Annotated in this window: 119 protein-coding genes and 1 riboswitch (2 of these 120 only partly in view); of the genes, 90 read left to right on the top strand and 29 right to left on the bottom strand. The window is 52.8% G+C overall.

The window, feature by feature from the left end; all coding sequences use genetic code 11:
• A protein-coding gene (gene hrpB / locus FE783_RS11540; protein ID WP_138879499.1) for an ATP-dependent helicase HrpB crosses the window boundary here: on the top strand, positions 1-2,178 show its 3' portion. 330 nt of this gene lie to the left of the window's left edge; 2,178 of the gene's 2,508 nt are visible here — the last part of the coding sequence; its start codon lies off the left edge, out of view; the stop codon is at positions 2,176-2,178.
• A gap of 8 nt (positions 2,179-2,186) precedes the next feature.
• Here the strand turns inward: hrpB and FE783_RS11535 are convergent, their stop codons facing one another.
• Positions 2,187-2,786: a C40 family peptidase gene (locus FE783_RS11535; RefSeq protein ID WP_138879498.1), complete on the bottom strand. Its 600-nt coding sequence runs from the start codon at positions 2,784-2,786 to the stop codon at positions 2,187-2,189.
• 215 nt (positions 2,787-3,001) lie between these two features.
• Between FE783_RS11535 and FE783_RS11530 the strand changes: the two genes are divergently transcribed.
• The 9 genes from FE783_RS11530 (at position 3,002) to FE783_RS37480 (ending at position 12,575) form a co-directional block, all read left to right on the top strand.
• Positions 3,002-3,409 (top strand): hypothetical protein, encoded by a 408-nt coding sequence (locus FE783_RS11530; RefSeq protein ID WP_138879497.1) that lies wholly within the window; start codon positions 3,002-3,004, stop codon positions 3,407-3,409.
• 34 nt (positions 3,410-3,443) lie between these two features.
• Positions 3,444-4,211, top strand: a complete 768-nt coding sequence (gene murI, locus FE783_RS11525; protein WP_138879496.1) for a glutamate racemase — start codon at positions 3,444-3,446, stop codon at positions 4,209-4,211.
• 218 nt (positions 4,212-4,429) lie between these two features.
• Positions 4,430-5,266, top strand: coding sequence for a class I fructose-bisphosphate aldolase (locus FE783_RS11520; RefSeq protein WP_138879495.1), 837 nt, complete (start codon positions 4,430-4,432; stop codon positions 5,264-5,266).
• Between the two features lie 5 nt (positions 5,267-5,271).
• Positions 5,272-6,462 (top strand): Gfo/Idh/MocA family protein, encoded by a 1,191-nt coding sequence (locus tag FE783_RS11515; RefSeq protein ID WP_138879494.1) that lies wholly within the window; start codon positions 5,272-5,274, stop codon positions 6,460-6,462.
• On the top strand, positions 6,431-7,675 hold the full coding sequence (locus FE783_RS11510) for a carbohydrate kinase family protein (RefSeq protein ID WP_138879493.1): 1,245 nt from the start codon (positions 6,431-6,433) through the stop codon (positions 7,673-7,675). Before FE783_RS11515 ends, FE783_RS11510 begins: the two co-directional genes overlap by 32 nt.
• Positions 7,676-7,734: 59 nt before the next feature.
• The gene (locus FE783_RS11505; protein ID WP_138879492.1) at positions 7,735-8,496 is read left to right on the top strand and encodes a DeoR/GlpR family DNA-binding transcription regulator; all 762 of its coding nucleotides are present in this window, start codon (positions 7,735-7,737) and stop codon (positions 8,494-8,496) included.
• 212 nt (positions 8,497-8,708) lie between these two features.
• Positions 8,709-10,661, top strand: a complete 1,953-nt coding sequence (locus tag FE783_RS11500; RefSeq protein ID WP_138879491.1) for an ATP-dependent DNA helicase — start codon at positions 8,709-8,711, stop codon at positions 10,659-10,661.
• A gap of 90 nt (positions 10,662-10,751) precedes the next feature.
• Positions 10,752-11,444, top strand: a complete 693-nt coding sequence (locus FE783_RS11495; protein WP_158301747.1) for an HAD family hydrolase — start codon at positions 10,752-10,754, stop codon at positions 11,442-11,444.
• A gap of 186 nt (positions 11,445-11,630) precedes the next feature.
• Positions 11,631-12,575: a GNAT family N-acetyltransferase gene (locus FE783_RS37480; RefSeq protein WP_158301746.1), complete on the top strand. Its 945-nt coding sequence runs from the start codon at positions 11,631-11,633 to the stop codon at positions 12,573-12,575.
• 40 nt (positions 12,576-12,615) lie between these two features.
• On the opposite strand, the gene gluQRS is transcribed toward FE783_RS37480, so the two are convergent.
• From gluQRS to FE783_RS11465, 5 genes are all read right to left on the bottom strand, one after another.
• Complete coding sequence (gluQRS, locus tag FE783_RS11485) at positions 12,616-13,575, bottom strand: tRNA glutamyl-Q(34) synthetase GluQRS (RefSeq protein ID WP_420799726.1); 960 nt, start codon at positions 13,573-13,575, stop codon at positions 12,616-12,618.
• Between the two features lie 243 nt (positions 13,576-13,818).
• Positions 13,819-14,259, bottom strand: a complete 441-nt coding sequence (locus tag FE783_RS11480) for a hypothetical protein (protein WP_138879489.1) — start codon at positions 14,257-14,259, stop codon at positions 13,819-13,821.
• A gap of 22 nt (positions 14,260-14,281) precedes the next feature.
• Complete coding sequence (locus tag FE783_RS11475; RefSeq protein ID WP_138879488.1) at positions 14,282-16,504, bottom strand: MMPL family transporter; 2,223 nt, start codon at positions 16,502-16,504, stop codon at positions 14,282-14,284.
• Positions 16,505-16,575: 71 nt separating this feature from the next.
• Positions 16,576-17,952 (bottom strand): sensor histidine kinase, encoded by a 1,377-nt coding sequence (locus FE783_RS11470; RefSeq protein WP_138879487.1) that lies wholly within the window; start codon positions 17,950-17,952, stop codon positions 16,576-16,578.
• Positions 17,949-18,629, bottom strand: coding sequence for a response regulator transcription factor (locus tag FE783_RS11465; protein WP_138879486.1), 681 nt, complete (start codon positions 18,627-18,629; stop codon positions 17,949-17,951). Before FE783_RS11465 ends, FE783_RS11470 begins: the two co-directional genes overlap by 4 nt.
• 163 nt (positions 18,630-18,792) lie before the next feature.
• Here FE783_RS11465 and FE783_RS11460 point away from each other — a divergent pair, with 163 nt between their 5' ends.
• Positions 18,793-19,575, top strand: coding sequence for an endonuclease/exonuclease/phosphatase family protein (locus FE783_RS11460; protein WP_158301745.1), 783 nt, complete (start codon positions 18,793-18,795; stop codon positions 19,573-19,575).
• 1 nt (position 19,576) lies between these two features.
• Here the strand turns inward: FE783_RS11460 and FE783_RS11455 are convergent, their stop codons facing one another.
• From FE783_RS11455 to FE783_RS11445, 3 genes are all read right to left on the bottom strand, one after another.
• A complete protein-coding gene (locus tag FE783_RS11455) occupies positions 19,577-20,560 on the bottom strand; it encodes a cation diffusion facilitator family transporter (RefSeq protein WP_138879484.1) in 984 nt (327 codons plus the stop codon).
• Positions 20,561-20,622: 62 nt separating this feature from the next.
• Positions 20,623-21,507, bottom strand: a complete 885-nt coding sequence (locus FE783_RS11450) for an AraC family transcriptional regulator (RefSeq protein WP_138879483.1) — start codon at positions 21,505-21,507, stop codon at positions 20,623-20,625.
• Positions 21,508-21,696: 189 nt separating this feature from the next.
• A complete protein-coding gene (locus FE783_RS11445) occupies positions 21,697-22,167 on the bottom strand; it encodes a C40 family peptidase (protein WP_420799731.1) in 471 nt (156 codons plus the stop codon).
• A 378-nt stretch (positions 22,168-22,545) separates the two neighbouring features.
• Between FE783_RS11445 and FE783_RS11440 the strand changes: the two genes are divergently transcribed.
• Positions 22,546-23,214 (top strand): phosphatase PAP2 family protein, encoded by a 669-nt coding sequence (locus FE783_RS11440; protein WP_238402992.1) that lies wholly within the window; start codon positions 22,546-22,548, stop codon positions 23,212-23,214.
• Between the two features lie 179 nt (positions 23,215-23,393).
• On the opposite strand, the gene FE783_RS11435 is transcribed toward FE783_RS11440, so the two are convergent.
• From FE783_RS11435 to FE783_RS11415, 5 genes are read right to left on the bottom strand one after another with little or no spacing between them, the layout of a single operon-like run.
• Complete coding sequence (locus tag FE783_RS11435; RefSeq protein ID WP_158301744.1) at positions 23,394-23,774, bottom strand: spore germination protein GerPE; 381 nt, start codon at positions 23,772-23,774, stop codon at positions 23,394-23,396.
• Positions 23,775-23,788: 14 nt separating this feature from the next.
• The gene (locus FE783_RS11430) at positions 23,789-23,968 is read right to left on the bottom strand and encodes a spore gernimation protein GerPD (RefSeq protein ID WP_138879480.1); all 180 of its coding nucleotides are present in this window, start codon (positions 23,966-23,968) and stop codon (positions 23,789-23,791) included.
• On the bottom strand, positions 23,965-24,558 hold the full coding sequence (gene gerPC / locus FE783_RS11425; protein ID WP_138879479.1) for a spore germination protein GerPC: 594 nt from the start codon (positions 24,556-24,558) through the stop codon (positions 23,965-23,967). The genes FE783_RS11430 and gerPC overlap by 4 nt, the downstream gene beginning before the upstream one ends.
• 54 nt (positions 24,559-24,612) lie before the next feature.
• Entirely contained in the window at positions 24,613-24,819 is a 207-nt protein-coding gene (locus FE783_RS11420; RefSeq protein WP_138879478.1) for a spore germination protein GerPB, read from the bottom strand.
• A 3-nt stretch (positions 24,820-24,822) separates the two neighbouring features.
• Positions 24,823-25,059: a spore germination protein gene (locus FE783_RS11415; RefSeq protein WP_138879477.1), complete on the bottom strand. Its 237-nt coding sequence runs from the start codon at positions 25,057-25,059 to the stop codon at positions 24,823-24,825.
• Between the two features lie 130 nt (positions 25,060-25,189).
• On the opposite strand from FE783_RS11415, the gene FE783_RS11410 reads away from it, so the two are divergent.
• On the top strand, positions 25,190-25,654 hold the full coding sequence (locus FE783_RS11410; protein WP_138879476.1) for an Hsp20/alpha crystallin family protein: 465 nt from the start codon (positions 25,190-25,192) through the stop codon (positions 25,652-25,654).
• A 98-nt stretch (positions 25,655-25,752) separates the two neighbouring features.
• Here the strand turns inward: FE783_RS11410 and FE783_RS11405 are convergent, their stop codons facing one another.
• Positions 25,753-25,965 carry a spore germination protein gene (locus FE783_RS11405; RefSeq protein WP_138879475.1) on the bottom strand — a complete coding sequence of 71 codons (213 nt, stop codon included), beginning with the start codon at positions 25,963-25,965 and terminating at the stop codon, positions 25,753-25,755.
• 191 nt (positions 25,966-26,156) lie between these two features.
• Between FE783_RS11405 and FE783_RS11400 the strand changes: the two genes are divergently transcribed.
• The 6 genes from FE783_RS11400 to murA all read left to right on the top strand — a co-directional run bounded on the left by FE783_RS11400 (position 26,157) and on the right by murA (position 32,153).
• Positions 26,157-26,612 (top strand): LysM domain-containing protein, encoded by a 456-nt coding sequence (locus tag FE783_RS11400; protein ID WP_202916173.1) that lies wholly within the window; start codon positions 26,157-26,159, stop codon positions 26,610-26,612.
• A gap of 346 nt (positions 26,613-26,958) precedes the next feature.
• Positions 26,959-27,897, top strand: coding sequence for an RNA polymerase sigma factor RpoD (rpoD, locus tag FE783_RS11395; protein WP_138879474.1), 939 nt, complete (start codon positions 26,959-26,961; stop codon positions 27,895-27,897).
• A 117-nt stretch (positions 27,898-28,014) separates the two neighbouring features.
• Entirely contained in the window at positions 28,015-28,947 is a 933-nt protein-coding gene (locus tag FE783_RS11390; protein ID WP_138879473.1) for a manganese-dependent inorganic pyrophosphatase, read from the top strand.
• Positions 28,948-29,116: 169 nt separating this feature from the next.
• Positions 29,117-29,956 carry a Gfo/Idh/MocA family oxidoreductase gene (locus FE783_RS11385; protein ID WP_138879472.1) on the top strand — a complete coding sequence of 280 codons (840 nt, stop codon included), beginning with the start codon at positions 29,117-29,119 and terminating at the stop codon, positions 29,954-29,956.
• 180 nt (positions 29,957-30,136) lie between these two features.
• Positions 30,137-30,835 carry an FHA domain-containing protein gene (locus FE783_RS11380; RefSeq protein ID WP_238402991.1) on the top strand — a complete coding sequence of 233 codons (699 nt, stop codon included), beginning with the start codon at positions 30,137-30,139 and terminating at the stop codon, positions 30,833-30,835.
• Between the two features lie 25 nt (positions 30,836-30,860).
• Positions 30,861-32,153 carry a UDP-N-acetylglucosamine 1-carboxyvinyltransferase gene (gene murA, locus FE783_RS11375; protein ID WP_138879471.1) on the top strand — a complete coding sequence of 431 codons (1,293 nt, stop codon included), beginning with the start codon at positions 30,861-30,863 and terminating at the stop codon, positions 32,151-32,153.
• Between the two features lie 56 nt (positions 32,154-32,209).
• Here the strand turns inward: murA and FE783_RS11370 are convergent, their stop codons facing one another.
• Positions 32,210-33,430: a chromate transporter gene (locus FE783_RS11370; RefSeq protein WP_138879470.1), complete on the bottom strand. Its 1,221-nt coding sequence runs from the start codon at positions 33,428-33,430 to the stop codon at positions 32,210-32,212.
• A 192-nt stretch (positions 33,431-33,622) separates the two neighbouring features.
• On the opposite strand from FE783_RS11370, the gene FE783_RS11365 reads away from it, so the two are divergent.
• From FE783_RS11365 to FE783_RS11340, 6 genes are all read left to right on the top strand, one after another.
• Positions 33,623-34,360: a hypothetical protein gene (locus tag FE783_RS11365; protein WP_158301743.1), complete on the top strand. Its 738-nt coding sequence runs from the start codon at positions 33,623-33,625 to the stop codon at positions 34,358-34,360.
• A 67-nt stretch (positions 34,361-34,427) separates the two neighbouring features.
• The gene (locus FE783_RS11360; protein ID WP_138879468.1) at positions 34,428-34,874 is read left to right on the top strand and encodes a Fur family transcriptional regulator; all 447 of its coding nucleotides are present in this window, start codon (positions 34,428-34,430) and stop codon (positions 34,872-34,874) included.
• 129 nt (positions 34,875-35,003) lie between these two features.
• Positions 35,004-36,239 carry a hypothetical protein gene (locus FE783_RS11355; RefSeq protein ID WP_138879467.1) on the top strand — a complete coding sequence of 412 codons (1,236 nt, stop codon included), beginning with the start codon at positions 35,004-35,006 and terminating at the stop codon, positions 36,237-36,239.
• Between the two features lie 109 nt (positions 36,240-36,348).
• On the top strand, positions 36,349-37,575 hold the full coding sequence (locus FE783_RS11350; protein ID WP_138879466.1) for an amidohydrolase family protein: 1,227 nt from the start codon (positions 36,349-36,351) through the stop codon (positions 37,573-37,575).
• A gap of 14 nt (positions 37,576-37,589) precedes the next feature.
• Entirely contained in the window at positions 37,590-38,306 is a 717-nt protein-coding gene (locus FE783_RS11345) for a sigma-70 family RNA polymerase sigma factor (RefSeq protein WP_238402990.1), read from the top strand.
• A 72-nt stretch (positions 38,307-38,378) separates the two neighbouring features.
• A complete protein-coding gene (locus FE783_RS11340; RefSeq protein ID WP_138879464.1) occupies positions 38,379-38,792 on the top strand; it encodes a VOC family protein in 414 nt (137 codons plus the stop codon).
• Positions 38,793-38,990: 198 nt separating this feature from the next.
• On the opposite strand, the gene spoIIP is transcribed toward FE783_RS11340, so the two are convergent.
• A complete protein-coding gene (spoIIP, locus tag FE783_RS11335) occupies positions 38,991-40,283 on the bottom strand; it encodes a stage II sporulation protein P (protein WP_138879463.1) in 1,293 nt (430 codons plus the stop codon).
• Between the two features lie 189 nt (positions 40,284-40,472).
• Between spoIIP and FE783_RS11330 the strand changes: the two genes are divergently transcribed.
• A complete protein-coding gene (locus FE783_RS11330; RefSeq protein ID WP_238402989.1) occupies positions 40,473-42,779 on the top strand; it encodes a heavy metal translocating P-type ATPase in 2,307 nt (768 codons plus the stop codon).
• Here FE783_RS11330 and FE783_RS11325 read toward each other — a convergent pair.
• Both FE783_RS11325 and FE783_RS11320 read right to left on the bottom strand, forming a co-directional pair.
• A complete protein-coding gene (locus FE783_RS11325) occupies positions 42,749-43,846 on the bottom strand; it encodes a copper resistance D family protein (RefSeq protein WP_138879461.1) in 1,098 nt (365 codons plus the stop codon). The two genes, FE783_RS11330 and FE783_RS11325, sit on opposite strands and share 31 nt — an antisense overlap.
• Positions 43,847-43,896: 50 nt before the next feature.
• Positions 43,897-44,391 carry a PCYCGC motif-containing (lipo)protein gene (locus FE783_RS11320; protein ID WP_138879460.1) on the bottom strand — a complete coding sequence of 165 codons (495 nt, stop codon included), beginning with the start codon at positions 44,389-44,391 and terminating at the stop codon, positions 43,897-43,899.
• A gap of 193 nt (positions 44,392-44,584) precedes the next feature.
• Between FE783_RS11320 and FE783_RS11315 the strand changes: the two genes are divergently transcribed.
• From FE783_RS11315 to FE783_RS11305, 3 genes are read left to right on the top strand one after another with little or no spacing between them, the layout of a single operon-like run.
• A complete protein-coding gene (locus FE783_RS11315; RefSeq protein ID WP_158301742.1) occupies positions 44,585-45,130 on the top strand; it encodes a copper resistance CopC family protein in 546 nt (181 codons plus the stop codon).
• 17 nt (positions 45,131-45,147) lie between these two features.
• Positions 45,148-45,516 (top strand): MmcQ/YjbR family DNA-binding protein, encoded by a 369-nt coding sequence (locus FE783_RS11310; protein ID WP_138879458.1) that lies wholly within the window; start codon positions 45,148-45,150, stop codon positions 45,514-45,516.
• A complete protein-coding gene (locus FE783_RS11305) occupies positions 45,513-46,034 on the top strand; it encodes a cyclase family protein (protein WP_138879457.1) in 522 nt (173 codons plus the stop codon). The genes FE783_RS11310 and FE783_RS11305 overlap by 4 nt, the downstream gene beginning before the upstream one ends.
• A gap of 304 nt (positions 46,035-46,338) precedes the next feature.
• Here FE783_RS11305 and FE783_RS11300 read toward each other — a convergent pair whose 3' ends face one another.
• On the bottom strand, positions 46,339-47,217 hold the full coding sequence (locus FE783_RS11300) for an AraC family transcriptional regulator (RefSeq protein WP_138879456.1): 879 nt from the start codon (positions 47,215-47,217) through the stop codon (positions 46,339-46,341).
• Between the two features lie 113 nt (positions 47,218-47,330).
• Here FE783_RS11300 and FE783_RS11295 point away from each other — a divergent pair, with 113 nt between their 5' ends.
• The 12 genes from FE783_RS11295 (at position 47,331) to FE783_RS11240 (ending at position 58,648) form a co-directional block, all read left to right on the top strand.
• Complete coding sequence (locus tag FE783_RS11295; RefSeq protein ID WP_138879455.1) at positions 47,331-49,217, top strand: beta-N-acetylhexosaminidase; 1,887 nt, start codon at positions 47,331-47,333, stop codon at positions 49,215-49,217.
• Between the two features lie 33 nt (positions 49,218-49,250).
• The gene (locus FE783_RS11290) at positions 49,251-50,309 is read left to right on the top strand and encodes a hypothetical protein (protein WP_138879454.1); all 1,059 of its coding nucleotides are present in this window, start codon (positions 49,251-49,253) and stop codon (positions 50,307-50,309) included.
• Between the two features lie 45 nt (positions 50,310-50,354).
• Entirely contained in the window at positions 50,355-51,653 is a 1,299-nt protein-coding gene (locus FE783_RS11285; RefSeq protein WP_158301741.1) for a M20 family metallopeptidase, read from the top strand.
• On the top strand, positions 51,650-52,024 hold the full coding sequence (locus tag FE783_RS11280; protein WP_202916172.1) for a RidA family protein: 375 nt from the start codon (positions 51,650-51,652) through the stop codon (positions 52,022-52,024). The genes FE783_RS11285 and FE783_RS11280 overlap by 4 nt, the downstream gene beginning before the upstream one ends.
• 12 nt (positions 52,025-52,036) lie before the next feature.
• Entirely contained in the window at positions 52,037-52,789 is a 753-nt protein-coding gene (budC, locus tag FE783_RS11275) for a meso-2,3-butanediol dehydrogenase (protein ID WP_138879451.1), read from the top strand.
• Between the two features lie 38 nt (positions 52,790-52,827).
• Positions 52,828-53,907: a Gfo/Idh/MocA family protein gene (locus FE783_RS11270; RefSeq protein ID WP_138879450.1), complete on the top strand. Its 1,080-nt coding sequence runs from the start codon at positions 52,828-52,830 to the stop codon at positions 53,905-53,907.
• A gap of 92 nt (positions 53,908-53,999) precedes the next feature.
• A complete protein-coding gene (locus tag FE783_RS11265; RefSeq protein ID WP_138879449.1) occupies positions 54,000-55,058 on the top strand; it encodes a hypothetical protein in 1,059 nt (352 codons plus the stop codon).
• Positions 55,059-55,219: 161 nt separating this feature from the next.
• A complete protein-coding gene (locus FE783_RS11260) occupies positions 55,220-56,437 on the top strand; it encodes an MFS transporter (RefSeq protein WP_138879448.1) in 1,218 nt (405 codons plus the stop codon).
• A gap of 118 nt (positions 56,438-56,555) precedes the next feature.
• Complete coding sequence (locus FE783_RS11255) at positions 56,556-57,059, top strand: DinB family protein (protein WP_138879447.1); 504 nt, start codon at positions 56,556-56,558, stop codon at positions 57,057-57,059.
• A gap of 24 nt (positions 57,060-57,083) precedes the next feature.
• Positions 57,084-57,599 (top strand): NUDIX domain-containing protein, encoded by a 516-nt coding sequence (locus tag FE783_RS11250; protein WP_138879446.1) that lies wholly within the window; start codon positions 57,084-57,086, stop codon positions 57,597-57,599.
• A 147-nt stretch (positions 57,600-57,746) separates the two neighbouring features.
• Positions 57,747-58,094: a PadR family transcriptional regulator gene (locus FE783_RS11245; protein ID WP_138879445.1), complete on the top strand. Its 348-nt coding sequence runs from the start codon at positions 57,747-57,749 to the stop codon at positions 58,092-58,094.
• Complete coding sequence (locus tag FE783_RS11240) at positions 58,091-58,648, top strand: DUF1700 domain-containing protein (RefSeq protein WP_138879444.1); 558 nt, start codon at positions 58,091-58,093, stop codon at positions 58,646-58,648. Before FE783_RS11245 ends, FE783_RS11240 begins: the two co-directional genes overlap by 4 nt.
• A 332-nt stretch (positions 58,649-58,980) precedes the next feature.
• On the opposite strand, the gene FE783_RS11230 is transcribed toward FE783_RS11240, so the two are convergent.
• The 3 genes from FE783_RS11230 to FE783_RS11220 are packed head-to-tail and all read right to left on the bottom strand — an operon-like array spanning position 58,981 to position 61,545.
• Positions 58,981-59,763, bottom strand: coding sequence for an ABC transporter permease (locus tag FE783_RS11230; RefSeq protein WP_202916171.1), 783 nt, complete (start codon positions 59,761-59,763; stop codon positions 58,981-58,983).
• 4 nt (positions 59,764-59,767) lie between these two features.
• Positions 59,768-60,571 (bottom strand): ABC transporter permease, encoded by an 804-nt coding sequence (locus FE783_RS11225; protein ID WP_138879442.1) that lies wholly within the window; start codon positions 60,569-60,571, stop codon positions 59,768-59,770.
• On the bottom strand, positions 60,568-61,545 hold the full coding sequence (locus FE783_RS11220) for an ABC transporter ATP-binding protein (RefSeq protein WP_138879441.1): 978 nt from the start codon (positions 61,543-61,545) through the stop codon (positions 60,568-60,570). Before FE783_RS11220 ends, FE783_RS11225 begins: the two co-directional genes overlap by 4 nt.
• A 249-nt stretch (positions 61,546-61,794) precedes the next feature.
• Here FE783_RS11220 and FE783_RS11215 point away from each other — a divergent pair, with 249 nt between their 5' ends.
• Positions 61,795-63,156, top strand: a complete 1,362-nt coding sequence (locus FE783_RS11215; RefSeq protein ID WP_138879440.1) for an N-acyl-D-glucosamine 2-epimerase — start codon at positions 61,795-61,797, stop codon at positions 63,154-63,156.
• A gap of 45 nt (positions 63,157-63,201) precedes the next feature.
• Here FE783_RS11215 and FE783_RS11210 read toward each other — a convergent pair whose 3' ends face one another.
• Positions 63,202-63,402, bottom strand: coding sequence for a hypothetical protein (locus tag FE783_RS11210; RefSeq protein ID WP_138879439.1), 201 nt, complete (start codon positions 63,400-63,402; stop codon positions 63,202-63,204).
• Between the two features lie 282 nt (positions 63,403-63,684).
• On the opposite strand from FE783_RS11210, the gene FE783_RS11205 reads away from it, so the two are divergent.
• Both FE783_RS11205 and FE783_RS11200 read left to right on the top strand, forming a co-directional pair.
• Positions 63,685-64,659: a carbon-nitrogen hydrolase family protein gene (locus FE783_RS11205; RefSeq protein ID WP_202916176.1), complete on the top strand. Its 975-nt coding sequence runs from the start codon at positions 63,685-63,687 to the stop codon at positions 64,657-64,659.
• 22 nt (positions 64,660-64,681) lie between these two features.
• Entirely contained in the window at positions 64,682-65,704 is a 1,023-nt protein-coding gene (locus tag FE783_RS11200) for an Rpn family recombination-promoting nuclease/putative transposase (RefSeq protein WP_138879437.1), read from the top strand.
• A gap of 80 nt (positions 65,705-65,784) precedes the next feature.
• Here FE783_RS11200 and FE783_RS11195 read toward each other — a convergent pair whose 3' ends face one another.
• Positions 65,785-66,150 carry a c-type cytochrome gene (locus tag FE783_RS11195; protein ID WP_138879436.1) on the bottom strand — a complete coding sequence of 122 codons (366 nt, stop codon included), beginning with the start codon at positions 66,148-66,150 and terminating at the stop codon, positions 65,785-65,787.
• A gap of 447 nt (positions 66,151-66,597) precedes the next feature.
• Between FE783_RS11195 and abc-f the strand changes: the two genes are divergently transcribed.
• Both abc-f and uppS read left to right on the top strand, forming a co-directional pair.
• Positions 66,598-68,529, top strand: a complete 1,932-nt coding sequence (gene abc-f, locus FE783_RS11190; RefSeq protein ID WP_138879435.1) for a ribosomal protection-like ABC-F family protein — start codon at positions 66,598-66,600, stop codon at positions 68,527-68,529.
• 132 nt (positions 68,530-68,661) lie between these two features.
• A complete protein-coding gene (gene uppS, locus FE783_RS11185) occupies positions 68,662-69,408 on the top strand; it encodes a polyprenyl diphosphate synthase (protein ID WP_138879434.1) in 747 nt (248 codons plus the stop codon).
• Between the two features lie 150 nt (positions 69,409-69,558).
• Here uppS and FE783_RS11180 read toward each other — a convergent pair whose 3' ends face one another.
• Positions 69,559-70,935: an MFS transporter gene (locus tag FE783_RS11180; RefSeq protein ID WP_138879433.1), complete on the bottom strand. Its 1,377-nt coding sequence runs from the start codon at positions 70,933-70,935 to the stop codon at positions 69,559-69,561.
• A gap of 114 nt (positions 70,936-71,049) precedes the next feature.
• Between FE783_RS11180 and FE783_RS11175 the strand changes: the two genes are divergently transcribed.
• From FE783_RS11175 to FE783_RS11155, 5 genes are all read left to right on the top strand, one after another.
• A complete protein-coding gene (locus FE783_RS11175) occupies positions 71,050-71,391 on the top strand; it encodes an ArsR/SmtB family transcription factor (protein WP_138879432.1) in 342 nt (113 codons plus the stop codon).
• A gap of 1 nt (position 71,392) precedes the next feature.
• Positions 71,393-72,037 (top strand): ribonuclease H, encoded by a 645-nt coding sequence (gene rnhA, locus FE783_RS11170; RefSeq protein ID WP_138879431.1) that lies wholly within the window; start codon positions 71,393-71,395, stop codon positions 72,035-72,037.
• Positions 72,038-72,200: 163 nt separating this feature from the next.
• Positions 72,201-73,985 carry an ABC transporter ATP-binding protein gene (locus tag FE783_RS11165; protein WP_138879430.1) on the top strand — a complete coding sequence of 595 codons (1,785 nt, stop codon included), beginning with the start codon at positions 72,201-72,203 and terminating at the stop codon, positions 73,983-73,985.
• Positions 73,978-75,180, top strand: a complete 1,203-nt coding sequence (locus FE783_RS11160; RefSeq protein WP_138879429.1) for an ABC transporter transmembrane domain-containing protein — start codon at positions 73,978-73,980, stop codon at positions 75,178-75,180. Before FE783_RS11165 ends, FE783_RS11160 begins: the two co-directional genes overlap by 8 nt.
• A complete protein-coding gene (locus tag FE783_RS11155; protein ID WP_238403008.1) occupies positions 75,062-75,688 on the top strand; it encodes an ABC transporter ATP-binding protein in 627 nt (208 codons plus the stop codon). The genes FE783_RS11160 and FE783_RS11155 overlap by 119 nt, the downstream gene beginning before the upstream one ends.
• Positions 75,689-75,743: 55 nt before the next feature.
• Here FE783_RS11155 and FE783_RS11150 read toward each other — a convergent pair whose 3' ends face one another.
• Positions 75,744-76,133 (bottom strand): response regulator, encoded by a 390-nt coding sequence (locus FE783_RS11150; protein ID WP_158301738.1) that lies wholly within the window; start codon positions 76,131-76,133, stop codon positions 75,744-75,746.
• A gap of 33 nt (positions 76,134-76,166) precedes the next feature.
• Here FE783_RS11150 and FE783_RS11145 point away from each other — a divergent pair, with 33 nt between their 5' ends.
• From FE783_RS11145 to FE783_RS11010, 28 genes are all read left to right on the top strand, one after another.
• Positions 76,167-76,547, top strand: a complete 381-nt coding sequence (locus tag FE783_RS11145) for an Hpt domain-containing protein (protein WP_138879426.1) — start codon at positions 76,167-76,169, stop codon at positions 76,545-76,547.
• Between the two features lie 192 nt (positions 76,548-76,739).
• A complete protein-coding gene (locus FE783_RS11140) occupies positions 76,740-77,225 on the top strand; it encodes a DnaJ family domain-containing protein (RefSeq protein WP_158301737.1) in 486 nt (161 codons plus the stop codon).
• 159 nt (positions 77,226-77,384) lie between these two features.
• Positions 77,385-78,206: an endonuclease/exonuclease/phosphatase family protein gene (locus tag FE783_RS11135; RefSeq protein ID WP_138879424.1), complete on the top strand. Its 822-nt coding sequence runs from the start codon at positions 77,385-77,387 to the stop codon at positions 78,204-78,206.
• Positions 78,203-78,880 (top strand): response regulator transcription factor, encoded by a 678-nt coding sequence (locus FE783_RS11130; protein WP_138879423.1) that lies wholly within the window; start codon positions 78,203-78,205, stop codon positions 78,878-78,880. Before FE783_RS11135 ends, FE783_RS11130 begins: the two co-directional genes overlap by 4 nt.
• Positions 78,877-80,286, top strand: a complete 1,410-nt coding sequence (locus tag FE783_RS11125; RefSeq protein ID WP_138879422.1) for a HAMP domain-containing sensor histidine kinase — start codon at positions 78,877-78,879, stop codon at positions 80,284-80,286. The genes FE783_RS11130 and FE783_RS11125 overlap by 4 nt, the downstream gene beginning before the upstream one ends.
• 207 nt (positions 80,287-80,493) lie before the next feature.
• Positions 80,494-81,600: a Fe(3+) ABC transporter substrate-binding protein gene (locus FE783_RS11120; protein WP_138879421.1), complete on the top strand. Its 1,107-nt coding sequence runs from the start codon at positions 80,494-80,496 to the stop codon at positions 81,598-81,600.
• Positions 81,601-81,602: 2 nt separating this feature from the next.
• Entirely contained in the window at positions 81,603-83,255 is a 1,653-nt protein-coding gene (locus tag FE783_RS11115) for an ABC transporter permease (protein ID WP_138879420.1), read from the top strand.
• Positions 83,252-83,890: an ABC transporter ATP-binding protein gene (locus tag FE783_RS11110; RefSeq protein WP_138879419.1), complete on the top strand. Its 639-nt coding sequence runs from the start codon at positions 83,252-83,254 to the stop codon at positions 83,888-83,890. Before FE783_RS11115 ends, FE783_RS11110 begins: the two co-directional genes overlap by 4 nt.
• A gap of 46 nt (positions 83,891-83,936) precedes the next feature.
• The gene (nagA, locus tag FE783_RS11105) at positions 83,937-85,088 is read left to right on the top strand and encodes an N-acetylglucosamine-6-phosphate deacetylase (protein WP_138879418.1); all 1,152 of its coding nucleotides are present in this window, start codon (positions 83,937-83,939) and stop codon (positions 85,086-85,088) included.
• 585 nt (positions 85,089-85,673) lie between these two features.
• A complete protein-coding gene (helD, locus tag FE783_RS11100) occupies positions 85,674-87,965 on the top strand; it encodes an RNA polymerase recycling motor HelD (protein ID WP_158301736.1) in 2,292 nt (763 codons plus the stop codon).
• Positions 87,966-88,043: 78 nt separating this feature from the next.
• Complete coding sequence (locus tag FE783_RS11095) at positions 88,044-88,337, top strand: Dabb family protein (RefSeq protein WP_138879416.1); 294 nt, start codon at positions 88,044-88,046, stop codon at positions 88,335-88,337.
• Positions 88,338-88,417: 80 nt separating this feature from the next.
• On the top strand, positions 88,418-89,311 hold the full coding sequence (locus FE783_RS11090) for a hypothetical protein (protein WP_138879415.1): 894 nt from the start codon (positions 88,418-88,420) through the stop codon (positions 89,309-89,311).
• A 362-nt stretch (positions 89,312-89,673) separates the two neighbouring features.
• On the top strand, positions 89,674-89,979 hold the full coding sequence (locus tag FE783_RS11085) for a hypothetical protein (RefSeq protein WP_138879414.1): 306 nt from the start codon (positions 89,674-89,676) through the stop codon (positions 89,977-89,979).
• Positions 89,980-90,191: 212 nt separating this feature from the next.
• Positions 90,192-90,920: an amino acid ABC transporter ATP-binding protein gene (locus tag FE783_RS11080; protein ID WP_138879413.1), complete on the top strand. Its 729-nt coding sequence runs from the start codon at positions 90,192-90,194 to the stop codon at positions 90,918-90,920.
• Between the two features lie 36 nt (positions 90,921-90,956).
• Entirely contained in the window at positions 90,957-91,802 is an 846-nt protein-coding gene (locus FE783_RS11075; protein ID WP_138879412.1) for a glutamate ABC transporter substrate-binding protein, read from the top strand.
• Between the two features lie 66 nt (positions 91,803-91,868).
• The gene (locus tag FE783_RS11070; protein WP_138879411.1) at positions 91,869-92,522 is read left to right on the top strand and encodes an amino acid ABC transporter permease; all 654 of its coding nucleotides are present in this window, start codon (positions 91,869-91,871) and stop codon (positions 92,520-92,522) included.
• A gap of 13 nt (positions 92,523-92,535) precedes the next feature.
• Positions 92,536-93,186, top strand: coding sequence for an amino acid ABC transporter permease (locus tag FE783_RS11065; RefSeq protein WP_138879410.1), 651 nt, complete (start codon positions 92,536-92,538; stop codon positions 93,184-93,186).
• A gap of 95 nt (positions 93,187-93,281) precedes the next feature.
• Positions 93,282-94,571, top strand: a complete 1,290-nt coding sequence (locus FE783_RS11060) for an ATP-binding protein (RefSeq protein ID WP_138879409.1) — start codon at positions 93,282-93,284, stop codon at positions 94,569-94,571.
• Positions 94,552-95,454, top strand: a complete 903-nt coding sequence (locus FE783_RS11055; RefSeq protein ID WP_138879408.1) for a response regulator — start codon at positions 94,552-94,554, stop codon at positions 95,452-95,454. The genes FE783_RS11060 and FE783_RS11055 overlap by 20 nt, the downstream gene beginning before the upstream one ends.
• Positions 95,455-95,573: 119 nt before the next feature.
• A complete protein-coding gene (locus FE783_RS11050; protein WP_138879407.1) occupies positions 95,574-96,590 on the top strand; it encodes a serine hydrolase domain-containing protein in 1,017 nt (338 codons plus the stop codon).
• Between the two features lie 108 nt (positions 96,591-96,698).
• Positions 96,699-97,841 (top strand): hypothetical protein, encoded by a 1,143-nt coding sequence (locus tag FE783_RS11045; RefSeq protein ID WP_138879406.1) that lies wholly within the window; start codon positions 96,699-96,701, stop codon positions 97,839-97,841.
• Between the two features lie 30 nt (positions 97,842-97,871).
• Entirely contained in the window at positions 97,872-98,792 is a 921-nt protein-coding gene (locus FE783_RS11040) for a helix-turn-helix transcriptional regulator (RefSeq protein WP_138879405.1), read from the top strand.
• A complete protein-coding gene (locus tag FE783_RS11035) occupies positions 98,789-99,577 on the top strand; it encodes a carbon-nitrogen hydrolase family protein (RefSeq protein WP_138879404.1) in 789 nt (262 codons plus the stop codon). Before FE783_RS11040 ends, FE783_RS11035 begins: the two co-directional genes overlap by 4 nt.
• Positions 99,578-99,627: 50 nt before the next feature.
• Entirely contained in the window at positions 99,628-100,518 is an 891-nt protein-coding gene (locus tag FE783_RS11030; RefSeq protein WP_138879403.1) for an MBL fold metallo-hydrolase, read from the top strand.
• 25 nt (positions 100,519-100,543) lie between these two features.
• Entirely contained in the window at positions 100,544-100,867 is a 324-nt protein-coding gene (locus FE783_RS11025) for a Dabb family protein (protein ID WP_138879402.1), read from the top strand.
• A 20-nt stretch (positions 100,868-100,887) separates the two neighbouring features.
• Complete coding sequence (locus FE783_RS11020) at positions 100,888-101,349, top strand: GyrI-like domain-containing protein (RefSeq protein WP_138879401.1); 462 nt, start codon at positions 100,888-100,890, stop codon at positions 101,347-101,349.
• Positions 101,350-101,504: 155 nt separating this feature from the next.
• Complete coding sequence (locus tag FE783_RS11015; RefSeq protein WP_158301735.1) at positions 101,505-102,251, top strand: GNAT family N-acetyltransferase; 747 nt, start codon at positions 101,505-101,507, stop codon at positions 102,249-102,251.
• Positions 102,252-102,285: 34 nt separating this feature from the next.
• Positions 102,286-103,326: a hypothetical protein gene (locus tag FE783_RS11010; protein WP_138879399.1), complete on the top strand. Its 1,041-nt coding sequence runs from the start codon at positions 102,286-102,288 to the stop codon at positions 103,324-103,326.
• On the opposite strand, the gene FE783_RS11005 is transcribed toward FE783_RS11010, so the two are convergent.
• Positions 103,327-103,539 carry a hypothetical protein gene (locus tag FE783_RS11005; protein ID WP_138879398.1) on the bottom strand — a complete coding sequence of 71 codons (213 nt, stop codon included), beginning with the start codon at positions 103,537-103,539 and terminating at the stop codon, positions 103,327-103,329.
• Between the two features lie 115 nt (positions 103,540-103,654).
• Here FE783_RS11005 and FE783_RS11000 point away from each other — a divergent pair, with 115 nt between their 5' ends.
• From FE783_RS11000 to FE783_RS10985, 4 genes are read left to right on the top strand one after another with little or no spacing between them, the layout of a single operon-like run.
• Positions 103,655-105,319: an RNA polymerase sigma factor gene (locus FE783_RS11000; protein WP_138879397.1), complete on the top strand. Its 1,665-nt coding sequence runs from the start codon at positions 103,655-103,657 to the stop codon at positions 105,317-105,319.
• A 15-nt stretch (positions 105,320-105,334) separates the two neighbouring features.
• Positions 105,335-106,315 carry a hypothetical protein gene (locus FE783_RS10995; RefSeq protein WP_138879396.1) on the top strand — a complete coding sequence of 327 codons (981 nt, stop codon included), beginning with the start codon at positions 105,335-105,337 and terminating at the stop codon, positions 106,313-106,315.
• Between the two features lie 13 nt (positions 106,316-106,328).
• Positions 106,329-107,417, top strand: a complete 1,089-nt coding sequence (locus FE783_RS10990; RefSeq protein WP_138879395.1) for a cysteine peptidase family C39 domain-containing protein — start codon at positions 106,329-106,331, stop codon at positions 107,415-107,417.
• A gap of 12 nt (positions 107,418-107,429) precedes the next feature.
• Positions 107,430-107,897, top strand: coding sequence for a GyrI-like domain-containing protein (locus tag FE783_RS10985; protein WP_158301734.1), 468 nt, complete (start codon positions 107,430-107,432; stop codon positions 107,895-107,897).
• A 74-nt stretch (positions 107,898-107,971) separates the two neighbouring features.
• On the opposite strand, the gene FE783_RS10980 is transcribed toward FE783_RS10985, so the two are convergent.
• On the bottom strand, positions 107,972-109,132 hold the full coding sequence (locus FE783_RS10980) for a serine hydrolase domain-containing protein (RefSeq protein ID WP_138879393.1): 1,161 nt from the start codon (positions 109,130-109,132) through the stop codon (positions 107,972-107,974).
• Positions 109,133-109,307: 175 nt separating this feature from the next.
• Positions 109,308-109,459, top strand: a riboswitch (cyclic di-AMP (ydaO/yuaA leader).
• 101 nt (positions 109,460-109,560) lie between these two features.
• On the opposite strand from FE783_RS10980, the gene FE783_RS37475 reads away from it, so the two are divergent.
• The 7 genes from FE783_RS37475 to FE783_RS10950 form a co-directional block, all read left to right on the top strand.
• Positions 109,561-109,728, top strand: coding sequence for a hypothetical protein (locus tag FE783_RS37475; RefSeq protein ID WP_158301733.1), 168 nt, complete (start codon positions 109,561-109,563; stop codon positions 109,726-109,728).
• Positions 109,729-110,074: 346 nt separating this feature from the next.
• Complete coding sequence (locus tag FE783_RS10975; RefSeq protein ID WP_138879392.1) at positions 110,075-110,632, top strand: SLOG family protein; 558 nt, start codon at positions 110,075-110,077, stop codon at positions 110,630-110,632.
• 22 nt (positions 110,633-110,654) lie between these two features.
• Positions 110,655-111,293 (top strand): TraX family protein, encoded by a 639-nt coding sequence (locus tag FE783_RS10970; protein WP_138879391.1) that lies wholly within the window; start codon positions 110,655-110,657, stop codon positions 111,291-111,293.
• Between the two features lie 200 nt (positions 111,294-111,493).
• The gene (locus FE783_RS10965) at positions 111,494-112,477 is read left to right on the top strand and encodes a Gfo/Idh/MocA family protein (RefSeq protein ID WP_138879390.1); all 984 of its coding nucleotides are present in this window, start codon (positions 111,494-111,496) and stop codon (positions 112,475-112,477) included.
• 30 nt (positions 112,478-112,507) lie between these two features.
• Entirely contained in the window at positions 112,508-113,380 is an 873-nt protein-coding gene (locus tag FE783_RS10960; RefSeq protein WP_202916170.1) for a sugar phosphate isomerase/epimerase family protein, read from the top strand.
• 206 nt (positions 113,381-113,586) lie between these two features.
• On the top strand, positions 113,587-113,961 hold the full coding sequence (locus tag FE783_RS10955; RefSeq protein ID WP_138879388.1) for a DoxX family protein: 375 nt from the start codon (positions 113,587-113,589) through the stop codon (positions 113,959-113,961).
• Positions 113,962-114,058: 97 nt separating this feature from the next.
• On the top strand, positions 114,059-114,683 hold the 5' portion of the coding sequence (locus FE783_RS10950; RefSeq protein WP_138879387.1) for a TVP38/TMEM64 family protein. 5 nt of this gene lie beyond the right edge of the window; only the first 625 of its 630 coding nucleotides appear in the window; the start codon lies at positions 114,059-114,061; the stop codon falls past the right edge of the window.

Genomic DNA, 114,683 nt, shown 5'->3' with positions numbered 1-114,683 from the left:
TCCGACCCTGCTCTGGATGGTGTCGGTCTCGTCATTTTCGACGAATTCCACGAACGGAATTTGCACGCGGATATCGGACTTGCGCTCTGCCTGCAATCCCGCGCCTTGTTCCGGGATGATATGCGAATCGTCGTCATGTCCGCCACAATGGATGCATCGCCGGTAGCGGACATGCTCGGAGACGCCCGGATCATACGAAGCGAAGGGCGCAATTATCCGGTGCAAACCCGCTATTCGGACCGTAGGCCTGAAGGCGGTATGGAACAAAATACGGCACGCGCGGTCATGCGTGCATTGGCTGAAGAAACGGGAGACCTACTCGTTTTTTTGCCGGGGGCGGGAGAAATTAGAAGGACGGCATCGCTCCTTGCCGGACAACTGACGGACGATTCGGTCCAGGTTTTGCCGCTTCACGGCAATTTGCCTCAGGACGCGCAGGACCGGGCGATAGCCCCTGCGATTGCGGGGACAAGAAAAGTTGTGCTGGCCACTTCGATCGCGGAAACGAGCTTGACGATACAAGGCACTCGGGTCGTCGTGGACAGCGGTTGGATGCGGGTGCCGAAGTTTTCGCCGAATACGGGAATGTCCCGTCTCGAGACGGTGCGCGTTTCGATTGCTTCCGCGGATCAGCGCAGAGGGAGAGCGGGACGTCTCGGTCCCGGTGTTTGCTACCGTCTATGGACGCAGCAGGAGGAATCCCGATTCGAAGCGCACGGAATCCCCGAGCTGAAACAGGCGGATCTCGCTTCGTTGGCGCTCGAGCTTGCGGTATGGGGAACGGCAGACCCCCATGAGCTTCAATGGCTGGATGCGCCGCCTGCAGGGGCATACCGGCAAGCGAGGGAGCTGCTGGCTTCGTTCGACGCATTGGATACGAACGGAGCGATTACGGATCATGGCCGCCATATGGCGGAGATCGGTCTTCATCCGCGGCTCGCGCACATGGTTATACGCTCGATTCCGCTTGGCTTGGGCGAAACCGCTTGTTTGTTGGCCGGGCTGTTGAACGAGCGGGACATTTTTCGCAAAGGTGCATCCGTTCCGGCTCCTGCGGCAGCCGATCTGAGATGGCGGCTTGACGCGATTATACAGGCGTCCGGCGGCACGCGGATGCAGCATGGGCAGCTCGAAGAATCGGCACTCAAGCGGGTGCTGGCGGATGCGGAGAACTGGAAACGGTCTCTCCGCATACGAAGCGGCGGCAAGATCGCAAGCGAAGCTTGCGGACAATTGCTGGCTCTGGCGTATCCGGACAGGATCGCCCAGGGGCGCGGTGACGGGCGTTTCTTGCTGAGCAACGGACGAGGCGCGGCATTTGCGGAAAATCAGTTTATGTCGGGAGAAGCCTATCTGGTAGCAGCGGAGTTGGACGATCACGGGCAGGACAGCCGTATATTGCTGGCCGCGCCGCTGGAGTTGAAGGAGCTCGAAAACGCCTGCGCGGAACGGATATCCGAGGAAACGATTGTGGAATGGGAGCCTTCTGCGCAAGCGGTTCGTGCCCGAAGAAGAAAGCGGCTCGGTGCGATCGTCTTAAGCGACAGCCCTTTGCAGCAAACGGACGCCGAAGCGACCGTACAAGCTCTGCTGCACGGGATCGGCATGGAAGGAATCGGCATCTTGCCGTGGACGAACGCCGCCAGGAGGATGCAGGAGCGCGTCCTGTTTATGCGGCGTTACGTGCCCGATTGGCCTGATTTATCGGACGAGGCCTTGTCCGGTACGTTGGAGGATTGGCTGGCGCCGCATATTCACGGCATGCGCTCCCGAAACGATCTGCAGAAGCTGAATCTCGCGTCCGTGCTGGAGTCGGCTCTGACTTGGGACCAGAAGAGACGCTTGGACGATGAAGCGCCGACCCATATAACGGTGCCGAGCGGCTCCCGCATTCCGGTCGATTACGGCGATCCGTCCGCGCCGGCGCTGTACGTCAGGCTGCAGGAGCTGTTCGGGATGACGGAGACGCCCGCGATCGCCGGCGGCCGGGTGCCGATCACGATGCACCTGTTGTCTCCGGCCCAGCGGCCGGTCCAGGTGACGCGCGATTTGGCCAGCTTTTGGCGGGAAACGTACTTCGAGGTGAAAAAAGATTTGAAAGGGCGTTACCCGAAGCATTATTGGCCGGACGATCCGTTGTCCGCCATACCGACGAACCGTGCGAAGCCCAGAGCTTGATAGGATCGTTACGACGACTGTACGGTTAGTCCGTCGCGGACGACCTCCACGGATTCGAAACGGCGTGCCAGGGGCTGGTAATTCCGCAGGCTGCCCGTATAAAGCAAGCTTGCGTGACGGGACTTGACAAGGTCGCCCGGAGTCGTAAATTCCGGACATTTGCCGGTCAGCGCCACTCCGCCCGCAAGAAACATCTCCGATACGAACTGCGAGCAGAAGTAGGCGTTTTTCCGTTTCAGTTTGAAGTTGAGGGCTACTCCGAGCAAGCCGAGCGCGTTATACTTGTAGTCGTCCTCGCGAAGCTCGAGCTCCTTTACCGTATGACGAATCCGTTCATAGGCCGCTTTGCCGACCTCGCAGCAATAGACGGCGCAAGTCGTCTCGCGCTTGTCGTCCAAGAAGAGCGGACTGAGCAGGTTCTCTTTGACGAAGCCGCCGAGAAACGGGTTCGATTCGTACTTCCGGCCGAAGCTGTACACCTCGTGCAAATCTTCGTCGAACGCCAATGATGCGTGATTGAACGGCTCTTTCGTATAAGCTTTTATCATTCTGGACAGCCAAGTCCCGGTATCGGTCAACAAAATGTATATTTTTTTCTTTTCCTTCATCGCTCGAACACACCTTTGACAACTTTGTTGCTTTTATTGTAAGAGAGTGCCGGGATTTCCTGAACGGACCAGCGACGGGAAACGAATCTGGACTCGAGTAGGGGAAAGAGGTCGGACCATTCGGGGAGATGCGTATACGGTACCGGATGGATCGGAACGTTTTTGGCGAATCCGCGAACACGATCGGGCAAATCGTGCTATGATAGAAGCATGTTGTGCACTGTGAACTTGATGCTCATGTGGCGGTGGTCGATGTGAACGAGCGGATCAAACGGGTCGGCGTCGAACAGACGGCGAGAGAGAAACAGACTGCGGCGGACTGGACCAAAGAAATCGAGCTGCTGGAGGCGCGCCTCCGCGAATTGCGCAAAGCCGGTTTAACGGTCGAAGGACAGGGGTCGAAAGGCCCGCCGGATCACGGGAAGCAGCCTTCGGCCAACGCCGGAATGGGCAGATCGCTGCTCGAAAGCTTGGCCTACGCGCAATCGTTACCGATTCGGCACGAACGTCCGAAACGTCCGGGCCGTAAATCGTGGCGGCCGGAGGTGTTCGAGACCACTCTCGGATCCGACCCGATGCCGGACAGCAGCTGGAAAAGCAGGGAAGACCGCGGGGAGTCGTAACCGGTAACGCTCATCTTCAAAGCGAGGAGTCCTTATGAGAATCGTTTTCTTCGATTCGGGAGTCGGTGGGCTTACGGTCATGCGCGATGCGTGCCGCAAGCTTCCGTCCGAATCTTATCTTTATTATGCGGATACGCTGAACGTGCCGTACGGCACGCATTCGAAGGAAGAAGTATACGGCTTCGTGGCGGACTGCATCGACGACATACTGAGCCGCTACGAAGTGAGAGCCATTATTATCGCATGCAATACCGCTACGAGTGTTGCGGTCGACGATCTGCGGAAGCGCTATTCGTTCCCCATCATCGGGATGGAGCCGGCTGTCAAACCGGCTCTGCAAGTCGTTCGGGAGTCGGGACGACGCGTATTGGCGACGGCGACGCCGCTTACGTTGAAGGAAGACAAATTCCGTCGGCTGCTCGGCAAGCTGGAAGAGCCGAGCCGAGTCGATACGCTAGGACTTCCCGGACTCGTCCGGTTTGCGGAAGACGGAACGTTCGACGGTCCGGAGGTGCGGGAATATTTGCGCGAGCAGTTCGCTCCGTTCGACCTCGAACGATACGGGGCGATCGTGCTCGGCTGCACCCATTTCGTCTTTTTCAAAGACGCGATCCGGGAACTGATACCTGTGCATATGCTTGTCATGGACGGCAATGCCGGTACGGTCAAGCAAATGATGCGGGTACTAGAGCTCGAGGAAAGCTCCGGGCAGGTTAGCGAGCCCGATATCGTGTATATGTCCTCTCTCGGGACGGAGGAGGATAAGCGCAAGCTGGAGTCATGTTTCCGCAGGCTGCCTTGACCGGTATTGTATGAATGCCGTCCCGGTGAAATGTGGCGCAAGACTAGCAAATCGTATCTACAATACAAGAGGATTAAACCTTTCCGGCCGGCAGTTCGCGGCTTGGGAAGGTTTTTTTCTATTTTTTGTGTAGACAAAAACGTTGTTTGAATATAACATTATAAATGTTACAAACAAACATTTCGTTTTGTTGCAAAATAACCCGAGGAGGAATACATATGTCCATTACACCCAGAATGAATCGTTTGTTCGGCTCGGACGGCAAATGCTTCGACGTGGCGATCGATCACGGCTTTTTTAACGAGGTATCGTTCCTGAGCGGAATTGAGAATATGAAGCAAGCGATCGAGACGATCGTCCGGGCCGATCCGGATGCAATCCAGCTCAGTCCGGGGCAGGCGGCACTTCTGCAGAATATTCCGGGCAAGACAAAGCCGTCGCTCGTTCTGCGTACCGATGTCGCGAACATTTACGGCAAGTCGCTTCCGTCCCATTTATTCAGCCATCTGATCCACAGCCCGGTCGAGCAGGCGGTTGCTCTGGATGCGGCTTGCGTCGTCGTCAACCTGCTGCTGCTGCCGAACCAGCCGGAATTGTACCATCAGTGCGTGGAGAACGTATGCAGACTGAAGCCGGAATGCGAACGATACGGTATGCCGCTAATGGTGGAGCCGCTTGTCATGCTGCCGAACGAAACGCATGGCGGTTACATGGTGGACGGGGATTTGAACAAAATCGTTCCGCTCGTCCGCCAAGCCGTCGAACTCGGCGCCGACATTATCAAGGCCGATCCGTGCGATCATCTTGAAGAGTATCACAAAGTTATCGAAGCGGCTTCGGGCAAGCCGGTGCTCCCTCGCGGAGGCGGCCGGGCACCGGACGAGACGATTCTTTCCCGAACGTATGAACTGATGCAGCAGGGCGCCGCCGGAATCGTATACGGCCGCAATGTCATCCAACACTCGCATCCGGACCGCATGACCCGGGCTTTTATGGCGATCGTCCACGACGGGGCTACTGTAGAACAAGCTATGGCGATGCTGAAGGGAGAGTGACGATCATGGCAAGAAAAATAATTCGGTTCGGCGTAATCGGGTGCGGCTTGATGGGCAAGGAGTTTGCAAGCGCAGCCGCACGCTGGTGCCATCTGCAGGGAGTCGACTTCGAGCCGCGGATTACGGCGGTTTGCGATGCGAATCCGTCCGCAGCCGAATGGTTCAAGGAGTTCGTACCGAGCGTGACGAAGTCGACCACCGATTACCGCGAGCTGCTCGCCGATCCCGATATCGATGCGGTATACTGCGCGGTTCCTCACAACCTGCATGCGGATTTATATATCGATATTATTCGCGCCGGAAAGCATCTGCTCGGCGAGAAGCCTTTCGGAATCGACAAGGCTGCCAATGAACGGATCATGGAAGAAATCGCGAACCATCCCGAAGTGCTCGTTCGCTGCTCGTCGGAGTTCCCATTCTTTCCCGGAGCTTATCGGATCGGTCAATGGGTCAGGGAAGGGCGGTTCGGCAAAATTATCGAAGTGGAAGCCGGCTTCTGGCACAGCAGCGATCTCGATCCGCTGAAGCCGATCAACTGGAAGCGGCGCATCGCCACGAACGGCGAGTATGGCTGCATGGGAGATTTGGGCATGCACGTGCTGCACTTGCCGCTTCGTTTCGGCTGGCAGCCGAACAGCGTTCGCGCGCTGCTGCAGAAAACTGTGGACGTGCGTCCCGACGGCAAAGGCGGCAACGTTCCTTGCGAGACTTGGGACAATGCGATTCTCGCTTGCGACGTGAAACAAGCCGGCCAGTCGTTCCCTATGGTGCTGTCCATGAAGAGGATCGCTCCCGGCCATTCCAATACTTGGTTTATCCGCATTAACGGTACGGAGCTTTCAGCCGAATATACGACCAAAAATCCGAAGGAAATCCGCTCCCTGCCTTACAAGCCGGGAGGAGAACAAGCGTGGCATACGCTCGACGTTCCGTATCAATCGGCCTATACGACGATCACCGGAGGCATTTTCGAATTCGGGTTTTCCGATTCGATTTTGCAAATGTGGGCGGCATTCTGCGACGAGATCGTCCATCGCGGGCAAATGAAGCAGCCTTTGTATTGCGCGACGCCGGAGGAGGCTGCCGGAAGCCATAAGCTGTTTACGGCCGCCTTGGAATCGGATCGCACCGGACAGACGGTGCATATCGGCGGGAGGGATTCGCTTGAAGCATCCGCAAGACAGGCCGGAGCATGACCGCCCGCCTTCGAACGTCCCGGACGAAGCGGACGTTATCGTCGCGGGGCACATTTGCCTGGACCTTATCCCGGACTTGGGCCATGCGGGATTAGCCGCGATCACCGTTCCGGGAGCATTGGTTAATGTAGGCGGTGCGGTTCTCTCTACCGGCGGGACTGTCGCCAACTCCGGCTTGGCGCTCCATCGTCTCGGAATCGCGACGAAGTTGATGGGCAAGGTCGGGGACGATCCGTTCGGCCGGCTTATCCTGGACGCGCTGAGGGGTCATGGTTCCGGCATGGCCGACGGGATGATCGTAAGTGCCGGGGAGCAAAGCTCGTACAGCATAGTCATCAGTCCGCGCGGGGCCGACCGGATTTTCCTGCATTGTCCCGGCACGAATGACACGTTTCAAGCGAGTGACGTATCGGATGAGTCGCTTGCGGGAGCCAAGCTGCTTCATTTCGGATATCCGCCGCTCATGAAGGACATGTATTCGAATGACGGGCGGGAGCTGGAGAAGCTGCTTGCAAGAGCGAAGGCGAAAGGGCTGACCGTCTCTCTCGACATGTCGCGACCCGATCCGGACTCGCCCGCGGGGCAAGTCGATTGGCGCTCCATCCTGAAGCGCGTTCTCCCATACGTCGACCTGTACTTGCCGAGCTGGGAAGAGACGGTGTTCATGCTGGGTGCAAACGGCACCGGCTTCGGAACCGGCGCGGGTGCTCACACGGACTTAAACACGCAAACTTTGGCGCTCATGGCCGGACAGCTTCTGGATATGGGGGCTGCGGTGGTCGGCATCAAAATAGGGGAGGAGGGGCTGTACGTCCGCACGACCGGTCGAGCCGATCGGTTGCGGCAATTCGGCGCGGCCGTGCCGAAATCACTCACCGATTGGGAAGGGAGAGAACTGCTCGTCCCTTGCTTCGAGGCGACGGTGGCGGGTACTACAGGCGCAGGCGACAGCACGATTGCCGGCTTTTTGTGCGGGCTTCTGCACGGGCTGCCGCTTGAAGAAACGATGACGGCCGCCGTCGCGGTCGGAGCGTGCAGCGTGGAAGCGTTGGATGCGACCAGCGGAATCGTACCGTGGCCAGCCGTCGTCCGCCGGATTGAACAAGGGTGGCGCCGCCGTACTCCAGCATTGCCGATGGAAGGCTGGGCGACCGGGACAAACGGCGGCTGCTGGATCGGTCCATATGACAAACATCGATCAAATCCGGTATAATGTCGTATAAACGAACATTGACGATCCGAGCGGATCGATGACGGAGTGAAGAAGCGGGAATGCGTCTTAATTTAAACGAACGGCAAAATGAAATATGGAACACGATTCAACGAGAGGGCGAAGTGAAGATCGGCGATCTGAAGGACCGCTACGCCGTCACGGATATGACGATCCGCCGAGACTTGGAGAAGCTGGAATCGCTCGGCCTCGTAAGACGCACGTTCGGCGGCGCCATTCCCGTTACGCTGGACGTATCGCTCAAGGAACGCGACACCGTATTGACCGACGAGAAAATACGGATCGGCAGAGCGGCCGCCGAGCTTGTTCAACCGAACCAGGCGATCTTCATCGACGGGGGCACGACGACGCTGCAGGTTGCCAAGCATATACGCCCGGACAGCTCGGTAACTATTGTTACGAACGCATTGAACGTAGCCGCGGTGCTGATGGATAAAGGCATTCATACGATCGTGGCGGGCGGCATGCTGCTGGAGAAGACCGGCTCCATGGTAGGGCCGATCGCGATCGAGGCGCTCAGCACGATGGCTTTCGATCAAGCGTTTCTCGGCGCGACTGGAATTACGGCCCAACACGGCTTCAGCAACTCCAATTCGTTCGAGGCGGAGCTGAAAAGGCATGCGATGCGCCGGTCCGGGCAGGTAAACATCGTGTCCGACGCCAGCAAATTCGGGGAACGGTTTCTGCACTCGTTCGCGGGCTTTAAAGACGTTCACCGAATCATTACGGATCGTGAAGCCCCTTCGTCCATCCGAGCGGCGGCCGAAGACGAAGGCATGCAAATCGTCGTGGCGCCGGAATAATCCGACCGGAACCTCCATGACCGTTGATAAGCGGCAATGGGGGGATATGAGTAATTACGAAAAAGACAAGAGGTGCGGCGAAAACCGCGCTCTTGTCTTTGTTTGTTTATAATTATACCACAAAATGGGAGGACAAAACAGACTGGCTGTATTCCCTTTTTCGGTGTAGACTGTTCAGAGTCGGCGACGATTCGATTGGAGGTATCCCTCGCATGAAGAAATACCCTTTTGATTACGATCCATCTCAGCCATTCATGAAGCAAGTCGGCAATTGGGTTGCGGATGTATTCTACGAGCTGCTGCCCGAGCACGGATTCGAAATTCGCGATGAGCAAATTTATATGGCTTTTCAACTGGAGCGGGCATTTCAGGAGAAATGCACTCTGTTCGCGGAGGCGGGAGTGGGCACGGGCAAGACGCTCGTATATTTGTTGTACTCGATCTGTTACGCCCGCCATATGCGCAAGCCCGTTATCGTCGCTTGCGCGAACGAATCGTTGATCGAGCAGCTGGTTAAGCCGGAAGGGGACATCGCGAAGCTGTCCCGCTATCTCGGCCTGGATATAGATGCAAGGCTGGGCAAGTCGCCGGACCAATTCGTCTGCTTGGTGAAGCTGGACGACGCGAGATATGGCGATGCAGACACGGAACTGTATGAGGAGCTTTACGAAAGCTTGCCCGCATTCGTTCGAACGCGGGAAGGGCTGCAGTCGTTCCATGCCTATGGCGACCGGAAGCATTATCCGCAGTTGAACGACGAGCAATGGAACAAAATCGGCTGGGACCCTTATCGGGATTGCTTCGTCTGCGACAAGCGGCATCGCTGTGGAATGACGCTGTCCCGCGACTACTACCGGAAATCGTCCGATATTATCGTCTGCTCCCACGATTTCTACATGGAGCACGTATGGACGTATGAAGGAAGAAAACGGGAAGGGCAGCTGCCGCTGCTCCCCGATCACAGCGCGGTTATTTTCGATGAAGGGCATTTGTTGGAATTCGCCGCCCAGAAAGCGTTGGCTTACCGGCTTATGCAGCCCGTATTCGAAGAGCAGATCACCAGGCTGCTTCAAGGTCAAATTCGGGAGGAGCTGGCCGAACTCATCGACCAAGCGATCGTGCAAAGCGAGACATTGTTTGACGTGCTGAAGCGGCAGAGCAGCCCCGTTCCCGGTTCCGATCGGATGGAAATTCGGTTGGATGAACGGCTGCGTGAGGAGGTGCACACGTTCCGGGCGCTGCTGGAGGCGATAGACGAGGAGCTTGTTTTCGAGAGCGGGCTTTACTCGCTGAACGAATATCAGCAGCGTATCGTGGAAGAGCATCTGGAGATGATGCAGAAGGCTCTCGGCTTGTTTGAGCGGTCGGATGCGTTGATATGCTGGACGGAAAACAACGAAAACGGCTTCTCGCTTGCGATCATGCCCAGAACCGTCAAGGAAGTGATGCGGGAGCGCGTGTTCAGCGCGGGCAAGCCGATTATTTTCTCGTCCGCGACGTTATCGGTAGACGGTGAGTTCCGGTATATTGCGGACAGTCTCGGAATCGGATCGCATTCGTCTTTCTCGGTCGCCTCGCCGTACGATTACGGGAATCGGATGAAGGTCGTCGCGCCCGGTCCGTACGCGGGAAATGCGATCGCGGATAAAATGAAATACGCCGTTCATGGCATACAGCGGACCGGAGGAAGAGCATTGCTCCTGTTTCCGGCTTTCGAACAACTGCTGCGTTTTAAAGCGGACGTATCCGGCTATCCGGAATTGGCCGGATACCGCATCTTGTTCGAAGGCGACGGCGAGATCAGCCATCTAATCGCAGCATTCCAAGCCGATGAGCAGAGCGTCTTATGCTCGGTCAGCTTATGGGAAGGGTTGGACGTTCCGGGTCCGTCCTTATCGAATGTGATCGTCTGGTCGCTGCCTTTTCCTCCGCAGGACCCGGTCTTTATGGCGAAGCGGCGGCATTCGGCCGATCCCTATGCCGAGGTCGATTTGCCGTACATGCTGCTCCGTCTCCGTCAAGGGATGGGGCGGTTGATTCGCGGTCACGACGATTCCGGCATCGTGATGCTGTTGTGCGAGCAGCTGCAGGAGCGGCCCGAGCTGCAGAAGCAAGTCGCAGCGCTGCTTCCCGAAGGCGTGGAAGTGGAACGTTTGATCGATTAGGCAGGAGCCGCCTTTTTGCCACAAAATGTACATTTGTCGCCCTGCCGGCCGTTTGGGATAATGAAATTGACAAATTCAGGAGGTGTTTGCATGCCGGTCACGAAAGCGGTACTTTTCGACTTGTTCGAGACGCTGATTTCCGAATATGCCGGAGGCGTCCGCAAAGCGAGCCGATCGAACAAAGGCAATGCCGAAAGGCTTGGCTTATCGCACGACGTATACCGCCGGGAATGGGGAGCCGCGCACGAGAAGCGGATGACGGGACAATTCGCCGATTATTTCGCGGTCATGAGACATCTTCTGAAAGGACAGCAGGTGAAAGTGGACGATCGGGTCGTCAAGGAGCTGTACGAAGAGCGGGTATTGGAGAAGAAGGCGGCTTTTCAAGGCATCGATCCCGAAGTGATCGAGCTGCTGCGGCGGCTCAAGCAGGAAGGCGTGAAGCTCGGGCTGGTCAGCAACTGTACGGAGGAAGAGGTGCATGCCTGGCCGGATTGCGGGCTCGCGCCTTATTTCGACGAAGTTTTGTTCTCGTATCAGGCGGGCTTCGCCAAACCGGACCGTTCGATTTACAATCTTGCTTGCGATCGTTTGGGCGTGAAGGCGGAAGAGTGCGTTTTCATCGGCGACGGCGGGTCCGACGAGTTGAATGGAGCGACACGTGCCGGGATGAAGGCTTATCATGCCGTATGGTATTTGCCCCTGGAGATGCGGGACAAGATAACCGGGCATCCGAAGCTGGAGCGGCCGCTGCAAGCGATGGAAGAGATACGTCGTAGTTAGTTCCCGCTGCGAGTATGAAATTAGGCAGCTTTGCGAGAGCAAGCCCGAATGGCTCTGCATCATATCGATGCGGGGCCTTTTGCATGCTTTTACAGATATGATTGTTCTCGAATGTTGGGGCGATATTCAACGATGCGAACATATGTGCTATAATGGAGCAATATAGTTTAAATGGAGAGTGAAGCCATGGAGCAAATCGGGGTTCAATCGTTAGTGTTGGGTATACCGGTGCCGGAGCAGGATTATGACCGGGCCATCGATTGGTATGTGGACGTTCTGGGCTGTAAGCTGGTCTGGAAAAGCGGGATCGCGCAAGTCCGACTGCCGAGCGGGCAAAGGCTGCTGATTTTCTCGCCGGACGACGACTCGGAGAGCATCTGGTTCGTCGGCGACTACAAGGCGCATCCCCACTACTCCGTACAGTTCGTGACCACGGACATCCGCAAGCTTCGCCATCGGTTGATCGAGAGCGGCGTAAAGGCGGGAGAAGTGCTTAGAGGCGGAGGCGGAGGGTGGGACATGATGTTCCACGACCCGTTCGGCAACCGCTACTGGGCGATCGAAGATCCGAAGCCCGGAGCGTATCCGGCTGCACTGCGCGACAAGGCGGGCAGAAAGTCGTCGTTCGTGGAAGAAATCGTCGGCACGGAGCGGATTCGGCTTAGACTGACCGAACAAGCGGATCTGGAATTCGTTCTGAGAGCGGAGCGCGACGCCGATAACAGAACGTATATCGGTCAATGGTCCAAGGAGCAGCACACCGACGCGATTCAAAGTCCCGGCTTCGCTCATCTCATTATCGTTGACCGTCTGACGGAAGAGAGGATCGGATATGCGATCTTGAACGGATTGCAGCCGCAATCGCATTCGATCGAGTTGAAGAGACTGGTCATCGTTCCGAAGAGGAAGGGCTACGGAAGGGAAGCGCTGCGCGTCATAAAGAAAATGGCTTTCGACGATTGGAACGCACGGCGTCTATGGCTGGATGTTCGAACCGAGAACGTGGATGCGGAACGGCTGTACGCATCGGTAGGATTCCAATCGGAAGGCGTTCTGCGGGATTGCGATATCGCGGACGGCCGTTTCGTGTCGATGCGGATTATGTCGATGCTGAGGAACGAGTACTTGTAATCAAGTTCGATCCATAGTTTCGTTTGCGGGAAGCGCCGCTTCATCGGTCAAGCTCCCGCAGCGCCTCCTCCGTAACGGTGACGGTTTGTTTGCTCACATTCGACAAGTCGAATACGGGGATGAGCTCGGACGCTTTCATCGGCTCGGGACGATCCGTCAATCCGCTCCAGTACGCGAGCCAGCCGACAACCGTTTCCGGATTCGTACCGGACGTACGCATCGTCGCGAGCATAATGCCGTCGTCCCGTTTGGCCAGCCTTCGTCCGTCGGGTCCGAAAAGGAGCGGTACGTGGGCGAAATGGGGAGACGGCAGACCGAGCGCTTCGTACAGCGAGATTTGTCGCGGAGTCGAATCCATCAAATCCGATCCCCGCAGCACGTCGGTTATCCCCATAGCGGCATCGTCGATCACGACGGCTAGCTGATAACCGAATATTCCGTCCGCGCGCTTCACTACGAAATCGCCTCCGGCGCCTGCGTCGAAGAGCTGTTCTCCCAGTAAGGCGTCGACGAATCGTACCGGACGGTCGGGCATCGCGAATCGCATTGACGGTGTTTTGACTGCGGCTTTGACGGCCTGTTCTTCCGGCGTCCGGTGCCGGCAAGTACCGGGATAAGCCGGTCCTTCGGAAGAAAGACCGTGCGGGGCACTGGCGATTGCGGACAGCTCGGCACGGCTGCAGTAGCAGGGATAGAGCCAGCCGTTGCGGATTAATCGCTGTACCGCTTCATCGTACAAATGTTCACGCATGCTCTGCACATAAGGGCCGTATGGCCCTCCGACGTCCGGGCCTTCGTCCCAGTTGAGTCCGAGCCAGCGCAGGTCATCGATCATTTGAACCGCCAATTCGGGCCTGGAACGGGGCTTGTCGATATCCTCCATCCGCAGGATGAAAGCTCCGCCGGCGGATCGTATTTGCAGCCATGCGAGCAAGGCGGTACGGGCATTGCCGATATGCAGTTTGCCGGAAGGGGTAGGAGCGAAACGTCCTCGTCTCAAGCCGATCATCGCCTTATGTTTGGTGTATATACAAAAATAAGATGCTCGCGCATCCCGGTAACATGGTTTCCTATTATACAAGACCGTACATCCTAACTCCAACAACGCGATGAGACAAGGTATATTTTACCACGGGCTTTCCAATGCATGCAACAGTTGACAATAAGGTTCGCGGGCCCGGTTAACGGAAACGGGCAGCATCGTGCAAGCCGACACTACCCGCAGTTCCATTCAGGGACAGTACTAGATTTTTAGGCTGACTAGGAGCACCATACTTACGATCAGGACCATAAAACCAGCCGAAGCAGTCAAATATCCGGACAAGGCTACGGGCCGGCCTTCGGCGGCACCCAGCCGTTTTCTTGCTTTCCTGCCCAATAGGCCGGTCAGCACGAGGGCGAGCAAAATGATCGTACCCCCGCCCTTCTCCATCAGATCGAGCCAGAGTGGTTTATCCGGACCGATGCCCATCTTGACGATCATGAACACTCCGCTAAGAAGTACGACGACAGCGGCAGGATGAGCGAGCATGCCGAAGATGCGGATAATCCGGCTCGCCAGCGCATTCGATTCCGCGGCACCTGGCTGTTTTCTCAATAACGGAACCACGATAACTACGGCTAATAAAGCTCCGAGCCATACCATCAAGCCTGTAAGATGCAAAAATAACATGAAACCGAACATAGATCGTTGACCTCCATTTCTTTTACTCCCGGTTCATTGAGATGAACGATTGGTATTGCGGGCTTCCGTCCCGTTTCCCGATCAGGGTCATGATCGAGGGAAGCAGCATGCCTCTGACAAGGAACGTATCCAACAAGATGCCCAGTGCCATGATGATACCGAATAAGAAAAGCTCCTGAAGCGGTTGGGTAATGAGCACGCAGAAGGTGGCCGCGAGTATGATGCCGGCCGATGAAATGACGCCTCCCGTCAAGGAGACACCGCGGCTCACCGCTTCTTTCCACGGATAGTACCCGGACTCTTCCCGGATTCGGGAAACGAGCATAATGTTATAGTCGACCCCGAGCGCGATCAGGAACACAAACGTATACACCGGGAGACGATAGCTGATCGAATCGAAGCCGAGCACATGATGAAACAGCATCCAGCCGAAGCCGAGCGTCGCCGTGTACGATAGCAGCATCGTCGCCATCATCGTTATCGCCATCAAGACGGACCGGGCTTGGAATGCCAGCATGATTCCGATAAGTACCGTAATCAGCGAGAAGGTGACGATTGTATCCCGTTGATTCATGGTTCGGACATCGAGCTGCTCTGGCGTTTGTCCGGCGAAATGCAAAGATTCATGCAGAGGATCGAAGCCGCTCTCCCGCAGCATCGTCTCGCTGCCGGAACGCCATTTGTCCAACAAATCCAAGGAGGCTTGGTCGTAAGGATTTTGCTGTAAAGTCACTTGAAGCTTCACGGCGAGCTTTTGTTCCGACAAGAAGTTTCGGGGCAGAACCGCATTCGCCGCCGACAGCTGCGGAGTCATTTCCGGAGTTATCGAGTATACCCCGCCTTGCTTCTTGATGGATTCGGTCAAAGCGGACAACTTCCCTACGAATGCCGGATCAAGAGCTATATCCCGATCCGTCTTCAGGATGACCGATACCGGCGCCAGCTGCCCTTGCGGGAAACGCTCCTCCAAAATGTCGAACCCTTGGCGGGACGAGATGTTGTCCGGAAATGATTTCAACAAATTGAACGAATACCGCATCGTCCCGACGTTCAAAGAGCCTGCGACTAGCAAAAGGAGGAGGGCGCCTGCCGTAACGCCCGGTTTTTTCGTTACGAATGCGCCGACTTTGGTCCAGAAGCCGGACGGCTCCACCGTTCGATCCTGGAGCTTCGGAACGAAAGGCCAGAAAACTTTACGCCCGAACAAGGCAAACAACGCAGGAATCAGCGTCAGCCCGCCCAGCATAATGACGACCATCGCAACGGAAAAGACCGGGGCGAAGTGGTGGTAAGGCTTGAAAACCGCCGCGAACAAAGTGAGCATCGCGATAAGCACCGTTCCGCCGCTGAACAGAATCGGTTCCGCCACTTGGGAGAGGGCCGCCTTCATCGCATCGTACGGCGAGCCGATTTTCTTCAGCTCTTCCCGGTAGCGGGCCAATACGAAGAGGCAATAATCCGTCAGCACGGCGAATAGCAGGATCATCATGATGGAAAGGGCCTGTTTGTCAACGACAAACCATCCGTTTTTGGCGGCCAAGCCCAAAATGCGGTCCGTAACCTGATACACCATGCCCGATATGACAAGCGGGATAACGGCGAGAAGGGGGGAACGGTAAATGATGACGAGAATGACCAGAATGAGGCCGATCGTCGCGAACATTAAGACGAGGTCCGCGTTTCTGAACAGGGTGATCGTATCTGCGGCGATGGCGGCCGGTCCGGTCATTTCAAACTGCATATTGCCGAGCCCCGCTTGTTCCGTATAGGTCCGAATCTGCTGCAGCGTCTCGTGCATATGATCGGATGCCAGATCCTTCTCCAGCGCGGCATTCAGGATGAGCGTTGTCCGGTCTGCGGAAAACATTTTGTCTTGTACCGACGGGGCGAGCTGATGGAAGGGCATTGCGCTTGCCACATGCGCCGGCTTCTTGTCGGAAGACAGCCATTTGCTGATCTCCTCGATCTTCGCGCGCTCATCCGCTGTAATGGGGTTTTGTCCGTGAAACACGAGCAGCACCGGCAGCCCGTCGTTGGACGGGAACTGTTCCTCCGCAATTTGCCTCGCCAAGGCGGAAGGCGTATCGTCATGGATGCTTCCTTCGCCGCTGCTTACGGCATATTTTTTGGCACCCGGCGCTATTGCGCTTATGACGACGATGACAAGCAGCCAACCGACCAGCGTCAGCTTGGCCCCTTTCGGACTTCCGACGAAGCGGGCCAATCGGCTTAGAGCTCGACTCATGATTGTAAACCTCCTGTCCTGTTTCTCTTGCGATTGTAGGACAGGAATGTGAATGGACGATGAACGGAACATTACAGATGAGGCAAACGTACCGTAAACTCCGATCCTTTGCCGGCTTCGCTTCGGACTGCGATCGTTCCGCCGTGCAGCTCTACGATTTTTTTGGCGATAGCGAGCCCGAGCCCGCTTCCCGAATGAGTTCGGCTTCTAGCTTTGTCCGCTTTATAGAACCTGTCGAATATGTACGGCAGCTCCGAGGCGGGTATCCCGATGCCGGTATCCTTGATCGTTACAGCTATGTCGCGCTCCACCGCAATCGAGATCGATATGGTGCCCCCGGGCCGGGAGAACTTGATGCTGTTCGTAATCAGATTGAGCCATACTTGCACGAGCAGCTGCGGATCGGCATGAATGACGATTTCAGGCAAATCCGGTTCGACCGACAGCCCTTTCTCCATCCATTGCCATTCCGTCACGATCAAACTGTTCCGCAGTTGTTCGTCAAGCCGATAAGATGTACGCTTCATCACACTTGCTTCCTTGTCCAAGGCGGCGAGCGTCAGAAGCTGCTTGCTTAGAGCCGACAAACGGCTGCTCTCCTCCGCGATAATGCGAATGTACCGCTCTTGCTCTTCGGGTGTCGCCTCTTGATCGACAATCGACTGGGCGAACCCGTGAATGGACGTAAGCGGGGATTGGATTTCGTGAGAAACGTTGGCGACGAATTCCTGTCTCATGTCATCCAGCCGCTTCAGCGATTGGGCCATCAGCGCAAAATGCCGGGCCAAATTCCCGATCTCGTCCTGCCTGGATACATCCATCTCGATATCGTAATCCCCTCCGACGATTTTGTTCGTCGCGGCCGTCAGCTGCTGGACCGGTTTTACGATGTACCGCGTAAGGATGACGATCAGCACGATGCTGATCAAGAAGGTGACTCCGAGGAGCAGCGCCAACAGAATACGGACTTCCCCGATTTGCTGCTCCAAATTCGGACGTACGAACAATGCATAAGCTTGCCCCTGTACGTTCAGCGGAAGTCCGACGCTGTTGCGGATACTGTTCTCGAAAATGCCGGTTACTTTCAGGAAATGACGCTGCTCCATAATTCCGTTATAGATCCCGCCCTTCAGTACGGAGCGGATATGTTCGGGATCGATCTGCACATGCTTGAAGGGAGCGCCGTAAAAGGTACCCTCCAGCCGTTCGTTCACCATGTAGATCTGGAACCCCATACTGCCGATCGACGTCAAGTAACGGTCCAAATCAAGATTGGGGTTTAGCTCGTACAGCCCCCTGATTTCTTTTCCGATATTCATAATCTTTTTATCGTTATAAGCCTGTAATTTGTTCAAATAATAAACATTGGATAGTAACAACGCCAAAATGCTGCTGACCATGGCGATTACGATAAAAGTCACGACGATGCGGATGTACAGCGATTTCATGACCCGCGTACCTCAAGCTTATATCCAAGCCCCCGGATCGTTGTAATGACGAAGTCGTCGGACCTGTCGGCGAAGCGTTCCCGCAGCCGTTTGATATGTACATCGATCGTACGGCTGCCGCCTTCGTAATCCGCCCCCCATATGAGCCGGATCAGCTGCTCTCTTGTAAAAATGCGCCCCGGATTGGCGGCCAGCTGGGCCAGCAATTCGAATTCCTTCAGCGGAATGACGATCGATTCTCCGCCGATTTTCACCTCATAGCTTTTGCGGTCGATAAGCGTATCGTTCAAGCGGATTTCCTCGGAAGACACCATTTGATACCGTCTTAATAAGGCCCGAACGCGGAACAACAGCTCTTTCGGCTCGAACGGTTTGACCAAGTAGTCGTCCGTCCCCGAATGGAACCCTTTCTCTTTATCTTCGATCTCGCCCTTGGCCGTCAGCATCATGACGGGAATGTCATAATGCTCTCTAATTTCCCGGCAAAGCTCGAGGCCGTCTTTGGCAGGCATCATCACGTCCACAACCGCCAAATGAATAAGTTCGTTCTCCATGATGCGCGAAGCTTGTCCGCCGTCTTCCGCTTCAAATACGACATAGCCTTCTTTCTTGAAAATAAAACGAAGCAGCTCCCGGATATGGGGATCGTCGTCCGCGATCAACAAATGAATTCTCAACTGGAACACACCTTCTATTCGAATCTGGATTTTGCATCGTACGATCTTTCTATATTAGCAAAAAACAATTGCGAAGAGAAAAGAAGGAAACGAGCGTTGCAATGCGAATGTGTACTTCTGACTTATCGGCATGGATCGTTGGAACACGAGGAGGGGTCTGCAAATGAAGTTAGACGGTAAACCGGTTCCGCATAGTCCGATCGTTAAAGTGATGAGCTATAACGTCCACTCCGGGATCGGAATGGACGGACGATACGACATGGACCGGCTAGCATCGGTGATAGGGGAGTCCGGCGCCGATATTGTCGGCCTTCAAGAGGTGGACGTATATTGGGGAGGCCGCAGTCATCATGAGGACATGGTGGGAGAGCTTGCCGCCAAGCTGGGGATGCATACTTTTTTTGCCCCGATATATGAGCTCGACGCGACAACGGAAGGGGAGCCGGCCAGACAATTCGGAGTCGCGCTGCTGAGCCGGTTCCCGGTTATTCAAGCGATAAATCATAACATGACCCGGTTATCGACGCAGGAAAAGATTCCGGAGCCGAGACCGTTTCCCGGATTAGCCGAAGTCCGGCTGAACGTTGACGGATATACGTTGACTATCTATGTAACTCATTTGGACTACCGGACGGACCCGGCCATCCGCTTGATGCAAGTAGGAGAGCTGCTGGACATTGCCGGGTCGGAACCTGTCCGGAAACTGATCGTGGGCGACTTCAACGCCCGGCCGGATGCGCCGGAGCTGCTACCTCTGTTTGCCGTTTTCCCCGATACGTGGGCCGAGGTCCGGCGTGTACCGGGATACACATTCCCAGCCGATGTCCCGGACCGGAAGATCGATTATATTTTGGCAGGCAGCGGATTCGAGGTCGTTCGTACGGACGTTGTGGACACCGGCGCTTCCGATCATCGGCCTTTGATTGCCGAGTTGCGCATTTGTTAGTCTAATTTCGCGGCGAAGAACTCCAATTTATGACACCATTATCTTCAATGATGCCTAATGTCACATCCGCTATATCGGAGTCTACCAACAGCTTGTCCCGAACCCGGAACTTGATATCGTCCGCGACAGCTAATGTCAATCCGGTCCGCAGCTCGATGTAGGCTTCTACATGATAGAAACGTCCTTCTTGGACGATCCGCATTTTGTTGATATCGGTTACGTCCGGATCGGCAAAAATGATCGCCGCGATTCTCTCTTCGACTTCGATCGGAGCGGCCACGCCGATCAATCCGACCATATTGTCGTAGCCGACCCGGAATGCGACTCCCACCATAAGAAGCCCGATCAGGAGCGCGCATATTCCGTCCATGATACTTACACCGGCAATGGCGGTGGCGACAACCGTTATGATGGCCAGCAACGCTCCGGATGTGGCTACCAAATCTTCATAGAAGACGAGGCGCGTCGGCGGAGCGGCCCGTTTTACATGAAGGAAAGCGGCCTTCACGACGGCAAGTCCTTTCGCTTTCGCACGGGTCTCGCGTACGATCTCTTTCATTGCTTTAAACAAAATAATGCCGTCGATGAGCAGCGAAACGGTCAGGACGATGAAATTGAGCCAAAATCCGTGGGATTCCGCGGGATGCCGGATGAGGTGAAGCCCTTCCTTGATCGTCTCATAGGCCATGATCGAGACGACGATGACGGCAACCATGCAGAAAATGTTGATCAGCCGGCCGAAGCCGGTAGGGAATCGTTTCGTCGGTTTGCGCTCGGATAAAATGCTGCCTGCGTATACGAATCCTTGATTGACCGCGTCGGCGATCGAGTGCATCGTGGATGCGAACATCGTACCGCTGCCCGTTATGAAAGCCGCGATGCCCTTGATGATCGCGATACAGACGTTGCCTAGAGCGGCCGCGCCGGATGAGGCGTTGCCTCTCTTAAGCATGCTGAACAAAGATTGTTTGCTGTCGGATTCCATCGGATAATACCCTCCATAGAGAAGCATACGCCCGCAACCGTTGGCCTCATGCTTCTGAATAATTAAGATAAAGATGACAACGCTTTTTTCTTGTACCGGTACGGGGAAGTGCCAGTTTTTTTACGGAACAGCGTATGGAAAAATTTTAAATCTTTGTATCCGACCTGCAAGGCGACGTCCCTCACGGTTATGGACGAGCTTTGAAGCAGCTCGCAGCTTTTGGCGATGCGCACATTTTGGATATATTCGGTACACGATTGCCCGGTCGTCCGCTTGAACATCCTTTGCAGGTAGCTTGCGCTAACCGGAATGAGGGAGGCGAGCCGCTCCAGCGTAATCGCTTCGGAATAATGCTCGGCGATATAATCGAATACCGGCTCAAGCCGGAGTGGAGACAAGGAGCTCTTCGACTCCGAGCCGACGAAGCCGGCATCGTAACGGTGCAGTGTCACGAGCAGTTGAAGCAGCAGGCTGCACACCATCGCTTCATAGCCGGGCATCCGCAGCGTATATTCCTGGATCATGCTCTCCAGTGTCCGATGGCATTCGTTGTTTCTGTCTTCGAAATGCCGGTATGTATGAGTCTCCCCGGACAGCAGGAGCTCAGGGCGAAAAGGCAGCGGCTGAACGTCTGCAAGACGGGGAAGCAGCTCCTGACTGAACAAACAGTTGTAAACGATCAGCTCATGATCCGGATTCGTCGACTCGGGACGGTACACATGCCGTGTGCCGATCGGAATGATGAACAAATCTCCGCGTCCTACCTCGAGCCGATTGTCGCCGATATAATGATAGCCTTTGCCTGCCGCCACATAATTAATCTCGATAAAATCGTGGACATGGATCGGAAGCGAGAACAACTCCCGGGAGCGCGAAACGAAAATAGGGAAGTCCGGTTTCCAATAGAAGCTTCCGAACAATGTGAACGGGACGCGTCGATTCGTCATGTCCTACAAGCACATTTCCAAAATGCGGCGGACGTCCTGACGGTCCAGCTTAATGAATTCATGAGGCAGACTCTCCTTTACTTGCCAATCCCATGTATTGACTACAGTATATCAAAAAAAGGATCACTTTATTTTTGGAAAATGCAAAGAAACCCGGATGCCGGATCCGGGTTCGCTATTAGAAATTCATTACTGGATTACGCGACGCGCTGTCGTATAATGCTCATCCCACCAGCCGGAATCGAGATCGGTGATCGTAACGCCCGGATCGCCGTACGTGTGCAGTATTTTGCCGTTGCCGATATAGATCGCCACGTGATGGACAGGGGAGTAGAAGAACACGAGATCGCCCGGCTTCAATTGACTGCGGGGTACGTAAGTGCCTGCCCGGGATTGATCGATAGATCCGCGGGGAATAGAAATTCCGTTTAATTGATACAAATATTGGGTGAAAGACGAGCAGTCGAACGAGCTTGTATTGCCTGTCTTTGATCCGAACTTGTACTTAACGCCCATATACTGTTTGCCTTTGGATATAATATTGCTAGCAACCGACGATTCGGAGCCGGAGTCCGTATCCGAGGCGGTACCCGCGGCTGGTGCCGGTTCGGCGGAATCCGCATTGTTGTCGTTGCCCGTATTCCAGTCGTTGTTCCATATATGGTTCCAGTCGTTGATCCAACCGTAATCCGAAGTGTAGTCCTGCGTTGTGGCGGCATGGGCAGAAGGAGAGTTCAGAAACATACTTCCGCCAATAAAGACGGTAAAACTCAATCCTGCAGTCAGGATTGCTTGTCCGATTCGTTTATTTACGGCAGTTTTTTTCATGGCTTCCTCCTTGAACTATAAAATATTTGGTGTGAGCCATATCGAATGGCCTGCTATTACCTTATCACAAAAAGATCAGACATTATTTGGTTCCGGCCGGGAAACTCCTTGTCGCGCCTACATTTCGCTGCTATAATGAGAAATTCATTAAAATTTCGCGTTATTTTTAACTTGACAACAATTATCGGTGATGCGGAGGAAGCCTTAGCAGTGAACAATGACCTTATAAGCAAGCGCGTAACGCTGGCTGTTGCGGTTAGCTTGGCTTGCGCCATCGGATTCGCGGGCATCGCCTTACTGATCGGTGCGAACAAAATCGCCGCCTTCGACTCACGATTGATCGCTTTCATTCAAGGGCTGGAGAACGAGCCGCTGACGAACGTCATGAAGTTTTTCACGTGGATCGGCACCGGACTTCCCGTGGCTGTCATATCGCTAATAGCCGCCATATTCCTATACACGGTGCTGGGGCATCGCAGAGAGCTTGTCTTGCTGATGATCGTCGTCGTCGGTACCGGTCTGCTGAATTACACGCTCAAAGTATGGTTTCATCGGGATCGTCCGACGATTTACCGGATCGCGGAAGCGAACGGGTTCAGCTTTCCTAGCGGGCATTCGATGCTGGCCTTCAGCTTGTACGGAATAATCGCTTATTTGTTATGGAAGCATATTCCACGGAAAGCCGGACGGATAGCTTTGATCGTTGCCAGCACGTCGTTTATTCTGATGATCGGCATCAGCCGAATTTACTTGGGCGTCCATTATCCGAGCGACGTCATCGGCGGTTACTTGGCCAGCGGCAGCCTGATGTTTGCATTGATCTGGTGTTATGACCGGTATGGTCGCAAATCCGCAGTCGCCTATTCCGCGCAGTCGTAATATTCTGGTGGTATCTGAATGCTCCAGAGGTGGAAACATGGCTGTTGTCAAAGCCAGGTCATTGAGTGAGAGATCGGGACAGACGATTGGCGAGAAGGGAAGTAAACGGAGAGAGGGCTTGGCCGGTCGAATAAGGAAAGGGCGGGAAAAAGCTTGAGCGATCAAGCTTTTTTTTGCCTTTATGAAGGGGAAGCGGGCCTGTGCTGCAGTTGGCGGATATGCTTCGTGCGGCTTTCCGCATCGATCAATTGGTTCGATCCGATCTGCAGAACGGCGGATGTGGAGATGGAAATAATGCTGATGGAATCGACATGGATGAACGAGCTGCGGTTGGCAACGGTGAATTGCACGTCATCTGTCGGTTCCGGCCGCGGAATCGGTCTCGAAAATATGGGGAAAGCTTCAAAAGAACCTTCGTTCGCGTTGAAGTTGGCGATTTGACGCTGAATCGCCAAAGCTTTGGTTCGCGGCTTGACTTCGACGCAATCGCCGACGAAAAATATGGAGCTATATCCGACACTGTATACGTATGCGTTCTTGACGGCCGATGTTCTCGGCATTTCCAATTCCCTCATCATCTTTGCGGCGCAAGCGGAACCAATGGACCGATAATAAGCGATTCGGGAGGCGTATCGAAAATCGAAGACAAGTTGATTTCCTTCGTATCGCCGATCAAGACAACCGATGAGCTGGCGACGCCGACGATCCGGATCATGCCGATGTTCAACTGCTTATTTTCCACTTGAAAGTTCATGTCCCGTTCTCTCCTTCGCTTTTCTTCTGCTTCAAATGCTGTTGGACCGCTACCGCAATGTCGTCCTTGATCTTGTCGACAATAACGTCTTCCTTCGACCGCTTGCCGGTCGGGTCTTCGCGGACGGACTTCCAATAGTGCTCGATCCGCTTATCCATTTGTCCTTTCATATCCTGTATCATGAAATCGATATATTCTTTGCCGAGAACGACCCTGTAGTTTCCTTCATGCCCGCGGATAAGCGTCCGGCCATCTTCATCCAAATATTGATCGATACGGCTGCGGATGCGGGATATCGCTTCCATATCGTCCGTCGTCGTCATCACCTCGCTGCCGTTTACGGTGAAATCCTCGATCGATTTTCCGACATCGGGGGATATTCCGATATGAAGTGTGCCGTCCAGCTTTTCAATTTTTAATTGGTCGAATTTGTATTCAATTTTCTCCACGTTCACCGTACGCTGCTTTTTTAGAGTATCGATTTCCTGCTGCATTTGCCCGATTTTCGATTCGAGCTCCTGCAGCTTTTGCGTTTGCCACTGCAAGCAAGCATTCAGCTGTTGAAAATAGTGCGGAGGCAGCGTAAACATGCGGATCCCCCCCTTTCCTGAAATCTTATGGAATTGGATCGGTTCGGAATAGCATCATCTGGGGGAAGGGAGCGGAACTAGCGTCTCCGCGCCGACTGTGGCGGTCGCCGCCGGGGCTGCTGCGGTAAAACCGCCGGTATTGTACAAATTCGAAAGACCTTTGATCATCCCGGCGCTGCCGATTTGCAGAACCGAGGAGTTCGCTACCGATTCGACTTTCAACTGATGAATGACGATGCTTTGATGAACGATGAAATTCATAGGTCAGATTACACCCGCCTGATTCGCCAAGACGGCGTTCGCATCGGCAACATCGGCGTCGAATGTGTTGGTGCTGCTTATCGCATTATACGCCTTCACGGAATCGCCGGTATTGAACGATCCTGCCCCCGCGAACGTTTTGGACGTGCTTTGCGGCATTAATTGAATAGAGTCCCCGATATGAACGATGGAACTGGGCCCAACACTCAAAACGGTAATATTTCCTACGATCGCCGGCATCCAGTCACACCCTTATCCAATGTCGTTATTTCATTGTATGTGTAAGCCCGGGACGGTATGATAGTTCGCCGTCTTATTCATGGAGCAGCCGGGCCGTTCATATAATGAATGCAGATAAGGAGAGGGTATGATGGATGATCCGAAAAACGATATTTTCGGCAGCTTCGACTGGAAAAATTTCGGGCAATTTTTCGGGGGCAAATTTCCGCATGCGGCGAATGACTACCTGAAGGATCCGTCCTGGGTAGATCGTGTCGTGAAAGATGTGATGAAACAAGCGTTCACGAATGCGGTCGATTTGAACATGCTGAAAAATCGCTACAGAACGGAAGTATTCGAAACCCATAACAACGTCGTAGTGAAAATTCATATTCCGGACAAAGAGCAAGCCAGAAATTTGAGCGCGTTTGTCGGAATCAATCAAATCAAGCTGGAAGGATTGCCGGATGATCGCAGTGAAGTCGTCAAGCTGCCATCTCATATCGTCCCGGAAAGCTGCAAAGCGGTATACAAAAAAGGCGTGCTGCAAATGCAAATAAGAAAAGTCAAAATCAGCGAGCGAATGCATGGAGTAAACGTCCGTTATTTCGATTGACGTCTGTTTCCGGATACCTGAACGAAATAGGGCAAAGCATCGGCGCGGCATGGCGCGCCTATACTTTGCCCTATTTGTCGCAGCATTCGGTATCATTCTTATAAAGCGGAAACGGAGTCGACCACGTCGGGGTCGGATGTAATCGTGAAGCTGAGCAGCGAGATCGTTTGAGCGAAGATGCCCACATTGCCTCCGCCGGATCCGGAATACGATTTGGCCGAGCTGTTCGGAGCAATTTGCAAAACATCGCCAAACGTGACATTTCCGTCTGCGCCCGTAATGTTGATCGGAGCCAGGATGATGGATGGCATATCGAAAACTCCTTTGCGATGGAAAAGTATGTTTCACTATATGCCGCTGCCGCCGGGAAAATGCAATAGGTGAATCTCCCGGCAATTCGGCTGAAGTAAGCCTAATTTTTGATCCGGGCTGGAACCTAATCGATCGATTGTCATACGATGTACAGTCAAATGCCCACAAATGAAATGGAGGATGTTTGTTCATGGATCGTCAATTTGGAGTGCCGTTCGGCGGCTTCGGCTTCAACCCGTTCTTTTTCCCACGCCGCCGTTTTGTCCCGTTTTTCTTTTTCTCCCCGTTTTTCTTCCCATTCTTTCCATTCCGGGAAGGAGTAGAAGACCGCGACGGGACATATTACAAGCAGCATACATGGAGTGACGGGGACACGATGGAGCAGCTGGCGCAAACGTACAACGTTCCCGGGCCCGTTCTTGAAGCCGTGAATCCGCATATTCAAGCACCTTATCAGCCGGCTGCGGGAACGGTCGTTCATATTCCCCGCATGGATAAGATGTTTTGCCAGAAAATGTACGTCGAGCAAGACGTGCCCGAAGCGGCGCCTTACTCGCAGTATCCGCAGCAGCAGTATCCGTCCTACGCCGCTCAGCCTGCTGCAGCATATCCGGCTTATCCTTATCCCGTCCACCCGTCTTACTGAAAGTTAATCGTAAAGGGCAGCCCGGAACGAACGCCAAGTTCCGGGCTGCCCTTTATTTGTTTGCGGTTAAACCGAATAAATGAAAAGGTCCTCTTGCAAAATAGAAGAGGACACGAAATGACGTATTGAAATTATGTAAAAATCATGATATAATGCCGGATAGCATTTATGAATTTTGTGTTCATTAAATTTACACTACCATATTCTTGAGGTTTTGTCAATATAAGAACCGATGGAGCAATCAACTCGGGAACTTTAACGGAATTAGAGAGCAGGTACGTTATTCGTTAAAGTTCCTTAACAGTACAAACTACGTTCTACTTTCCAGGGAGGATGGAGCCGATTTATGGCGAACGATCAACGCTCGGTATCTGAGACAAAGCTTTCACTAGAGAAGGACGATCACGAACGGAACGAATTTTCCGCACATGATGATTTGTCGCTGCCCCCAGGCATTGGCATTAATGATCCGGTTCGCATGTATTTGAAAGAAATCGGCCGCGTTCAGCTTCTGTCGGGCGAAGCGGAGGTCGAGCTCGCCAAAAGGATCGAGCAAGGTGACGAGGAAGCGAAGCGCCAACTGGCGGAAGCGAATTTACGGCTCGTCGTCAGTATAGCGAGACGGTACGTCGGCCGCGGCATGCTGTTTCTCGATTTGATTCAGGAAGGCAATCTCGGTTTGATTAAAGCGGTCGAGAAGTTCGACTACTCCAAAGGATATAAATTCAGCACGTACGCAACTTGGTGGATTCGTCAGGCGATTACGAGGGCCATTGCCGACCAGGCCAGAACGATTCGGATTCCGGTACATATGGTCGAGACGATCAACAAGCTGATCCGCGTATCGAGGCAGCTTCTTCAAGAGCTCGGACGCGAGCCGACACCGGAGGAAATCGCCAAGGAAATGGATTTCAGCGACGATAAAGTCCGGGAAATCATGAAGATCGCGCAGGACCCGATTTCGCTCGAGACGCCGATCGGCGAAGAGAACGATTCGAGTCTCGGCGATTTTATCGAGGATCACGACGCGACGGCTCCGGCCGATGCGGCAGCCTTCGAATTGCTGAAGGAGCAGCTCGAAGACGTGCTGGATACATTGACGGAGCGTGAGGAGAACGTACTTCGCCTAAGATTCGGACTTGATGACGGCCGTACGCGTACGTTAGAGGAAGTTGGGCAAGTGTTCGGCGTTACGCGCGAGCGCATCCGCCAAATCGAAGCGAAGGCGCTGCGCAAGCTGAGACATCCGAGCCGGAGCAAGCGGTTGAAAGACTTTTTGGAATAAATATGGCTACCTCCATTGAAAATTCAAAAAAATCTCTGTAAAAGCATAGGAATAACATGGATTAAACGATATAATGGAAAATTGACAGGCCCAACAATTTAATGGAGGAGCTTACCAATGGAAAAAGTACTTATTTTCGGGCACAAAAATCCGGATACCGACACGATTTGCTCGGCTATCGCTTACGCCGATCTGAAGACGAAATTGGGAAAAAACGTCGAGGCCGTGCGGCTGGGCAGCGTTAACGGGGAAACCCAATATGCATTGACTTATTTCGGAGCGGATGCGCCCCGTCTTGTCGAGACCGTTGCAGGCGAAGCGAAAGGCGTTATTCTCGTAGATCATAACGAGCGTCAGCAAAGCGCGACCGACATCGATCAAGTTCGCGTCTTGGAAGTAATAGATCATCACCGGATCGCCAATTTCGAAACGAGCCATCCTTTGTACTATCGCGCCGAGCCGGTAGGCTGCACGGCGACGATTTTGAACAAATTGTACAAGGAGAACGGCGTAGCCATTTCCAAACCGATCGCGGGTCTTATGCTTTCCGCCATCATTTCCGATTCGCTGCTGTTCAAATCGCCGACTTGCACGGAGGAAGACGTAGCCGCTGCCCGCGAGCTGGCCGAAATCGCCGGCGTCAACGCCGATAGCTACGGTCTCGAGATGCTGAAGGCCGGAGCGGACTTGAGCGACAAAACGATCAGCCAGCTGATCTCGCTCGATTCCAAAGAATTTACGATGGGCTCAAGCAAAGTGGAGATCGCGCAAGTCAATGCCGTCGATGTGAACGACGTGCTTTCCCGTCAAGCAGAGCTTGAGGCAGCGCTTTCCGCTATCATTGCCGACAAAGGGTTGGATTTGTTCGTTTTCGTCGTTACCGACATTTTGAACAACGATTCGGTAGCTCTGGCGCTCGGCAAGGCGACCGATGCCGTCGAGAAAGCTTATAACGTTACGCTTGTCGACAACAAAGCCGTGCTGAAAGGCGTCGTATCGCGCAAATCGCAAATCGTTCCCGTTCTGACTGATACTTTCAATCATAAATAATAATGAAGCAACCGAAGCCTGTGCCGCTTATAACCGCGACACGGGCTTTTTTGTGTCTGGAGCGGAATGCCCAAAAGAAAATAAAATCCGAAAATTTATTCCGATTCTGCTATAATGGAATCTGGGACTTGAATTCAGGATTAAGAAACCGGACGAGAAGGTGAAGGATATGAAAACAATTGGTTTTATCGATTACTTTTTGGATGAATGGCACGCGGAGAAATATCCGGGCTGGATCGAAAGCGCGACCGGCGGGAAGATGAAGGTGGCGTACGCGTACGGCATGACCGATAAGCCGGGCGGACTTACGAACGCCGAATGGTGCGAGAAGAAAGGAATCGAGCTGCTTCCCACGATCGAGGACGTCATCCGGAAAAGCGATTATTTGATCGTGTTGTCCCCCGACTATCCGGAGTATCATGAGGAGCTGTCCAGACTGCCCTTGCAGTCCGGTAAACCGACCTACATAGACAAGACGTTCGCTCCCGACCGGAAAACCGCGCTTCTTCTGTTCGAATGGGCGGAGAAGTACGGGACACCGATGTATTCTTCTTCGGCGCTTCGTTTCGCTTCGGAATATACGGAGCTCGACAAAGCGGGGATCGAGACGATATGCAGCACGGGACCGGGGAAATTCGCCAACTACTCGATTCATCAAATCGAGCCGATCGTGGCCTTGATGGGCAGCGACGTCAAGCGCGTCATGTTCACCGGCACCGAGAAGTCTCCCGCGCTGCTGATCGGCTTTGCGGACGGCAGGCAAGCGACCGTCAATCATTTCGGCAACGGAACTCCGTTCGGCATGATTGTGGACTACGCTTCCGGCAATGCCAAATCGATCAAGATTCAGTCGGATTTCTTCAACTTGTTCATCCAAAATTTGGTCGTTTTCTTCGAAACGGGTAAGGTGGTTGTCGACCCGGCGGATACGGTCGCGATTATTACCATTATCGAATACGGCTTGAAAGCGGCGAAGACGCCGTATCAGTGGCTGGAGCTGCCTGAGTAATAGCAATAAACGAACCGTCTGCCGCTTTTGCCGCCGACGGTTTGTTTTTGTTTTGGTCTGTGGAGAACGGGGGATTTGTTTTTATAAGCCAATTATGAGGGTTGCGTCAGTGACTTCGTAATTTCATATTGACGCCGAATGAGGTATGATGGTATAGACCGCTAAGAATTGTCGGAGGGAATGAAGCTGGATACATTCGCTTGTCTGTATATTGTCCGGGGAGACCCTTTTCGGCCTGGAACATGCTTGAACTTATCGTCTGCGGAAACGGTCTTCGGCAGAACGTCCACCGAGTATTCGCCGGATTTTTCTTTCACGAACGCCTTTATATCGCGCAAACACTTCGTGATCCGCAAAGAAGGAGAGCAGGCGATATTGTACGATTTGGGAAGCCCCAACGGCACCGAAATCAACGGAAACCGGGTCGTTCCCCATACCCCGTACCCGCTTCAATCTTGCGACATGATCAAGCTCGCGAAAGGAATGATCGTCATTCATTTCTCGTACTTGTTCGGGGAGCAGACTCTGGAGCTGGAGCCGCTCAGAGTGACCCAGCAGTGGGATGAGCCGCACGGACCCGTGACGATCCAATGGGAGAAACGGGAATGCGTTATCGACGGCAAACGGATCGCCATGTCGGAGAAGGAATATTTGCTGCTCCATCTGCTGCATGAGCATTCCGATCGGCTTGTATCCAACAACGACATCAAGGCGGCGGTATGGTCCGACCGCACCCCGGGACCGGACGGAGTTCCGGATGTCAGCATGGATGAATTGAGCGCGCTGATTTACCGGATACGCAGAAAGTACGGCAAGGAAACGTTTCTTATTAGCGCAGTACGCGGCAGCGGCTATATATTGGAGAGCGATTCGAAATAACGATCATACAAACGGAGGCACGCCAATGCGATACATTCAAGTGGAGCCAAGCGGAGCGCTTCGCGGTTCCGTACATATTCCCGGCTCGAAAAACAGCTCGCTTGCCTTGCTCGCCGCAGCCTGCTTGGCTGACGACGTCGTCACGCTGGAAGGGATTCCCGCTCTCGATGATTTAAGGCAAATTGCCGGTATCGCGCAAGATATCGGCTTGGACATGCAAAGGCTGGACAACGGGGATATGCGACTCGATCCCCGCTATATTCATAGCGCTACGATCGATCCGGGCAAAGCTTCCGCTTACCGGGCGTCATACTACTTCGCCGGGGCGCTGCTCGCGAAATTCGGCCGGGTGACGATCGGGTTTCCGGGTGGAGACGATTTCAAATCGAGGCCGATCGATCAGCATGTCAAAGCGTTTCAGGCGCTCGGCGCCAAGGTGACGTTTCAAGACGATTATTATGTTGTGGAAGCGTCGGAATTGCGTGGAGCCGACATATACTTCGATACGATCACGCATGGGGCGACCGTTAACAGTATGATGGCCGCCGTGCGCGCCAAGGGACGGACAAATTTGTACCATGCGGCGGTAGATCCGGAAGTAGTCGATGCAGCCCGGTTTCTTAACCAGCTCGGAGCCCGTATTTACGGTGCCGGGACGGACCATATCCGAATCGAAGGAGTCCCCTATTTGAACGGAGGGACGCACTCGGTTATCCCCGACCGTCTGGTGGCGGGCTCGTTCCTGATGGCTGCCGGAATAACCGGAGGTCAAATAACGGTGACGGACATCATACCGGAGCACCTGGGGTCATGTATCGCCAAGCTGAGAGAAGTCGGACTTGAGATCGAAAGCGGAGACAGCAGTGTCACCGCGTACGGAACGGGTAACGTCAAAGCTGCGAGAATACGGACTGCGATGTATCCGGGCTTCGCGACGGACCTGCAGCAGCCCATGACCGCCCTGCTGCTGACGGCGAAAGGGAAAAGCATCGTCACGGACAAAATATTCCCGCACCGGTTCAACCACGTCCCGCAGCTTCGCAGAATGGGTGCCGACATCGAGGTCCGCAAGGAAAGCGCCTTTATTAAAGGCGGTCGTCCGCTTGCGGGCGGCTGGGTGCACGCGACGGACGTTCGCGCGGGAACTTGCCTTGTACTGGCGGGGATGGTGGCGGATGGACATACCCGGATAACGGGCGTTGAGCATTTGGAGCGCGGCTATACCGATATTATCGGAAGCTTGCGTTCGCTTGGGGCGAGCATTTCGCTGATCGAGCGGAAGTCGGACGCCGGAAGCCGAGAATCGGACTGCATGTAGAACGTTAAAAACGCCAAGCTTTGCGCGACAGCGCGGGCTTGGCGTTTTTTTTCCGTTCAAGCGATCCAATGAATGAACGCACCGCCCGCTGCGCCTGCGGCGACCACGATCCAAGGCGGCAATTTCCAGAAGGCCAGCATCATAAAAAGAATGGAGACTAGCGCGAAATCGACGGGGGCGCGTATGGCCGTCGTCCATAAAGGATCGTACAAAGCCGCCAGCAATATTCCGACAACAGCGGCTTGAACGCCGGTTAATGCCGCCTGTACATTGGCGCTTCTGCGCAAAGAGTTCCAGAAGGGCAAAGTCCCGACGACCAGCAGGAAGGCAGGCGTGAAAATAGCTGCCGTAGCGACGAGAGCCCCGCCGATACCGCCTGTCATTGCGCCCAAATAGGAGGCAAAAGTGAAAAGCGGACCGGGGACGGCCTGTGCGGCCCCATAGCCTGCGATAAATTGCTCTTGACTGACCCATCCCGTCGGCACGACCTCCCGTTCGAGCAGCGGGAGGACGACATGACCGCCTCCGAAGACGAGAGAGCCGGCTCGGTAGAAACTATCGAACAGCGGCAGCCAGCCGGTAACCGCGGTTTGCCGGAATATCGGCAGCGCGATCAGGAGCGCTCCGAACAAGATCAAACAGGAGACGGCTGCTTTCCGGCCGATTCGTATCCGCAGATCCGGGGACTCCGCACGAACCGTACCCCGATACAGACGAAGCCCGATCAGGCCGGCCAATACGATGAGGAGCACTTGGGTAACGGCCGACTGCCATAGTAAGGTGACGGACGCCGTTAAGACTGCGATTGTCGCTCGGCTCCGATCGGACGCAAGCTTCTGCCCCATGCCCGACACGGCATGGGCGACGATCGCAACGGCAACAATTTTCAGTCCATGTATCCATCCCGACCCGGCAATATCGAATCCATGCATCAAGTATGCGAACATAACGAGCGCAATAACGGACGGAAGCGTAAAGCCCAGCCAAGCCGTCAATCCGCCCCATAATCCGGCCCGTACGATGCCGATTCCGATGCCGACTTGGCTGCTGGCGGGACCGGGCAGAAATTGGCATAGCGCCACCAAATCCGCATAGCTTGTCTCGTCCAGCCATTTCCGGCGCACTACATATTCATCGCGAAAGTAAGCGAGATGAGCGATCGGCCCCCCGAATGAGGTTAGGCCAAGCTTGGCCGATACGATCCCTACCTCGGCCAGACGACGCAGATAAGATTTCGTTCCGTAATTGGGCGATGCGTTGTTTTGCAGCGATTCCATTGGAAATGTTGCTCCTTAGCGCACGATATACGGAGATTGTATGCCTTAATCTGCATCGATGCAATAGGATCAAGGTACAAAACGAAATTTTAACACAATTCTTCGTACAGCGTGCCCGGCGGACCGATCGAACTTTTTCGAATGTCCGGGGTCCGTGTGGTACAATGGATAAAAACATCTTGGAGTGATCCGGTGAGTTACCAGTTTGCTATAGAAAACGAGAATTACGAAGATTTCGCGAGCGGACGCGTGTTGTATAATCAGCACGGCGCCACGGCCTTTCCGGTCCGATTGGCGAGCGAGCTGTTTCAGCGGGGGAAAGCTTATTTGACCGGCAAAGGAAATGATGGCCCTTACCGGATTTACGACCCATGCTGCGGCGGCGGGTACCTTCTCGCCTCGATCGGTTTTCTGCATCGGGAATATATTGAGACGATCACCGCATCGGATGTCGATCCTGCGGCCGTGGAGCTGGCCTCCAGAAATTTGTCGCTGCTGACGGCGGCAGGCTTGCAGGCACGCATCGGACAAATCCGGCAAATGCATGGAAGCTTCGGCAAAGATTCGCATTTGGCGGCGCTTGCGAGTGCGGAAAAACTAGGGAAGCTGATCGGCGAACCCTTTTCTCCCGAGTCGCTGGAATGTTTCGCGGAGGATGCAACCGAATTATCCGACCGATTGAGCGGACAGCACTTCGATATGATCGTCTCGGACGTTCCTTACGGCAATCAAGTGGAGTGGAAATCGGAGTCGGGCGATCCGGTCGGCCATATGCTGAACCGGTTGGAGCCTCTTATGGCTCCGGTCTCCATCCTCATACTCGTAAGCGCGAAAGATCAGAAAATAGATCACGACCGGTTCCGCAAGCTCGGTCAAATCAAGCTCGGAAAAAGACGGGCTACTTTGCTCGAATCGGCGGAAGCTCGTTGAATTGTTGACAGAAGCGGTTCATTTGTTGCACTATGAGGGTAATGCGGACCGGAAAGGAATTATCTTCATGACAGACGCGAATAAAGTAAAGCTCATGATCGAGATCATGGCCAGGAACGGCTGGAGAATTACGGAACAGCGCAGGACGTTGGCCGAGATTTTCGTCAAAAACGAAGGTTATTTATCTCCCAAAGACGTATATGACCAGATGACGGTCGATTATCCAAGCGTCAGCTTCGATACGGTATATCGCAACCTTAGGCTGCTGAGCGAGATGGGGGCGCTGGAGCAGTTCTACTTCATGGATGGAGGGCTTAAATTCCGCGGCAGCTGCATGAGCCATCACCATCATCACCTCATTTGCATCAACTGCGAGAAGACGTTATCGTTCGAATATTGTCCGATGGAGCAAAGACTCGAGCTTCCCGGCAATTTCAAAATAGTGAATCATCGGTTCGAGGTTTATGGTGTATGCGAGGAATGCCAAGCCGAACCGTCCGTATCTACCTCTTAACCGCATTCGCCGCACCAAGTCGACCGAAAGCAGGATACATGCACACAGATCTGGTGCGTATATCCTGCTTTTTTGCTAAGTAATCGAAGCCGTCTACCAATCTAAACCGTCGAGGAGGTAATGATGGAAATGATGTCATCCCGCACGAGTAAGGCGGATCAGTCGGCCAGCGATCCAAGGATGAGTAATCAAGAGCTGCAGCAAAAATCGGCGGCGGTCTTGCCGACGCTGAGAAAGGCGGGTCTTCTTCAGCGCACAATCGGGAATCGAGCGATGGGTACGCTGCTGCAGAGGCAGTTCCAACCGAACACGGCCCGGGAGAAGCCGAACCGGCCCGTTATCCAAAGGTACTTCGTCATCGACTCGGGAGCCGAGGAATACCCGGCCAAAAAAGAATATCGAAAGTATTTGAAAAATAAAGACGCTGCGAACGACGATCAATTCTTCATCAGTCAGGTAGAGCAGGACGATAGCTTCTACAGCGCGGAGAAAGGGAAAGACAATAAGTATGGGCCTAATTTGGTATACAAAAGCAACGCAAATTTAGCGGTTTCCGACAATCTGGACTTGGCTATCGAAGAGACGGACGGAGAGCCCAAAGTGTTCTTCGCCACTAAGGATCGGATCCAAGAGGCTAACGATGTGCTGAAAGGCAGCGTTGAACTCGTATTGACCAACAAAATATTACAAATCGCAAGCAGCGGCGGAACGAAAACGTTATTCCAGGTCATTCCGTCCGTACCCGATAAAAAGGAGAAGGGCCTCGATGTCAAAACGCCGCAGCGCTGCAACGAAGCCGCCCAATTCGTTACGGGCGCCGTAGGATTGGAAATGAAGGGTAACCAGAAAGTGTACCAATTATTGACCGAACTGCTTACCCGCGTAACCGGGCGGGATTTTGTCGCCGAATATAAGGATGCATACGAAAAAGCGGTGAATAACAGGGATACGGCCGATTTGCTCGCGGTCATGGACGATTTAAGCACCGAGTTTCGGCGCGTACGGAACGACGAAGAGACGATTGCGATTATGAAAGAGCTCAACATGAACGAATATATGATTCCGAAAATCGGCGATGCGATTACGACATTCGGCATTGCTACGAGGACGGAGGAAAGCGCTGCCGATAAGAACGAAATTTTCATGTATCATTTTGCCAGTGTGGTAGCCCGCAGCGGGCCGGATTATATTACGATGGAAAATTATGCGCGGAGAGACGAGAAAAGCAAGGGTACCTTGTCGGGCGGAGACCCGCTTTACTTTTTCAAAATGCACGGAACCGCCGATTCGGCCAAAAGCTGGCACAATCATATGGTGGGGACCGGCAATTTTATCGGCGCGGTCGTTTCGTTTGTAGTCAATTGAGTTTCAAGGCGCAATGTTGACGGCGGGCTTGCGGGTCGATATACTTGCATTCAATGTGTGCTCCAATCAGCATTCGGATGCATCTAACTGGACAAGGAGTGAGCGGAGCATGATCGGCGGTTCCTATTGGTTGACTAATGTGCGTATGGAAAGCGGGTATCGATTCGAGAACGGCGAGGTTGTCGCTACGGAAACGGAAATAGGCAGCGTCAGAATCGAGTCCGGCACCTTTGCGGAGATCGTACGATCCGATGCCCCGATGCACAGCGATTTGCCGAAGTACGATGCCAATCGGCTGCTGTTGCTGCCATCGTTTCGGGAGGCCCATATTCATTTGGACAAAACGTATTACGGGGGTGAATGGAAAGCGGTCCGGCCGGCGGCGAGCATCTATGAACGCATCGAAGAGGAGAGAAGGCTGCTGCCCCAGCTGCTGCCCGAAGCCCAACATAGAGCGGAACGGCTGTTGGAGCTCGTTTTCGGATTCGGGTCCACCCACGTCCGGTCGCATTGCAATATCGAGCCGGTCAGCGGTTTGCGAAACTTGGAAGCGACAATGCGGGCGATCGACACGTATTCCGGAAAGCTATCGCATGAAATCGTAGCGTTCCCGCAGCATGGCTTGCTGCGCTCCGGCTCCGTCGAGTTGGTAAGAGAGGCTATGCGCAATGGCGCGACCTTGGTAGGGGGATTGGACCCCGCTACTGTGGACGATGACATGGAGAAGTCGCTCCAGACGATAATCGAAATCGCCGTTGATGCGAATGCGGGCATCGATATACATCTTCATGACCGCGGGGAGCCGGGGAAGAAAGTTCTTCTCCGCTTGGCCGAGCTTACCGAAGAAGCGGGTCTGCAAGGGAAAGTGACCGTCAGCCACGCGTTCTGGTTTGCAGCCGCTCCGAAGGAAGAAGCCGAGGAAATGGCCGGACGGTTTGCCGAGCTCGGCATTGCCGTCGCTTCCACGGTTCCGATCGGCCGGACGATCATGCCGATTCCGATGCTCCATGACAAAGGAGTGCGTGTCGGGCTTGGCACGGACAGCGTTACCGACCACTGGTCCCCGTTCGGGACGGGCGACAATTTGGAGAAGGCGGGCAGACTGGCCGAGCTGTACGGCTACTCGAACGAATGGTCCCTCTCCCGGTCTCTCGGCTTCATTACAGGCGGTATAACGCCGCTCGGTTCGGACGGGAAGAGGGTATGGCCCGCCGTCGGGGATGAGGCTAGCGTTGCGCTCGTCCACGCCAGTTGCTCCGCCGAGGCGGTTGCCAGAAGGTCACAGCGTCAAGCCGTGTTGTATAAAGGCAGGCTCGTATCCGGAAGCCTTATGTAGGAGGCCGGTTGCAGGTGAACGCTTATTTAACAGTGGAACGATTTCTGCCGCGATTAAAGCACTACTGCCGTAGTCTTACCGGAAACGAATGGGATGCGGAGGATTTGGTCCAGGAAGTACTCACGAAAGTATATCGTTCGCTGCAGCAATCCCCTGATCGGGGAATTGGGATAGCCTTTCTTTATCGTATCGCCCAAAATGCTTGGATTGACCATTGTCGCAAGCAACAGGCATCAGAAGTATTCGATGAAGAGATGCACCTGACCACTTCCTCGGCTTGGAGCGAAATGGAGATCCGGGAGCAGCTTGAACATCTTGCCGATCAATTGAACTCCCGGCAAATGGTTCTCATCCTCGTTATGGATATATTCCAATTTAGTGCGGCAGAAACAGCCGAACTGTTAAAGTCAACCGTAGGGGCGGTGAAAGAGGGACTCAAACGAGCGCGTCATCGTTTAAAGGCACTGGCTGCCAAGTCCAGGCTAAGCCCGGAAGAGAATGGTCGTTTCCAGACGAATAAGCCGAAGCTCGAAGCCGGAACTACACCGGCTTTATTTGAACGGTTTCTGACGGGCTTTCGCGCCGGCGATCCGGAGGAGATCTGCAGAGCGTATTTGGAATTGTCGTCCCAAGGAGTATATATCGAGAAGATTACTCCCGAGGCGGGAGTTTACTCGTTCACGTTCCGAGATCCGAACGGTCATTTAATCGCTTTTTTTCAAGAAATTTAGCCGGCCCGTTTCTTTTAGGCATTTTCCAACGTTACTAATAGTGAAATGATCCCACTATAAGGAGATGCGAGGATGGCAGTTAAAGTAAAAAATTATGCAGTAGTACAACTACCCGTAAAAGACCTGGAGGCTTCCGTAAGCTGGTATCAGAACGTATTGGGAATTCCTTTTACGTTCGAGTTTCGGCCGGGGGATAATGAGGCGTGGTTAAATGTAGGCGGGGTAGGGCTCGGCTTAATTCGAAGTCCCAAAGTTCCAAGCTTGGACTTTACGAACAGCAGAGGGCAGCTTCAGCCGATTTTCTCCCTGCAGGTAGATAACATACATAGCGTATATCAAGAGCTGAAGGAAAAGGGAGTCGAGACCGGCGAGCTGGTCTATAAGAAGAGCGGCGGGTACAGCTTTACGCTCCGGGACCCGGACGGACATTTATCCAACCTGTGGGGCGGATGGCCTTCGGCTGAGGACGAGCGGGCCCATTCATAACGAAATGCGCACTTTATAGGCCAGGGACCTTCTCTTTCGAGAGATCCCCGGCCTTTTTCCGTTGAGACTAGACTTATGACCGGGCTTCCGTATAAGGGGACTTTCTTCCAAGGGGACACAGTCAAAAACTTGTTGAAATGAGAAGAGGCCAACCGGCAAAGCCGGCTGACCTCTTCGAAATGTATCTATTATGCCGGTTCAAGACCGATAATACTCGGCAAAAACTTCGGCGAACGCTTCCGCCGACAGCAGGCTCTCTTCGAGCGTGTTGTTTACGCCTCCGATTTCCAGCAGCAGACTGCCGGGGGCGATGTCCTGGTTGTATTCTCCATTTCCATCATGGACGCTTTTGGAAAGTATGCCGCGCGACAAACCGGGATACTTCTTGTTCAGCCGTTCATTCAACGCCTCGGCGAATTTCTTGTTCTCCGTGTAATCGGGATGTGCGGTTCCGATGACGAATAAAATGCCGGCATACGATTTTCCGTCGATCGTAACCGTAGTTTTGTCGCGCGGCACGTTGGCGTCGCGGTGAATGTCGAAGAAATAAGTCAAGGAAGGATGAGCTTTCACCGCCTTGTTGACGGCTTTACGCGACTCCGAGTAGGAATGGGCGTAGCTCAATTTTTGTTCCTTCAGCTTCTCGGCAAAGTCGGCATCCTCGATTATCGACGGGATTCCCCGCTCCTGCAAGTGCCTCCCTAATTCCTTGCCAACAAGCGTAATGTTCACTTCGGGATCGTCGAAGGAAGTGCCATTTACATTGCGGGCGACTTTGTTCCAAGACTCGCGATTATGCGAATGATAAATATACACTTTAGTGTCGGATTGTTGATTATCCTTAGCGGATATAGTCCCGCTATCGCCGGGACTGCCGGCAATACCGGTTTTTACGACCCAACCTGCGACATAAGCGGTACCGCCGCCCGAGAGCGAAACTTTATACCAATCTCCATCGGAACCGACTACCGGAAACGTATTGCCCGGCTTCGCCTTGCCGATAATGTCATAATCGAGTCCCGGCCCGCTTCGCAGATTGGTGACATCCACAATGTTAACGACGGTTTCCTTGTTATCCGGTTCTTTCGGATCAGGAGGTTCGGACTTCGTAATGACGGCTTTTTCCGGCGGTTTGGCCGGTGCGGGCATGTCAATTTGCACGACCCAGCCGGCGACAAAGGCGGTACCGCCGCCCGAGAGCGAAACTTTATACCAATCTCCATCGGAACCGACGACCGGAAACGAATTGCCGGGCTTGGCCTTGCCAATAATATCATAATCGAGTCCCGGTCCGCTTCGCAGATTGGTGACATCTACTATGTTAACGACAGCTTCCTTCCGGGGAAGCCCTTTCTTCGAATCGGTCTGTGCGGCTTTCGCGTTGACGGGATGATCCGGCGGTTTGACCGAAGAGGACGCTGAAGCAGGATCGGCTGCACCGATCAGCAATAAAGAGAATACGGTACCACTAAGCAATTTATTACGCAGCAATAAAGCTCCCTCTCCTTATGTCGATTAAGTTCAATATGCAAATTCGACAAGATTTGAGGAAAATCCTTCTATTTTTCTAGCAGAAGTCGCCAATTCTACTAAAATGATTGGCGAGCTTGATTTGAATTGACGATCATATGAGCAAATGATAATATGTTGGCAGAAGTGAAGGAGCCGGAGGCGGGTGCTATGAGCCGAGAGACCGAACAGAAGGAATTCTCGTTTAAGAAAAAGCTGGCGTTTACGGTACAAGAGCCGCATCGCGATCACAACCACAGCCACGATGAAGCAGGCTGTCACGGCCATTCATGCGGCCGCGAGCAGGAGCACCTCCATGATGGGCAGGAAGCGGCTGCGGCAATCGAGCCTAATGAACGCCTTCGATCGTACCGGATCGAAGGGATGGATTGCGGCTCTTGCGCCATGACGATTGAGAACCATCTTCGGATGCATCCGTCCGTCAAGCAAGTCAGAATCCAATTCGCGACCGGCAAAATGCAAATCGAGCACGACAACAGCGTAGAAGAAATCGTGAAAGAAGTAGGCAAGGCCGGCTATCGGGCATCCTTGATCACTTCCCGTGTATCGGCCGATTCAGCTGAAGCGGACCGACGGGATCCCCACAAATCGATGACGGTTCTATCAGGCGTACTTCTCCTGTTCGCATATTTGGGACAATTCGCTTCCGTATCGGCCGGATTTCAGACAATCTTGTACGCCTTGTCGATTGTGATCGGAGGATATAAACCGGCTCGAAGCGCCTTCTATGCGATCAAGAGCAAGTCGCTCGATATGAACGTTCTGATGACGGTCGCAGCACTCGGGGCCGCTTGCATCGGAGAATGGCTGGAAGGGGCTGCCGTCGTCTGGCTGTTCGCGTTCGGCAATATGCTGCAGAACATGTCCATGGAGCGAACCCGCGGCTCGATCCGCAGCCTGATGAGCGCAGCCCCGGCCGAGGCGTGGGTGAAGCAAGACGGACGGCTTGCGCGCCGGCCGATAGACGAGGTCGCAATCGGCAGCCTGATTGTAGTGAAGCCCGGCGAGAAAATTCCGCTCGATGGAATCGTTGCCGAAGGACAATCCGGCGTGAATCAAGCTCCGATTACCGGAGAGTCGGTTCCGGTCGACAAGAGCCCCGGCGATCCCGTCTATGCCGGAACGATCAACGAAAGCGGCGCCCTGGAAATTCGCGTAACGAAACGGGCCGAAGATACGACGATCGCCCGAATCGTTCATCTGGTCGAAGAAGCACAGGAGAAGAAGGCGCCTGCGCAAGCGTTCGTCGACCGGTTTGCCGCCGTGTATACGCCGGTGGTGTTCGGATTGGCAATGCTTGTCATGATCGTTCCTCCGTTACTGGACGGAGCTTGGAGCGTGTGGATTTATCGGGGACTGGAGCTGCTCGTCATCGCTTGCCCTTGCGCGCTTGTTATCTCGACGCCGGTAGCCATCGTCTCCGCGATCGGAAGCGCCGCAAGAAACGGTGTGCTGATCAAAGGAGGGGCATCGCTTGAGAAAGCGGGGCGGATTACGGCTGTCGCTTTCGATAAAACCGGCACGCTGACAACCGGCAAGCCCCGCGTCGTACAGACAGTCGTATGGGAAAGCGGCGAGAAGGAACTACTGTCCATTGCCCGGACGATCGAAGATCGTTCCAAGCATCCGATTGCGGCAGCAATTATTCGGGAAGCGGCCGAGCGCAACGCTCCCCTTCTCGCTGGAACGAATTACAGCCATTTCGTCGGCAAAGGTGCGGGCGCGACAATTGATGGTGTCGATTATTTCGCCGGGAACGTGAAGCTGTTCCAGGAATTGCGGGTCGGTGACGGTCCGTGGCTGAGCCAGGCGGCCGACCTCCAGACGAGCGGACATACATTGGTTCTCATAGGGACCCAGGATCGGCTGCTCGGAATGTTTGCCGTTGCGGATACGATAAGGGAATCGACCGTCACCGCTATACGCGGACTAAAAGGAGTCGGAGTCCGTCAAGCGGTATTGCTCACCGGCGATAATGAAGGGACGGCACGTAAAATCGCGAAGGAAGCCGGAATCGACGAATACGTCTCGGAGCTTCTGCCGGAGCAGAAAGTAAGTTCAATCGTACAGCTTCAGGAGCGCGGAGAACGGGTAGCGATGGTGGGGGACGGAATCAATGACGCCCCGGCGCTCGCCACCGCGGACCTGGGTATCGCGATGGGAGGAGCCGGGACGGATACGGCTATGGAAACGGCGGATATCGTCCTGATGGCCGATCATTTGGAGAAGCTTCCTTACACGGTGCGGATAAGCAGACAAGCAATGATTATTATTAAGCAGAACGTATGGTTTTCGCTTATCGTCAAATTTGCCGCGCTGCTGCTTATTTTCCCGGGCTGGCTTACGCTCTGGATGGCGGTGCTCAGCGATACCGGAGCGGCCCTGCTCGTGATTCTCAACAGCATGAGGCTGCTTGGCACAAGGAATTATGGAATCGAAAGCATTAGCGACAAATAGGCGGAAACGGTAAACAAAACGCCTGCGCAAGCCGCGAGCCACGGTTTATTTTTGCCCCAGATCCGAATCAGCAGCACGAGCAGGCATACCGATATGACAGCCAAAACGACGCCTGCCAGGGTGAAGCCCGGTTCAATTTGCAGCCCGGTGCTCGCATCCCCTCCATAGATCGCGCGGAACAGCATGGAGGGGACGAGCGGCTCCGGATTTTCGGGATCGTCGTGAGGAGGTCTTTGCATGCCCATGAATGCGGTGGCGGCGAAGATCAATGTGACGAGCACGCTTTCCGCCCGAAACGACGGTCTCGGATCGTAGTGCGGATTCCGCTTCAATTTGCTCTTCAACCGATATCCGTTAAGGAACCCGAAGGCGAGCACCGGAATGATCAGCAAATGTTTGATGAGCAGAGCTTGTCCATACGATATGATCCAGCTGTTCGTGTAATCGGGAACGATATACGCCATCATGACGAAGCCCGCTCCGACGATGACCAAGACGCATACAACCGCAAGAGGATGAAACCATTGCAAAAACGGGAGCCAGCGGTCCGATCGTTCGGCGAACCAGCCGGCCGTTAGGAGCACCCCGATCCATACGCTGGCGGCCAATAGATGAAACGACTGTGCGAGAAACCCCCATGACTCGGACTGGCCGGCCGCATGACTGGCCCAACCGTACGAGAATAACAGCCCAAGCATCAGAACCGCCGCGATCCCGTTGGCGGCGCGATGACGATTGAGGTCCCGGAACGACAATAGGGCGAGGAATGCGGTACATAACAGGAACATCCATATCCACGCTTTGCCGAATTCCAGATCGAGCAGTACGTCGTCGATAATTTCCCAGAACGGACCGGCGAACTGGGTCAGAAAAATCGTATTCTTAATAACAGGCACCAGCGAAAGAACGGCGATTCCGATCACGGCATTGAACAGCAGCATTCCGGGAATCCGGAGCTCCGGCTTCTTCCTCTCCGGTACCCCGTTCATGATGATGGCTCCGCTGACGAGAGCGAAGCAAAGGTACAGCAGCGTTTCCGAGAAATAGGCGTACATGACGAGCTCCACTCCATAGTAAGCCTCTCGCTGTGCGCGTAGAGGCTAATTTGTTGTTGCGATCAACTAGGCATCGGAGTCGGCGTCGGTTTCGCGAAGCCCGATTTGTACGATTCATCGATCGTCTTGCGGATTTCCTTGACCGTCTTGCCTTCTTCCTTGAGCTTATACGTTGTAACGGCAATTTGCATACAAACCCCGCAGCGGGTGCCGTGATCGTCCCATACGACCGAGCCGTCCTTTTGGATCTCTTTGATGAAGCAATTTTTATTGTTTTGGTGGCCGACGCTTTCCCCGCAGCCGCAGTAGCATGGAATCCATTGGAGGAAATCGGCCGCCTGGGCCGCTACGCGGTAGGCGATGCGGATTTCTTCGCGCTGCTTGTCCAAGAAAGTAGGCAGCTTCTCGATCGACGCGGTCTTCTCCTGAATGTCTCCCGAAGCCGCCTCATGGGCATGGTCGTGTCCGTCGGACGACGGCTTCCCGCCGCCGCAGGCGGCCACAACGAATAGCGAGAGGGCGACTGCGATGGAACCGACAACTCGTTTTTTGCTCATCCTACACCTCGATTGGGTTCATATTGTTCGATCTGACATCTTCATCCACCATCATAGCACAAATACGTTATGTGATCGTTTGCTCATATGACAAAAGTTCGAAAAGTTGTGCTTAGCCGGCGAGAGGAGATGCGGCGCGTTTTGATATACTAGTGAAGATATCAGGTAGGATCGAATGGAAAGGATGTACGATATGAAAAGGAAAACGCTCATAACCTTGCTCGTATCCATTATGCTGCTGCTCACCCCTATTGCCGCATATGCGCATACCGGACTGCAATCCTCTTCCCCAGCGAGAGGGGAGACCGTCGATAAGCCGTTGAACGAAATCCGCATGGAGTTCAATACGGACATCGAGTCTCTGAGCACGTTTGAAATCAGGAACGGCAACAACGAGACGCTCAAACTGTCAGGTATTGGCGTCAATAAGAGCACGATGAGCGGAAAGCTCGATTCCGCTTTGCCGAACGGCGAGTATACGGTAACTTGGAAAATAATCGGGAGAGACGGTCACCCTGTCGAGAATAAGTTTTCCTTTGCCGTGAAGCTGGCGCAGCAAGAGACACCAAAACCCGCCGAATCGGTTAGCGCCGGCGTGAACGCGAATAAGCAGCAGGAGGCTGCTCCGGTTCCGGCAGCAAACTCGAATGACGGCAGCAGTACCTTGATCGCAACATCCATACTGGTTGCGGCAGCGGTTCTAATCGTGCTGTTTCGTGTGCTGAGAAGAAAAAAATAAATCAGGGAGGGCTAGCTATGTCGGAGAATGCGTTTGAAGCCGTGCGAGAAATCGCGTTATCGCTGCCCGGCGTGGTCGAAAGCGTATCGCACGGGATGCCATCGTTCAAATTGAAGGACAAGCTGCTGGCGCGGTTTCACGAAGACGGTGAATCTCTTGTATTGGAGATGGATGTTGAAACCCGCGAGCTGATGCTGCAAATAAATCCGCAAGTATATTCGATCACCGACCACTATATGAAATATCCGTATGTACTCGTTAAGCTGCGTAACGCCGACCCGGATGATCTCAAAGGACACCTATTGGCAGCATGGCGACTGATCGCCCCTAAACGAATGATCCGGGAGCTCGAATCCGGGTACGGGTCGCCCGGAGGCCGCTTATGAGAATTATCGATTTGTCTGTGTCCATTTATACGGGAATGCCGATTTATCCCGGCGATCCGGATGTGCAAGCGGATGTCGTCCATACGCACCAAACGCATACTTGGGAATTGAGAAAGCTCGTAATGGGTACTCATACCGGTACGCATGTAGACGCTTTTTCCCATATGCACATAGGCAAAGAAACGCTGGATGAAATCCCGCTCGAACGGTTTTTCGGCAAAGCTCAAGTCGTCGATCCGCAAGGGGACTGGCCTAGCGAAACGGGGTTGTTTTTTGCGCAAGAGGCGGGTGATGATCTGGCGGACAAAATTATCGGGCGAAAACCCGGCTTTGTCGGCGGGGCTTTGACGGAGGAGCTGCAAAGAATTTTGCTCGGTCATGGCATCGTTACTTACACCGATTTAATCAATATGGAGCTGCTGCCGTTCGGCAAAGACTTCATGTTCTATGGATTGCCGCTGAAGATCAAGGACGGGGACGGCTCGCCTGTTCGGGCTATCGCGATTGTAGACGAATAGTATTTGAAAAAGCCGGATTTTCACCATATGAGAAAGTCAGGCTTTTTGGTGTTGCCGGACATGAAGCGGGTCGTCCGGGTGTCAGGAAAATAGCGGAAAAAATCGACGTTATTGGCGTACATTTCCTGATTATTCCGTAAATAGCGGAAATTTTTGCGCTTATTTGGATCGTTTTGGTCTCCGGTAGGGCAATTTGTTAGGATTTCGCATGAAATAGGCGCAATTTTTTCCGTTATCTCCCCGAGTTAGGCAATTTCTCGCAGCATAAGTGCAATTTTTTCCTCTATTCACATCGTTATTCCCTTCAAATCGCATCGCTATGCTTATCCCGGAACGTCATGGCCGACATGCCGGTGAACTTCTTGAACAGTCTGGCGAAGTAGGCGGTATCCTCGAAGCCGAGCATTTGCGCGATTTGTTTGATTTGCAAAGTCGTCATCCGCAGCAGCTTTTTCGCTTCGGCTACTTTTTGCCGGTTCACGTATTCGTTCAATGCATATCCGGTGCTCTGATGCACGATGCGCCTCAAAGTCGAACGTGAAATGTGGTTGCGCTCCCAAATATGGCGTTCATCCCATGGCTTATACAAGCTCTCTCCGATGTCCTCCAATATCCGCAAAATGAACTCCGGCTTACGTTCCGGCCGGACGCCCGATTTCCTGCTCTCGTTCGCGCTGCAAAATTCGTAGACGAGGGACTCCAGCAGCAGCGCCGCACGGTCGGCGTTGTCGGCTATGCCGCTCTCCATATAGTCGCCGATCGTTTCGATTTTGTGAATCCATTTGTTGTCCAAACCGACGCGGAGTACTTTACCGGGTTCCGGAATGAGAGTGTCGAGCCATTCCATGACGCGCGAGCCTTCGAAATTGACATAGTATTCGTCCCAGTCTTTTCCCGGATCGGGGCCGAAATGAAACAGCTCTCCCGGGTATTCCCAGAAAAGGCTTCCGGCTTCGAGTCTTTGCACCGGTCCGTCGCCGACCTGGTACGTTCCGCTTCCGCGCACGATGTAGGTGAACGCCCAGCTTTCCGTCGTCGAATTCCTCCGCATCGGCGTTCTTCCGGGCAAATGCCCGAATTGCAGCGGGGTCAGTCCTTTGATTTTCAATCTCGAGCGGTCGACCTTCAATTCGATGATGCGTATCGGCAAAGAACTGATCATATAGTCCAAGAACTTGGCCATTTGCAATCTACTCCTCCACCGGCAAACCCTGCTATCGTTATAGGGGATAGCCTATTATAACAAAGTCGGTACGATCTGTCGAAGTCTGTACTATTTAACAACGGAGGACTGCTATGCGACTGCACTTTATTGGCGACATCTCGGAATTGCAGGATGGAATCGCTGTTCTGGCCGCCGATTTCGGATTCGTTCCCGATCCGGAAGGATTGCGGGTACAAGTCATACGCCACGAATTGCCGGAGCTGCGTGTGGAGCGAGAGCAAGGTCAAATAACATTGTACTACAACCGCCGCATTCATTTTTACCGGGCGCTCGGATTGCTGATCGAATCGCTTCGGGACGGGCAGGAGTCGTTCTCGGTCAGCGAGACTCCGCAGTTCAAGACGAACGGTCCGATGTTCGACGTGTCTCAAGGAAATGCCGTCATGAGGCCGGATACTGTTAAACGGTTTATCCGTCTCATGGCCATAATGGGACTCGACATGTTCATGCTGTATACCGAGGACAGCTACGACGTCAAGGAACAGGCCTACTTCGGCTACATGCGGGGCCGCTATACGCAGGACGAAATTCGCGACATGGACGATTACGCTTACATGTTCGGCATCGAGATGATTCCGTGTATCCAGACGCTCAGCCATTTGAAGGATGTACTGAAATGGAGCGCTTTCGCGGACATTCGCGACGACGAGGAAACGATGCTGGTCGGGGAACCGAAAACGTACGAGTTCATCGAGCAGATGATCGTGGCCGCCGCGTCGTCCGTCCGCACGAAGCGGTTCCATATCGGGATGGACGAGGCTTGGAAGCTCGGTCAAGGCGAATATTTGAAGCGCAACGGATACCGTTCCAAATTCGATCTGATGAACGAGCATTTGCATCGGGTTCTGGAGATCACGAGGAAGCACGGACTGGAACCGATGATGTGGAGCGATATGTATTTCCGCGCCGGCTCCAAGACGGGGGCTTATTACGACAAGGAATGTGTCATCCCCGAGAGGGTCATCGCAGAGATGCCGAAAGACGTGCAGATCGTGTATTGGGACTACTACCATACCGACGAGGAGTTTTACGAGGACTGGATACGCCGGCATAAATCGTTCGGTTCGACTCCTATATTCGCCGGAGGCATATGGAACTGGAAAGGGTTCGTCTTGAACTACGGACTGACGATGCGATCCACAAATGCGGCATTGAACGTCTGCAAAAGGGAAGGCGTGGAGGAAATTATCGCTACGCTGTGGGGCGATGACGGTACGGAGTGCGACTGGTTCTCCGCGGTTCTCGGGCTGCAGCTGTTCGCCGAGCACGGCTATGCGGCCGAGCTGTCGGAGGAGAAACTGCGCAAGCGGTTCGCTTTCTGCACAGGCGGACAATTCGACGACTTCATGGATATTCGTTGGGTGGACGAAATCCCCGGCATTGCACCGGACAATGTGAATAACGCCAATCCGTCGCGCGTCATGCTGTGGCAGCACCCGATGATGGGGCTGTTCGATTCCAACTTGGCGGGCCGCGGACTCGAGCGCTATTATTCGCAGCTCGAGAAGAAGTTCGAGACGTATGCGTCGCGGGGCGGCGAGTTCCGGTTCGTGTTCGAGGTGCTGCGCAAGCTGTGCGCGGTATTGACGGTCAAGGCGGAGTTGGGCGTCAATCTCGTGGAGGCTTATCGCAGCCGGGAGCTGAATACGCTTAAACAATATGCGGATGATATCATCCCCGGCTTGATCGGCAAAGTTCGCGATCTTCAGGCCGCTCATCGGGACAGGTGGTTCGAAGTAAACAAAGCATTCGGCTGGGAAGTGATCGATTACCGCTATGGTGCGCTTATTCTCAGCTTGGAGACAACGGTCAAACGGCTTGCCGATTACGTATCCGGGACAACGGACCGGCTAGAGGAATTAGAGGAAGCGAGACTTCCTTACCACGGCAAGGATGGGTATTTGGATTGCCAGTGGTATCAGTTCATTCCTACCGCAAGCCGGATCGCGCAGCCTTAACACTATATTGAATATTGAAAGGAGACATGTTCCATGATTCACCATCAACCGGACAAATTGATCAAAGGGGTTGCTTACCACGGCAACCGGATGTTAAGACACATGGAAACCGACCTTCGGGATATCGTGAACCATCATTTCAACTTGGTCGTCCATATGTTCTCGCATACGGACTGGGACCGGCATCGCAGCATCATGAAGGAAATTATCCAAATGACGGAGGGGCACGGACTGGACGTTTGGGTCGACAATTGGGGGCTCGGCGGCCCTCCGGGAGATAAGTCGCATTTTCTCGCCTATTACCCGGACAGTCATCAGGTCTATTCCGACGGAAGCGTCGATCCGGTGAGAGCCTGCTTGAACAGTCCGCACTTCCGCAGCTTCACGAAGGAATGGATCGACGTCGTGTTCGACATCGGCGGCAGGAGCATTTTCTGGGATGAGCCGCATTTGGCGGCCAAATCGATGGAGAACGGCAAGCCGAAGGTGTTTACGTGCGCGTGCGAACGGTGTAAGGGATTGTTCAGCGAGCGGTACGGATACGAGATGCCGGCAGCGTTTGACGAGAAGGTCGAGGAGTTTAGAATTTGGTCGGTCGTCGATTATTTCCGCGAGGTGACGGAATACAGCCGGAAGAAACAGATGGAGAACATCGTGTGCGTCATGCTCGGGGGCTCTTACGGGATCAATCTCGATTCGATCGAAGCGATATGCGGTCTCGACACGCTGCAAAATATCGGTTCGGACCCTTACTGGCTGGGCAAAAAAGATGTCCACCCCTACGATTTCGTATACGAAATGACGAAGCGCAACTTGGAAGTATGCAACAAGTTCGGCAAAGATCACAACATCTGGATACAAGGCTATAGCACGCCGGCCGGGCGCGAAGAGGAGATCATCTGGGCGACGGATGCGGCATACGATGCGGGAGCGAGGAACATTCTCGTCTGGGGCTTCCGGGGCTCGGAGTCGAACGACTATCGCGCCAAATCTCCGGACATGGCCTGGAACGCGATCGGGGAAGCGATGAGAAGAATTACGGACCGGCATCATGACGCGATCAGGCGCAGCAGACTGGAACAGTTGAAATAACTCATTCCGATGCGTCTGCCGCGCCGGAATAAGGAGGAGAAATGGATGGATATCGAACGCATCCAGGAACGGATTTCCGGGTGGGTGAGGGACAATCGTTCCGCCGTAATCGGACTGGTATCGGATCTGATCCGGTATCCTACCGTCAATCTCGTGACCGACGGCACGGAACGGGAATGTCAGGAGTACGTCGCCTCCGTGCTGCGGGATATGGGACTCGAAACAAGCCTGTATTCGCCGGAGGACGCTCCCGGATTCCGCAGCCATCCCGCCTATTTTCCGGGCAAAGATTATTCCGGCCGGCCGAACGTGGCGGGGCGATGGCGAGGAAACAAATCCGGCAAGTCGCTGTTGTTCTCGAGCCATGCGGATACGGCGGTCGTTGCACCCGGATGGACTGCGTCCCCCTGGGAGCCCCGCGAGTCGGACGGCAAATTGTACGGACTCGGTGCATTCGATATGAAGGGCGGCCTGGCCGCTTCCATCATGGCCGTCCGCTGTTTGATCGAGCTTGGGTTCGGTCCGGACGGTGACGTTCTGGTGGAATCGGTCGTCGATGAAGAGTTCGGCGGAGCAAACGGCACACTGGCGGGCAGACTGATGGGATTCCATGCGGATGCCGCCATCATTCCCGAACCGACGAATATGGCCATCTGTCCGGCTACCCGGGGCGGCGCTTTATGGAGAGTGACGTTCCGGGGCAAGACCGGGCTTTCCTTCAGCGGCGAAACGTTGGTCAATCCGCTGTATGACGCCGGCAAGTTCCTTGTGTTTCTGGAGCGGTTCGAGCAGGAAATCAGCCGGATGCCCGGGCCCGCCCCCTGGTACGTCGAGTCGTCCGGACTGCCGGTTATCGCCACGCGCGCCGAAGCGGGAGATATGTCGGCTGCATTATGCGATGTGGGGCCCGAACGATGCGATCTGGACATTTGGGTGGAATGCTATCCGGGGACGACGGAGGAACAGCTGATGCAGCAGCTGTTGGAAGGGTACGCCGCGATGTTCGAAGGGGCGCCGTTGCCTGAATTTAGCAAGATGATCCGCTTCTTGCCCGGCTCCGAGGTAGCACCCGATTTCCCGCTGCTTCCTTTGCTCGCCGAAGAAGTCAAGGAGCTGAGCGGCGATGAACCGGTGATGAGAGGCGCGCCATTCGCGTGCGACGCCTTCATGTTCAATCTTCACAGCCCTACTCCGGCAGTCGTGATCGGTCCTACGGGAGCCAATGCGCATGCGGCGGACGAATATGTCGAAGTCGATTCTCTGCTTCGGCTGACGGAGCTATATGCCAGAATTATCGTGAAATGGTGCGGGGTCACCGACATAACGGGAGGAGAGCGGTTATGAGAAAAGCGGTTCGAACAAGCGAAGCTAGCGCAGGAGACGGACCTTACTCGCAAGCAATCGTATCGGGTGGGTTCGTGTTCGTATCGGGGCAGGGACCGCTTGACGTGGAAGGGCGGGTAGTCGGCAATACGATCGAGGAACAGACGGAGTTCACTCTCCGAAACATCGAGATGATCTTGGCTGCCGCCGGCTGCACGATGGACGATGTGGTCAAGGTGAATGTCATTTTGGCGGATATCCAAGATTTTTCACGATTCAACGCCGTATACCGGACCCATTTCCAAGAGCCGATGCCGGCGCGCACATGCTTCGAGGGCGGTTTGGATCAAATATTGGTGGAAATCGACGTGATCGCGAAGACGCGGGACTGATTGGAGGAAACCATGAGCAGATTTGACGGTAAAACGGTACTCATTACCGGCGCGGGACGCGGGATCGGCAAGGCGATCGCCCAAAGATTCGCCTCCGAGGGAGCGTCCTTGGCGCTTGTTTCCAATGTGGAAGCGGACTTGCTCGCAACGGCGGAGGAGCTCACCGCGGCGGGAGCCCATGTGCAGACGCTCGTAGTCGACGTGTCCGATTCGGATCAAGTCGAGAACGCCGTGGAAGGGGCGGTTCAGCGCTTCGGCCGGATCGACGTCCTGGTCAACAACGCGGGAATCGCTTGGGAAGAGCCCGTACTCGAGATCAAGCCGGAGCATTGGAAAAAAATCATCGACGTCAATTTGAACGGCATGTTCTGGGTGGCCCAATCGGTCGCGAAGCATATGGCGGCACAGGGCGGCGGCGTTATCGTCAACATGGCGTCGACGAACGGACTTGTAGGGGAAGCGAATTATGCGCATTACAACGCCTCCAAGGGCGGTGTCGTACTGCTGACGAAGACGATGGCGATCGAGCTCGGATCGAAGGGAATTAGAGTCAACGCCGTATGTCCGGGATATATTCAGACGCCGATGTCCGAAGCGATCGACAGCCCGGAGTTTATCGAGCAATATATACGCGCGAAAATACCGCTCGGCCGCGTAGGCAAGCCCGAAGACGTTGCAGGCGTATTCGCCTTTCTCGCCTCAGACGATGCGGCGTTCATCACCGGGGAAACGATTGTCGTCGACGGCGGTCAGCTGGCTTTTTAATCTATGCATCGAAAGACGTCCGGAAAGGAAGGGAAGCAATGGGGAATCCTTGGAAAATGGGGCTGGTCGGCTTGGGAGGTTCGCGCCGTTCCGCCGCATATATGCATCATCCCCGAATTCGGGTCACAGCCGTATGCGATTCCGACTCCGCGCTGCTGGAAAAGGCAGGAGACGAGTTGGGCATACCGGAAGGCAGACGGTTCGAGTCGTTTGAGGAAATGCTGAATACCGATATCGATATCGTGATGATCGGAACGCCGGTGCCTTCGCACGCCGCGCAGACCATAGCCGCACTTGAAGCCGGTAAGCATGTGCTGTGCGAGGTGACGGCAGCTTCGACCGTGGAAGATTGCTTTCGGATTATCGAGGCTGTAGAACGAACGGGCCGGACGTACATGATGGCAGAGAATACCGTCTATTTTCATTTTTTTCAGAACTGGAAACGTTGGGTTCGCGAAGGGCTGCTCGGTTCTATCTTTTACGCGGAAGGCGAGTATGTCCATGAAATCCGCAGCCGTATCCTCGATCCGCTGACCGGTCAACCGTATTGGCGGGATCGCAGGCCGCCGCTCCATTACTGCTCCCATTCGCTCGGCCCGATACTCGACATTATGGACGACCGTATCGTAAGAGCGACCGGATCGGGGACGTCGAAGACCATTATGCCGACAGGCGGAGTCGGGTTAATCGATATGCAGGTCGCCTTATTCGAAACAGCGGGAGGAGCGACGATCAAACTGCTCCGCAGCTCGGTAGCGCCGAGGAAGCCGGAGATCGGCCATTATGCGTTGTATGGCTCCAAAGGTCAAATCGAAAACGGACGCGTCGGGTATAGCAGCGACGGGTGGATTTACGTGGAAGGGCATCCCGAGTACGGCACGACGGCTCAACCGTTACAGTGCGACACCCGTGACCCGGAAGCCCCGGAGGAGGCGACTCTCGGCGGACACGGAACGTCCGAATATTATTTGATCCGCGACTTTATCGACGCGTTGGATAAAGGGATATCGCCCCGGATCGATGTGTATCGTGCGATGGAATATACGCTGCCGGGCTTGATCGCCCAACAGGCGGTCGAGAAAGGAAACGTTTGGCTCGAAGTGCCGTCCGTCCGTTGATTTCAATTTTCTCTTCCTAGCAATCTATCGAAACAATCCGCTAGTTCTAACGTACTATGTAAATAAGAAATAAGAGTGCGGAGGAACATAAAGTGGGATTGTTGGAATGGATTCGCAAGACATTTACTGGAGACAAAAACTGTCCGGATGAGCATCTGGAAAGCTATAGCAAGATAGGCCATCAAGTGTTTGTCGTCCATGCGGAGCTGGACAATTGCGGTAATCCGCTTGCGCTTGCCTATTTGCAGGCGGCCAGAAGCTTCCAAACGATGGCCGATGCTTTGCTTGGCGAAGGATTCCCCAAATCGGAAGGAGGTGCCGGACCGGTACCTCCTATTACGCATGAGCTGGCGGACGAGTGGTACGGGAAAATACCGGAGCTTCTCGTGGCCGCAAGGCAAGAAGCAGCATTTGCACATACAGTCACTTATCCCCTTCCGGTTGTTCTTGTGTCACCGGGGATTGGAACGGGTTCCGTCCCCGACTCCCATTTGGCCGGGCTGCGCCGCGCCGCTTCGGAAATGGAGAAACTGGTCGCTCATGATGTAGAGCTCGCGCGCTTGGACGGGGATTTGTACAGAGCGGCGATTTTGCAGTACGAGGCGGCCAGAACGCACAAAGAGTCGGGTGATGCGCTTACGGGTTCTCTTCCCGGCAAGAAAATAGCCGAGGAAACGATTCAAAACGCCGCGGCGCATTATTGGAAAGCGTTGCCCCATTACATGTTGGTCGCTCAAGGTTTGAAAGCTCCTCACCTGTTAATTCAAAATCCGTTGTTATCATTACGGAAAAGCAAGCTCGATTCCAAGGAGGTTTGGAGGGCGACAGCCTCTACGAAGATAGAAGATTTTAAAGAGAATGGGTGTTGGGAGCGCGAGATCGAGAATTTGAGAGCTTTCTGGAAGGACCGACCAATCACACAAGAGGAGCGGGAATACGAGTGTACCGTGGAACAACTGTTAAGCAGAGGACAAATCTCCGCAAACGGCCAATGGTACAAAATTCCACATCCAATCTCTTACAAGGTTGAACAGGGTCCCGTCACACTATTTAACAAAGAAATACCGATCGGGCATGAATTTGTGTACGAATACGGCAAAACGGGGGAGTTAAGCCAGTTTATAACGATGAAGAAGTTTGGAAGAGAGTAAAAGTTGAATAGGAATACTATATAGGTTCTACTCAAGCTCCGCTCATGCGGAGCTTTTTTGTGCTTATTTATTTTTGTGTTGACAAATAAATAGACAAAAATATATTATATCTACTGTAAAACAAACGAAACTATATAATGTTTGTTTATGGAGGAGTGTTTATGCTGCTGAAAAACCGCTATGTCCGAACGATTATGATGTCCCGCATGCTGCTGCAGCTCGGCATTTGGGTCAGAAACTTCGCAATCCTGTTATATGTGACCGATATGACGAACAACGACCCGCTTTACGTATCGCTCATTTCCGTTGCGGAATTTGCTCCCATCTTTCTGTTCGCTATCATCGGAGGGACTTTCGCCGACCGATGGCAGCCGAAGCGGACGATGGTATGGTGCGATGTTTTATCGGCCTTATCCGTGCTGGCCGTTCTGCTTGTCGTCATGACAGGTTCTTGGCACGCCTTGCTAGTTGCGACATTCATTTCGGCCATCCTGTCGCAATTTTCCCAGCCGTCTACGATGAAGCTGTTCAAGCAGCACGTCCCCGCCGAGCAGCTGCAAGGGGTTATGGCGATGTTTCAGACGATGGCGGCTATCTTCATGGTCTTGGGACCGGTCATCGGGACTTTCGCCTATCAGCGGTACGGAATCGTCGTATCCTTCTCGTTGATGATCGTTATGTTTGCCGGTTCCGCGCTCATCCTGTCCAGCTTGCCCCGGGATGAAGCCGAACCCGTTCATGGAAGCCGGAGTTTCACTCGGGAGCTGAAGGATGGATTGCGGTACGTATGGTCGAATAAGGTGCTGAAAACGTTGGCCGGCACTTTCGCTGTCGCAGGTTTGGCCGTAGGCTTGATCCAGCCGCTCATGCTCTTCGTCGCGGTCGAGAATTTGGACCGGGATAAGCAATTTCTGCAATGGCTGCTCATGGCCAACGGCGCGGCTATGCTGGCCGGCGGCGGGTTTATTATGGGTCTATCCAAGAAGCTGAAGCCGCAAACGCTTCTAGCCGTCGGATTGTTCGCCAGCACGTTCGGCACGGCCGGACTCGGATGGTCGGAGAGCGTTGTGCTCACTTTGCTGTTCCAGATGCTAAACGGCCTGTTTTATCCATGCATTCATATCGGCATTAATACGATGATTATGAAAAATACGGAAGGAGCTTATATCGGAAGGGTCGGGGGTGTTCTGACGCCCATGTTCATGGGCATGATGGTCATCGGCATGTCCGTGGCGGGAACGATGAAAGACGGGCTGTCCCTCTTTATCGTTTTTGCGGTAAGTGCAGTTCTGTTTCTGCTCGGAGCTCTTTTGCTAGTACCTCTTATGGGGGAGCGTACCGGAAAAAAAGGAAACAGCGTTGAAGGACGACCGTGTTGAGTACGATAGCCGACACACGGCAGCGAAGGAGTCAATAAATCACGACTTTCCGAATCGCCCTTTACGTACGAACATTCGTTTGGTATCCTTAAAGAAAAATAGGGGAGCGTGAAGGGCGTTGGACAGTTCAACTATAGTGATCGACCTTCTATTAAGGAAATACAAAGCAGACCAGAAATGGACTCGCATCGTACTTGAACAACTGTCTGACGAGGATATCGTATTCTCACCTACGCCCGAGAGCAACAGCATCGCTAATTTGGTAGCACACATTTCGGGGGCTGTACGTCAATGGTTTGATACCGCGTACTTTGGCGCTCCATATATCGAAGACAGGAGTAAAGAATTCGAACGCGGTCTGCAAATGTCAAAAGAGCAGGCATTGGAGCTTTCAAACCAATCATACGACTGCATCATACAAGTTCTCGAAATCATGAAAGCAAACCCTGAAAAGTTACTGGAGCAGCCTTATTTAAACTACCCGGCGTTCAACGGGGCCTTAGACAATCAAGCCACGATTCTGGAAATGCTTTTGCATCAATTCAGACATTTACCCAGTCACACGGGACAAATCATTTACATTGCCAAAATGAGAAAAGGACATCTGGTGTGGGACTACTAGTCATGTATAAGAGGATGGTTGCTCATGCGTATCGTTCGCACGGAAAATAACGTTCAAGGGATCCCGCAACCCAATCGGACCAGAACGGTTGTAACGGCACAACTGCCCGACGAGAAGCATATTACCGGCGCATTCGTTCTTGCCTTCCTCGGCAATGAGCTTGTCTTAACGCAGCTGAAAGAGCGCGGCTGGGACATTCCGGGAGGTCATCTGGAGCCGGGAGAATCGCCGGTCGAAGCGATGAAGCGGGAATTGTATGAAGAAGCGGGTGCGGTGGTCGACCGTTGCGGATTGCTCGCCTATGAAGAGATAACTCTGCTCGGCGATAAGCCGGCCCAATACAAATATCCATATCCCGACAGTTATATGGTCTTTTACTGGGCAACGGTCAGCCGGTTGGATGATTTACCGGAAAGCGCGGAGACGCATGGCAGAGGGTTGTTCGATCCCGACAAAGCCCGTCAAATCGCCTGGATTCAAAGCAATCTCGTCTTGTATGAGGAAGCTGCGAAGCAAGCGGCCGGAGCGGCCCGCGAATAGAACAAACGAAACGAGTGCTACAGATCGGGATTACATGGGGGACAATCTTCGGATTTCCCCTTTTTTTCTGCATATGAACATATATACGCCTAGTACCTTGCAACGCACAGTATCTTGTGATATTCTAGTACCGAAAGGGGATGCCGTATGGTCTTGTCGGAATGGACTTCCCAAGTGCGCAGAGGCATATTGGAATATTGCATTTTGCTGCTGATCAGCAGAGAGCCGCGATACGGTTACGAGCTCGTAACGATTCTGGATCAATGGGAGTCGCTTGCCGTAACGGAAGGAACGCTATATCCGCTGCTGCGCCGGCTTCTCAAGGAGAAGTACATCGACTCGTTCTGGAAAGAGTCGGAGTCCGGTCCGCCACGCAAATACTACACATTAACGTCGGCCGGGCAGCTGCTGCTCGACACGATGTCGTTGGAGTGGAACAAGCTGTCGGGAGCCGTCCATCAATTAGAAACGAACAAAGGAGAGGAACGGTCATGAGTCCGCTCACGCGAGCCTACTTGGAACAATTGGAACATCATTTGCGGAAATTGCCGGAGGAAGAACGGCTTGACGCCGTCCGGGAAATAGAGAGCCATATTATCGAAGCCCTTAGTAACGGTCAACGGGAAGGGGACGTGCTCACTAAGCTCGGGGATCCGAAGAAGCTGGCTAAGGCGTTTCGGAACGAGCATTATTTGCTGCGGGGCTCTAAGCGTTCATTCGGCGAAGTATTGGCTATGATCGGATTTTATTGCACGACCGGGCTGTTGAGCGTCATGGTCGTTCCGGTACTGGCAACAATCGCATACGGTTTCGGCTTTTGTACGATTCTCATACTGCTCGCGGGTGTTATACGAACATTCGGGGTTTCCTGGATTAATATGGATGTTGCCCCCGGCGTATCGGTTCCCTATGAGTGGAGTATGGTTTTCTCGCTTGTCGTCGGCGGCATAGTCGGTTCGATCGCCTACATCAGCCGGAAATATTTGAGGAAGTATTTAAGCTTTTTGTCGGAACAGTATCGCAGGGTGCTGCCTGCGCGAAATCATTGACCGAATAAGGGTTATTTACCGCCCGGTTTTCCTTTGGGCTCGAAGTTCATGCATGGCTGGCCCGACGAAGAAAGCACCGTATGGCTTGGAAGGCCATGAGTTTTGAAGCCGAACGCTTTGCACCCCTTCGGAAACTTCGGGTCCCATGTAATGTAGTAATGGCGGCATTTCATACAATCCACTCGCTGCTGCAATTCGGACATCGGATACCTCGCATCGGTTAATGGAATCATTATACCGCAGATGAATAGGATGAGAAACGGATACGTACAAAAAAAGGATACCGGATTTTCGGTATCCTTTTTCCACTTCGAAAATTTAACTGGAAAACATCAAGACCCCGTAGACCGGTAGTGTTTTACCCCAAGATGCCAAACGAGTAAGCAGGGAAGGATGAAAAGAATGCCTGCGACAGGCGCGAGCATATACAGTACGCCGCTGCCGTCGGTTTTACCCAGCAAATAAAGCAAAGGCAAATAGTTGACGCACCCGAACGGAATAACGAACGTAAAAAATCGCGTTACCCACTCCTGATAAATGTTCAGCGGATATTGAGCCATTTCCCGTCCGCCGTCCGTAAAAATGTTAGCCACCTCCAGCCCTTGAATCGTCCAGAAGCACAGCGTCGCCGCCAGCATGAAAATTCCGGTGAAAATAAAAACGCCGCTTGCGATCATAAGCAGAAGCGTTACGATTTTCAAAGCCGTCCATTCGATGGGTAGACTGCTAATCGCCCATAAGAGAACAATCAAGCTCTGGGCGAGCCTGCCGAACCGGGTAAATTCGAATTTGGAGCCCATCACTTGCACGACGGTGCTTCTCGGACGTACCAGCAGACGGTCGAAATCTCCGCCGGCCACGAGGCTGGAGAAGGCATCGAAGCCCCTGGCGAAGCATTCGCTGATGGCAAACGCCATATGAATCACCCCGAAGGAAAGGGCGACTTCGGAAAAGCTCCATCCCTGAATCTGGCCGAACCGTTCGAACAAAAAATATAGACCGGCGAACACCGAGAACGGGATGAAAAATTGGCCGATCGACAACAGCCAGAACGAAGTCCGGTACTGCATCTGGGATTTGAACAAGATTAGCAAATATTTGAAATAGAGCACCATCGCGTCAACCTCCCTGTACGACGACTCTTCGCAGCGCCTTGCTCAAGGCAAATCTGCCGAGCCAGACGAGCAGGAACAGCCAGCCGAGCTGCGTTACGATCCCGACAAGAGCTTCGCTCTGGGGAATATGCCCCGAATAGACGCGGAACGGAAAATCCGCGGTCAGCCGAAACGGCAAGACATAAGCGATACTTTGCAGCCAAGAGGGCATGAGGGGGATCGGCAGAAGCAAGCCGGCGAATAAATCCCCGATCAAGCTGAATAGAAGCAAGGAGCCCATTGGCGATAGCGTGATGAATACGGAAATATAAATAAACATCGATATCGCCACAAGAAGCATCAAGCCGAGAAGAAGGGCGGCGACGAATAACAGAAATGCGGAGCCATCGGGCGGCAGCGTCAATCGGTAAGGGTCCGGCAAAAAGAAAGCGACGGCCAAAATCGGAAAGCAGCGCAAAATTGCGCTTGATAGCCGCTGCGCCAGCAGCTTGGCATACCAAAACCCGTATATGCCGGTCGGACGGCACAGCTCATATGCGATATTCCCCGTTGAAATAAGCTGGAACAGTTCGTTGTCGCGGAACCATAGAACAACAAAAGCCAGAAATGCTTGCTTCAGCCAAGTATAAGTAGTCAGCTCCTGCAAAGTCATCGGTGGCTCGCCCGACGACATGCTGTAAAAGGCTATAAAGACCATAATATGCATAAACCCGAAAAAAAATTGGGTCGCCACTCCGGCGAGTGCCGCCGAACGATACTGCATCCCGTTTAGCAGACGGAGCTTCAATACGGACCAATATGGCTTCATATCCGGTACTCCTTATACAGCTGAACGATAATATCTTCGATCGGCTGCGATTCGACGGCCACATCCAGCAGCTCCACCCGGGCGGACAATTGGGCGATGACGTCGGAGATCATGACCTGCTCCGTGTCTACGCTAAGAATTGCCCGTTCCGGTGACCAGGAAAGCGGCTCGGTTCCTGGTATGTCTAACCGGTCTTCCGTCTCCCGGTAATCGATCGTGATCGACTTGCGGGTGCCGAACCGGCTGCGCAGCTCGTTCAGCTTGCCGTCGTACAGCAGGCTGCCGCCCCCGATCAGCAGGATCCGGTTAGCCAGCGCTTCGATGTCGTTCATATCGTGAGTCGTCAAAATAACGGTAACGCCTTTTTCTTTGTTGATCGTTTTGATGAATTGCCGTACGGCTATTTTGGAGATGGCGTCGAGACCGATTGTCGGTTCGTCCAGGAATAATAGTTGGGGGCTGTGCAGAAGCGAAGCGGCGATTTCGCAGCGCATGCGCTGGCCTAGACTTAATTGACGGACAGGCATTCCGACGAGACTTTGCAGCTCGAGCGTCTCGACGAGCAAGTCCACATTTTGTTTGTATTCGGCCGACGGAACTTTGTAAATGTCCCGAAGCAGCTCGAAGGAGTCCATCACGGGAACGTCCCACCAAAGCTGCGTTCGCTGACCGAACACGACTCCAATATTTCTCACATAAGGTACGCGGTCTTTCCATGGCGTGTATCCGAGAATGCTGCATGTTCCGCTGTCCGGGACGAGTATTCCGCTCATGACCTTTATGGTGGTCGATTTCCCGGCGCCGTTAGGTCCGATATACCCTACGATTTCGCCTGGCTGAATGGAGAACGAGACGCCGTTAAGCGCTTGGACGATCTTGTGCTCGCGGACGAACAATGCTTTTGCCGCATTCGCAAGTCCGGTCGAGCGTTTGGCGACTTTGAACGATTTGGTTAATCCTTCAACAAGTATCACTGACCTATTCCCTCCTTAATTAGGTTTATGGAGCACATCTTATTGTGATCAAGGCAGGTTCGATCGGCAAGAGTAAACTCGAATAAAATAAAAGTCCCCCGGTTTCACCGGATTGCAGCGGATTATGGTAAAATAATGGAAAAAGCGAATCGGTATGCGATTCGCATATAAAGGAGGTGAGGGGCAGCAAACGGAAAATGATGCAAGCGGAACGATCCGATTATCGGAAATCGAGAGGAGGGTAATGTAGTGGAAGCGAGCGTCAAGAGGAACGGGTTGTACGGTCCGAGCATTCAATTGGATCCGCTATTTCCTTACTATGAAAACCGGTCGCCGGAAAGCATAGCCGAGGAATTGGAAGCGGCGGGGTACGGGATCGTCCGTTATTTCGTCGTAAACGAGAACAAGGTGAAGGCCGAGCTGATCCGGGCGTTACAAGATCGCGGCATATTCGTTTGGGCGCTTGTGCTCGGGAACGGGACTTTTTCCACGGAATCGTATCCGGACGATTGGCCGGCATGGCAAATGGAGCTGCTAAAGCCGTGCAACGACGGCTATACGCGATTTTCCTATTTCAGCGATAAGTATGTGCAGTGGAAAAAAAAGGCGATAGCGAACTTGCTTGCCGCGTTTCCTTTTGACGGCGTAGAAATCGCCGAACCGTATTTTCCCGAGTGGGACGGCATCCGCAGAGGCGTATATGGGGATGTAGGTCCTTTAGCGAGACAGGCGTTCCTTACGCAGTGCGGCTGCGTGATGCCGGATTTTGTGAACCAACGGTCACCGGACTATTATAAGAAAAACAGTTCGGTTTATCAAAAATGGATCAAATTTCGCGTGAATGCCGTAAACGGCTTTATCGATCAAATGATTAACGGAATTGGCGGCGCGCGCGAAGTTCGTCCCGATATAGCGGTAGCCACGTGGTCGCTTGCCGTCGATGACGGACTGGATTCGCGCGATCGTCTGCGGGAATGGCAAGGTCTTGACGCCGTATCGATGATCAACAAGGTGAAGCCGGACCTCCACGTTTTGCAAACCCATTGGCCCGATTGGACCAAAAGCAAGCTGAGAGCCGATTACATCCGAAACTATGAACCTTTTGTGAAAGAAATCCGGACGGCTCATCCGAATGTTCCGATCGCGGTGCAAGCGGATATCGGCTCCGCGAGAAATATGATCCGAGGACGCAGCTGGCTGAACGCGTTCGTGGCGACGGTGAAAGAGGAGGGATACGACTCATGGACCGCTTATGAATACCACATCGGCGGATATATGTACGAGTCGCGGCCGTTTCCGATTAAAGCGGCAAGGATAAGCGATACCGAAGTGATCGTCTCGTTCAACAAACGGATCGACCCGGAGACTTGCAGATTGTTTAAAGATCATTTCGGCGTCTATGACGAGGGAGGATTCCGGTTCGCCCGCATCGAATCGATTCAGGTAGACGGCAATCGGCTTTATATGAGATCGGGAAGGTTTCCCCGCAGTTCGTTCGAGCTGACGATCCCGAGAATCAAAGACACTCCCGAGCTATGGTTGTTCAAGGACTATCAATCGAATGAAGTGGCGGCGGGAACGCATATAAAAATTCCGGCATCGGCTTCTTGAAACGAGAAAGCGACCCTATCTTGCATAGGGTCGCTTCCAATTTGTTCAAAAAATCATATACAGCAGTATGGCAATCCCGATAATGGCCGCGATAATGTACAAAGTCGTCAGCCGGACCATATTGCCGCCCGTTCTCGTATCGTAGTCGGGATTGCCTTCCCTGTTTTGCTTCGAGGTCCCGATCATAATCGTCGATATCGCGGCAACTACAACAAAGAAGATGATGATTAAGGCGTATACGTACATAGGACCACCCGCTTGTGTTTATTGGATACGCTTAGATTATCAGGGAAAAGTAAAGGTGTAACCATCCAATTGGTCCGGACTTTGACCATCCAATTGTACCGATACCGCTCTAATAAGGATGCGCAACATTATCGCAATTTATGAAACCGATATATAGTATAGGGCCGATCCGTCCAACCAATTGGTTGGTGTAATTTCTATCAAACTGGACGGTTACATGATCCGCCGCTGCTCCTATGATGAGGATAAGGACGAATAATACGTCTTAGGAGGCTGGATATGATGGAGAAGCACACCATGAGAGCGGCCGTCGTGCAGTCGGCACCCGTTCTGTTCGATAAGCAGGACGCCATGCGGCAGATCGAGAAATGGACGATGGAAGCATCCGTGCAAGGAGCCGGACTCGTTGTGTTTCCGGAGGTGTTTGTTTCCGGATACCCAAGAGGGCTTCGTTTCGGGACACGCGTAGGGAGCCGAAGTGAAGAGGGCAGAATAGATTGGGAAAAATATTGGGACAGCGCGATCGAGATACCCGGCAAAGATACGGATGCCATCGGACGAATCGCCAAAGAAGCGGGCGTCTACCTAGTGATCGGTGTCGTGGAGAAAGAGAGGGATTACGTCAGTACGACCTTATATAATTCGATTCTTTATGTCGGACCGGACGGTCAAGTGCTGGGCAAGCATCGTAAGCTGGTGCCGACGGGAGCCGAACGGCTGTTGTGGGGTCAAGGGGACGGCAGTACGCTGACCGTGATCGATACGCCTTTCGGCAGACTGGGCGGGCTGATTTGCTGGGAGAATTACATGCCCCTTGCCCGGACGGCCATGTACGCCAAAGGAATCGATATTTTGATTACGCCTACGGCCGATGCCCGGGATACTTGGCAGTCGACCATCCGTCATATCGCTTGCGAAGGACGCTGCTTCGTCCTGTCGAGCAATCAATATGCAACCAAGGCGTCTTATCCGGCGGATTTGGCCTGCATTACCGATATTAACTATGACGACGATGTGCTAAGTCGCGGAGGGAGCGCCATTGTGGGTCCGCTGGGCGGTTACGCAGCCGAGCCGCTGTATGGGAAGGAAGGGCTGCTGTTGGCCGATTTGGATATGTCCGAGGTGATCCGCAGCCGATTTGATTTCGATGCCGTCGGGCATTACAGCAGACCCGATGTGTTTCAGTTGATCGTCAACGAAAAGAGCCGGGAGCTCGTCCGATTTGACGATCGTGCATTAGAAGAGGATTCCGATTGAAGGTAGGGATTGTTGCGGGTTAATGGATGTGGTACAATATGGAAATGAGATGAAACAGAGTGAAGCACACCCTGATGCGTTAATGACGCGAGGGGCGTGCTTTCTTTTTTTCACGAGAGGATGTGGGATTACGAGCACAAACGAGTTTTCAAAGCAAGCCCCGCACGACGAGGCGTTCAAGAAATTGCTGCAAACGTTTTTTGCGGAATTTATCGCTCTTTTCTTTCCCGAGTTGGACAAACTGCTGGATTACAGCAATACCCGATTTTTGATGCAGGAACTTCTTGTAGACGTTGTAGGCGAAGAAAGACGTACGCTCGATCTGCTGCTGGAAACCCGCTGCAAAGAGAACGACGCGTATGTACTCGTTCATTTGGAACCTCAATCGTACAAGGAATCCGACTTTCATGAGCGAATGTTTATTTATTTTAGCCGCATATTTGAGCGTCATCGGAAAGAGCACAAGCTGATTATTCCGATCGCCATCTTCACGGCGGATGATGTCCGGAATGAGCGGGATACGTTAACGATGGCTATTCCGGATCATACACTGCTACATTTTCATTTCCTTAAAGTCGAGGTTCGTAATCACGACTGGAGACGGTTTATCGAATCGGATAATCCGGTGGCCGCTGCGCTATTGGCAATGATGGGGTATAATAAGAGCAAGAGACGCGAAATGAGATTCGCATATTTGCGAATGATATTACGTTTGCGCAATAAGCTGGACCATGCACGATTGGCGCTTGTCATGTCCATTGCGGACTTATATTTCAAGCCTGATTTTCAGGAAGACGAAGCTTTGCTTAATGAACTGATGGAACGATATCCGGAGGAGGGGGAAGCGATGAAGGAGCTGATGCCCGCATGGAAGCGATGGGGTTATGAAGAAGGCGTCGAGAAAGGCATGGAGAAAGGCATGGAGAAAGGTATGGAGGCTGCGGCAATCAACATGCTGAGAAAATCGATGGAAGCATCGCTTATTGCCGAAGTTACAGGGCTGTCGGAGGAAAAAGTAGAGGCTCTCAGGAAACGAATGAACTGATCCGATGATCGCCATCGGCGATTATGCAGAACAAGAATACAAAAAGCCCGGGAGCGTGAGGAACCCGGGCTTCTTGTCCGTTATTTATGCTGTGCCAGCCACTGTGCGATGTTGGCAACCTCTTCTTCCTTCAGCGAGCTTTTAAATGCGGGCATGGCCCCTTTACCGTTTAACACGAGCTTATAAATTTGTTCCTGTGACAATTTTGTTCCGACTTTTTGCAAGTTCGGCCCTAATTTGCCTTCTAGCTGATTACCATGACACGATACGCATGATTTCGCGTAAATGGCTTCGGCCGCCGCCTTGTCCAATGCGACGCTGGGCATTGAAGGCCCTTTCGCTTCCTGCTCTTTTTCCGGCTTGTCCTGTCCGGCACCTACCATCAGCAGGATGAGTCCGAATGCGCATGCACCGAAAAACAAGACAGCCATAATCCATTTCTGCATCGTATTCCCTCCTTATTCAAGTCTTCATCTTATCATTCGTTCGCGCGTCTGTATATAGCTCGAAAGAGTCATCCCGCCATGCTTCGGCTTTCGCTTAGGTTTGGATATTGCGCCAGCCTTTTCCATATGCTATAGTTACGATAGATTTTCATTCGATTCGGTAAAGGGGGTGTCAAAATGTTGCAAGTCGCCGCACGTAGCCAATGGTCCCAATATTGGGTGCATCAAGCTACGATCGTATTCCGTTTTGCGCAAGACGGGAGAAGTATGTCCATTTACGGCGACTGCAACGTTTTGACCCTGTAGCTCGGACTGCGCTTATTCGTTACGTTTGCGCAGATCGACACATACGGCTGGATGAAAGCCGCGGGTAAAAGGTTGCCTTTTGCCTGCGGCTTTTTTTGCATGTCCGAATGCCTAAATTTACTTTAAGCGAGGGAAATCGTTATGATACTGTGCGCAGCTGATAAAATCGCAAAAATGTGGGGCGGAACGCCCGTCATTCAACAATTGTCGCTGGAAATTCATGAAGGAGAGCGGATCGGCATGGTCGGTCCGAACGGATGCGGGAAAACGACGCTGCTGAAGCTGCTTTCGGGTGCGGAACCGCCCGACTCGGGAACGATTCATTACAAGAAAGGGTGCCAAGCCGCGCTTCTCGCGCAAATTCCTAATTTCGGCCATGAGGAAACGGTGATGGATGTACTTAAGCAGGCTTTCGCCGAATTGCTCGGAATCGGGGAAAGAATGAGCCGACTGGAGGCGGCAATGGCCGACCCGGACCAAGGAGTTATGGAGAAGGCATTGAAGGAGTACGGAATTTTGCAGGAGGCTTACGCCGACAAGGGCGGATACGAGATGGATGCGAATTTGGCACGCGTCGCAGACGGCCTCGGCATTGTCCATCTGCTTCAAACCCCGTTCCGCAGGTTGAGCGGGGGCGAGCGGACGAAAGTAGGCTTGGGGCGCATCCTGCTGCTCGAACCGGATTTGCTGCTGCTGGATGAGCCGACGAACCATCTCGATTTGCAGGCGGTAGAATGGCTGGAGACATACTTGCGGGATTACCGGGGCAGTGTGATGATCGTTTCGCATGACCGTTACTTCCTGGATCGGGTCGTTACGAAAATTTACGATTTGGAGGGCGGAACGGTCGATGTGTATCACGGCAACTATGCCTATTTCGTTGAAGAGAAGGAGCGTCGTTTGCTGGCCGAATTCGCGGCATACCAGGAGCAGCAGAAGAAAATCGCAAAGATGGAGGAAGCGATCAAGCGGATGCGGATATGGGCCGCCCAAGCCGACAATCCGTACATGTTCAAGAGGGCCGCGTCGATGCAGAAGGCTCTTGACAGGATCGAGAAACTGGGGAGGCCCGTATTGGAGCGAAAAAGGATGGGCCTCGCTTTCGAAATGGGCGAACGGAGCGGGAAAGACGTCATTGTGATGGAAGGGGTCGGCAAGTCGTACCGCAGAGAAGGTACTGACGGGGACGGAGATGCGGACGATAGGAATCGTACGCGGCTGTTGTACAAGGACGTCAATTTGCATGTGCGCTTCCGTGAATTTGTGGCGATTGTCGGGGAGAACGGCAGCGGCAAATCGACCCTTCTTCGTATGATAGCGGAACGGCTCGAGCCGGATGCGGGTACGGTGAGGATCGGCAGCGGTGTCAAAATCGGATACTTGGCACAGCACGACTTGTTCCCGGACGAGACCAAAACGATAGTCGATGCGTTCCGCGACCGGGTGCCGGTAGAAGAGGGGGAAGCCCGTCACATCCTTGCCAAGTTTTTATTTTATGGGGCGTCGGTTTTTCGCAAAGTGAATGATTTGAGCGGCGGCGAGCGAATGCGGCTCCGGCTGGCGCAGCTTATGCATCAAGATATGAACGTGCTGGTGCTCGATGAGCCGACGAATCATCTGGATATCGATTCACGCGAATCGTTGGAGGAAACGTTGGCCGCCTTTCCCGGCACGATCGTCTGCGTATCTCACGACCGGTATTTGCTGAACAAACTGTTCCCGGTGACCTATTGGTTGGAGGAGGGCGCGCTTACTCGCTACGAGGGCCGTTATGAAGAGGCTAGAAGCAAACACGCGGAGTTAAGAGCGGCGGCAGCTGCCGCACCGTCAGGACGTGGCGACGACGCCAAGCCGAAGCCGGATGCCGGCAAATCGGCGGAAGCGGATCGCTCGGATCGGCGGCTCGCCAAGCTGGAAGCGGAAATTAATACGATTGAGAGCAAAATTGCCCTGCTCGAAGCTGCGATGATGCGCGAGGAGCAAGCGGAGAAGCTGAGCGCAATGCACGAAAAGAAGTCCCTTTTAGAAGCGGAGCGCGAGCTGCTGTACGAACGGCTCGATACGGTGGAGTAAGGGTTAGGTTCGGAAAGCGATCTTGTCGGATCGCTTTTTCGGCTATGCCATCCATCATCGGAAAATGATCGATTCATCATTGGAAAAGATTGGTCTCTGCAGTATACTCGTGTCAAAGAGAGGCGATAGGAGATGAATCTGCGGTCATTGGCCGATGCGATCAAAACAAAGAAGCTCAAACAAGCAATCGACTGGAACGGAGCTTTGCCCAGCCATATCGCAATCATGATGGACGGCAACGGGAGATGGGCGGCGAGGAGAGGCTTGCCCAGAAGCGCCGGGCATTATGCCGGTATGCAGACGATGAGGGAGACGATCCGAAATTGTCTGCATGCGAATGTCAAGTACTTGACGTTGTATGCGTTCTCTACGGAAAACTGGAAGCGGCCGGCCGAAGAAGTCGATTACATCATTAATTTGGTCCATCAGTTCGTAACCGGCAATACGATTCGCGAGATCAACGACTCTAATATCCGCATCCGATTCATCGGAGATATAAGCCGATTTTCCGATAGTACGCAGCAGGTTATGAAGAATGCGGCGGCGGTGACGGGCGCCAATACGGGGATGACCGTCAATTTTGCAATGAATTACGGGGGACGGAGCGAAATCATTCATGCATTGAAGTCGGTCATTGACGACGGCAAAGAAGATTTGACTCCCGACGAATTCGAAACGTATTTATACACGTCCGGGTGCCCATCGCCTCAGCTTGTCATAAGAACAAGCGGTGAAAAAAGGCTGAGCGGGTTTCTGTTGTGGCAATGCGCGCAAGCCGAGCTGTGGTTTACCGACGAGATGTGGCCAAGCTTCAGTGAGCTCCTTCTGTACAGAGCGATTTATGATTACCAGTGCAGACGTCGGGGGTTCGGCTCTTGATTGAAAATACGAGACGTTTGGGGCTCTTATTCGAGGCAAACGACCCGTGATCGGGTTATTCGATCGAAAATAAGAGTCCCTGGCATCCGCTATTTGTGTTGACGCCAATGATTAGCAGCAAATAAATGCTGTTTTTCTCGCTTTACCCGATTAGGTTGCCTTGACCGTTCTCGCGGTTTGGCGCAAATAGTAATACGCGCATCCGATCGAAGCGGCGACGATAACCGTAATCCCCCAATAAATGTTGCCGTAAGCGACCGGCAGGGAAAGCTTGCGCTGCCACACGAGAGCGCTGGCCGTCGCCGCCACGCCGAAAGCTCCGCTGAAAAACTGAAGCAGCTGGAACAGTCCCATGCCGGATCCGATCTGGGAAGCAGGCAATATGCGCGACATCTCATTGGAAATGCTGCTGGTCAAGAAGGTGAATCCGACGCTTACGAGCATATAAATAAGCATGATGGCGATATAGGACTTGCCGGCGAACAGTGCAAACAGGACGACGGACGCGAGAAGCACGTAGGGGATATACCGGATGATCCCCCCATTTCCATATCGGTCGATCATTTTGCCTACACGGCGGGACAGCAGCATCGCGAGGAGCGAGCCTGGGAAAATGACGAATCCGGAGACGATGGCGCTTAGGCCGTATAAATTGACCAGTATTTGCGGCATGATGAACAGAGTGGCGAAGCTGCACAAATAGGCTGCGATCCCGACCGCTCCCAGCGTCAAATAGGACCGGTTGCGGAATAACGAGGGCTGTACGAACGGATCGGCCGCGTAACGGATGCGGAGAACGAACAAAACGAGCGCAATTAGCCCCGCAGTCAGGGCTATCCACGACCCCGTCGTCAGGAATAGAAGCAATCCGGTCGTCCCGACTCCCGCGAGAAGCCCTCCGATCGCGTCGAAAGAGCCTTTGTTCGGTGTTTCCTTCGGCAGCAATACCGCAAAGAACGGAACGAGCAGCAGGGTTACTGCCGTAACCGCAAATAAATAACGCCAGCCGAGGAATTCCACGATGGCTCCACCGAATACCGGTCCGAGACCAAGACCGAGCGATGCCGCGGACATAACGGTTGCCATTGCCTTGCCCCGGCGCTCCATCGGCACGTAGCGGCTTATAAGGATAAGAGACAAAGCCGGAATGGAGCCGGCACCGGACGCCTGTACGATGCGGACGGCCATCAGCACAACGAAGCTGTTGCTGAACAATCCGGCGACCGCGGCCGCACTCAAGGAGACAAGTCCGATCATGATCAGCCTGCGAATCGGCACAAAATCGGATAACCGGCTATATGTAATGGATGAGATCGCGAAAACGATCGAATAGCCGGTGACGATCCAGGAGGTGGCGGATGCCGATATCCCGAACGAACGAGAAACTTCAGGCAGCGCCAAATTAAACATCATCGTGTTCATGATGACCAGGACGATCGCGATGCCTAGCAGAACGGTAACCAGCCCTTCCTTTAATGCGGTCTGCTCCGGTACGCGAACGTTTTCCGTAAAGGTTGGACTAGACATAGGTAACTCCCTCTCCTTATGTTCTATTGTTCGATAATTATCGAATATTAGAAATATATCATGCGATATGATAAAATGCAATCATCGGGTTCATGGATCGAAGGAGGCTGAAGCATGAAAATATTACATCATCCCGACCGGGCCGATATCCATTTGTCCTCCGTCCTGTATGCTTTGAGCGACCCCGTCCGCTTGTATTTAGTCGCAGAGCTGCACAAAGCGGGGGAGCGGACTTGCGGAGACATCGAAGTTCCCGTCGTGAAATCGACCTTGTCGCATCATTCCAGAACGCTGCGGGAAGCCGGTGTCGTACGGGTACGCGTGCACGGCACGCAACGTTTCTTATCCATACGCACGGAAGATTTGGAAGCCCGGTTCCCGGGACTGCTTTCTTCCGTTCTGCACGCATATGAATCTTCCGGCGGGAAGGATCAATTTCTGGCTAAGGAGCTGTAATGTGGCGAACACCAAATATTATGTCGTATGGGTAGGCAGGAAACCCGGAATCTATACGAGCTGGCCCGAGTGCCAGAAGCAGGTCAATCAGTTCCAGGGTGCGAAATTCAAATCGTTCGAAACGAAAGCGGAGGCGGAAAAAGCCTATACGGCAGGTTGGTCCGCGTCGTGGGGACAAGCATCGGGAGCGAAACCAAGCTCCGATAAGCCTGGCCGCTCACAGGCAGCCATGTCGGAGGAAATCGACTATGACAGTATATCCGTCGATGTCGGAACGAAAGGCAATCCCGGCCCGGTGGAGTACAAAGGCGTCGATACGAGGACGGGGGACATCTTATTCTCATTCGGCCCGATCAAGAAAGGGACGAATAATTTGGGAGAATTCCTCGCCATCGTGCATGCCTTGTCCTATTTGAAGAAAGCGGGCAGCAGCAAGACCGTCTACACCGACTCGATGAATGCTCTCAAGTGGGTTAGAGAGAAGGCTGTTTCCTCTACACTGGCTAGGGATGCATCGACCAAAGAGATTTGGGATCTCGTCGACAGGGCCGTCGATTGGCTGAAAACGAACACATACGACAATAAAGTGCTGAAGTGGCAAACCCGGAGCTGGGGAGAAATAAAAGCAGACTACGGACGCAAGTAATCGGTTCGTCCCAAAGATGCAATGTGAAGCCGGATGGAAGCATCCCGGCTTTTCCTTTTGATTGGAAAACATTGGACAATTCGGTATAATCGAGGTAATCATAAAATCTATTTTGGAAGCGCTTGCATTTAGGAGATTACATCGTCGAAAGGGAGTGGTGCATTTGGAAGCTGTAGTCCGACACAAGTCCGTCCGATCCGACCCGGACAATGTCAGCATAACGAAACTGTACCTATGGGTATTGTCGTACTTGCGTCCCTACAGAAAGACGTTCGCTCTGCTCATTGGCTGCAGCTTGTTTATTACGTTGATCGAAATGTCGATACCGAAGCTCATTCAATATTTCATCGACGTGATTTTACCAAAAAATGAAGAGAAGCTTTTTTACATGCTTCTCGTCGCGACTGCTATTATGATCGGCTTCATGTACGCCCTTACCGTAACGAGGAACAATATGCAGCGCAATATTCAGGAGCTGGCGGGCCGGGATTTGCAGCTCGGCGTCTATCGTCAGCTGCACCGGCTCGGATTCGCCTATTACGAGAAGCATCCCGTCGGCGAGACTTTATCCCTGTTGAACACAGAAGTATCGGCCGTGCAGCAAATTTATCAATCGTACTTGCCGAAGCTGATTCAGCATCTATTGTTCGTTGCCGTCATGACGGCCGCCATGTTCCTTATGCAATGGCAGCTTACGCTTGCCGTACTGCCTTGTTTTTTTACATTCTACTTGTTCGCGCCGTATTTATCCAAGAAAACCTCTCAGCATGGCCGGCAACGTACCGAGAACAGTAAATTCATGAACAAGCGAATATATGACAGCTTTATGGCCTTGCCGGAACTCCGCGCGAACGGCAGCGAGAAATGGGACTTGAGCAGGCTGCTTGATGCCGTATCGGCCTATAACAAAAGCGACGTCATGTCGACTTACTATGCGCTTGTCAGAGGCTTTCTTCGCGGGTTGTCCATTTCCATGGGAGCTATCGTCTTATTCGCTTACGGCTCCTATATGGTGCAAACACTAGCGATCACGGTCGGCGAGTTTATCGCTTTCCTGTTCTACTATTTCATGTCGATCGGGATGTTCACGTTCATCGTCATGTCCGTTGCCGCTCAGAAGGCGCTCATGTTCCAGGCCGAAGTCATATACCGATTCATGAGGCGGACGCCGGAAGTGCAGGAACCGGATCATCCCGTTCCCTTGTCGAAGGTAAAGGGGGAGCTTCATTTCCGAGACGTCTCTTTCGATTATCCCGATCGGTCTGGTGTGTTGCGGCATTTCAACTTGCATATCCATCCCGGAGAAAAGGTTGCGATTGTCGGCGCCAGCGGCACCGGTAAATCGACGATCATGAAGCTGATCGGCCGGTTCTATGATCCGATTGACGGCGAAATCGTACTGGACGGCGTCCCGCTCCCCAAGCTGTCGATTTCGAAGCTTCGGGACTCGCTCGGCTTCGTGTTCCAAGATACTTATTTGTTCCACCAATCGATCAGGGAAAATATAAGGTTCGGGCGCCCCGAAGCTACCGATGAGGAGGTAGAGGCTGCGGCCATTGCCGCATACGCCCATCACTTCATTATGCAGATGCCGGATGGCTACGACACCGTAGTAGGCGAACGCGGAAGCAAGCTGTCCGGCGGCCAGAAACAACGAATCGCGCTTGCCCGTATGCTGGTTAAAAATCCGTCCGTCATTTTATTGGACGAAGCGACATCGGCGCTGGACTATGAGGGAGAGCGGGAGGTAGGTCAAGCGATGGAGACCTTGTTCGAAAACCGGACGATTGTGGCGGCGGCGCATCGATTATCGACGATACGCACATACAGCCGGATTGTATACATGGCGGACGGACAAGTTGCGGAGTCAGGAAGCTACGAGGAACTGATGTCCCGCAAGCAGCTTTTCTATAAGCTGGTAAACGGGGGAACGGAGGAGAATGGATAACTGGAAATGGGTACGGCATCGGGTATTTCGAATGAAACGTTATTACTTATTCATTCTTGTCCTTATGGCTATAGAGGCTGCCGTCAATTTATCGGGTATCGGCGTCCAGAAGCTGATTATCGATAACGTGTTTGTTCAAGGAATGTACGGTCAGCTTCCTGTCGTAATAGGCTTGTACGGGGCTGTCGTCCTATTGGATGCCGTACTGTTCACGGGAATCAGAACGCTCATGTTTTCGTATAAAGCCAAAATCAGACATCAGCTTATTTCGGACTTTATGAACCGTTTCTATCGAATACCGTTCAAGCTATACAGAGATGGACGGAACGCGGACAACGTTCAACTGTTGACCAAGGATGTCGACGGAATATCCAACTTACTGGGCCAACGACTTCCCGAAGGAGCTCAAACGATCGTCAAAATGCTTCTGCTTGTCGGAACGATCGGGTTGACAAGCCCCTCCTTGCTTCTGATCGTCGCAGCCGTAAGTCCGGTTTATATATACCTTACCCGATATTATGGCACGAAGCTGAAGGAGGCGGCCAAGCTCAAGAGCGAGCGTCGCTCCGCGATGCTCGTTCATCTGGAGGAAGGCATTTCCGCCTCGAGAGAAATTGCAGCCTTCAACAGGCAGGAGCGGGAGATGAAGCGGTATCACCATTTGTTCCGGAGCTATTATGAGCAGGCGGCACTGGAAACGAGACTTACGAATAGGCAGGTGGTATGGTCCGGGCCGTTGAAGTGGGGGGTTAACTTGATCGTACTCGCTTATCTCGGGCACGGGGTGCTTCATCATACGATATCACTCGGGACGTTTGTCGTCGTTTACCAATTCGCCTCCCAGCTGATCGATTCGATAAGCGGATGCTACAGCTTTGCGGTAGGTTTATCGGGTTCAATCGCAACGGTCGAGAGATACCGCGAATTTGGCGGCTTCGAGCCGATCGAACCGGGGAGCCGCAAACTTATGGAGCCGATCCGGAGCGTAGAACTGGAATCGGTCGCGTTCAAGTATGCGGACGAGGGGGGGGCCTGTGCTGAAGGAACTGTCTCTTTGGCTCCCGATGGGAAAAAAAATCGCCTTCGTCGGGGCAAGCGGAAGCGGCAAATCGACGATCGCCCAGCTGCTCGTCAGATTGTACGAACCGACAGGCGGACGGCTGCTCGTCAATGGGTTTCCGATCGAACAGCTTGATCGGGAGCAATGGGCGGGCAGGACGAACATCGTATTTCAGGAGCCGTATTTGTTCCCGGATACGATTAGAAACAACCTTACATTCGGACGCAGCGTATCCGATCAAAAGCTTATGGATATGTGCAGGGACATGCAAATGCACGATGTTTTCGCTTCTCTGCCGCAAGGGTACGATACGCCCGTGGGCGAAAGAGGGGTCACTTTATCCGGAGGACAACGGCAAAGACTCGCGATCATCCGCTCCCTTCTGGCCGACCCCGACATCTTGATACTGGACGAGGCTACGTCCTCTCTGGATGCGGAGACGGAGCGCAAGGTCCAGCGGTATATGGACGAGGCACGCCGCGGTAAAACTACGATCGTCATCGCGCACCGTCTGTCGATCGTGGAGAACGCCGATATCATCTACGTCTTGGATCAAGGTACGCTAGCCGAACAAGGGACGTATGAGGAGCTTGCGGATAATGGCCCCGTCTTCCGACGACTGATAAAAGCCTCTGCATACTAAGAGGATATAGCCGAGTAAAGTCGAAATGGAATAACGGGCTTATGTCCACGTTGTGCTATTCCGGCATAGACGGGTTCAGCAACCGTTCGACTCTTTCGCAAAATTGTGCCGGGTCGATCGGTTTGCCGATAAAGTCGTTCACGCCGAACTGGATGGCATGCTTAATATTCGTTTTCTTCGGTTCACCTGTTACGATCAGCACAGGAATGGGATTGGATAGAGGATCGGTTTTCAATTGCTCAAGAACCGACAATCCGTCCATGTCCGGCAGGTTGATGTCCACAATGATCAGATCGAACCGGGTCAAGGTGATCCGTTGGTTGACGCCAAAAAACTGCTCGGCGGAATCGAAAGGCGTCACTTCGTATTCGCGGAGCTCCAGCAGCTGCTTGACCATGAGTCGAAACGGAGCGCTGTCGTCGATCAAAGCTATTTTTTTACTCATTTCCATTCTCCTTTACGGGTACCGGAGGCATCGATGGCACATTCCGACAATGATTATAACGAGAAATTAAAACGGATCATCCGCCAAGCGCAGGAGCTGTTTCTGCAAGATGCAGCCTCCAAAATGTCGGAAATGGAAGCGGGCATCCGGCAATGGACGGATCGCTCTCTTTCATTCGATCAAACGGTAGATCTTATTCACCGGCACGTGCATGCTCTCAAGGGTGTGGCATTGACCATTCAATACGATGATATCGATCGGGTGTGCAAACAAATACTGGAGCAAGTTCATGACGTTCAGGACGATCGGTCGGCCGGGAAGGTGTATGATGCCGCAGCCGAGCAGCATGAGATGGACCGATTCATCGTCAAGCTGGGGCTTCTGAAGGAGCATTTGAGCAAGCAGCACGCTTAATGGAACGGGTTTCCAATCGACAATCATTTCCATTGTAACATAATCCTCCTCGGCGCCGGGGAGGATTTTTGGATATTCCTTTCCGTTTACCGCTTGTAATTGTCATACTATTCTCACTTTTCCGCCGAACGAATGGATTGAAATTGGTTTATACTAGAAATGCAGGAAATGATAACGGTAGGGATGGTGCTTATGAACAATTGGTTCCGCCGGAACAAATCCGCCAAAATCGAAGGAACGCCGCTTCCCGAAGCTCCGTCATTCCATTCGGCTCCAGGCGAAATAGCCGAGAACTCCGTGTCGACCAAGCTGAATGCCCGGAGAATGGGCAGCTGGTTGGATGACGCGTTCAGCGAATGCGAGAAAAACGGAGGACTCGAGCATTTGGCCGGAAAAGGAAAACCGATTCCCGTTCCCGAAGGCGATGCCCTGAACTCCATACTGAAAAACTCCAACTTTCTTCCTTCATGGCTCGAGCTGCAGCATGAAATCCGCGACGACATCCGGGCGCTGCTGCGCAAGCATGAAGCGGAACGTATGCCGCCGGCAGCGAAAACCGAATTGGATGCGATCAACAAGAAAATAGCCCGATACAATGCAGCCGTACCGACGCCTCTTCTGCAAAAAAGCCGGCTCTTTCCGGATTCGATCCGGGAGCAATTGAACAAATGGGAATAAGATGAAGAGCCGGACTTTCCTTTCCGTTAAGGAATCCGGCTCTTTTCTCGTTTTCTGCTTATTCGTGGTTGTCATTTCCGGATGATCGACGTATCATGTTGACCAGAACCTAGTAGAGGCAAATGCCGAGATTCGCGACTTATCCGGGGAGGAACTGCATTGAGAACCGAAATTTCCGTAATGACCTTTAATTTGCGTGTGATCGTGTCCAAGGATCCTTATGCATGGGAGCAAAGAAAGCATTGGGTGGCCGCCGTCATCGAGGACTGCAAGCCGGACCTGATCGGTACGCAGGAAGCGACGATTCCGATGCTGGATTGGTTGAAGGAGCGTTTTCAAGACGTGTACGAGATTTATGGGAAAAACCGGAACGAATCCAAACAAGTAGGCGAGTATTGCGCGGTCTTTGTGAAAAAAGCTTCGTTCTCGATTCGCAGAAAGCAATCGTTCATGCTGTCGGAAACGCCTGACAAGATCGGCAGCAAAGGCTGGGACGCCGCGTGCGAAAGAATATGCTCCTGGGTCGAGTTGGCTGGAACGGATGACGATAGGCCGATTTTGCGCTTGTTCAATACGCATTTGGACCATAAAGGAGAACTGGCCCGAAAAGAAGGGCTTAAGCTTGTATTGAACAAAATACGGGATGTCAACGACTGCGACGGAACGCTGCCTTCCATCGTCACCGGCGACTTCAATGACGTGCCGGACAGCGGATTGTTCGACGTCGTGAAAGAGTTCGACCCGGTGGCGAGCTGTTACGATCTTTTTACGGAGGAAGAGAAGCGGGACAGCAAAACGTTCCATAATTACAACGGAGGCGTGCAAGGAAGCCCAATCGATTATATACTAGGGTGCTCGGGCATTGAATTTGTTTCAACTACGATAAGAAGAGACCGGATTGACGGAGGATATCCGTCCGATCACTATCCCGTCCTCTCGAACGTATCATGGAAAAACGCGCGGGAGAACGGCCAAGCATGAAGAAGATTTTACTGATCGAGGACGAGAAAAACTTATCGCGGTTTATCGAGCTGGAGCTCCGCAACGAATCATTCGCCGTGACGGTCGCTTATGACGGCAAATCCGGACTTGAGCTCGCTCTGATGGAAGAATGGGGACTTATCCTGTTGGATCTGATGCTCCCAGGCATGGATGGTCTTGAAGTATGCCGGAGAATCCGTTCCGTGAAAAAAACGCCGATTATGATGCTGACGGCGAGAGACAGCATTACGGACCGTGTGGCCGGATTGGATAGCGGTGCCGACGATTATATTCCGAAGCCGTTCGCCATCGAGGAGCTGCTGGCCCGCATCCGGGTAGTATTCCGAAGACAGGAGGATAGCGCAGATGAGCACAAATCGCTGCTTATTTTCCAGGATTTGAGCGTCAATACGGATTCCAGGTTCGTGCGCAAAGGAAACGCAACGATCGATCTGACGAAGCGGGAGTACGATTTGCTTGTCGCGTTCATGAACAACCCGAATCGGGTCATGTCCCGCGAAGCGCTGCTCGATACCGTATGGGGGTTTGAAGCGGCTGTCGATACGAACGTAGTGGACGTATATGTGCGATACTTGCGGAACAAAATCGACAGTCCCGGCGAAGCCAGCTACATTCAGACGCAGAGGGGCATCGGATACGTGATGAGAAGATGAGGAAGCTATTTTCCGCCGTACATCAGCTGCCGATCAAATGGAAATTGACGATCTGGTCCTCGCTGCTGCTTTTTCTGCTGTTCGCGGCTTATAATGCGGTTCAATATACGTTTATCGAGAAGTGGATGATCCAGCAGGAGAAGATCGGCACTCGGCAAAATATGAACGAAATATTGAACTATTTCCTGGAGAACGAGTTTTCCTTCAAAGAATCGGATATGCCGTATATTCGGGGATTTCTGGAAAAGGTCAACCATCAAAACCAATCGATTCGCGTCCTCGATGACAAAGGGCGTCCGATCGTTGTTGTATCGAACCGTGTACCGAACGAATGGATCGATGGGGACCCGTTGTCCGCGCCGGAGAAAACCGGAGGGCTGTACTTCAAGGATCGTTTATTGATTATGAGAAGTCCGCTCACGATATTCGAATTCAATGGAACCGTCGAAATTGTGAAAAATAACGAGGACTTCGTTCAGCTTATTAACGCCTTTTCCCGCGTCATGCTCGTATGCGGATTCGGCGCGATTATCATAAGCGGGGTGGGAGGTCGGCTGCTTGCCCGCCAGCTGCTTAAGCCGCTTCAATCGATGGCGGATGCGATCCGCAAAATCAAGCAAAAAGGGCTGCACGAGCGGGTACTGGTGAACAACAACCACGACGAAATTTCGACCTTGATGAAAATGTTCAATGAAATGATGGACCAGGTCGAGAGGTCGTTCCAGCAGCAGAGGCAGTTCGTAGAAGACGCTTCTCATGAGCTCAGGACGCCGATTGCGATCATAGAAGGCCACCTGTCCTTGCTCCAGCGCTGGGGAAAAAAGGATCCGGCCATTCTGGAGGAATCGCTGGACATTTCCATTCAAGAGCTGGCGCGTCTCAAAGGTCTCGTTCAGGAGCTTCTGGCGCTGACCCGAGCGGAAGAACAAACGACCGGAGAAGGCGTCCGAAAGGCGAAACCGGATCAGGTCGTCCTGCACGTTATGAAGCATATTGCCGCCGTATATCCGTCGTTTCAACTGGAGACCGAGCTTGTGCCGTTAACCGGTACGATGATCGAGATTTCCGAAGGTCATTTGGAGCAAATTATGCTCATCGTGCTGGACAATGCAATGAAATATTCGATGGAGAATAAGCGCATCCGGATAAAGGGAAGCGTACTCGACAGACATGCGAGCATCGAAATAACCGACTCCGGCATCGGCATTCCCGAGACGGACTTGCCTTATGTCATGGATCGGTTTTATCGCGTCGATAAAGCGAGAAGCAGGGAGCAGGGCGGGAACGGTCTCGGACTGTCGATTGCGAAGCGGCTCGTGGAACGGTATAATGGCGCGATCTCGATCCGCAGCAAAGAAAATGAGGGGACGACGGTTACCGTTTCTTTCCCTGTACTGCCGCCGTGATCGGATATTTTGACAAATTATAATTTTTTTTCGTTTTCACATCATTTTCTCATTTTAGTCCGCTACAATGTGAAATAGTTCAGTGTGAATGCTAATGATATTCATTATCAACGATAAAAGTAAAGTGCGGGGGGATCGATCATTTTTTTTGAGACTTAAATGAGAATGAATATTATCGTCAATTAAAAGATCGAAAGGGAGAACGAAATGAAAAGGAAAACTTTAGTTAACATCATGCTTCTGATGATGACGGTCATCTTGATGGCCGGTTGCGCATCGAACGGCACAGGAAACACCTCGAACAATGCGGCCACGCCTAAGACGGATAACAAGCCTGCGGATAACGGCGGCAAGGGCAAAGAACAAGTCGTCAACGTTTATACCGCAAGACACTACGACGTGGACAGCGTATTGTTCGAAGCGTTCACGAAGCAAACGGGCATAAAAGTAAACGAAGTGAAAGGAACGGCGGAAGAGCTGGTAGAGCGTCTGAAGCGGGAGGGCGCAAGCTCGGAAGCGGACTTGTTTATTACCGTTGACGGTGGCGTGCTGAATTATGCGAAGCAGAACGCGGTGCTGCAGCCGCTCCAATCCGCGGCCATCGACAAGAACGTCCCTAAGCAGCTGCGCGATAAAGACAACAATTGGGTCGGGATCGCCACCCGCGCGCGCGTAATCGTCTATGCGAAGGACCGCGTCAAGCCGGAGCAATTGTCCACTTACGAAGATTTGGCCGGCGAGAAATGGAAAGGAAAAGTATTGGTACGCTCGTCGTCCAGCCTGTACAACCAATCGCTTGTCGCTTCCTTTATCGAGCTGAACGGGGAACAGAAAGCCGAAGAATGGTCGAAAGGCATCGTCGCTAACTTGGCCCGCAAGCCGGAAGGCGGAGACCGTGATCAGGCGAAAGCCATTGCCGCCAAAGTCGGCGACGTCGCGATCATGAACACATACTATGTAGGACAAATGCTGGCCTCCAAAGATGCGGAAGAAGTGAAAGTAGCGCAAAACATCGGGGTATTCTTCCCGAACCAAAGCACGACCGGCACCCACTTGAACATTAGCGGCGCAGGCTTGACGAAGCATGCGAAAAACAAGGATAATGCTATCAAGCTGGTCGAATTTATCACCGGCAAAGAAGGTCAAACGATATTGACGCAAGGAAGCTTCGAGTTCCCGGTTAACGAAACGGCGGACAAGCCGGAGCTGCTCAAATCTTGGGGAACGTTCAAAACGCAGCAGCTCGATTTCTCCAAGCTCGGCGATCATAACAAAAAATCGATCGAAATACTCAACAAGGCAGGCTGGAAATAAACATGAACGTTTCCGCAATCGTGCGAAAACTGAAACGGAATAGCAGCGGCTGGGTCATACTCAGCATCGTCGGGGCCATCTTGGCCCTTCTTCCGTGTCTATATATATTGATCGGTCTGCTTCGTAAGCCGAACGAAAACTGGCAGCATATTCAGCAGTACATGCTGAAAGATTATGCGCTCCAATCGTTTTGGCTTGTGCTCGGTACGGCAGCCTTTACGGTAATGATCGGAGTGACGCTGGCCTGGCTGATAGCGGCCTACGATTTTCCGTTCAGGCGTATTTTGTCCTGGGCTCTCATTTTGCCGCTGGCAATCCCTCCGTACATTGCGGCTTATACGTATAGTTCCATGTTGAGCTATACGGGAAGCGTTCAGTCGTTTCTACGCAATGTTCTGGGCTGGACCCCGGATCAGCGTTATTTCGACATCATGTCCGTGAAGGGCGCTATTTTTATTTTTACGCTTTTTTTGTTTCCTTACGTCTATTTGATTACGAAAACATTTCTGGAGAAGCAGAGCGCTTCATTTATCGAAAATGCTAGGTTGCTCGGGCGAAGCCCGCTGCACATTTTTTTCCGGGTCGTTCTCCCGATTTCGCAAGCCGCGATCGTCGGGGGAGTCAGCTTGGTCGCTTTCGAAGTATTGAATGACTTCGGCGTTACGAAGCATTTCGGCATCCAGTCGTTTTCAACCGCCATCTTCAAAACATGGTTCGGCATGAGCGACGTTGACTCGGCGCTTCGGTTGGCCGCGCTGTTGATGAGCTTTATCATCGGATTGTTTATCGTGGAGAGACTTCTTCGCAGGCGAAAAAGGTACAGCTCCTCTACCGGGAAAACGCGACCGCTCCAGCGCAGGAAGCTGCGTGGCTTATCGGCATTCGCGGCGTCCGCGTTCGGCGCAGCCGTTTTTTTATTTGCATTCCTCATCCCGGTCGTGCAATTGATCGTCTGGGCTCAATGGACGTATAAGGACGTATGGAACGCCAAATTTGTCGGCATGCTGGCCAACACGCTGGTCATATCCGTCATTTCTATCGTAATCCTGATGCTGTTTGCCATAATCGTATCGAACGTATGCCGAATGAAGCGCTCCGTATTCACGCTCGTTCTTTCCAAACTGATCTCCATGGGTTATTCTATACCGGGGGCCGTTCTTGCCATAGGCGTGCTCGCCGTGTTCATCTCGCTCGACCACCAGCTGGCAGGATTGTACGAGAAGCTTGGGTGGGGCGTGAATAAGCTGGTGCTCAGCATGTCTTACGCGATGCTCATCTTCGCTTATATCATCCGTTTTCTCGCAGTCGGGTTCAACTCCGTGGAAGCCGGATTCGAGAAGATCGGCAACCGCTATTCGGAAGCTTCGCGAATGCTAGGCATGGGGATGACCCGGACGTTTTTTAAAGTCGACCTTCCTTTGGTTAAAGGAGCGGTATTTACGGGCGGCATCCTGACGTTCATGGAAATCGTGAAGGAGCTGCCGCTCACGCTCCTGCTGCGGCCTTTTAATTTCGATACATTAGCTACGAAAGCTTACCAGTATGCGAGCGACGAACAAATCCATCAAGCTTCCTTACCCTCCCTGTTCATTATTGGGGTCGGAATCGTATCCGTATGGGTTTATCATGTGTTGGGAGAGAAACAAGCCAAATGACTTTTTTTGAAATGTCGAATGTCTCTTTTCAATATGGCGCCGGCAACGGGAGCGTGCTGAACGATTTTTCCATAACCGTCGAGCAAGGGGAAGTCGTTGGCATATTAGGGAGGAGCGGTTCCGGCAAAAGCACGCTGCTGCGGCTCATCTCTGGGCTGGAGGAACCCCGCTCTGGACGGATCTCGATCAATGGGCGGACGATGGTCGACGCCGGGCATTTCGTCAATCCCGAACATCGCGGGGTAGGCATGGTGTTCCAGGATTACGCCTTATTTCCTCATCTTACCGTTGAGCAAAATATTGCGTTCGGTCTGCACCGTCTCCCGAAAAAGGTCCGGGAGGCAAAAGTAACCGATATGCTGGAGCTCGTACATCTCGAGGACTATCGGAAGCGGTACCCTCACGAGCTAAGCGGAGGGCAGCAGCAGCGTGTCGCTTTTGCCCGGGCGTTGGCGCCGGAGCCGTCCATTTTGCTGATGGATGAGCCTTTCAGCAATTTGGATGCCGATCTGAAAGTAAGCATTCGCCAGCAATTGAAGCAGCTGCTGCAGAAGGCTACCATCACATCCATTCTTGTTACTCACGACAAAGACGATGCGGAAGCTTTGTGCGACCGTATCGTTCGCATCGGATAGCGTTTATGACAGAATTGAATAACCGGCAGCAAGGAGCTGATGCACATTGAGTCGTACGATCATTACCAACGTTCGGGCGGTTTGTCCGGATTCGATTATTTCAAGTGCCGCTATATGGATTGATGCCGGACGTATCGAGCGGATCGGTTCAGGGGCCATCGCCAATTCGGAATTACAGGCGGATGACACGGTCATTGACGGGAACGGCATGCTGCTCATTCCGGGCATGATCGACGTCCATATTCACGGAGCCAGCGGTTTCGATATGATGGACGGAACGGAGGAGAGCGTCCAGCAAGTATCCCAGGCGTGCGCGGCCAGCGGTTGTACTTCATTTCTGGCAACCTCGGTAAGCTCGACCTTGGAGGATCTGCTCGCAATGATCCATAGCGTAAGACGGGTCATCGGTCATGAACGGGGAGCGGCAGTTGCCGGACTACATCTGGAAGGGCCCTATTTGAATGTAAAGCGGAAAGGGATGCAGAACGAGAAATTTTTGCGGCATCCCGACCTAGACGAAATGAACCTCCTATTCCGGGAAGCCGGCGATTTGATCAAAATGGTCACGATTGCCCCGGAATTACCCGGAGGCATCGAGCTCATATCGTATTTGCGCGAGCAAGGGGCTATTATCGCCGTCGCGCACTCGGACGCCACTTATGAAGAGGCCAAGTTGGCTTTTGCCCAGGGAGCGAGCCATGTTACGCATTGCTTTAACGGTATGCGCCCGATTCACCATCGCGATCCCGGACTTGTCGTGGCGGCGTTCGAAGAAGAGCATGTAAGCCTGCAAGCTATCGTGGATCATGTTCACCTGCATCCGGCGATCATTCGCTTGATGCACCGGATCAAAGGCGCCGGGGGAGTCGTATTGATTACGGATGCGCTGCAGGCAATGGGACTCGGTGACGGCACATATACGTTCGGAGGGCACACCGTCCAAGTTGCCGACGGCGTTGCCAGGCTGGCCGACGGGACATTGGCATCCAGTACGGTGACGATGAACAAAGCGCTGCGATACACGGTTGAGCTTGGAATTCCGCTAACGGAAGCGGTGAGAATGGCTTCCACGACTCCCGCGGATATACTCGGACTTCCCGATAAGGGGCGAATCGCCCAAGGATGTGCGGCTGATCTCGTCTTGTTGAATGAAGAGTTCGAGGTGCAATGGACGATGATCAAAGGACGGCTGACTTAAGCGGTCGGCATATTTTGGATATGGACTGGAACGAACCGAGCTTCACTATTACTGAACTTTGTTGCTCTAATCTCTTGCCATAGGAGCGATTTCAGCAATTAGTGACCCATATTTTACTATTAGTAAACTTAGGTTCAGTAATAGTAACTCCAGGTTCACTGTTCCTCCAATTGCGAGGAAGTGAAGCCAAATAGCGCAATGAGGTTTGCAAATAAGCAAATTAGGTTCATTGTTTACCTGAGATGCCTTTCATTATAGGCGCTTACTGAGAAGTACAAGGGGATCGAAACGTAATATTTTACACGTCAAAAAAACCGTCCATTTCCGGACGGTTTTTTCTTATCGATAAACAATGTTTAAGATCGCTAAAGTGTTAAGCGAAACGTCGATAGACGCTTCTCTTAATTGATAAATTGCAGTAAGGTGTGATATAATATTCCCACGATTTTCTATTTATATCCATAAAAATATCAATTTAATTTTACCACATTTCAGTCGTCTTGTCAATGAGTTATTTTCGACATTAATGCCCCAAATTCCTGCAACCCGTCCAATCCAACCGAATCCGTGAGGAGGATGATGCGAGTGGCGACCGCTCGGCATGTCGAACCGGAATTGCAATTGGAGCTTAGCAACCTCGAAAGAACAATTGCCTGCATCAACAAGAAGATCGCGGAATTGCAGCAGCAATGCGAGACGCGCAAAACGGACATCGTGGAATTCCGCAAGCAGTTTTGGGCCGACATCACGATCGACCCAAACGATTTATTGGAAACCTATGCGAGCATCTCGCAGCAATCGATGCTGCTGAACAGCGAAGAAAAAACTTATTTACGAGCAGTCAAGCAGCTGCAGCTTTTGCAGAAAATCGCCGCCTCGCCTTACTTCGGCCGATTCGATTTCTCCGAGGATGATTCCGGCTCGCCTTCCCGATTTTATATCGGCACAATCAGTGTGCTCGATGAAGAGACGGAGCAATTTCTCGTGTATGATTGGCGTTCCCCGATAGCGGCCATGTATTACGATTATGGGGTTGGTTCGGCTTCCTACACCGCTCCCGATGGGATCATAAGCGGAGTCGTCTCATTAAAAAGGCAGTATTTGATTCACGACGGCACGCTGCAGCACATGTTCGAAACCGACGTTCATATTCGCGACGAAATGCTGCTGGCCATGCTGTCCCGGGGAACGGACGAGAAGCTGAGAAGCATCGCGGCAACGATCCAGAAGGAACAAAATGAAATTATTCGAAACGAGAAGCACCGGGTCTTGCTCGTGCAGGGCGCGGCCGGAAGCGGCAAAACGACGGCCGCTCTGCATCGGATCGCTTATTTGCTGTACAAGTACAGGGACTCGCTCTCCGAGGAGCAGTTCATCTTATTTTCGCCCAACCCGATATTTACCGATTATATTTCCAACGTACTGCCCGACCTCGGCGAGTCCAATGTCAAACAGACGACATTCATCGAGTATAAGCGGGAGCTTCTGGGCGGGGAATGGACAGTCGAGCATCCATACGAGCAGTTGGAGCGTATGCTTACGTCCATGCATGAAGCCGATGCGAGCCGGATGGAAAGTGCGATCCGCTTTAAAACTTCGCCGTTATTTCAAACTATGATCGATCGGTATGTCGACCTGTTGGGGCGGGAAGGGATTAAGTTTCGCGATATGTACGCCGGCGGTAATAGACTGCTGTCCGGCAATCAAATGACGGAGCTGTTTTACGGAGAATGGAGCAGACACCCTATTCCGAAACGGATATCGTTAATTCAAGCTCATGCGGAGAAGGAATTGGTAAAGCTGCGCGGCAAGCTGGTCAAGCAGCTGCTCGCCAAGACCGTGAAGTCGGCCGAATATTGGGAGGGCGACAGCGAGCTGCTGAAACAGTGCACGGCGGAGATTAGCAGCCGGCTAATCCCGCTGAAGGCTTTATTGCACGAAAGGAATTTCATTGATTATAAACGGCTCTATTTGCGTCTGTTTCAGGACCCCGGGCTTCCGGAGAAGCTTATCGGAACGGACGGTTTACCCGCGGACTGGGATCAAATCCGCACAGATACAATTGAATCGATGGAGAGCGGTAATATTCAGGTCGAGGATTCCACGCCCTATTTGTATTTGCGGTACTCCTTGGGCGGAATACAGCCGGCGAACACGATCAAGCATATCGTCATCGACGAGGCGCAAGATTATTCGGGTTTTGATTACGAGCTGCTACGGCGACTGCTCCCGAATTGCAAGATGACACTGCTAGGAGACGTTCATCAATCGATTTATGCGCATACGCGATTGGAGCTTGAAGAGCCGGGCGGGGAAGCGGGCAGGCAGCATCAGACGGGAGTGCTACGGCTCGACAAAAGCTACCGTTCTACGGCTGAAATCGTTTCCTTCACGAGCAGCCTGCTGCCGCAATCTGATTCCATTCGGCCTTTCGGACGAAATGGCGGCAAACCCGAGTGGATCGTCCTTTCCGATCATTCCGACGAATCGATTCGCCGCCAAATCGTGTCGGACTGCGAGAGGCTGCAGCGCGGCAATGTGCAGTCGATTGCAATCATATGCAGAACGGCAAAGGAAAGCGAGCATGCCTGTGCGCTGCTTCAGCCGCATATTCCCGGCATCCGGCAGCTCACGAAAGAAACTCGCTCGTATGAAGGCAAATGCTTCGTGGCCCCGGTTTATTTTGCCAAAGGGTTGGAGTTCGACGGCGTTATCGTATACGATATTGCCCGGTACGGCCGCGAAAGCGAGAGAAGCTTGCTGTATACCGCGTGCACGAGAGCATTGCACAGCTTGCTGCTGTACGATACGGCTCACCCTTCCCGGCATCCGCTCCTAAAGCCCGATACCGGACTCGTCGATATCCTTTACCGCTAGGCGGCGGTTGGATTCCCGGACGATAGGTGGTATATTGGACTGGATTAATCACCCTATATGGAAAGAGGAATCGGCCTAATGATCGATCATATCGTACTTGTTAAATTCGCGGATACGACTACACGGGAGCAGCTCGAGGAGGTAGTCGCACGATTCAAGGCGCTCAGGGCACATTTGACCGGAGTCGTCGACCTTCAGGCGGGCATTAATTTTTCGGAGAAAAACCAAGGGTATCAAATCGTGCTGTCGGTTCGTTTCGAAGATCGGGCGGCGCTGGAAGCTTACGGTCCGAACCCGCATCATCAAGCCGTAGCCGCATTTATTAGGGAATCGGGCAGAGTGGACAGCATCGTATCCGATATCGAAATTTAAAGAACCGTATGCGTTTTCGGTCATTGCCCCCTTATCCGGCATCATCCGTACGAAAGATAAGGGTAGGGGGTGCGAGACGAATGCATTCAAAAAGGTGTTTATTTTGCGATAAAATCGTTCCGGTACGACCGAAAGGCGACTACGACAGTTTCATCGGCTGCTGCTGCGCTCCCGACGGCTCCTACGGCTTGCGCAGGGACAGCTACGACTATTATAATTCGCTATCTTACCAGATCAAACGTCAAATGTTTCCGATCATTTCCGGCTATATCAGGGAATTGACCGATAACGAAGAGACGGTTGCGCTTTCCGCCGATGATTTGGAGGCAATCCGGACTTCCCCGCGTATACCGGGATCGGTCGAACAGAAAGAAAATAAATTGTTGAACTACTTCCATAGACGTACAAGCGGACCGAATGAGCCGGTCGTGATCGGGCAATTGGCCGACAACCGAAATTTAACGTATTCTCCGAATATACAGGAGTTCGTTTATATTATTGAGAAACTTCGGGACGAGAAACTGATCGATCGGATCGGATCGACCTTCAAACTGACGGAGAGGGGCTGGGCGGCCGCGAAGGAAAGAACGGGCGAGAAACGGTCCAAACCGTGCTTCGTCATGATCCCGGAGTTGGATGAGATCCGCCAAGCCTGGTCGGAGAAGATAATCCCGGTCATTGAACGGTTCGGGTATGCCCCTCGACTGCATGAAAATACGAGGTGGAATAAATTGGACGATGCCGCGATCCGGTCCATCTCCGAGAGCAAGCTGTTCGTCGCGGATTTGTCCGGCCATTGCCCGGAAATTTACTTCGCAGGAGGCTTGGCGCTCGGTATGGATGTGCCCATCATATGCTCCGTCAAACGTGAGTTTACGGATGCGATGCCGATTCAGTCGATGCAAATGCGCCCGATCGGGTGGGAAAGCGCCGATGAATTGGCCGAATTGCTGCAGCAGAGGCTGCGGGTATGACGTACTTCAATTGAGTCGGTTGTTCGCGAGAAGGCACCACTTTTTCATAAGTGGCGCCTATTTTGTTTTTCTTAGCGAAATTTGGGTAGTCATGATTTTACAGAAAGGGAAAATATACAAAGCTGTAGAATATATTGATCATGTAAATCTATATAAAAAGTTGGTCGAGTTAGCCGATTAACGGGGGGAGCTGATTTGGACTGTACCAAAAAGAGACGAATTGGAGTCATGTTCGGAGATGGATATTAGCATTTCCGATGTTTGGGTTGACGCTTCTATTTATGCAAGTATTTTTCGTGACGCCGCTTTCCATTCTAGGAATTTTTATCGGGGACGTTAGTCTTCAGACGGAATTTGTTCTTATGCATATTTATAAGGATTTTGTTTGCTGGGCATTCGCCATTTATGTGAGCTGTATGATAGCCCCGTCCAAAAGAATTGCGGTATCCGTCTTTTACTTGGTCGTTGTGCTTGTCATGATGCCGAGACAACTGGAAATTGCCCAAACGATGCATTATTACGGCTATACGCCTTGGAAAATGCCTTTCCTGATCACCATGCGTTTGGCGGGAGGAATTTTGCCGCTATTGATTATGATCGGAATTAAATATTGGTCGAAAGTAAATGGCCATGCCGAACCACGCCCGCCGCAAACGGTTGATCGATAAGTTTGAAAGTAAAGACAGAATACGATAAAACGCCAGATGAAGCCTGTTTCCCGGGCTTCATCTTTTCTTTTTTCGGACAGGCGATATGTCAAGTGAAAAAAAGGTTAAGTTAAGTTTGACGACTTTGTGTCGTTTCGGGTCGGATTCGGTTGCTTGCCGGGTACAATTCATCATGTAAGCCTTATCATTTTAGTAATGGAAGGAGGGGGCTCATGATACGGTTTCATCAGGTCAATAAACATTACGGATCGTTCCATGTTTTAAAAAATATTAACTTGACGATTGCATCCGGGGAAGTCGTCGTCGTAATCGGTCCTTCCGGTTCCGGTAAAAGTACGCTTGTCCGCTGCATCAACCGGTTGGAAACGATTACGGACGGGGAATTGATCGTGGACGGGATCCGATTGAACGACAAGAAGACCGACATTAACCAAGTCCGCCGTAACATCGGCATGGTGTTTCAGCATTTCAATCTGTATCCCCATATGACGGTATTGAAAAATATTACGCTCGCTCCTACGAAGGTGGCGAATATGTCCGAAGCGGAGGCGCGCGAAACCGCGATGTTCTATCTCGAGAAAGTAGGCATTTCGGGCAAAGCGGACGCTTATCCTTGGCAGCTGTCCGGAGGGCAGCAGCAGCGCGTCGCGATTGCGAGGGGACTTGCGATGAAGCCGAAAATCATGCTGTTCGATGAACCGACCTCCGCGCTTGATCCGGAAACGATCGGAGAAGTTCTGGATGTCATGAAGAAGCTTGCGCAGGAAGGAATGACCATGGTCGTCGTGACCCATGAGATGGGCTTCGCGAGAGAAGTGGCCAATCGCGTCGTGTTTATGGATAAAGGGGAAATATTGGAGGAGGCGCCGCCTGCCGAATTTTTTGCCAGTCCGAAGCAGGAACGGGCGCAATTGTTCTTAAGCCGCGTGTTGAACCATTGATACATCCGAACGAATAACGGAAAAGGGGAGAAGGACATGAATAGGAAGAAAGTAAGATCGTTAACGGGTATCGCACTGACCGCCGTAATGGCCGTTTCGCTTGTCGCTTGCGCGGGAGGGACAAAGTCCTCCGGGCAGGATCCGAAGCAAGGAGCGCAGCCGGCGGCAAGCTCGGTCGAGAAAATCAAAGCGCGCGGCAAGCTTGTCGCCGGCGTGAAGTACGACCTGAACTTGTTCGGCTTGAAAGATCCGTCATCCGGCAAAGTCGAAGGATTCGATATCGATCTCGCCAAAGTGGTCGCGAAAAAAATATTCGGCGACGAAAATAAAATCGAGCTAAAGGAAGTGACGTCCAAGACGCGCATTCCGATGTTGAAAAACGGCGAAATCGACATGATCGTAGCGACGATGACGATCACCGAAGACCGCAAGAAGGAAATCGACTTTTCCGACGTTTACTTCATGGCCGGACAGTCGCTGCTGGTCAAGAAAGATAGCAATATTAACGGCTTGAGCGATCTGACCAAAGGCACCAAAGTCGTAACGGCGAAGGGCTCGACTTCGACTGCCAACATCCGCGAGAAATCTCCGGGCACGCAAGTGCTGGAATTTGAAAACTATGCGGAGGCGTTTACTGCGATGAAGGCGGGGCAAGGCGATGCCTTGACGACTGACAATGCGCTGCTGTACGGCATGGCGAAGCAGGATCCGAACTATCGGGTCGTGAAGGAAACGTTTACGGAGGAGCCGTACGGAATCGGCATGCGCAAAAACGAGGACGATCTTGTGAAGCTAGTCAACTCCGTGCTGAAAGAAATGAAAGACAACGGGGAATACGACAAGCTTTACGAGAAATGGATCGGGGAAAAACCGAAGAAATAACTCGAGCCGGCGGGGTGGGCGATACACGTCCATCCCGTTCGTTGTCCATAGAAAGGAGGAGCCGCGATGATCGATTTCTCGATCTTGACGAATCATTGGGATCAATATTTGGAAGGATTTCTCAATACGATCAAGGCCAGTCTTCTCGCATTGATCGGCAGCTTTGTCCTCGGCGCCATTTTCGCGGTGTTCCGCATCGCGCCGGTTCGGGTGCTTAATGCGATCGGAGCCGTGTACGTGGAATTTATCCGGAACATTCCGCTTATCGTAATCGTGTTTTTCATGTTCGTCGGATTGCCGGCTATCGGAATATTGCTGAACCCGTTCACAGCCGGTACGGTCGGTCTGACGATCTATACAGCCGCTTTTATCGCGGAGACGATTCGAGCCGGCATTCAGTCGGTGCCGAAGGGACAAATGGAGGCGGGACGTTCGGCCGGGTTCGGCTACGTTCAGGTCATGCGCTATATCGTTCTGCCGCAAGCGGTCAAAATCGTCATTCCTCCGCTCGGCAACCAGTTTTTGAATTTGATTAAAAACTCGTCCGTACTAGGTGTCATCGCGGGGCTCGATTTGATGTATTACGGTGATTTGATTTCCGCGTCGACCTTCGTCACATTCGATGTTTATATATTCGTAGCCCTGTTTTATTTAGCGTTGACAATCCCGCTCGGCTTCGGCCTCCGCTACTTGGAGCGCCGAATGGTCCGGGCTCGGTGAGGAGGGATCTTCCATGGATTTTGCCGGCGCGTATGCTCCCTCGCATCTGAAGTTTTTGCTGCAAGGTTTATGGGTGACGTTGGAGGTGGCGTTAATCTCGATCGTGCTCAGCTTTATTATAGGCACCTTGGTCGGGATCGTACGGTATTGGCGCATCCCGGTTGTTTCTCAACTGATGGGGCTGTTGGTCGAGACGATCCGGAATTTGCCGCTGCTGTTAATTATATTTTTCACTTACTTCGCCCTTCCAGAAGTCGGAATCAAGATGAGTAAAATGAATGCGGCGATCGTAGCGCTCGTCATCTTCGAATCGGCGATGCTGGCGGAAATTGTCCGCAGCGGCTTGAATTCGATCGATAAAGGCCAAGTGGAGGCGGCCCGCTCCTCGGGTTTGTCCGCTGCCCAGACAATGCGGTTCATCATTTTGCCGCAGGGATTGCGCCGCATGGTGCCGCCTATCGTAAGCCAGTTCATTTCGCTCTTGAAGGATACTTCCTTGGCCGTCGTCATCGCACTTCCCGAGCTGATGAACCATGCGCAAATCATTAACGGCCGCAATGTGAATTATGTGATCCCGACTTTTATCATGATCGCGCTTATGTACTTCATCGTAAACTATTTGTTGTCTATCGTGTCGAGAAAGCTGGAAAGCAAACACGCTTAAGCGAACTGCAAGAGATCTCCATTTCTTGGGCAACCTAGAGACGTTGATCTCTTTTTCTTTCGCCGTATGTCCAGGGAGGTGTACTCAAAAACGCCATGTCGGATCGAATGCGTATATTGATTCTTATTCTAATCAGCACCGCACTGCTCGGAGAAGTGAAGCTGAATCCGTTTGGCGATTCGTTCCGGTTCTCGCTCGGCATCGTCGTTTACTTTTTCGGGCTGCTCTGGTTTTCCGTTCCCGTACTGTCGACCGGCTTGTTGACGGGCGCCTTCGTCGTTCTGTTCCGGATCGGCATGGATGCTATCGGCGGAGATGCGGATTTGGTATCGAGCTTCCTGCACCATATTCCGACATTCGGCTTCTATCTGGCATTCGCCGTGACCGTGAAGCTGCTCCGCATACGCAAGCAGGCCGAGTTTCCGATCCGTGTAGGCTTAATCGGGGCCGCGGCCGATACGATATCGAACTGCGCCGAATTGGTTTTTCGCATAATTATGCTCGAGTCGGCGCCGTTTACGTGGCAAGGGCTGCTTTTGATCGGCATGACCGGCCTGCTCCGCAGCTTCTTCGTCGTAGGGCTCTACAATATGTTGTCCATTCGTCAAGTACGCGAACAGGCGGAATGGCGGAAGTTAGAGCTGGAGAGGCTCCTGCTTTTGAACTCCAGCTTGTATGAGGAATCGTTTTATATGCGCAAATTAATGGCGCATGTCGAGAAGCTGACGAGGGAAAGCTACCGGCTGTATAAAAAGCTGATGGAGCAGCGGCTGCCCGAACACAGCGAAGCGCTGCATGTCGCGGAAAACGTGCATGAACTGAAAAAAGATTTGCAGCGGATCGTCACGGGGCTGTCGAAGCTGATGAAGCCGACGCAAGCCGGTGACCGTCTTGGCATCGGCGAATTATGCGGCTTGGCCGTCCAAGCGAACCGGAAATATGCGGAAGTCCACGGCAAGCAGATCGACTTTCGGCTTCATGCGGATATCCTGCTTTATACGAATCAAACGTATGCGCTGCTGTCAATTTTGAACAATTTATTGACAAACGCGGTGGAAGCGATTGCAGAGAAAGGGACGATAGAGGTGGAAGCTGAGCTTGCAGGGGACTTTCTGTCGATTCGGGTATGCGATAACGGTCCGGGTATTTCCGAGCTGGAGCGGGAATGGGTGTTCGAGCCGGGATATACGACCAAATTCAATCCGGAGGGCTACTTTTCTACGGGCATCGGCTTGACGCATGCGCTCGACATCGCCAAGGCATTGGGCGGATCGCTGACACTGAGTCCACATTCCCCGCACGGCGCAAGGTTCGAGCTGCAGGTCCCGGTTCAACAACTGCTGCGGGAAGGGGAGAATAGCGAGAATGAAGCTTTTTCTGATTGACGACGACGCCGCGGTACGCAAAATATTGGAGCGGATCATAGCGGACGGCAATCTGGGTGAAGTCGTAGGCGAGGCGGCGGACGGACTTCATGTTTCGGCCCGTCAGCTGGCCGGTGCGGATATCGTCCTCATCGATCTGCTCATGCCCGGTCGGGACGGGATCGAGACCATTAAGGCGCTGCGCAAGGAAGGGTATGGCGGCACGTTCGTCATGATTTCCCAGGTCGAGCATAAGGAGCTGGTTGGAGAGGCGTACCAGGAAGGAGTCGACACCTTTATCCGGAAGCCGATAAACCGGTACGAGGTTTTGTCCGTATTGCGGCGAGTCGCTCACCATCTGAATTTGGTCCGTTCGATCGATTCGATTCGGAGTTCGCTCAGCGCTTTAGGCGGTGATGCCGCACCGGTAGTTACGCAGCGGCAGCAGAGACCCGCTTTGGAGGAACGGGCGCGGACGCTGATGCTGCAGTTGGGTATTGCCGGAGAGGCCGGTGCGGGAGATTTGTTGAACATGGTCCGATGGCTCGAGGAAGAGGAGCAGCGGAACGGACCGTTTCGGGAGCTGCCGCCATTGAAAGAGCTGTACGTTCAAGTGCTGCGCAAGGAAAAAGAATCCGGTTCCGGACAGCATACGGATCGGGAGGTTCGCGCCTTGGAGCAGCGGATGCGCCGTATGGTGCTGCAGACGCTAACCCATTTGTCGTCGCTCGGGCTCACCGACTACGGAAATCCGATTTTCGAGCATTATGCTTCGCGGCTGTTCGAATTTCAAGAGGTGCGAACGCGGATGCGCGAGCTGGAGCTGGAAACGGAGGGCACGAGCAGCAAAGCGAGCGTCAAAAAGTTTCTTCAAGCGTTCTTTCTGGAATTGAAGCAGGGCTGAATCGAAAAAATAAACGATCGGCCGAGGGCATCTTCATCATCGATGCTCTTTTTTTGTAGGCAAAAATACGAACGTATGTGCTATAATATTCCAAAACGGCCTATGAAAAGGAGAGCAAGATGCTATCGTCTACCAGTTTGCACGCTCATGCATTTACCGAATTAAATGAACATGTATTTCGTACAAAGCGTCTTGTATCCGCTTCGGCAGCATCGATTCTCGTTATTCTGAACGGCCGGATCGTGAACGAATCGTATTGCGGCTATCATGACCATCCAGAAGACAGCAGGCCAATAGACGCGGAGTCCCGGTTCAACGTAGCTTCGATACGTAAAACTTATTTGGGCTTAGCGGTAAGCCTAGCTCTTTACGAAGGAAAAATAAAAAGTATTAACGATTATATTGTCGAGTATTTGGATGGTCTGGATCCGGCTGTATTCGGCAGCACAACGATACGGCATCTGTTAACGCATACACACGGCTTGCAAGGCTCGCACCAAAGAATATTTGCTCCGGGCACGAATTGGAAATACAATAACGCCGGCGTGAATCTTCTAATCAAGCTCATTCATAACGTGTTCGGCCAACCCCTCTCCCATGTTTTGGAGGATCAAGTTTTGAACCCGTACGGATTCAAGGAAACAGGCTGGGAGAAACAAAAGACCGAGAAGCTTGTTTGGCTGAACGAGAGCTACCCCGGAGATCAAGGCGGTGAAGCGAATCTCTTCGTCAGTACGCGGGAATTGGCTTACTGGGGGTACTTGCACATGAAGAAAGGCCGTATCCGGGAGCGGCAAGCGCTGCCTGCATCGATTTTCGAGCAAGCCGTGTCCATAGCGACTCCGGCCGGTCTTGACGACAGCTTGCCCAGGAACGGATTTTTCTGGTGGGTGCAGGATCGGCCGCGGCCTGCGTCGGAGATGGGAAGCCGATTGCCGGTAGGTTCCTTCCAATCACTGGGGCTATACGGAAATGCGGTGGTCGTTATTCCCGAATACGATGCTGTTGCCGTAAGAATGTTAAATCAAACCGGACCGAATCCGCCGGGCTTCGATTATTTGCAGGATATTCAAAGCTTCGGAAACGCGGTTTGTTCCGCGATAATAAAGTACAGGTCCATGGAACTAGGGACCTAAAGGAAAATCGTGACAGTTTGTCGAATCCGTATAGCATGACACTTTATGTCAGGGTGCGCCCCTTATACTCGCTTTAGAACGTATACCAATTGCGAAGGGGAAATGAGCATGTCTGTCAAACGATTGGATGGAATTTCTTACAGCCGTAAACATTGGATTACGCAGCTCGACTGCTTGTACGAATGCGGCGCCTATCTGGGCGTACAGATGAGCAGGGAATGGCTGTATGGCGGAACGGGATTCGCGTTCCTGATCAATATGGAGGACAGAGGCGAGCCCGGAGGATTTCAGTCGTTCGATACGGGAATGATCCGGAATTTGGCGAACAACCTGGGCATTACCGTGGAAGGCGTGACCGCCCTGCAGTCGGACGGCGACTTTGCCGATAAACAACGGGCCGCTTGGGAAAATACGAGACATGCAATCGATAGCGGTTATCCGTGCTACGGGTATAGTCTCGGAATTCCGGAATATTATATCGTGGACGGTTATGACGACGAAGGGTATTTCTTCCAAGGAATCGGCACGGATAACTGGGAGCTGCAGGTCAGTCCGGCGGCGGCCAGGCAGCTGGAGCAGGGCGTTGCGAACGATGAGGTGCGATTGCTGGCCGAGCGACTTGGTGTCGAGTTATCGCCTAATGTGACTGTACATACGAATGGCGGGCCATTCGAGATATTGGACGATCGCGGCAATTCGATTACGGTTGCGGGGAAAGCCCACTTACGGTGGGACCGGCTCGCTACGACGCATATCGGCTTGCTGGAGATGTTCTGGGTCGAGCCCGGCGTGCGATCGGATGACAAGGACACGGTGAGGGAGGGGCTTCGATACGCGCTGGAGTTCTCGAACAGCCCCCGCAAGCGGGTGTTCGACGGGTATAAAGCGGGGCTTGACGCATACGACAACTTCATCCGTACGTTCCTCCATACCGAAACAGACGGCTTCGGTTTATCGATCAACGCCGAGGCTTGGGCCGAATGCCGGTCGATGGCCGGACCGTTTCTGCGAGAGGCGGCGGACCGGATTGGAGGCGCTCAAGCAATATCTTTAAGACATGCGGGAGCGGTGTATGATCGAATCCATGAGCATCTCAGGTGTGTAAGGGAGCTGTACCCGTTCCATGGACGGAAGCCGGAATATATGAAGGACGCGAATCGCATCTCGAAGGCGGTCAAGCATCTGGAGCAGGCCAAGGAGCTGGAGCGCAGCGGTCTTCGGGAGCTGGAGAGGATCGCCGATTCTTTGTAAACGTAATGCAGAAGATGGGAGGTTCAAGGTATGAGCAATACGCATCGCATCGCTTGGATCGACGCGCAAATTCGCGGCGGACGTTATCCGAACGCCGTCACGATTGCCGATAAGTTCTCGATCTCGCCGCGGCAGGCGTCGCGCGACCTTGAATATTTGCGGGATACGATGTGTGCGCCGCTTGCTTACAGTTATCAGCGCAAAGGCTATTATTACGAAGGCAGGTCGTTCGTCGTGGCGAATCTCGTCATGACGGAGGAGCAGCGGAAGACAATAGCTTATTTGGCCGAGCAGTACAAACGGATGGAGAACGAGCATGCCACCCACTTGGCAAGGTTGTTCAGCCGGCTCGTCGGAGACGCGGAAGAGGAGGAGCCGACTGCGGCGATTCCGATTTTCCCGGTGGAGCGGTCGTTGCTCTCTCGATTCGATGTGCTGAGCGATGCGATCAGGGAACGCCGTAAAGTCAGGATCCGTTACGGAGCAAAATGCGACGACGCGGTCGAGGCTTTGCTGTCGCCCTATAAAATCTACGTATACCGCAAGGATAATTACGTTGCCGGCTATTGCGAGCCCGATAAAGAGATTCGGCTGTTCCGGCTCGCCGAGCTATGGGATGCGTCACCGACCGATCACAGGTACGACCTGGCTCCGCTGCTCGGAAAGGCGGAAATTGTCCCGTACTTGACGGACGAGGCGGACATAGCGGTCGTCCGCTTTCATGCAACGCCATACGGCAAATGGCTCGGCTTGCGGGCGGAGGAGATCGTACCCGGCACGTACCGGATACATTATCTGGACAAAGACCAGTTGTTGGCCAAGCTGTTCGCCTGCCCGTCGGGATTCGAGATCGTCTCGCCCCGGTGGCTCGGCAATCTTGCGGCCAATCGACTGAGACGGATGGTCGGAAGGGTTGGAAGCTTCTCAAGCGAAAGGAATGAGCGAACATGATCAAGATAGGACTTGCATCCGTCAAACACCAGGACACGGTGCCGAAAGGATTGCGAAAAATCGAGGAAATGTTGGTCCGATGCCGGGCGGACAACGTGGATATCGTATGTTTTCCCGAAGCTTATTTGCCGGGGCTGAGAGGCACGGATGTGCAGCTTCCCCCTCCCGACCGGAACATGATGGAGCGAGCGCTGGCTGAATTGCAGAGCCTTTGCAAACGCTATTCAACCATGGCCATCGTCGGCATGGAGGCGGTAACGGATGCAGGCCTTCATAACAGGGCGTACGTGATTTCCGAGACCGGAGAGGTGCTGGGGTATCAGACCAAAAATCAAATTCCTCCCGGCGGCGAGTCCGAGCATTATGTTCCGGATGGAAGCCGGATGATGTTTGCGGTTAAAGGCGTTCCTTTCGGCATATCGATATGTCATGAAGGCTGGCGGTATCCCGAGACGGTCCGATGGGCGGCGGTAAGAGGAGCGCAGATCGTATTCCAGCCGCAATGGACAGGCAGACACAGCGGGCGCGACCGATTGATGGAATGGGGAACTTCTTTTTTCGAGAAAGCGATGATTTGCCGCGCCGGGGAAAACAACGTTTATTTTGCAAGCGTTAACGTTACGATGGATTATCAAACCTCGGCAACCTCGCTGATCGATCCACAGGGCAAACTATTGCAATATTTGCCGTACGGAACCGAAGGGCTGCTCACGTACGAGATAGATCCATCCAAGGCAACTAGGCTGTTTGCCGCACGATTTGATCCATCTCAATTGCCCGAGTAGCATCTTGCAACGTTTCGCGATATCTCCAACAGGGCGGAGAGGGTGATTCAATGGGCAGAGTCGAGCAATTTAATAGTAAAATCGCTGCCATTACGGTCAGTCAACCCATGAATGGGGACGTACATGTATATGTGATCAGAAAAGAAAAAGTGACGTTGATCGATTGCGGTCATCCTTCCCCCGAATCACTAGATGAGCTATTCTCGGGTCTAGATCAACTCGGTCTTAAACCGGAGAACATCGACCAAATCTTGCTGACGCATCGTCATATCGATCATGTCGGAGCGCTCGTGTGCGAGCGAGCTTATTTTGGCCATGCGAACGTAGTTGCCTCTTACGGGTCCTTGGAACCGATCGTTCATCTCGACGAATTGGACCGTATGAAACGGCATATTCCCGAACAACATGTCGCGGAAGTGATAGACGAAGCGTTTCTGCAGGCGTATCGAACCTACTATTCGTATTATAGGCCTCTTCGGATCGACCGGATGGTCCGGGAGGGAGACCGGATTGACATTGGAGATGGTCAGCATCTTCTGGTCTTGGAAACTCCGGGTCATAGCCGCGACCATATTTCTCTGCTGCATGCCGAGTCGGGTACGCTATTCGGAGGGGATATTCTGCTTCATAATGGACCTCCGCTCATCCAATGTCTGGATTCATATAGGAAAAGCATGGAGAAAATAAATAGCAGCGGCGCGGATGTAGTGCTCCCGGGTCATGGGAAAGAAATACATAATGTAAACGAAACGGTTGCGCAAACAACCGATAGATTGACCGCGACGGATCAAAAAATAATAGAGGCATGGAATCGCAATGTGCGGACGCCTTATGAGTTGGCTTTGGAAATTACCGGAGGAAGGGTGCACCGGGGGCTTCGTTTTTTTATCGGGGTCGTCCTGACTCACCTGGATGAACTGAAACGGAATCATCAAATTTGAATACCGACAGGAGGAATACGCATTTATGTACGAACATCTCGTTTCCTTTAAATTCAATGAATCCTACAGTCCCGATCATGAGAAAATGCTGTTAGACAAGCTGCTGTCCTTCAAGGAGCGCATTCCGGGTATCGTCGAGCTGACGGCCGGCGTCAACGTAACCGAAGAAACCGGGAACATGCACGGCTATTCGCTGGGGCTACGCGTTACGTTCCAAGACAAAGATGCTCTGCGTCAATATGGTCCGCATCCGGTCCATCAAGAGTTCGTCCGCATGCTGGATGGAATATTGGACAACGTCATAGTTATCGATTATCCCGTAGCGGGTCCGGGATCGGCAGGAAAGTAAAGACGAGAGGGGCAGCAAATATGAAAACGGCTGAACTTGGAGAAATGAAGCTGGTCGGTTTGCGTGTCGTTTGTCCCGGCGACCGGTACGTGTTTGAAATTCCGAAGGCGATTCGGGTGTTGAAGGAACGGCTATACGAGATAAAGCAGACCGTTAATCCGATCCGATTGATCGGGGCATTCATACCGGGGGATTACACCAAGGAAGAAGACGGGTATTGGGCGTGCGTTGAGGTAAACGACTATGTCGACATACCCGAAGGGATGACGATGCTAACGGTGCCCGCACAGCAATATGCGGTTATTCGGCATATAGGCCCGAACACGGAGATTAGACGTACATACGATAAGCTTCATGCATGGATGGAGGAGAACGGATTGCAAAGACTGCTGCGATCTTGGAATTTGGAGATTTCGGAGCAGTGGGGTCATGCGGATGCCGATCAATTGGAATTGCATTTATACGATACGATTAAGATTTAGGCGAGTGAGCCCTATTCCTATAGGATCCACAAGGCCCGTTCGGGCCTCTTGGCGTTGAGACGCTTGAAAGTCGGAATCATCTTCGGTAAATCTATTGAATTAATATTCATAAGTATGTATATTAATACCATTCTACTTATGCGAGGATGGTCGAGATGTACAAACATATCGAAGAAATCACATTGAATACGTGGCCTGCCCTGGAAACCGTCCTTCTTAAAGGCTGGATCATCCGGTCTGCCGACGGCTATACGAAGAGAGCGAACTCCGTAAGCCCGCTATACGGTGCGGAAATGTCAAACCAAGAGTCCGTCGAGGAACTCATCCGGATTTGTGATAATTACTATAGCGGCAATGGGCTCAACTCGGTTTTTAAAATGACCCCCTATACGGTTCCGGCCAACTTGGACAGCATTTTGGATGCTCTAGGGTACCGAGTAATCGATGAATCCAGCGTCAGACTGCTTCATCTGGATCAACTGCCCGAGCCAAGCCTAATAGCAGCACGGCAAGATTCCATAACTGACGAATGGCTCGGTACCGTGGCACAGCTGAACAATTTGACTGTCAAGCAAATCGACGTTACAAGAAAAATGCTGCAACGCTCAACGTTGCAGCAAGGCTTTTTTACGCTTTATCAAGAGGATAGTCCGGTTGCCTGCGGGTTAGGCGTCATTCAGAATGAATATGTCGGCTTGTATGATATCGTTACCGACATGAACCATAGGAGAAACGGCTTCGGGATGCAGCTGTTGTTGAACATCCTGCAATGGGGGATATCGGCTGGAGCGAAATACTCGTTCTTGCAAGTGGTTCAGCAAAACGATGCGGCAATCGGGCTGTATACGAAGCTGGGGTATCGAGAGCTATACAAATATTGGTATCGCATGAAGCCGGAATGATCTTTATTGTTTAAGACCGAAAAGGAGGGCCTGTATGAAAGAGCTCGGCAAGCGTTCCTTGCAGACCGATCCGAAGCGGGATGCCATCCGCCGTAGTGGCCGTGACGGAGAAATGGGCCGGCCGACAGCACTAACGAATTTGCTGCAGCTTCATCGAACTGTCGGTAATCGTGCGGTCGGCCGCTTGTTGCAGCATACGCTGCAGCGTACGTCCGACGATAAAGCCCAATCGTCCGCCGCATCGAGTGCGGAGCCCGGTTATTTCCTTATACCGGAGTGTAAGTCAATCGAAACGGCCAGAGACATCTTCTCCCGTATCTCGCTCGGTGACAGCGGCGCCCTTCAATTCGTCAGTCAGCAAGCATACACGTCTTTTAAAGACAATCAGCAATTGATGGAATGGGGACTCGCCGGGAAGGGTGAGCAATTTATTCTCATTCCGGGTAACAATGGTTCGGTGAACTGGGAAGGGATAGACGATAAATACGATCCGATTGCCCATTCACATCCGAAACAAGATCCGAAGGAAACGAAATATGGAATTCAGGAGAGCCAATGGGTGAGTCAATTTAAGGAAGGCAGACCAATCTCGAAGGATATGACATTAGAGCAGTGGCACCACTCCTATCCGACCCAATCCGATATTCTATATCCCGGCTCGATACAAGCTGAGTCTCACCGGGTATTCACACCATGGCAAGTGAAACAGGATGGCGAAACGGACGGGTATACCGCTTTCCATAACCAGGAAGTCAAACCGGAAGATCAGCTTGTCTTCGAAATTGTCAAACCGCGAAATACCGGATATTCGAGAATCAAGAGCATAAATGGTCGCGAGCAAAGGCCATCTCCTCTTTACATCTGCGATATGAGAATATTGCAAGGCTCCAAGGAACTGTTCGTACTGCAAAACGTGAAAGCGAATGTACTGGAAGAGAAGTATCAGCCTGTAATTGGTGAAACTTTTCCCAATCCTGAAAAAGAAGTGCCTGCCGTAGTGGAGCAGGAACAGCAAAAGGACGATGTTCAAGAAGAGGGAGACCCATTTGCCGACTTTTCGTCCTTTCATTCCTAATCACTCAGGCAATATGGTAATTACAAATGCAATGCGGAACATGGCCGCGTCCATCCCGGTATTTCTTTTCGCTCTTGCCTGGGCTTCCAGAAGATCGAAGTATTTGAAGTAAATTTCCGCTTCGTCCAAGCTGGCTGTGGAATAAGGCGCTTCTTCGATGTAGAAGCTTCCGTCCTCCAGCTTAAGGACGTGTCCGTTTCTTTTTTTGGACATACCCTTCACCTCCATCTACTACTATAACCGATTTGGATAAATATTTTTTTGATTTTCTCGTTTCTGCCTCCAAAAATTCATAGGCACATGCATCTATACAATAGGGAGGGAGAAGATGGAGTATGAAATAACGGACGGCGACTTGATCGAGCGGGCTCGCGGCGGCGACCGGGACGCATTCGGGGAGCTTGTGCGGAGACATCGGACTAAAGCGTTCGATTGGGCGAAGAGCGTCGCGCGGGACCCGCATTTGGCGGAGGACATCGTCCAGGAAGCGCTGCTGCGAGCCTTTATGCATTTGGGCTCACTCGCCGATATGAGCCGATTTTTGCCATGGCTTCACCGGATCGTGCGCAATGAAGCTCTAATGAAGCTGCGTAAAGGCGAGCATTCCGGAAAGGAGCGAACGTTTACCGGCTTGATCGCCGCTGATCGGGAAGGGGAGCGTATCGACTGGTCCGATCTGGACAGCATCATGTTATACATGTGCAGCACCAAGGATCAGACACGGACTGGAGATGACGATCCATCCGTACGGTTGGCCCGGAAAGAATTTCTCGAGACGATACGTCAGCTTCTGCATGGACTGACTTCGAGGGAGAGGGCCGTATTCGAGGCGCACTTTTTCAATCAGCTGTCGCCTGCGGAAATCGCCCGATTGTACCGCACTTCGACCGATAATGTATATCAGTCGCTTGCTCGCGGCCGACAAAAGGTACGGGAGGAACGTATCCGTGTGCGTCTGAGGGACTATATCCGGGAACGAAGTGATACGGGCGCGCTGGAGAAGGCCGTTATTGCATTGAAAAAAGGGCCTCGATCCGGGGAGTGGAAGCGATGCAAGACTTCTTTCGCAGGGGCGGTATGCGCCGTTCTGCCATACGCGGGAGCGAGCGGTTATACGCTAACCGATGTCATGGGGCTTACGGGACAGGCGTTTCGACTGACTGTTGAGGAAGAGTGCGTCGATGCGACCGGCCCAACGATGTATTTCTGGGAGCCTCACTTTCATAGAGCCTTGCTGAACTTGGGACTGGATAGCGAACATTCCGGAGATGGTGGCGTTCCACCAAGTCCGTTCATGCTGGGTAAAGGAATTGCGCTTATTCGAAAATCCATTATGCGCGGAGTGCCGGTTATCTCATGGGACTTGTTCACGCCGGAATTCGGAATTGTTTACGGTTACGACGATACCGAGCAGCTGCTGTATGCCGTGGACTCAAGGGCTAAGAAGGTTATCGCCTACGATCAATTCGGTCGAGGGCTGTCGGGCGGACTGTTCGTGCTTGCCGTATCCGGCCGTAAGCCGATTCCTTATTGGGAAGCGGTGCGAAACGCTCTGGACATGGCTGTCCGGCATGCTAATGGCGAGCTGACATTTGTCGGATACGTGTGCGGGTTGGCCGCCTATGAAAGCTGGATAGACGCTTTCCGCAGAGGCAACGTCCAGCCGCTCGGTAACGCCTATACCGCGCAGTCTGCTGCAGAAGCGAGAGAGCACGCAGCGTCGTTCATTCGCGGATTGGAGTCCAAGCTATCCGATGCCGGCCGCGACGAAGCCGCGAAGCTCGCAGCCGAAGCAGCCCTGCAGTACGAACGCGTCGCTGCATCGCTTGTGGAATTAAGCATGCTGTTCCCGTTCCCCGAAGGCGGTTCGCCGAACGACCCGGATCTGCGGAAGGCGGCTGTCGGACTGCTGAAGCAGGCCTATGCCGCGGAGGAAAGAGGCGTTCAGTTGTTGGGGCGATTAAGCCGTTGTCTAAGCTTTCTCACTTCTTGACGGGAGGTTTATGGATTGGACGTGAAAACAACAAACCTAGTAGAAGGTTACATTTATAACGGCGGAAGAAGCAATCTCGCCAACATAAACACTTACAGTGCGTGTTTCAAATATTGGGCTAAACCGTACGGCTACACGCCATGGCTGTATGGAGCGATCGCCATCCCGTTTCTGTTCAGGGTCGTCGAGAACGTAAATACTCCCCCTCCCATGTACGAGCTGCCTCACAGCCGAATCGTACAATTGTTGAACAACCTGGGCGTACGAATGGAAGGGATATGTGAAATTGCCGAGGGCGAGACATTAGACCGGCTGCGCAAGGAAGCTTGGGACGCGGCGAAACGTGCTATCGATTCCGGATATCCGTGTTTCGGGCGAGGATTTGACTTCCATCATGGCGAGACTAGCGTTGTTCAAGGCTACGATGAAGCTGCCGAGGTGTACATCATCAGCTGCTGGCAGGGGACGAAGACGATTCCATGGCAGTCTCTGGGTGAACGAGACGGGCTGATCGACCTACATTGGATGAAACCTGACGGCGAGGAAGAAGACGACCTTCGGACATTGCGGGATGCGCTTAGTCTCGCTGTCGGGTTCGCGGACGGCAAGCATACGGGACCCGGGACGAAGGTCGGCTCCGACGCCTACGATCATTGGGTTCATGAGCTGCGTAAAGGGACAGTGGACGGTTGGTTTTTCGCCTATAACACCCACGAATGGGATACGTGCCGCACGTACGGCTACAAGTTTTTGGTCGAAGCGAAGGAACGTCTCGGTACCGCCGCACCGCGTGCATTGGACGAAGCGATCGAGCGATTCGGCTCCGTACGCGCCGCCATCAATCAAGTGTACCGATTGTTCCCGTGGGAGCAGCCGCGCGGATGGATCGAAGACAGCGAACGCCGGTTAGAGGCGGCGCGGCTGCTCGAACAAGCCAAGCAATACGACGCGGCGGCGATAGAAGCATTCCGCAACATTATCGAGACGATTCAATAAGGAGGCTACGCCGATGAAGAAAGCAAACCTGGAGCGGCTTCGCTTCTCGGGATTTCACAGGTCGCATATCGGGGCGATCCGATCCTGTCTCGACTATTACAACATTTCGTGTTCTGCCGCTTGGGTATACGGAATGACCGGTAGTGCTTTTCTGTCGATCATCGACGAGAAATGTTCCGCCCCGAATATCGGAGAACCCGAAGAAGCCATGTTTCAGCTGGCGAGACATCTGGGCGTGGAGATCAACGGGTTTCATACGTTTGCAGAGGACCGGCAATCGTTCAGCCGCTTGCAAGCCGAAGCATGGGACGCTGCACGTTCCGCACTCGATCAAGGACAGCCCGTATTTGCCAAGGAGCTGGATTTGGGCAATGAGACGTCCGTCGTTTACGGCTATGATGATGAAGGTTATTATACCCACTCCTGGCACGGCGGCCACGGGCATGAAGGATATGACGAAGTAATCCCGTGGACCCAGCTTGGACGTAATTACTGCCCGTGCCGGGCCTGTAAAGAAAGACTCCGGTCTGGCGAATGGCCGAGCGAGAGCGTATATATCGGCAATTTGGACGAGGGAGGGTTTATATCTCTGCATTGGGCGGCTCCGGCTGCGCAATCCGACGATAGGACCGCGTTGAAAGCTGCGCTTCAATTGGCGATCGATCGAAATAGGCCGGCTACATTCAATTGGGGCGGGCGCAAGTTCTACAGCGGACTATTGGTGTTCGACAAGTGGATCGAAGCGGTTCGGAGCAATAAGATTCAAGGATTCTATATGGGGTACTACGCCGATCTTTTCCATGAGGGCAGACGTTACGCGCATCTATTTCTTCAGGAAGCGAGCGGGCGGTTCGGCGGCGATTTAGGCGAACAGTTGAGCCATACGGCCGACCATTATCGACTCATACGGGAAGCTTTTCAGAAGCTGAACGAACTGTTTCCATGGGATCAGCCGAGATCGCCTATCGAAGACCCCGACCGCCGCAGCGAAGCGGTACAGCTGCTGACCGGGATCAGAAGCCTTGAAGCGGAAGCATACCGGAAACTGGAAAAGCTTGAGGCTGCGCTTCGGGCGGGTTCGCCCAGCAAACTGCCTACTTGAAAGGTGATGAACATGTCCTGCGAGCTGATCAACAAATCATTCGGAATGGCTGGCATCGAGAAGCGCTGTCTGTTCAAGGAATATCCCGCTGCGATGGCGGAAGCCAGAACGACACTGAATGAGCGAATATCCGAACTGCCGCATGCAGGTGAAACCGAGCTGATCCTGTATGAGATGACGGAAGAGAGCGTTCATCCGGATCGGAAAGAGCGGTTTTACATTGGACGGATGACGGAGCGGGTCGATGCTTTGCCCACCGGGTTCGTTTTCACGGATGTTCCGGACCAATGGTTTGTATCGACGGTATATAGAGGGCCGATCCGCGACATCTGGAAAGGATATAACCAAATACGCGATTTCATTCACGCTAACTCGATCGCGGAAAATAAAACATCGTATGTCATCGAGCTATACGATAGCCGGTTTGACCCCGATTCGGATGAGAGCGAAATGGAATTATACATGCCGGTAATGAAATGATGCGGAGCAAGTCCGAAAGAGGAAAAGAAGGAGGCCGTCAGCGGCTCCCCTCCAGGGTAATAGATAAGTTCGAATCAATATTCGATCGAGGCAATAACCGCATTGTTAAACAAGTTCATGCAGGGGAACCAGACGTCGTATCCGTCATTTCTTTTGCTCTCGATAGAGAAGATGATTTGGACAGTCTCATAGTGCGGGTCGATCGTAATGTTGACTCCGCCGGCCCCGCCGCAAACTACTGCTTTGGGCGAGAATAAATCTCCGCTGTCTCTCTTCGTATTATTGACAGGCCAGCAATAGCCATAGGACGCGTCCCGGAAAAATTGGGCGCCGTAAGTAGAAGAGACGTGCGGCGCCTGGTCGCGTAACATTTCCGTAACCGAGGCGAGGCTTAAGATCCGTTCCTCACCGTATTTGCCTTTGTTCAGAAACATTTGCCCGAACCGGGCGATATCCATGGCGGTGGAATAAGCACCGCCTGCCGCGGATGGTGACGACATCGCCTCCTGTGTATGAAACCATCGACCGTACGGCAAATCCTCGGCTCTCCGAATAACACGTTGCTGCTCGGACTCCGGCACGACAAAGTATGTATCGTTCATTTCCAGCGGCTTGAAAATATGCTCCATACAAAACTGTTCGAGTGTTCTCCCGCTAAGCCTGCGAATGATCTCGCCGAGAAGCTCGATACCGTAACCGCAATAAGACATTTCCGTACCCGGCGGCTTCCAGAGGGGAGTATCGTACCCCAGATAAAGTCTCCGGTGCAAACCGGGGTGCTGATTCGGCTCCGGAGGCGGAATTTCGACATGTCCTTCCTTTTTCTTGGAATGCTCGTTCACATCCGAATTCCTCAGACCGGACGTATGCGTCATCAGATGATGAACCTTCACCTCATGCTTGCCTTCGCCGGTAAACTCGGGAATATAATAAGACACCGGAAAGCTTAAACATAACAAGCCTTGTTCGACCAAGATCATGGCGGCCGTAGCCGTTATCGGTTTCGTAATCGACGCCAGCGGGAAAAGAGTATCCGCCGCAAGCGACGGAGCATCGGGTTCGGGTGAGACGGTTCCGTAATATTTTTGGCTCACTATCGTTCCTTTGCGGGCCGCTACGATCCCGAATGCTTGCGATACTTTGCGATCGGCCCACCCTTCGACAAGCTTTTCCATCCGTTCAATGCGCTGCGAAGACATTCCGACTTCTTCCGGCGCTCCTTCTCTTAGCTTCATACGTCAACTCCTTAACGGGTAGTAATTAATGGTAACATACCCATGCCGGAAATCAATGGAAGAATCGACTAATAGTTATATTGTCCGATAAGTTACTGCCGTAGAAATGTCGTTATTTGTACGATCGGTACTTTACATAATGTTCATTTGGAGGTATAATTAAGTCCAACCTAATATTCTTTTATCGCTGAGTTTTCTCATTATGAGAAAAGCGGGGGAACCAAGTACTATGGGGTGAATCGATGCACATACAGTTGTGTATCGTAGGGCGATTTCTCACCGTCCGAATCCGTCAGCTAACCTCGTAAGCGGATGTGGGGAGGATAGCTTTGTTTACTTACACAAGGTCTAGCCTTGTGTTATTTTGCATTTTAAGTAAATAAACTTTTCCGTCTCTGCATGTTTTAATCTGAGAGGAGGATTTGTTTATGGCACCGAAGGAAAAATTGTTCAGGCTTTTCGACAAGTTGAATGAGAACGATAAGAAGAAAGCGTACGAGTTTATGCAATCATTGGTACACCGCAGCGGAGGAACAAGCAAGCCTCAAGAAGTATCCACGCTGTACGGTAAAGATTACTTCGTCGTATCCGATTGATTTATGCTGGAGGCTGCGGCTCCCTACTTACGTGGGGCCAGCTACTATCACACCGAAATCCGCCGACCCGGCGGATTTTTTGTATATAGAGTTTATTAGTTCCGGGGTCCCCGCAAAGGAATTGGAATAAGCTTCGAAGAAAGGCTCCACTTTGTGGGGTTATTTTTTTGTGCTTAAAGGCCCGAATTCCTTATGGGACAACGGAAGTGCAAGATTGTTGCATGCTTTTAGATTTGTTACTATTGCCGGAAAGGTGTTTCTTTTTATACAACAGGAGGAGTCCGCGTATCCGTATGGTATAATAAATCATTGAGACAAGAAAGCAGAAGCAGGGAGTTGTCGGAAGATGAAAAATCTTCTTGTCACAGGCTATCGCGCCCATGAGCTGCAAATTTTCGATGAAAAGCATAAAGGGATCGGCTATATCAAGAAGGCGATTGCCGGCAGGCTGGTTCCATTGATCGAAGAAGGCTTGGAGTGGGTTCTCACTCCCGGGCAATACGGTGTGGATTTATGGGCGTGCGACGTCGTCATCGGTTTGAAGAAGCAGTACCCACACTTGAAGCTGTCGATTATTACAGCATATAAAAATCCGGAGGAAAAGTGGAAGGACGAGAAGAAAAACTTTTATCACGACATCTTGCGCGGTGTCGATTATTACGGTGCGGTAAGCAACCAGGAATATAGCGGCGTATGGCAGCTTACGGCCAGGGACGATCTGTTGTTAAGAAAAACGGACGGCATTCTGCTGTTGTATGATGAAGATGCGGCTGAAGGAAGTCCGAGATTTTATAAGGAAAAGGCGTTGAAGAAGCAGCTCAAGGACGGATACCGGTATATGAGCATCAGCTCGGAGGATATTCAAAGTATAGCAAACGAAGAAATATACAATTCATTCGAATAACCGGGCGAAGGAAGGAGAAGCCATGTACATCGTCGCCATGCTGACCATGCTCGTCGACCATATCGGAATCGTCTTCTTTCCCGATCAGGAAGGCTGGCGGATCGTAGGAAGAATCGCGATGCCGATCTATGCCTATTGTCTTGTGCAGGGCTTCCGTTATACGCGCAGCAAAACGAATTATTTGCGACGCTTGGTGCTGCTCGCACTCATCTCCGAAGTTCCCTACGTCATCGCCTTGAAAATGGTCAATATCAATATCATCGGCACGTTCGTAATTTGTATGCTCGTATTAATCGGAATGGAGCGGTTTCGCGGCAAAGCGGCCGCAATCGGGCTCGTGACGGCGGGCTCCGTCGTTCTGGAGGTCATTCCGTTTGATTACGGCGCATATGCGCTGCTGCTCGTACTCGCTTATAAATGGCTGGATACGCGGCATCTTGTTGCCGCACATTTGCTGCTTAATCTGGCTTTCATATTGGCAACCGGCGGAGTACTGCAAATGTACAGCATCATCTCGACGATATTCCTGGTGTACCGCCCTTCGATATACGGATGGCTGGACAAGGTCGAAATCAGGCGATGGGTGTGGCGAAGCTTCTATCCCGCCCATCTGGTCGTGCTGGCTGCGGCACAGCTGCTGTTTGTCCTTAATAAATCATAGTCAATAAGCCCCGAGGGAACGAACGGATGTCTCTCGGGGCTTATTGCCGTTTCCGGCGATGAGCCGAGGGGTATCGTTCTATCGCGCCCTAAGCGACTTCTGCACAATTTTTCCCCGATTATTGTTCAATACTTCTAAACTCCGGGTCCTTATACTTGGGGTGAGCAAAGCAAATCCACAAGTTCCAAGGGGTGCAGGTTATGAGTACAATTCATATCGGGATGATCGGTACGGGCAATATCGCCCATACCCATATCAACAGACTGAGAAACGCCGCAAATGTACGGATCGTCGCACTTTCCGATCCGAGCGAAGCGAGCCGGCAAGCACTGCGGCTTAAGTTCGGTTTGGACCAAGCCGCCGAATTCGCAGATCATGCGGAGATGCTGAAACTTAGCGAACTGGATGCGGTTATCATCTGCTCGCCGCATACGCTCCATTATCGCCATGTCTCGGAGGCGTTGTCGGCCGGGAAGCATGTACTGGTAGAGAAACCGCTTACATGCACGTCGGAAGAGGCGGAGCTGCTGATCGCACAGGCGGACCGGGCGGGAAAAGTGCTGCAAGTATCGTTTCAACGGCATTTCCTCCCGCACTTCATGTACATTCATGATGCTATTGCCGCAGGTACGATCGGCAAGCTTACCTCCGTCACCGCTACGTTATATCAAGACTGGAAAGATGCGCAGCAAGGAACTTGGCGACAAAATCCGCAACTATCCGGCGGCGGTATGCTGATGGATTCCGGCAGTCACATTATCGATGTACTGCTGTGGACGACGGGCTTGACGCCGGAAGCGGTGACAACTCAATTGCAATGCCACGATTCGCCTGTAGAGATCGATACATTTACGACGATCCGTTTCGCCGGAGGAGCGGTCGGCAGCTTGAACATTGCAGGGAAAGCGCCGTCGAAGCTGTTGTTCGAAACATATGCTTTCCTCGGGGAGAAGGGCGGTATTTTTTACGATAACGGCAAAATCGTCTTGCGCTTGAACGGCGAGGCTCCCGTAGAACCGGAACTGCCTAAGGCGGTGACCGATCCGGACCGGAGCTTCGTGGCCGCCATTCGGGGCGAGGGAGAAAATCCGGTGCCCGGACAATATGCGCTGAAAGTGCTGCAGCTCACCGAGCAAATCTATGACGCGGCGGGATATTCGCCCTTAACGTATGTAAACGCATAGATCGAGTGCGAGAAGGAGTAACTCATATCCATGAAAATGACTAATAAAATCGGAGTTATCGTCGACAGCTTTCGTGTCGGCGTTCGTCAGGGGCTTGCGAAAGCGAAGGAAGTAGGGGCGGAAGGAGTACAAATCTACGCCCGCAACGAAATGGATCCGAGTGCCCTCTCTACACAGGCACGCAGCGAGCTGAAAGATTACATCGCGTCGCTGGGACTGGAAATATCCGCATTGTGCGGCGATTTGGGACGATTCGGATTGGAAGACACATCGGCGGCTTCGGAAAGAGTCGACAAAGCCAAGCGGATTATGGAGCTGGCCAAAGAGCTCGGAACCGATATTGTCACGATGCATATCGGCGTCATTCCGTACGATCCCGAGAGCGAGAGCTACGCGGCCATGCAAGGCGCATGCTTGGAGCTGTGCCGATTTGCGGAGAGCATGGATGCCAATTATGCGATCGAGACGGGACCGACGACGGCGTATCACTTAAAGAGCTTCCTCGATACGCTCGGTGGCAAAGGTGTCGCCGTCAACTACGATCCGGCCAATATGGTCATGGTCACCGGCGATGATCCGGTCCGGGGCGTGTATACGTTGAAAGATTATATCGTGCATACCCATGCGAAGGACGGGATGCGGTTCTTCGCGGTCGATCCGCGGGAAGTATACGGTTCGTTCGATTTCGTGTCCGGAGACAACGGAAAGGCTCGGGATTTGGTCCGATCGAGGAAAGTTTACTTGGAAACGCCTCTCGGCGAAGGTCACGTCGATTTCGACAGCTATTTCCAAGCACTGATGGATATCCAATATACCGGATATTTGACGATCGAACGGGAAGCGGGCGACCAACCGGAAGCGAACATACGCGAAGCGGTGGAGTTTATTAAAGGCTACCGGTAACATTCATAGCAAATTGAAAGAGGATCGCTCTCGTCAGTAGGGCGATCCTTTGCCATGTCGGAGCTGCAAAAAATTAGCTTGCATTATCTTGTTCACGATTTTATAATGTGCCTGTAGTCATTGCAGTTAAGAGCTGCAGTTATATTTCGGTAAATACTGTGCTTGTAATGAGCTCAGTAAATTCGAGAACTAAGGAGATGCGTGTGATGCAAGCATTATCGATTTTTTTGCAAATTTTGCTCGCCTTGATGTTTCTAATGGCGGGGAGCGGCAAGCTGGCTGGGTCCAAAATGCACGTCGAAATGTTTAAGCAATGGGGGCTGCCGCAATGGTTCCGGTCTGTAACGGGACTGGTCGAGCTGATCGGAGCCGCGGCCATGATTATCGGCATATGGGAACCAAGCTGGGCGGCGGCAGGTGCGTTATGGCTCGGGATTACATCGTTTGTCGGCATTCTCGTGCATGTTCGCGTCAAAGACACGTTCAAGCAAACCTTTATGATCCTTCTGCTGTTTATCATTTCGGCCGTGCTGTTCTTTATCCGATATGAACAGTTTGCGAACTTTCCCGGTTTCGCTTAACGGCTATTGACGTATGCTCTTGTCACGATTAGGCTCATCCGGTACTATGGAGAGAATGAGTTACTACGCCATGGACGGAATCGGGTGAGAGCTGCACATGGGGATCGCGGATATGATCTCGTCAATAACGGAACAACAACTGCTGGAGTGGCTGGAACGATTCCGATCATACGGACCGCTGCCCGGCATTCTGCTTACTTTCCTCAAATCGTTCGTTCCGCCGCTGCCGACCCTCCTCATCGTCGGGGTGAATGCGGCCGTATACGGTCTATGGTTGGGCTTTCTGTACTCCTGGATCGGTATGGTGAGCGGCTGCGTCTTGACGTTTATGCTGGTCCGCAAAATAGCGGGGCATCCGTATTTGGAACGATGGGCTCGCAAACCGAAGGTACGCAAAGGGATGCAGTGGGTACGCCGGAACGCGTTCAGCTACGTGTTCCTGTTGAGCTTGTTTCCGGTGGGGCCGTTTGTCGTAATCAACATTGCGGCAGGTCTTGCGGGTATGCGGCTGCGTTCTTTCGCTCTTGCCGTTGGCGCCGGTAAGGCGATCATGATATTCGTCGTGTCCTACATCGGCCACGATGTTTCCCGATATATCGAGAATCCGCTGAATATTCTCTATGTCGTCCTGTTTATCGCAGTATCCCTGATCTTCAGCCGAAAGATCGAAGCGCGGTTTGCCAAGGATTCCTCCAAGCCGGACGAGGAACTGACCAATGGAA

Source organism: Paenibacillus mesophilus, from assembly GCF_005938385.1.
Lineage (GTDB): Bacteria > Bacillota > Bacilli > Paenibacillales > NBRC-103111 > Paenibacillus_AB > Paenibacillus_AB mesophilus.
This window is presented reverse-complemented; position numbering and strand designations above follow the sequence as displayed.

What these genes read in the sequence shown, in the direction of transcription:
- FE783_RS11480 (WP_138879489.1), bottom strand. Translation starts at nt 14,259, where the DNA reads ATGTTCGGTTTCATGTTATTTTTGCATCTTACAGGCTTGATGGTATGG.
- FE783_RS11270 (WP_138879450.1), top strand. Translation starts at nt 52,828, where the DNA reads ATGGGGAATCCTTGGAAAATGGGGCTGGTCGGCTTGGGAGGTTCGCGC.
- FE783_RS11305 (WP_138879457.1), top strand. Translation starts at nt 45,513, where the DNA reads ATGAGAATTATCGATTTGTCTGTGTCCATTTATACGGGAATGCCGATT.
- FE783_RS11385 (WP_138879472.1), top strand. Translation starts at nt 29,117, where the DNA reads ATGAAAACAATTGGTTTTATCGATTACTTTTTGGATGAATGGCACGCG.
- FE783_RS11075 (WP_138879412.1), top strand. Translation starts at nt 90,957, where the DNA reads ATGAATAGGAAGAAAGTAAGATCGTTAACGGGTATCGCACTGACCGCC.
- FE783_RS11160 (WP_138879429.1), top strand. Translation starts at nt 73,978, where the DNA reads ATGGATAACTGGAAATGGGTACGGCATCGGGTATTTCGAATGAAACGT.
- FE783_RS11080 (WP_138879413.1), top strand. Translation starts at nt 90,192, where the DNA reads ATGATACGGTTTCATCAGGTCAATAAACATTACGGATCGTTCCATGTT.
- FE783_RS11310 (WP_138879458.1), top strand. Translation starts at nt 45,148, where the DNA reads ATGTCGGAGAATGCGTTTGAAGCCGTGCGAGAAATCGCGTTATCGCTG.
- FE783_RS11405 (WP_138879475.1), bottom strand. Translation starts at nt 25,965, where the DNA reads ATGCCATCCATCATCCTGGCTCCGATCAACATTACGGGCGCAGACGGA.
- FE783_RS11415 (WP_138879477.1), bottom strand. Translation starts at nt 25,059, where the DNA reads ATGCCGGCGATCGTAGGAAATATTACCGTTTTGAGTGTTGGGCCCAGT.
- FE783_RS11390 (WP_138879473.1), top strand. Translation starts at nt 28,015, where the DNA reads ATGGAAAAAGTACTTATTTTCGGGCACAAAAATCCGGATACCGACACG.
- FE783_RS11280 (WP_202916172.1), top strand. Translation starts at nt 51,650, where the DNA reads ATGAGAAAAGCGGTTCGAACAAGCGAAGCTAGCGCAGGAGACGGACCT.
- FE783_RS11515 (WP_138879494.1), top strand. Translation starts at nt 5,272, where the DNA reads ATGGCAAGAAAAATAATTCGGTTCGGCGTAATCGGGTGCGGCTTGATG.
- FE783_RS10985 (WP_158301734.1), top strand. Translation starts at nt 107,430, where the DNA reads ATGTCCTGCGAGCTGATCAACAAATCATTCGGAATGGCTGGCATCGAG.
- FE783_RS11005 (WP_138879398.1), bottom strand. Translation starts at nt 103,539, where the DNA reads ATGTCCAAAAAAAGAAACGGACACGTCCTTAAGCTGGAGGACGGAAGC.
- abc-f (WP_138879435.1), top strand. Translation starts at nt 66,598, where the DNA reads ATGATACTGTGCGCAGCTGATAAAATCGCAAAAATGTGGGGCGGAACG.
- FE783_RS11450 (WP_138879483.1), bottom strand. Translation starts at nt 21,507, where the DNA reads ATGACGAATCGACGCGTCCCGTTCACATTGTTCGGAAGCTTCTATTGG.
- FE783_RS10990 (WP_138879395.1), top strand. Translation starts at nt 106,329, where the DNA reads ATGAAGAAAGCAAACCTGGAGCGGCTTCGCTTCTCGGGATTTCACAGG.
- FE783_RS11500 (WP_138879491.1), top strand. Translation starts at nt 8,709, where the DNA reads ATGAAGAAATACCCTTTTGATTACGATCCATCTCAGCCATTCATGAAG.
- FE783_RS11130 (WP_138879423.1), top strand. Translation starts at nt 78,203, where the DNA reads ATGAAGAAGATTTTACTGATCGAGGACGAGAAAAACTTATCGCGGTTT.
- FE783_RS11350 (WP_138879466.1), top strand. Translation starts at nt 36,349, where the DNA reads ATGATCGGCGGTTCCTATTGGTTGACTAATGTGCGTATGGAAAGCGGG.
- FE783_RS11065 (WP_138879410.1), top strand. Translation starts at nt 92,536, where the DNA reads ATGGATTTTGCCGGCGCGTATGCTCCCTCGCATCTGAAGTTTTTGCTG.
- FE783_RS11125 (WP_138879422.1), top strand. Translation starts at nt 78,877, where the DNA reads ATGAGGAAGCTATTTTCCGCCGTACATCAGCTGCCGATCAAATGGAAA.
- FE783_RS11475 (WP_138879488.1), bottom strand. Translation starts at nt 16,504, where the DNA reads ATGAGTCGAGCTCTAAGCCGATTGGCCCGCTTCGTCGGAAGTCCGAAA.
- rpoD (WP_138879474.1), top strand. Translation starts at nt 26,959, where the DNA reads ATGGCGAACGATCAACGCTCGGTATCTGAGACAAAGCTTTCACTAGAG.
- FE783_RS11180 (WP_138879433.1), bottom strand. Translation starts at nt 70,935, where the DNA reads ATGTCTAGTCCAACCTTTACGGAAAACGTTCGCGTACCGGAGCAGACC.
- FE783_RS11245 (WP_138879445.1), top strand. Translation starts at nt 57,747, where the DNA reads ATGGTCTTGTCGGAATGGACTTCCCAAGTGCGCAGAGGCATATTGGAA.
- FE783_RS11210 (WP_138879439.1), bottom strand. Translation starts at nt 63,402, where the DNA reads ATGTACGTATACGCCTTAATCATCATCTTCTTTGTTGTAGTTGCCGCG.
- FE783_RS11285 (WP_158301741.1), top strand. Translation starts at nt 50,355, where the DNA reads ATGGATATCGAACGCATCCAGGAACGGATTTCCGGGTGGGTGAGGGAC.
- uppS (WP_138879434.1), top strand. Translation starts at nt 68,662, where the DNA reads ATGAATCTGCGGTCATTGGCCGATGCGATCAAAACAAAGAAGCTCAAA.
- FE783_RS11435 (WP_158301744.1), bottom strand. Translation starts at nt 23,774, where the DNA reads ATGCCGAGAACATCGGCCGTCAAGAACGCATACGTATACAGTGTCGGA.
- FE783_RS11420 (WP_138879478.1), bottom strand. Translation starts at nt 24,819, where the DNA reads ATGAATTTCATCGTTCATCAAAGCATCGTCATTCATCAGTTGAAAGTC.
- FE783_RS11070 (WP_138879411.1), top strand. Translation starts at nt 91,869, where the DNA reads ATGATCGATTTCTCGATCTTGACGAATCATTGGGATCAATATTTGGAA.
- FE783_RS11370 (WP_138879470.1), bottom strand. Translation starts at nt 33,430, where the DNA reads ATGGAATCGCTGCAAAACAACGCATCGCCCAATTACGGAACGAAATCT.
- FE783_RS11495 (WP_158301747.1), top strand. Translation starts at nt 10,752, where the DNA reads ATGCCGGTCACGAAAGCGGTACTTTTCGACTTGTTCGAGACGCTGATT.
- FE783_RS11035 (WP_138879404.1), top strand. Translation starts at nt 98,789, where the DNA reads ATGATCAAGATAGGACTTGCATCCGTCAAACACCAGGACACGGTGCCG.
- FE783_RS11010 (WP_138879399.1), top strand. Translation starts at nt 102,286, where the DNA reads ATGAAAGAGCTCGGCAAGCGTTCCTTGCAGACCGATCCGAAGCGGGAT.
- FE783_RS11320 (WP_138879460.1), bottom strand. Translation starts at nt 44,391, where the DNA reads ATGAGCAAAAAACGAGTTGTCGGTTCCATCGCAGTCGCCCTCTCGCTA.
- FE783_RS11380 (WP_238402991.1), top strand. Translation starts at nt 30,137, where the DNA reads ATGAAGCTGGATACATTCGCTTGTCTGTATATTGTCCGGGGAGACCCT.
- gerPC (WP_138879479.1), bottom strand. Translation starts at nt 24,558, where the DNA reads ATGTTTACGCTGCCTCCGCACTATTTTCAACAGCTGAATGCTTGCTTG.
- FE783_RS11140 (WP_158301737.1), top strand. Translation starts at nt 76,740, where the DNA reads ATGAACAATTGGTTCCGCCGGAACAAATCCGCCAAAATCGAAGGAACG.
- FE783_RS11225 (WP_138879442.1), bottom strand. Translation starts at nt 60,571, where the DNA reads ATGAAGCCATATTGGTCCGTATTGAAGCTCCGTCTGCTAAACGGGATG.
- FE783_RS11430 (WP_138879480.1), bottom strand. Translation starts at nt 23,968, where the DNA reads ATGAACTTTCAAGTGGAAAATAAGCAGTTGAACATCGGCATGATCCGG.
- FE783_RS11175 (WP_138879432.1), top strand. Translation starts at nt 71,050, where the DNA reads ATGAAAATATTACATCATCCCGACCGGGCCGATATCCATTTGTCCTCC.
- FE783_RS11400 (WP_202916173.1), top strand. Translation starts at nt 26,157, where the DNA reads ATGGATCGTCAATTTGGAGTGCCGTTCGGCGGCTTCGGCTTCAACCCG.
- FE783_RS11410 (WP_138879476.1), top strand. Translation starts at nt 25,190, where the DNA reads ATGGATGATCCGAAAAACGATATTTTCGGCAGCTTCGACTGGAAAAAT.
- FE783_RS11460 (WP_158301745.1), top strand. Translation starts at nt 18,793, where the DNA reads ATGAAGTTAGACGGTAAACCGGTTCCGCATAGTCCGATCGTTAAAGTG.
- FE783_RS11505 (WP_138879492.1), top strand. Translation starts at nt 7,735, where the DNA reads ATGCGTCTTAATTTAAACGAACGGCAAAATGAAATATGGAACACGATT.
- FE783_RS11300 (WP_138879456.1), bottom strand. Translation starts at nt 47,217, where the DNA reads ATGGCCAAGTTCTTGGACTATATGATCAGTTCTTTGCCGATACGCATC.
- FE783_RS11260 (WP_138879448.1), top strand. Translation starts at nt 55,220, where the DNA reads ATGCTGCTGAAAAACCGCTATGTCCGAACGATTATGATGTCCCGCATG.
- FE783_RS11095 (WP_138879416.1), top strand. Translation starts at nt 88,044, where the DNA reads ATGATCGATCATATCGTACTTGTTAAATTCGCGGATACGACTACACGG.
- FE783_RS37480 (WP_158301746.1), top strand. Translation starts at nt 11,631, where the DNA reads ATGGAGCAAATCGGGGTTCAATCGTTAGTGTTGGGTATACCGGTGCCG.
- FE783_RS11120 (WP_138879421.1), top strand. Translation starts at nt 80,494, where the DNA reads ATGAAAAGGAAAACTTTAGTTAACATCATGCTTCTGATGATGACGGTC.
- FE783_RS11045 (WP_138879406.1), top strand. Translation starts at nt 96,699, where the DNA reads ATGTCTGTCAAACGATTGGATGGAATTTCTTACAGCCGTAAACATTGG.
- FE783_RS11060 (WP_138879409.1), top strand. Translation starts at nt 93,282, where the DNA reads ATGTCGGATCGAATGCGTATATTGATTCTTATTCTAATCAGCACCGCA.
- FE783_RS10980 (WP_138879393.1), bottom strand. Translation starts at nt 109,132, where the DNA reads ATGAAGCTAAGAGAAGGAGCGCCGGAAGAAGTCGGAATGTCTTCGCAG.
- murI (WP_138879496.1), top strand. Translation starts at nt 3,444, where the DNA reads ATGAGAATCGTTTTCTTCGATTCGGGAGTCGGTGGGCTTACGGTCATG.
- FE783_RS11535 (WP_138879498.1), bottom strand. Translation starts at nt 2,786, where the DNA reads ATGAAGGAAAAGAAAAAAATATACATTTTGTTGACCGATACCGGGACT.
- FE783_RS11360 (WP_138879468.1), top strand. Translation starts at nt 34,428, where the DNA reads ATGACAGACGCGAATAAAGTAAAGCTCATGATCGAGATCATGGCCAGG.
- FE783_RS10960 (WP_202916170.1), top strand. Translation starts at nt 112,508, where the DNA reads ATGAAAATGACTAATAAAATCGGAGTTATCGTCGACAGCTTTCGTGTC.
- FE783_RS11090 (WP_138879415.1), top strand. Translation starts at nt 88,418, where the DNA reads ATGCATTCAAAAAGGTGTTTATTTTGCGATAAAATCGTTCCGGTACGA.
- FE783_RS11020 (WP_138879401.1), top strand. Translation starts at nt 100,888, where the DNA reads ATGAAAACGGCTGAACTTGGAGAAATGAAGCTGGTCGGTTTGCGTGTC.
- FE783_RS11115 (WP_138879420.1), top strand. Translation starts at nt 81,603, where the DNA reads ATGAACGTTTCCGCAATCGTGCGAAAACTGAAACGGAATAGCAGCGGC.
- FE783_RS11290 (WP_138879454.1), top strand. Translation starts at nt 49,251, where the DNA reads ATGATTCACCATCAACCGGACAAATTGATCAAAGGGGTTGCTTACCAC.
- FE783_RS11025 (WP_138879402.1), top strand. Translation starts at nt 100,544, where the DNA reads ATGTACGAACATCTCGTTTCCTTTAAATTCAATGAATCCTACAGTCCC.
- FE783_RS11240 (WP_138879444.1), top strand. Translation starts at nt 58,091, where the DNA reads ATGAGTCCGCTCACGCGAGCCTACTTGGAACAATTGGAACATCATTTG.
- FE783_RS11200 (WP_138879437.1), top strand. Translation starts at nt 64,682, where the DNA reads ATGGATGTGGTACAATATGGAAATGAGATGAAACAGAGTGAAGCACAC.
- FE783_RS11230 (WP_202916171.1), bottom strand. Translation starts at nt 59,763, where the DNA reads ATGGTGCTCTATTTCAAATATTTGCTAATCTTGTTCAAATCCCAGATG.
- FE783_RS11340 (WP_138879464.1), top strand. Translation starts at nt 38,379, where the DNA reads ATGGCAGTTAAAGTAAAAAATTATGCAGTAGTACAACTACCCGTAAAA.
- FE783_RS11250 (WP_138879446.1), top strand. Translation starts at nt 57,084, where the DNA reads ATGCGTATCGTTCGCACGGAAAATAACGTTCAAGGGATCCCGCAACCC.
- FE783_RS11520 (WP_138879495.1), top strand. Translation starts at nt 4,430, where the DNA reads ATGTCCATTACACCCAGAATGAATCGTTTGTTCGGCTCGGACGGCAAA.
- FE783_RS11000 (WP_138879397.1), top strand. Translation starts at nt 103,655, where the DNA reads ATGGAGTATGAAATAACGGACGGCGACTTGATCGAGCGGGCTCGCGGC.
- FE783_RS11455 (WP_138879484.1), bottom strand. Translation starts at nt 20,560, where the DNA reads ATGGAATCCGACAGCAAACAATCTTTGTTCAGCATGCTTAAGAGAGGC.
- FE783_RS11150 (WP_158301738.1), bottom strand. Translation starts at nt 76,133, where the DNA reads ATGAGTAAAAAAATAGCTTTGATCGACGACAGCGCTCCGTTTCGACTC.
- FE783_RS10970 (WP_138879391.1), top strand. Translation starts at nt 110,655, where the DNA reads ATGTACATCGTCGCCATGCTGACCATGCTCGTCGACCATATCGGAATC.
- FE783_RS11470 (WP_138879487.1), bottom strand. Translation starts at nt 17,952, where the DNA reads ATGAAATCGCTGTACATCCGCATCGTCGTGACTTTTATCGTAATCGCC.
- FE783_RS10965 (WP_138879390.1), top strand. Translation starts at nt 111,494, where the DNA reads ATGAGTACAATTCATATCGGGATGATCGGTACGGGCAATATCGCCCAT.
- FE783_RS11205 (WP_202916176.1), top strand. Translation starts at nt 63,685, where the DNA reads ATGGAGAAGCACACCATGAGAGCGGCCGTCGTGCAGTCGGCACCCGTT.
- FE783_RS11015 (WP_158301735.1), top strand. Translation starts at nt 101,505, where the DNA reads ATGTACAAACATATCGAAGAAATCACATTGAATACGTGGCCTGCCCTG.
- FE783_RS11330 (WP_238402989.1), top strand. Translation starts at nt 40,473, where the DNA reads ATGAGCCGAGAGACCGAACAGAAGGAATTCTCGTTTAAGAAAAAGCTG.
- FE783_RS11355 (WP_138879467.1), top strand. Translation starts at nt 35,004, where the DNA reads ATGATGTCATCCCGCACGAGTAAGGCGGATCAGTCGGCCAGCGATCCA.
- FE783_RS11050 (WP_138879407.1), top strand. Translation starts at nt 95,574, where the DNA reads ATGCTATCGTCTACCAGTTTGCACGCTCATGCATTTACCGAATTAAAT.
- FE783_RS11295 (WP_138879455.1), top strand. Translation starts at nt 47,331, where the DNA reads ATGCGACTGCACTTTATTGGCGACATCTCGGAATTGCAGGATGGAATC.
- FE783_RS11195 (WP_138879436.1), bottom strand. Translation starts at nt 66,150, where the DNA reads ATGCAGAAATGGATTATGGCTGTCTTGTTTTTCGGTGCATGCGCATTC.
- FE783_RS11110 (WP_138879419.1), top strand. Translation starts at nt 83,252, where the DNA reads ATGACTTTTTTTGAAATGTCGAATGTCTCTTTTCAATATGGCGCCGGC.
- FE783_RS11145 (WP_138879426.1), top strand. Translation starts at nt 76,167, where the DNA reads ATGGCACATTCCGACAATGATTATAACGAGAAATTAAAACGGATCATC.
- FE783_RS10955 (WP_138879388.1), top strand. Translation starts at nt 113,587, where the DNA reads ATGCAAGCATTATCGATTTTTTTGCAAATTTTGCTCGCCTTGATGTTT.
- FE783_RS37475 (WP_158301733.1), top strand. Translation starts at nt 109,561, where the DNA reads ATGGCACCGAAGGAAAAATTGTTCAGGCTTTTCGACAAGTTGAATGAG.
- budC (WP_138879451.1), top strand. Translation starts at nt 52,037, where the DNA reads ATGAGCAGATTTGACGGTAAAACGGTACTCATTACCGGCGCGGGACGC.
- murA (WP_138879471.1), top strand. Translation starts at nt 30,861, where the DNA reads ATGCGATACATTCAAGTGGAGCCAAGCGGAGCGCTTCGCGGTTCCGTA.
- FE783_RS11085 (WP_138879414.1), top strand. Translation starts at nt 89,674, where the DNA reads ATGCATATTTATAAGGATTTTGTTTGCTGGGCATTCGCCATTTATGTG.
- FE783_RS10975 (WP_138879392.1), top strand. Translation starts at nt 110,075, where the DNA reads ATGAAAAATCTTCTTGTCACAGGCTATCGCGCCCATGAGCTGCAAATT.
- FE783_RS11040 (WP_138879405.1), top strand. Translation starts at nt 97,872, where the DNA reads ATGAGCAATACGCATCGCATCGCTTGGATCGACGCGCAAATTCGCGGC.
- FE783_RS11030 (WP_138879403.1), top strand. Translation starts at nt 99,628, where the DNA reads ATGGGCAGAGTCGAGCAATTTAATAGTAAAATCGCTGCCATTACGGTC.
- FE783_RS11315 (WP_158301742.1), top strand. Translation starts at nt 44,585, where the DNA reads ATGAAAAGGAAAACGCTCATAACCTTGCTCGTATCCATTATGCTGCTG.
- FE783_RS11055 (WP_138879408.1), top strand. Translation starts at nt 94,552, where the DNA reads ATGAAGCTTTTTCTGATTGACGACGACGCCGCGGTACGCAAAATATTG.